The sequence below is a fragment of the Alcanivorax sp. IL2 genome (genome assembly GCF_047495475.1).
Classification (GTDB): Bacteria; Pseudomonadota; Gammaproteobacteria; order Pseudomonadales; family Alcanivoracaceae; genus Alcanivorax.
Genome location: NZ_CP179932.1, coordinates 3,026,401 through 3,139,561, shown reverse-complemented (window position 1 = coordinate 3,139,561; position 113,161 = coordinate 3,026,401). Strand labels below are relative to the sequence as shown.

Genomic DNA, 113,161 nt, shown 5'->3' with positions numbered 1-113,161 from the left:
TTCAGTCGGAGCTGGGCTACGCTTTCTCGACGGGTGATATCAGGCATGACTTGGTTGTGGGCGCCCGTTACCACGAAGATGAAGTGGATCGTTTCCAGCCGGTAGATGTTTATGACCAGATCAATGGAAGCCTGGTTTATCAAAGCACTACGGCCGCCACTGGAAGCAATAACCGGGTAGAAAATGCCGATGCTATTTCCGCCTGGATTGTGGATCACGCCTATATTGGCGATGTGATTGTTACTGGCTCCCTGCGCTACGAGAACGTGGAAACCGATGCCAAGCGCTGGCTTGATGCTGCTCGTAATAATGAAGATGTGAATTGGAGAAAAAGCAATCGTAACGAAGAGCTGATGGCGGGTCTGGGTGCTACCTGGTTGCTGGATGATAATTGGTCCTTGCTGGCCGGTGTTCATCAGGGCTTCGCGCCTGCCGGTGCTTCTGAGTCTCGTGGCACTGAAGCGGAGAAAAGCCTTAACTACGAGGCCGGCTTCCGCTATTGGCAGGAGAGCTTCAGTGCAGATGTGATTGCGTTCTACAGTGACTATGAAAACACCCTGCAGAATTGCTCCGTCGCCAATAGCTGCACACTGGCCGACAGCTCGATTAAAACCTCAGGCTCTGTGAGCCTGGGTGAGAGTGAAATTCAAGGTCTGGAAGTTGGTATCAACAGTGTTGTTTGGGAAGGCGATAGTGGTCTTCGTGCCCCGGTACGTCTTGCCTATACCTACACCGATGGTGAAATCACCAAAGCCTCCGAGGGTGCAGACAGCAGCGTAGAGCGTGGCGATGTACTGCCATATCTGCCCAAGCATCTGGCCAGCCTGACCTTCGGCCTGGAAAAGCCGGCGGCCTGGTCGGCGCTGATGTCCGTCAGCCACACCGAAGGTATGTGCATCGACAATAGCTGTGATCGCCCTGGTCAGGTAACTACGTTCAAGCGCACCAGCGATTATGTGATCGCGGATGTAGTGGCCACTTACCACGTGAACAGCGATATGGAAGTGTATGCCAAGGTGGATAACGTGTTTGACGATCAGGAAATCGTCTCCCGCGATCCCGCTGGCGCCCGTCCCAACAAGCCGCGTACCGGCTACCTGGGCATGAAAGTGCGCTTCTGAGGCATTAATCTGTCGCAGCAAGAGGAAAAGGGGGCTTCGGCCCCCTTTTCTGTTGTGGAATACCCTTGAAGCCGCATTGTTCCGGCCCCATCTGGGAGGGGCAGGGCCATCAGTGGTAGAATAGTGGCCAACCACAGCCAATACACCCCAAACCGCCAGGTAGTCAGTATGGATGTTATCCAGGTCATCAAAGACCAGATCGAAAAGAACCCGGTGATCCTCTACATGAAGGGCACCCCGCAGTTCCCCCAGTGCGGTTTCTCCGCTCAGGTGGTGGAAGCCATGACCGCTGTTGGCAAGCCGTTTGCCTATGTGAACATCCTGGAGGCGCCGGAAATCCGTCAGAGCCTGAAGGAATACGCCAACTGGCCGACCTATCCGCAGCTGTGGGTGGGCGGTGAGCTGGTCGGCGGCTGCGATATCATTATGGACATGTACCGTTCCGGTCAGCTCAAGGAGCTGGTTGAAGATGCCGCAGTGGATGCCGATGCGGGCGATAACGCCTGATAGCATCGTCCTCCCGCGTACAAAAGACCCGGCCTCGCGCCGGGTTTTTTTGTGTCCGCCGTTTGTGAGCTCTTGACGGTTTTGTTCAGCGGTCTGGTTGTCCTGGTGTTGGCACGGGTGTTGTGGCGCCTACAATCGAAGCGGATTGTTACCGCTTATTGAGGAAGCCCGGTGAAACAACGCAAACCCACAAGCCAGTGGCGTCGCTGGCATCGCTGGCTGGGCCTGCTGGTCGCCTTGCCGGTGCTGGTACTGTCGGTCACCGGGGTGCTGCTGAATCACATTGAGTTCCTGGACTGTGCCGATGACCCCTTGCCGCCCTGGTTGGCGCGTAGCTATGGCGTGTCGCCAACGGAACAGATTCACGGCAGTCAGGTTGACGGGCACTGGTATGCCCAGGCGGGTGAGCGTCTGTTTATGGATGGCAGTGCCGTGGCGTCTTGTTCGGCGCCGTTTCAGGGGGCGGTAGCGGCGCAAGGTCTGACCGTGGCGGGTTGTGGCGGCGATCTTCTGTTGTTGCAGGGCGACCAACAGGTGGAACGGCTGCGGCCGGGCCAGGGCGTCCCTGTATTTACTCGCCTTGGAGTGACCGGGGGAGCGTTGGTCCTGGAGACAGAAAGCCGGCTGCTACGGTTCGATCTGGAACATCTGAACCGCGTGGTGCTGGCAGTGCCTGACTGGCAGCCTGCTTTGATTGAGCCGTTGCCGGCGGTGCTGCAACCCGGTTTGCAGGCTGCCAGTGTGCCGGCGTCGCTGAACTGGCAACGGCTGTTGCAGGATCTCCATGCCGGCCGTGTATTCGGTTGGGCAGGGCAATGGGTGATGGATCTGGCAGCCTTGTTGCTGGTGGTACTGGCGCTGACCGGGGTGGTTATCTGGTCGCGCAGCCGGTGATTATTTGAGCAGGTATGGTCGATTCCGGCCTCAAAAGCCACCGGGCCATTGAAAGCATGGCCATAATCCCCATGATAGTGCCATGCAGCGCGGCGACAGCCGTTGTATTATCGCTGCTCAGATTCAATGTTGGTTCCGGCATTCTGAATTGCCGGATAGTCAATCAAGTCACAATGGAGAGAAACAATGGGCGTTCTGGTAGGTAAACCGGCACCTGATTTCACGGTTCCCGCAGTACTGGGCGATGGCAGCATCGTTGATGAATTCACCCTGTCCGAAGCCATCAAGGGCAAGTACGGTCTGGTGTTCTTCTACCCGCTGGACTTCACCTTTGTGTGCCCTTCCGAGCTGATCGCTCTGGATCACCGCATGGACGCGTTCAAAGAGCGCAACGTGGAAGTGATCGGTGTGTCCATCGACAGCCACTTCACCCACAACGCATGGCGTAACACCCCGGTCAACGACGGCGGTATCGGTCCGGTGAAATACACCCTGGCCGCCGACATGAACCACGGCATTGCCCAGTCCTACGACGTTGAGTCCGAAGGTGGCATGGCATTCCGCGGTGTGTTCCTGATCGACCAGAACGGCGTGGTGCGCAGCCAGATCGTTAACGATCTGCCCCTGGGCCGTAACATGGACGAGCTGATTCGTCTGGTCGACGCCCTGCAGTTCCACGAAGAGCACGGCGAAGTGTGCCCGGCGGGTTGGCAGAAAGGCGACTCCGGCATGAACGCCTCTCCGGATGGCGTGGCCGAGTACCTGTCTGGTAACGCCGACAAGCTGTAATAAAAAAGCAGCACAAAAAAAGGGCGGCCATTGGGTCGCCCTTTTTTTTGTGGTCGCAAACTTTTGCGGCTTTCTAAACGTGGGGTGCACTGAGCCTCGGGCGAACTGCACCGATCCGGCGTTTGATGGTGCAGTTCGCCCGAGGCTCAGTGCACCCTACGCAATCAAAGGTGGCGTTCCGGGATTCAGAGGTGAGGCCCAGTCTTTTCTCGGTGTCCTTAGTGCCCTCTGTGGTAAAGGCGCAGTTCAATCCAGCTGCTTTGCCAGCGTCGGTGGCATGTCCCGCGCCGGTGGTGGTGGCCAGCCGCCCAGGTCCTTGAAGCGGTTTACCATGGAGCAGAACAGCTCGGCGGTTCGGGTGGCATCGTAGAGCGCCGAATGTGCCTCGCGCTGGTTGAAGCGGATGCCGGCGGCTTCACAAGCCTTGGCCAGTACCGTCTGGCCATACACCAGCCCTGCCAGGGCGGCGGTGTCAAAGCTGGAGAACGGGTGGAAGGGGTTGCGCTTGATATCCGCGCGTTCCGATGCCGAATTCAAAAAGCCCTGATCAAAGAAGCTGTTATGGCCCACCAGTACGGCGCGGGTGCAGCCATGGTGTTTGATGGCCTTGCGGACCGGCTCAAACACGCCTTTCAGGGCGGTTTCCTCGGGCACGGCCCCGCGCAGGGGGTTGTCCGGGTCAATGCCGGTAAAATCCAGCGCAGCCTGCTCGATGTTGGCACCCGGGAAGGGGTCCACATGAAACTGGATGCGGGTGGACGGACGCAGGTAGCCCTGGGCATCCATATCAATCAGGACGGCGGCAATTTCCAGCAGCGCGTCGGTCTGGGCATTAAAGCCCCCGGTTTCCACATCTATCACTACTGGCAAAAAGCCCCGAAACCGCAGCGCCAGGCTGGGGTGCTGATCATTCATGATCACTCCATCAGACACACAAATCCCGTCTGACTGCGCTGGGCAGCCGCGAGAGGGGGCTATGCTACCGGAAAGCCCGCAGGGGCAACAGGCGCGAAAGCGGATCGGAGATGACGCCAGCCGGGCAGGGCGGGTACAATACGCGGCCTCGATTCACCGGGGGGCGCCTGATCCGGGGCCTCTCACATGCGGAGTCTTTCAATGTCCAAGATCAACAAGGTGGTACTGGCCTATTCCGGCGGCCTGGATACCTCGGTTATCGTCAAATGGCTGCAGGATACCTATGACTGTGAGGTGGTGACCTTTACCGCCGATATCGGTCAGGGCGAAGAAGTGGAGCCGGCCCGCGCCAAGGCAGAAGCCATGGGCGTGAAGGAAATCTACATTGAAGACCTGCGCGAAGAATTCGTGCGCGACTACGTATTTCCCATGTTCCGCGCCAATACCATCTATGAAGGTGAGTATCTGTTGGGCACCTCCATTGCCCGTCCGCTGATTGCCAAGCGCCTGGTGGAGATTGCCGAAGAAACCGGTGCTGATGCCATTTCTCACGGCGCCACCGGCAAGGGCAACGATCAGGTGCGTTTCGAGCTGGGTGCCTACGCCCTGGCCCCGGGCATTCAGGTGATTGCTCCCTGGCGGGAGTGGGATCTGAACTCCCGCGAGAAACTGATGGCGTACTGTGAAGAGCGCAATATCCCGGTAGATTTCTCCAGCAAGAAGAAAAAATCCCCGTACTCCATGGATGCCAACCTGCTGCATATCTCTTATGAAGGCGGCAACCTGGAAGATCCCTGGTGGGAAGCGGAAGAAGACATGTGGCGCTGGAGCGTCAGCCCGGAAGCGGCTCCAGACCAGCCCACCTATGTCACTCTGACCTATGAGAAGGGTGATATCGTGGCCATCGACGGCGAGAGCCTGAGCCCCGCCGACGTACTGGCCAAGCTTAACAAGCTGGGTGGCGACAACGGCATCGGCCGTCTCGACATCGTCGAGAACCGCTATGTGGGCATGAAGTCCCGTGGCTGTTACGAAACCCCGGGCGGCACCATCATGATGCCGGCCCACCGCGCCATCGAGTCCCTGACGCTGGATCGTGAGTCTGCCCACCTGAAAGACTCAGTGATGCCCAAGTACGCCGAGCTGCTCTATAACGGCTACTGGTGGAGCCCGGAGCGTCTGGCCCTGCAGAAGCTGATCGATGCGACCCAGGAGCACGTTAACGGCGAAGTGCGCATGAAATTGTACAAGGGCAACGCCATTGTGGTCGGTCGTCGCTCTGACAATGACAGCCTGTTCGACGCCTCTATCGCCACGTTTGAAGACGATGCTGGCGCTTACGATCAGAAGGACGCGGAAGGCTTTATCAAGCTGAACGCCCTGCGCCTGCGAATTGCTGCCAAGAATGGCCGCAAGCTGAGCTAAAGAAGAGACGCGGCACGCTTCACGCCGTATGCAACACGAAAAACCGCCGTAGCCGAGAGGCTGCGGCGGTTTTTTTGTGCTCGGTATTCGGTCTTTGCGGTTACATAACGACAAGGAAAATGCATTTAATTTGCACGGTAGTCTCAATTAGCCTGAGGGTAGCAACATACTCACAACAACAGGCTGATCGAGGACCTTGCCATGACTATCGGGCAAAACCGCTTTTCCATTGTTCACTTGGGGATACTGACTCTGCTGACCGCGTCGCTACTGGGTGGCTGTGGCGGCGGGGGCAGTGATTCCGCAACGCCTGCTGCTACCGATGTGGATGAGGCCCAGCGCGAGGCGCCACAACAGGAGGACACCCCGGATGAGGTGGCCGAGGAGGTGCCGGAAGAGACTGAAGATGGCCCCCGGCGGGTGATCTTTGTGGGCAACAACTGGGAAGGTGTCATCGATGTTATCGATGCTCAGAGCTATCAGCGCCTTGGCCGTATCAGCGGCATCCCGGATCAGGCGGCAAGAGAGAAGGAAATTGCCCTCAATCCACTGGATCTGTTGTTCTTTCAGGGCATTCGCGTACTGATCGGCGAAGGTAATCACCAGTATGTGGACGATATGTACAGCTCGCCGGACGGCCGTCTGCTGATCGTTTCCCGGCCCAGCTATGCGGATGTGGTGGCCATCGACGTGGTCAGCGGCGAGATAGCCTGGCAATTCCTGGTGGATGGCTACCGCTCGGACCATATGGCCCTGTCGCCGGATGGCACCCAGGTAGCGGTATCCGCTTCCACCGGCAATGTGGTGCACATTCTGGATGTGGAAACCGGCGAGGAGCTTGGCCGCTTCCCGTCCGGGGATTCTCCCCACGAGAATATCTATTCCGAGGACGGTGAGCGTATCTACCACGCCAGTATCGGCACCGTTTACACACCACTGGATAATCAACTGATCGGTGATCTGACTGACGGCCTGCTGGGGCAGAACCTGCTGGATGCCACCAAGGGCGAGCGGGTGTTCCAGGTGGTGGACGCCAACAGCCTGGAAATCATCAAGCAGCTGGATCTGGAAGCGGATCTGGCAGAGGCCGGTTACGACAACCTCAGTACGGCGGTGCGGCCCATGGCGCATACTGCCGACGAGCGTTATTTCTACTTCCAGCTGTCTTTCCTGCACGGGTTTATTGAGTACGACATGCAGGAAGAAAAAGTCCTGCGTCTGGCCGAGTTGCCGGATTTGACCAACGGACTGCCACGGGAGTTCTACGTCAATGATTCCGCCCATCACGGCATTGCCCTGAGTGCCGACGATTCCACTCTGTGTGTGGCCGGCACCATGAGCGACTACGTGGCGCTGGTGGATCGTGAAGATTTCTCCCACCAGCTGAAAACCGGAATCGGCGAGAAGCCCTACTGGGTGACCACCAGCGCCGACGGCAACCACTGCTATGTGTCCTGGAGCGGTACCGACCAGATGTCGGTGTTCAACTACCAGACCGGCCAGGAAGTGGCCCGTGTGGATGTGGGCGATCACCCCCAGCGTATCCGTGAGGGCAGTGTGCCGGAGGCGTGGGTAGAGGCGCAGGGCAGCCTGTTCTTGCCCTGAGCCACGATGCACAAGGCGCTGGCCGTAGGAGCGTCGCTGGCGGCGCGATCATGGCAATGCCCGCCCGTCTACAATGAAGCCGCTATAGGAGTTCCTCTTGAGGGGCGAATCTGCGCCGAATCGAATCCTGGATCGGCGCTTCGGGCTATTTCCACGCTGATGCGTGGATAGTCCCTCGAGAGGAACTCCTACAGCGGCTTTGTCGATATAACGGTTCGCGCTGCCAGCAACGCTCCTGCGGCGGGATGGCACCCAGAGTATCTGCTATGAGTGGCAGTTAGCTGAATGTTTTACAGTGCTCCCCTGCGCAAACCCCACTTTTTCATTGTCAATCCTGCTTTCTGCCACCACTATTCGCCCTGTAACGAGTCAGGGCTCCCGTGCCCGCTGAAATTGCTGCTATCAGGAGCGAATGACGCATGCGAATCCTGCATACCATGCTGCGCGTGGGTAATCTGGATCGATCCGTGGCCTTTTATACCGAAGTGCTCGGCATGAAGGAGCTGCGTCGTAAGGAGTATCCGGAAGGGCGCTTTACCAATGCCTTTGTCGGCTACCAGCCGGAATCGCAAGGAGCGGTGCTGGAGCTGACCTGGAACTGGGATCAGACCCGCTATGACCTGGGGGATGGCTACGGCCATGTGGCCCTGGCGGTGGACGACGTGTACGCTGCTTGTGAGCGTATTCGCGACCGGGGCGGGCGCATTAGCCGCGAACCCGGCCCCATGAAACACGGCAGTACCATCCTGGCGTTTGCAGAAGATCCGGATGGCTACAAGATCGAATTGCTGGAAAGGGACTGAGGGGTTCTCGATTGGTAAACAAGGTCACCGTCGGTTGGCGGGAATGGGTAGCGTTACCCGAACTGGACATTGAAGCGATCAAGGCCAAGGTGGATACCGGGGCCCGTACTTCTGCGTTGCATGCCTTCCAGGTAGAAAGTTTTCAGCGTGATGACCAGGAATGGGTCCGTTTTTCCATCCACCCGATCCAGGGGCAAGACCAGGTCAGCCATTGCGAGGCAGTGGTACTGGACCGCCGGGTCGTCACTGATTCTGGTGGCCACAAGGAAGAGCGCCCGGTGATCCTCACCAATATCGAGCTAGGGGGGCGCCGTTGGCCCATCGAAATTACCCTGACTGATCGCGAAAACATGAAATTCCGTATGCTGTTGGGACGAACCGCCATGGGCGAGATTGCTGTCGATCCCACGGCATCTTTTCTTCTAGGTGGAAATAAAGACCAACCATGAAAATTGCCATTCTTTCGAGAAACAAGCGACTGTACTCCACTCGCCGACTGGTGGAGGCGGGCGAGGCGGCCGGCCATGAAATGCATGTCATCGATACCCTGCGTTGCTATATGAGCATGGTGTCTCACAAGCCGGAAATTCACTTCAAGGGTGAAGTACTGGAAGGCTTTGATGCGGTGATTCCGCGTATTGGTGCCTCCATCACTCATTACGGCACGGCAGTCCTGCGCCAGTTCGAGATGATGGGTGTGTTTCCTGTCAATGAATCGGTCGCCATCTCCCGCTCGCGGGACAAGTTGCGTTCGTCGCAGCTGTTGTCGCGCAAAGGGGTTGGCCTGCCAATCACCGGGTTTGCCCACTCCCCGGATGATATTCCCGACCTGATCAACATGGTTCGCGGTGCCCCCCTGGTGATCAAGATGCTGGAAGGTACGCAGGGCATCGGCGTGGTGCTGGCGGAGACCCGCAAGGCGGCAGAATCGGTGATTGAGGCCTTTATGGGGCTGAACGTATCGGTGATGGTGCAGGAATACATCAAGGAAGCTGGCGGCGCCGATATTCGCTGCTTTGTGGTGGGTGGCAAGGTGATCGCCGCCATGAAGCGCCAGGCTCTGCCCGGCGAGTTCCGTTCCAATCTGCACCGCGGCGGCAGTGCCAGCCTGATCCGTATTACCCCGGAAGAGCGGGCCACCGCGGTGCGCGCCGCCCGAATCATGGGGCTGAATGTGGCGGGTGTAGACATCCTGCGTTCCAACCATGGTCCGCTAGTCATGGAAGTCAATTCCTCCCCAGGGCTGGAGGGTATCGAAACCTCCACTAACAAGGACGTGGCGAGCATGGTTATCAATTTCATCGAAAAGGATGCTCGCCCCTACCGGACCCAGACAAAAGGCTCGAAGGGGTAAGGCAGTTAATAGTTAACAGTGAATAGTTAATAGCGAAAACCGTCTGGCCTTGTTGGTTTCCCGGCCTGTTGTCGGGGGCCATCAAGGGCGGTGCGCCGGTGTTGGCTCGGGTGAAAAATGAAAAACACGAAAGAACCCAAAGTATTGCCGTTTGAACTGGATGGCGTCAGCGTCAAACCCGGTACCCGGGCCAAGGTGGAGCTGCCGTTGGCGCAGCTTTATACCCAGACGCCCCTGAATGTTCCCATCCATGTGATCCACGGGCGCAAGCCCGGACCGGTGCTGATGGTCAGCGCGGCCATTCATGGTGACGAGCTCAACGGGGTGGAAATCATCCGCCGCCTGTTGCGTCATTCCGCCCTGAAAAGCCTAAGCGGCACGCTGCTGGCGGTGCCAGTGGTCAACGTCTTCGGTTTCATTCACAAGACCCGCTATCTGCCGGACCGCCGTGACCTGAACCGTTGCTTCCCCGGCTCTGAAACCGGCAGCCTGGGCGCGCGCATGGCCTGGCAGTTCAAAAGCCAGGTGCTGGATCGGGCTACGCATGCCGTGGACCTGCATACCGGTGCCGTGCACCGGGCCAACCTGCCGCAGATCCGTGCCGACCTGTCCAACGAGGGCACCGCCGCCATGGCCAACGCCTTTGGCGTCCCGGTGGTGATCAACTCGGTACTGGGCGAGGGCACGCTGCGGGAAGTGGCTGAAGCCCAGGGCATCCCGGTGATTACCTATGAGGCGGGCGAGGCCCTGCGTTTTGACGAGTCCTGCATCCGCGCCGGGGTCAAAGGGGTGCTCAATATTCTCCAGCACCTGGGTATGACCGGCGCCCGCCGCGCCAAGCCACCCCGTGAGCCCTATATCGCCCGCTCTTCAAGCTGGGTGCGAGCCGAGCGCGATGGCGTTTTCCTGCCACTAGTGGCACTGGGTGCCTGGATCAAGAAAGACGATCTGATCGGCCGTATCTCCAGCCCTTTCGGTGGCGATGACGTCAACATCCACTCTCCGGCCGCCGGCATCCTGGTGGGGCGCAACAATATGCCACTGGTGAACGAAGGCGAAGCCCTCTACCACATTGCCCGCTTCGAGGAAGTCAGTGAAGTGGCGCAGTCCCTGGAAGTGTTTACCAACGATATCGAAGAGGGGCCGACCCTGTCCGGTGAGCCGCCGATTGTTTAACCCGGTATTGTTTGGCTGAATAATATGCCATTCTGCTCATACGCTCTTGGTTAGAAAAAATTGGCTAGACACAGAAATAATGAGGCCAGATTAGCCTTGAGTCCCTGGTGTCATTCGACAGTCTGAAAGCTTTTGCGTCAGCGGCAGGCAGCTGCTGGATTGCCGATCAAAGGCTGTTGGCCAGGAGTTTTGATTTGGCGGAAAGCGGGTAATACAAAAGGTTGAGTCGACAGAGGCTATGCTTGCTATGCCGATGCATGAGCGAAAAAGTGGGCCGCTGAATATCGCTAGTGTTGTTGTAACTATTTGATTTTATTTTATTTGTTTTTTTGTTTCCGCTTTTCCCGCTGTTGTCACTCTCTCCGGGCCGACCTGTTGCCGATCCTTTGCTATACTGCGCCGCGATATGGACACCCCGTTGATTGAGCATTTGGAGTAATTAGATGGTCGCTTTGGTCAAGCCGCATGGTGCGGACGCATTGAACCCCTTGTACGTCGCCGATGAAGCTGCGCGCGTTGCCTTGCAGCATGAAGCGGAATCACTGCCTTCAGTGGTGATCAGCTCGGCAGCTGCCGCCAATGCGGTGATGATGGGGGCCGGCTATTTCACCCCGTTGTCCGGCTACATGAACAAGGCTGACATGCTGTCAGTGGCGGAAAACCTGACCACCGCCAATGGCTTGTTCTGGCCCGTGCCGATCGTCAATATGCTGCAGGATGTCAGCGCCATCGCTGGTGCCAAGCGTATTGCCCTGCGTGACCCCAATGTGGACGGCCAGCCGGTGATTGCGGTGATGGATGTCGCCGCCATCGAAGAAGCGTCTGACGCCGAACTGGAAGCAGTGGCCGAGCAGGTTTTTGCCACCAACGACAAGCAGCACCCGGGCGTGGCCAATTTCCTGGCGGCAGGCAACTTTATCGTTTCCGGCGACATCCAGGTGTTGAACTACTCCTACTTTGCGGATGACTTCCCCGATACCTTCCGCACCGCAGTTTCCATTCGCAATGAGTTTGTTGAGCGTGGCTGGAATAATGTGGTCGCCTTCCAGACCCGTAACCCGATGCACCGCGCCCACGAAGAACTGTGCCGCATGGCCCAGGAAGCGCTGAACGCTGACGGCATCCTGATTCATATGCTGCTGGGTAAACTGAAAGCGGGTGACATTCCGGCCGACGTGCGTGATGCCTCCATTCGCAAAATGGTGGAAGTGTATTTCCCGCCCAACACCGTGATGATTACCGGTTACGGTTTTGACATGCTGTACGCCGGTCCGCGTGAAGCTGTCCTGCATGCGGTATTCCGCCAGAACTGCGGTTGCAGCCATTTGATTGTTGGCCGTGACCATGCCGGTGTCGGTGATTATTACGGCGCCTTCGACGCACAAACTATCTTCCAGGAAAAAGTGCCTGCTGACGCGCTGGAAATTAAAATCTTCGAGGCCGACCATACTGCCTATTCGAAGAAGCTCGGTCGCGTGGTGATGATGCGTGACGTGCCTGATCACACCAAGGACGACTTTGTTCTGCTGTCAGGTACCAAGGTGCGAGAGATGCTGGGTCAGGGTATTGCGCCCCCGCAGGAATTCTCCCGCCCGGAAGTGGCACAGATTCTGATGGATTATTACCAGACGCTGGACGCTGGCAAGTAATCTTTCCTGAGCGTTTGTGCGCTCAATGCGCATCGGGAAAAGCCTCTTTTTAGAGGCTTTTTTCGTTTCATGCCAGTGCCTTTCCTCGATGGCTCGACGTCCCTGTTAAAGGTGCGTCTGCAGGAGGGGTTGCCCCGGTTCGAGGAAGTGTTGCCTGATTCATCACTCCCTGACTCCCTCAAAACGGGCCAGAGGTGCCGAGCAGCGGCAGCAAATTACCGATGTGCCTCCGGTTTTACCGGCTGAATTGAGGTAAAATCACGCCCATTCATTTTCCGGGTGGCCCGTTTCGTGGGCAGTAAAACCCCGTTGGCAGAATAAAGGTACAGGTTATGGCCGTTATTGTGGTCTGTGTGCTGCTCTATGTGTGCTGCATTGTGTTTATCCGGGCGCGCAATCGCAAGCCGCTCGGGCTGAAGCGGCAGCTCTCGGATTTTTCCACTTTCATGGTGCCCTTCAATATCCCGGCCTACCTGCTGTCAAAGGTGCCTACTTCGCCGCGCATCGGCCTGGCCCATTTTCCCGAGCTGCAACTGATCGAGGACAACTGGGAAACCATTCGCGACGAGGCGTTGGCCCTCTACCACGGTGGCAATATCACCGCCAAAGATGATCTGCCGGCAAGCAGTTTCTACAAGGACAATCGCTGGACCAGCTTTTATCTGAAGGTGTACGACAACAAGTTGCCCTCTGCCTACGATCTGGCGCCGAAAACCATGGCTCTGCTGGATCAGCTGCCGTCCATGAACATTGCCCTTTTTGCGGTACTGATGCCGGGCAAGAAACTCAATCGTCACCATGATCCGTTCGCGTACACCCTGCGTTATTCCATGGGGCTGAGCACGCCCAATGATGAAGGCTGTGGCCTGACAGTGAATGAGGATGACTACATCTGGCGCGATGGCGACAGCATCATTTTCGATGAAACCTACATCCACTCTGCCTGGAACCGCACCGATACGCCGCGGATTATCCTGATGACCGACGTGGATCGACCCATGAAATGGAAGTGGGTGCAGAAGGTGTACTGGTACTTTGGCTGGTTCTTCAATCGCTTGTTTTTCATCGATAATCTGGACAGCAGCCATACCGGAGTGGGTAACAAGCTGGGCAAAGGGGTAATTGCCTACAAGGGCTTCCTGAAATCGGTAAAGCGGAAAAACAAGACCTTCTACGTTACAGCCAAGTGGGCTGTGGTGCTGGCGGTGCTGGGCAGTATCGGTTACCAGCTGGTGTAGACCGGCGAAAAGAAAAACTGCCGAGCGGTCGTGGTTTTGCGTCAGGCTGGCTTGGGGCGCACCGCTCCATCATGCCAACATGCCGGTGAACACATCGGTAGGGAATAACAACAATGATAAGGAACATCATTGCCGGGGCGGTTTTGGCCTGGGCGTGTGCCGGGGTGGCCAGCGCAGACGTGAAGGTAGCGCCGGCGGGGGCGTTTTCTGCCAGCGGCAAACTGGCCATGAAGAAAGGCGCTATCCCGGTCAGCTGCCATACCACCTTTAACGGCCAGGTCAGTGAGACGGGCGCCATCCGCGTTACCGAGGTCATCTTCGGAGGCATGAATCCGTTGTGCAAAAGCATCAAGGCGCTGGCGTTGCCCTGGCAAGGCCAGGTGGATCATCCGGACCGGCTTACGGTGGACGATATGCAGGTCAAGGTCAGGGTGCCGTTGCTGGGTGGTATCTGTGGTCCGGGGCCGGTAACGCTGGCCTGGGGCAACAAGGATGGATCGGCCACGTTTGATGCAGTGACCCTGGGCCCGGACTGTGCCATGGACGGTACCATGATCACCTCCCCCCAGGTGGATATCCGTCGTGCCGAACAACCCGCCGTCCCCTCAGAAACGGTCCGCCAACCCGGTGTTACTCAGCACACCAGTTGATCCCGCCTGCGTATAGGCTTTGTTATTCCGGCCCGATCGGCGTTTCCCCTCGGGCCAACGCCCAGCTATCATGAGTTTTTTCAGTGACAGCAACTGTTTGCAAGGCAAGGATATAACAATGCAGAACGTGGTGGCGATTCCCGCTAACCCGGCGCTGGTCAACAGCACCGAAGATTTCCTTCATGCCGTCGAGCACGATCGTAAAGACAGTGCCGAGAAGTTCATTCACATGGTGGATCATCTCACCGACCGGATTCTCAGCCTGTTCCTGGTGGAACCGGCCAACATGACCGAGCTTTCCGGTGGCCAGAAGAAGGTGATCGACTTTGCCGTGTCCACCGCCGGCAAGGCGTCCAGCATGCTCACGCGCCAGATTTTCAAAAAGGTGTCTAACGCGGAATTCGCCCCGGTGGTGAAGAATGTGAAGGACATGTACTGGCAGGCTGGCGACGACAACGACAATCACGCCAGCATTGCTTTCCCGGTGGAAGACAGCTTCGCCGCTGATTTCCGCAAGGCCACCGAACTGTGTGCGGCAGGCAAGGGCACCGAAGACGTTGCCTTGGTGACTCGGGTGATGAGCGCCATGTCGGACAAAATTATCGATGAAGTCTTTGTCGCCAACACCAAGGAAGTGAAAATCGGTTTTGTGACCCAGAAAGCCCTGAATGTGGGGATTGATGGTAGCCGCAAGGCTGTGCACGCGGTGAACAACAAGGTGCTCAAGGATCTGAGCAATGACGAGCTGAAAGGGTATATGGCCCACTATCAGGGCCTGCTGCGGCAGAGATAAACCAATCAGCGCGAGCTTCTCGCTACGAGCTGCAAGGAAAACCGATGCTGTCGGGATTGTGCTGCGTTTGCAGCGGCGCACCATTCTGCAAGCTAGAAGCTAAAGAAAAGGCGCCGATTGGCGCCTTTTTTCGTTCAGGACTGCTGGGCTTGCGGCCGGCGGTTGCCTGCCGGTCGACGTCGCCGTTGGCTATTGCCGCCAGGGCGGCTGTTGTTATTGGCCGGTCGAGCCTGACGGTTCTGGCCGTTGCCGCCGCCGCCATTGTCTGAGCGGGCATGGGCAGGTTTGGCTTTCTTGGGGCGTTTGCGCTTCGGTGGCTGTAGCGCCCCCCCTGCCGGTAGCGGCTCGCCGGGCTCGAAGCCAGCGACGATCTTGCGCTCCAGTTGTTGCTGGGTAAGCCGTTCAATATCTTTCAGCTGCTGGGCTTCATCGGCACTGACCAGGGAAATGGCCTGGCCGGTGGCGCCGGCACGGCCGGTGCGACCGATGCGGTGCACATAGTCTTCCGGCACATTGGGCAGGTCCACGTTTACCACCTGTGGCAACTGCTCGATATCCAGGCCCCGTGCGGCGATGTCGGTGGCAACCAGCGCACGTATCTTGCCGTTCTTGAAGTCTGCCAGGGCACGGGTACGGGCGTTCTGGCTCTTGTTGCCGTGGATAGCGGCGGCTTCGATGCCGTTGCTTTCCAGCTGCTTGGCCAGCTTGTTGGCGCCGTGCTTGGTGCGGCTGAAGACCAGCACCTGGAACCAGTTGTTGTCCTGGATCAGGTGGGTGAGCAGGGCCGCCTTGCGCTGTTTGTCCACCGGGGCGATCCACTGGGTGACCAGCTCGGTGGTGGTGTTGCGCGGGCTCACATCGATTTCCACCGGATCGTTCACCAGGCCCTTGGCCAGGGCGCGGATCTCCGGGGAGAAGGTGGCCGAAAACATCAGGTTCTGCCGTTTTGGTGGCAGCTTGGAGAGAATCTTGCGGATGTCATGGATAAAGCCCATGTCGAGCATGCGATCCGCTTCATCCAGCACCAGTATTTCCAGGTGATCGAATTTCACCGCATTCTGCTGATACAGATCCAGCAAGCGCCCGGGGGTGGCTACCAGGATATCGGCGCCGCCGCGCAGGCGCTGCATCTGAGGATTCACCTTCACACCGCCGAATACTACGGTGGAGGTGAGGGGCAGATGCTTGCCGTAGGTGGCCACACTTTCGGCGACCTGGGCGGCCAGCTCCCGGGTTGGGGTCAGTACCAGAGCGCGTACCTGGTTATTGCTGGCGGCCTTGCCGGCGCGCAGGCGCTCCAGCAGGGGGAGGGTAAACCCGGCAGTTTTGCCGGTGCCGGTCTGGGCAGCTGCCATCACATCACGGCCGCTGAGTACGGCGGGGATGGCCTGGGCCTGGATCGGTGACGGGGTGTGATAACCCTGATCGGCAACAGCGGCCAACAGGTCATCCCCCAGTCCAAGGGAAGTAAAAGGCATGAAATTGGGTCTAACTTAAGAAGGGGCGGCAAGCCTACCCCATCCGCGGCAGGAACACGAGCCCGGTGGTCTGGTTGCCGGTAGCGTTGATGAGCGGCGAAATAAAGGTGATCAGACGAGTGGCGGAGTGTTGCTGAGCACTTCATCAACCCCGGAGCGAAGCGCCTGGCGCTGCTGCTCCTGCCCCTCAGGCAGGAATGCCAGTACCCGACCGCCAAGGTGGTGGTAGGCATCCACCAGTGAGCGACGGAACAGGGGGAGGCCATGGAAGACCGGTGGCAGTGAGTAAGTGCGCCCGTTGCGGACGGCTGCCAGCGGCCTGAGGCCCATCAACAGGGACAGGCCGGCCCGCCGGCATTCGTTCTGGGGCGCCATGGTAATGGCGGCAGGGAACAGCTTGCGCAACAGTCGTGTGTGCTCCGGGTGCCAGAGTAGAAAGCGTGCCTGGCGGCATAGCCAATCGCCTTTTTGTTGTTGATCCGCCCAGTTGCGCAGGGCGACCAGAGTCCTTTCGGCACTCTCGGGTTTGATATCAAGTACCCAGCGTTGGTCGGTAAAGGTGCGGGCGAAGTCATCGAAGGTGAGCAGGGACTGGCCATCGTTGAGGCGGTGGCCCAGGCAGCGATCCGAATCCATTTCTTCGATGATGGCATCACTGCCGGCGGTGCGAATCAGAGCGGGGTCGTGATGCAGGACGATGAGTCCGTCACGGGTGGTGCGAAGGTCGGTTTCCAGAGTATGAAAGCCGGCTTCGGCGGCGGCCTCGAACGCGTGCAGGCTATTTTCCACATGGCGCTGGTGCAGGCCGCGATGGCTGATCCAGATTACATCCATGGGGACATTGTCTCCCGGAAACTGGCTTGGTTAAAGCACCATAAGTCGGGAGCGTGCTTGGCGGTGACGCTCAGGCGGCGTGGGCGCTGGCCATTTCCGCATCAAAGGATTCCCACTGGCCGGGATAATCCGCATGCGCATCTTCGAAAATACCGTCTACTGCCTCGGGTACCCATTCCAGATCCAGCTGCTCTTCGTATTCCATGAATTACCCCGTTGCTTGTTTTTTAAACAAGGTCAAGACTAGCGTGCCGGGCCTGAATGCTCTGTTGTTGCGCTGTAAGCTTTTGCTTACAGGGTGTGACAAAAACGATTGCAATAGTTGGCGTAGCCAGGGCCACAATGACAGCACTGACTGAGAGGGAGGAGGCTTGATGCAAGAGCTGGACTGGAATCAAGTCGTTATCCATCTGTACCAACTGGGTATTGCCTTTTTGTTGGCACTGCCGGTGGCCTGGAACCGGGAGCAGCGAGCCCGTGGCGCGGGGCTGCGCACCTTCCCGCTGGTCTCTGTGGCGGCCTGTGGTTATATGCTGGTGGGCATGCAGGTGTACACGGGCTCGGATGCGGAGGCCCGAGTCATGTACGGAATCATCACGGGAATGGGCTTTATCGGTGGTGGTGCGATTTTAAAGGATGGCGCCAATGTGAGCGGTACCGCCACGGCGGCCAGTTTGTGGAATACCGGCGCCATCGGCATCTCGGTGGCCTACAGCCGGTATGAAATCGCCCTGGTGCTATCGTTGATCAATTTCCTGATCCTGCAGTTTTCCCGTTCTTTAAAGCGGCTGCCGGTGGATGACTGATCCCCGGCTTATACCGTGGCGAGAATGGCCTGGCGTACACAATGCAGCACCCCGGTGGGCCAGTCGTCGGCCAGCAGATCTTTCAACTGCCGGTAGCTGAAGGTGTCTTCGGCCAGGTTGGGCTGGCTGAGCAGGGCATCCTGGATAATGCCGATCTCCATTTCGCTGATCCCCAGTGCCTGCTCCAGGCTGAGTTGGTTGGCGGTGACCAGTTGTGCCAGTTCCCGGTACACGGTTTGCTCGTTCAGGTTCTGCTGGCGGGCAATGGCTGACGGGCTCATGTTGGCCTGGGCCAGGGCAAGGATCTCGTTGCCATTCGGGCCGGCGGGCTCGGCGACACCGGCGGCATCATCACCGTTGAGAATGGCCAGAAACTCATCCCCGTAGCGTTCCAGCTTGCGGTCGCCGACACCGCTGACCGCGGCCATTTCCATACGATTGCGCGGGCGGATCGCGAGCATGTCCATCAAGGTGGCGTCGTGGAAGACAACGTAGGGTGGCACGCCTTCTTCGTCCGCCAGCCGTTTACGGCAGGCACGCAGGGTTTCCCACAGCTCACGGTCGGCATCGGCGATGCTGGAGTGGGTGCGCCGTGTGGTGGCTTTTTTGGCCTTGGCCAGTTCCTTGCGCAGGTGCAGGGGCTGCTCGCCGCGCAGGTAGGGGCGGCACAGGTCGGTGAGTTGCAGGGCGCCGAAGCCGTTCATGTCCACGGTGAGCAGGCCGCGGGCTACCAGTTGCCGGTAAATGCTTTTCCACTGGTTGGCGCTGAATTCATTGCCGATGTTCCAGGTGGACACATGGTCGTGGCCGGCACTGGCCACTTTGTCGGAACGGTTGCCGGTGAGCACATCGATCAGGTGATTGGCGCCGAAGCGCTGGCCGGTGCGGTAGACACAACTCAGGGCTTTCTGTGCGGCTTCGGTGGCATCGAAGGTCTGTGGCGGGTTCAGGCAGGTGTCGCAGTTGCCACAGGGCTTCTCCAGCGTTTCGGCGAAATAGTGCAACAGCGCCTGACGACGGCACTGAGTGATTTCGCAAAGCCCCAGCATGGATTCCAGTCGCTGGTTTTCGTTGCGCTTGTGCTGCTCGTTGCCGCTGCTCTGGGCCAGCATTTGCTTGAGTTTGATGGCGTCTTCCAGACCATAGGCCATCCAGGCAGTCGCAGGCTCGCCATCGCGCCCGGCGCGGCCGGTTTCCTGATAGTAGGACTCGATGCTTTTCGGCAAGTCCAGGTGAGCCACGAAGCGCACATCCGGTTTGTCGATGCCCATGCCGAAGGCAATGGTGGCCACCATCACCAGGCCATCTTCTCGCAGGAAACGCTGCTGATGGGTTTCCCGGGTTTGTGCGGGCAGGCCGGCATGGTACGGCAGGGCTTTCACGCCCTGCTGGCACAGCCATTCTGCCACCCGCTCCACCTTGTTGCGCGACAGGCAGTAAACGATACCGGCGTCGCCGTCGTGCTCGGCACGAATCAGGCGCAGTAGCTGGTTCCGGGCGCCGTCCTTGCGTTCGATACGGTACTGGATATTGGGCCGGTCGAAGCTGGAGACAAAATGGCGGGCCCGGGTCAGGTCCAGTCGCTCGGCGATTTCCGTACGGGTGCGTTGATCCGCCGTGGCGGTCAGGGCAATGCGCGGCACATTGGGAAATTCCCGGTGTAGCAGGGACAGTTGCAGGTAATCGTTGCGGAAGTCATGGCCCCATTGGGAGACGCAGTGAGCTTCGTCGATGGCAAACAGGGCAATCTGGGCCTGGTGAAGCAGCGACAGGGTGCGCGGCTGGATCAGTCGCTCCGGAGCGATGTAGAGCATGTCCAGCTCGCCCTTGAGCAGGGCGTCTTCCAGGGCCCGCTGCTGTTCCATGTTCAGCGTGGAATTGAGAAAACCGGCATTGACACCCAGTGCCTTGAGCGCATCTACCTGGTCCTGCATCAGTGCAATCAGCGGGCTGATCACCACCCCGGTGCCGGGGCGCACCAGGGCCGGAATCTGGTAGCACAGGGATTTGCCGCCGCCCGTGGGCATCAACACCAGAGCATCGTCGCCCTGAATCAGGTTGTCGATAATGGTCTGTTGTTCACCGCGGAACTGGTGATAGCCAAAGACGTGCTGGAGAACGGAGTGGGCATCGGATTGCATCGGGCGAGTATACCTGCCGCCGCCCGGCACTGACATCCGCCTGCCAGCAAACTGTGCTAGGTTCTGGTGAAATTTCAGTGGGAATGCTTGTACGTGATAACCGATATCTTTCGTCAGTTTCTGGTGCTGGGGCTGATCAGCTTTGGCGGCCCAGCGGCCCATGTGGGTTACTTCCATCGTCGCTTCGTGGAGGAATTGCAGTGGCTGGATGAGGCGGAGTTCGCTCGCCTGCTGGCATTGACCCAGTTTCTGCCCGGGCCGGCGTCCAGTCAGTTGGGCTTTGCCATCGGTCGGGTGCGTGGCGGTGTGCCCGGGGCTTTCGCGGCGTTTGTTGCCTTTACCCTGCCGTCTTTTTTCTTGATGGCCCTGCTGGGGATTTACGCCACGTCTCTGCCGGACTGGCTGCAGGGTGGGGCGATCATCGGGCTCAAGTGGCTGGCGGTGATCGTGGTGGCCGATGCGGTGTGGAATATGGGCCAGCGCTTTTGTGCCCGGGGGCTGACCCGCACGATCGCCGCGCTGGTGGCCATGCTGTTGGTGCTGTGGCCGGCGCTGGCGGGGCAGATGCTGGCCTTGCTGGTGGCCGCCGCCATTGGCTGGCAGCGGTTACGCCCGGAACAGGGGGTGCCAGCCAATGGCAAGCCGGTTTGGCGTCGCTGGCCGTTGGTGACGTTTGTGTTGCTCGCGTTCGTTGCCCTTTTTCCCGCGGCGCGGGGGCTGGGCCTGTGGAATGATTTCTTTGCCGCCGGCTCTCTGGTGTTCGGTGGTGGCCATGTGGTGCTGCCCCTGCTGCAGGAACTGGTTGGGCCACAGATGTCCCCGGATCAATTTCTCACTGGCTATGCCGCTGCCCAGGCAGTGCCCGGGCCCATGTTCTCGCTGGCGTCTTACCTGGGGGCGGTGTTGTTGCCTGCCAGCCCATGGTGGGGTGCCCTGATCGCCACCCTGGCCATTTTTCTGCCCGGTTTCCTGTTGGTGCTGGGGCTCATGGAGGGCTGGCAATGGCTCTCTTCCCGACCCGCTCTGGCAGGTGCGGTAGCGGGGATCAATGCGGCGGTGGTGGGGCTGCTGCTGGCGGCCCTGTACCAGCCGGTATTTATCTCTGCGGTGCATGATTTGTGGGATCTGTTGATCGTGGTGACGGGGTTTGTGGTGCTGCGCGGGAAGACGGTGCCGCTGTGGGGGATGGTGCTGGGCATGGCGGCGCTGGGGGTGATTACGGGGGTTCTGTAGGAGCGGCGCTTGAGCCGCGAACCGCGTCTAAGCGCGGGATCGTCCAAAGGGCGATCAGGTATCGCATTGCAACCGGCTTTACTTGTTACGTTCTGGTGAAAGCTGAGACGCCATTTCCTCGCCAAGGCTCGGATTCGCGGCTCAAGCGCCGCTCCTATAGCAGCTTCGTGGAAAAGGTGGGTAGCAATTCCTGCCGCACGCGCAAGACAGGCGGCGCTTGCCTGAAAGTCGGAATCATGATTCACTTCTTTTAAGAAATGAATACGGATTCCGATCATGGCTTACCGGGAAACCGCCAACGTAAAGGCACGCAAGGCGGCCCAGCGCGACCATCTGTTGCACAGTGCCGAGCAATTGGTGCGCGAGGGTGGCTTTGCCAATCTCACCATGCAGACCCTGGCGGTGGAAGCCGGGGTGGGGGTGGGCACCCTGTACCGTTATTTCGACAACAAGGCGGTGCTGGCGGCGGAAGTGTTTCGCGTGGCTACCGAGCGGGAAGTCGCAGCAGTGGCAACAGCGATGGAGCACCCCGGCAGCTTTACCGAACGGCTCAGCCATGTGCTGCAGATCTTTGTCCAGCGTGCCCAGGCCGCGCCCCGACTGGCCTGGTCGCTGATCGCCGAGCCGGTGGACCCGGCGGTGGACGCCGAGCGCCTTACTTATCGTCAGCGTTATGCAGAGCTTTACCGGCAGTTGCTCAGCGATGGGGTTAGCCAGGGGGCGCTGCCCATTCAGGATACGGCGATCAGTGCGGCGGCCCTGGTCGGTGCTATTGCCGAAGCCCTGGTAGGCCCGTTGTCCGATCCTTTGCCAAAAGCCAATCTGGCGGAATCCCTGACCCAATTTTGTCTGCGAGCCGTGGGGATATCCCCGGCGCAGGCCCAGCTTATTGAGCAGCAACAGACTGCATGATTTTTTCGGGAGAGCGCGAATGAATGCGAAGCACGAGACCCTGCACAGAGGGGCGCAACAGGGGAAAGCAGACCCGTTGGCCCAGACCCATGAGGTCTTCAATCAGGCCAGGGCGCTGGAGGATTACAACGCCTTCGACAATGACACCGCCCTGCGCGAGGCGGTACGCCGTCACGGGGCCGGCTGGGCGGAGGACAGGTTGTCCGCCCATGGTGCCAAAACCGGCAGTGCCGAGGTGATCGAGTGGGGCTTTCTGGCCAATGAACACAAGCCGCAGTTCTTCTCCCATGATCGCCAGGGCTATCGGGTGGACTTCGTAAAGTACCACGAGGCCTACCACCGCCTGATGACCCTGGGGTTGGAATCCGGCATTCACTCCGCTCCCTGGGCAGACCCGAAGCCGGGTGCCCATGTGGCCCGGGCGGCTCAGAGTTATCTGCAGGGCCAGGTGGAGGCCGGCCACGGCTGCCCGTTGACCATGACCTTTGCTTCGGTGCCCTCCATCAAGCTGACCCCGTCGCTGGCAAAGGAATGGTTGCCCAAGATTCTCAATAATGCCTACGACCCGCGTAATTTGCCGCATACGGAAAAACAGGCGCTGACCATCGGCATGGGCATGACCGAAAAGCAGGGCGGCTCCGATGTGCGCGCCAACAACACCCGGGCGTATCCGATCGGTGCCGAAGGCCCCGGTGACGCCTACGAACTGGTGGGCCACAAATGGTTCACCTCGGCCCCCATGTGTGATGGCTTCCTGGTGCTGGCCCAGACCGACAGCGGCTTGAGCTGTTTCCTGGTGCCGCGCTGGCGTCCGGACGGCAGCAAGAATCCGATCCAGGTACAGCGTCTGAAGAACAAGATGGGCAACGTCTCCAATGCCTCCTCCGAGATCGAATTGCGCGGCGCTCTTGGCTGGATGGTCGGCGAGGAGGGGCGCGGTGTACCGGCCATTATCGAGATGGTGGCCATGACCCGTTTCGACTGCATGGTGGGCTCCACCTCCGGCCAGCGCCAGGCGGTGGCGCAGGCGGTGAACCATGCCATGGGCCGTGCCGCTTTCGGCAAGACCCTGATCGATCAGCCGTTGATGCGTAACGTGCTGGCGGACCTGCAATTGGAGGTGGAGGGCTCCCTGGCCATTACCATGCGTATGGGCGAGGCGCTGGATAACACCACCCTGGACCCGAGCAACGAGCACGAGACACTGCTGCTGCGGCTGGGTCTGCCGGCGGGTAAGTACTGGATCTGCAAGCGCACTCCCTTCCATGCCTACGAGGCCATGGAGTGCCTTGGCGGCAACGGCGTCACAGAAGACTTCATCATGGCGCGCCTGTACCGCGAGGCCCCTATCAATGCCATCTGGGAAGGCTCCGGTAATGTGCAGGCCCTGGACATGCTGCGGGCCCTGGCCAAGACCCCGGCGGTGCTGGATGTGTGGTTCGCCGAGCTGGCGAAAACCACTGGCAGTGATCCCCGCCTGGACAAGGCGGTGACTTCGCTCAAGCAGGAATTCGTGGACATGGATGAAGCCGAATACCGGGCCCGGGTTATCGTCGATCGCCTGTCCCTGACCATGCAGGCCAGCCAGCTGGTAGCGTCGGGCAATAGCGCCGTGGCAGACGCCTTTATTGCCTCCCGCCTGGGAGAGCATGGTGATCGTAACTATGGGACCCTGCCGCGGGGGCTGGATCTGGGGGCGATTCTGCGGCGGGCAAACCCTTGGGAGAGCAGTTAGAAAACAGTTAACAGTTAATAGCGGCGCGAAGCGGCGTTATCTGTTCTGAAAGCAAAGAGGCCGCGCCCATCGTTTGGGCGCGGCCTCTTGCGTTTCCGTTGCGAGGGGCTGTAGCGCGTCGCTGTTAACTATTAACTGTTCACTGCCTCTACAGCTTCAGCTTTCCTGCGATCTCAAACCACATGGCCCGGAAGGCCTGGGCGGAGGGGGTGTAGGGGGCGAATTCACCGACCGGGGCGCGGTGGTCGCCCATCTGCTCCACATGGGTGGAGTAGGGGATCCAGGTTTTCAGGCCGCCTTTCATGCTCTTGGGACGCTTGACCAGCATTTCCACATGCAGGTCACGATGCCGATCCACCATGTTGAAAAAAGGCACCACAGTGAGGTTCTTGTAGTTCTTGTTCTCCAGCCAGTTCAGCACCTGTTCAAAGGCGCGTACCGACAGGTGGGTGGGGATCACCGGCACAAACAGGTAGTCCACCGCCGCAAAGATACTTTCCGCCACCGGGCTCAGGGTCGGCGGGCAATCCAGGATTACCAGTTCGTAGCTTTCCCCCAGCGGCGCAATCAACTGTTTCAGGCGGTTCTTGGCGCCGCCGTTTTCCAGCAGTTTGATATCGGCATTGCGCATGGAGATGTCGGCGGGGATGGCATCCAGATTGGCCCAGCGGGTTTCCCGCTTGAGTCGGCCGATGGGTTGTTTCCCCTTGATCAGATTGCCGGCCTTGTAGCCGTCACCGTCATCCACCCCCAGGTAAAAACTGGCGGCCCCCTGGGGGTCCAGGTCCCAGAGCAGGGTACGGTGCTTCCAGCGTGCGGCATGCCAGGCCACATTCACGGCCGAGGCGGTTTTGCCCACGCCACCTTTCAGGTTGTAAAAGGCTATGGTTTGCATGACGTCCCATTCCTGTAAGCTTGCAAAAAGCGCTACGATATTGGTTATTGGCACTGGCGCCGCCGGATAACCGGCACAAAGGCTGGGCTCAGGCTAGCATGAACCGGATGGATGTCCCACGACCAGACTGCCTACAGCGGTCCCCGGGTTGTGATAAGGGCCCACAGGCTGTTTAATAGCCAGCCAAAAACGTGCCCGAGAGGGCCATAACTCGACGCTACAGGTACCCAGGGTGACAGCGACGAAACGCTACCAGGTCTTTATCAGTGCCACCTTTCCCGATATGCAGGGGGCGCGCCAGGCATTGATGTTGCCGATGATTGAGCATGGCATGATACCCACCGGCCTGGACAGTTCTGCCGCAGATGGCAATACCCTGCTGCCGGTGATCCAGAAGCTGATCGAAACCAGCGATTATTTTGTCCTTATTGTGGGTGGGCGCTACGGCACCCTGTCTCCCATGGGGCTCAGCGAGCTGCATCGCGAATATATTTTTGCCGCCACCAAGCGCAAACCCATCGTTGCCTTTATCCATGATAATCCGGCCATGCTGCCTTCTGACCAGCAGGAGCCTACCCGTGATGGTCAGGTGCGCCGCGATGATTTTGTCCGCCTGCTGGAAGAAAAGGTAGCCTGTTTCCGTTGGACCACGGAAAACGGCCTGGCAGAACTGGCACACAAGGTGATTCCCAACCTGATGCGTGAGCATCGCACCGCGGGCTGGGTGCGTGCAGACCAGGCCGCCCTCGGTGGCAGCGGGGCAGAAGTCGAGGCGCTCAAAGCCCGAATCGAGATGCTGGAAAAAGAGCGCGAAGACAGCATGAGCCAGGCCCGGCCAGCACTGAAAACCCTGTCCCGGGGTGGCGATCTGGTGGCACTGGATTACTCCTGCAACGTTTACGAAGGCGGTGATTGCAAACTGGCCATGGTCACCACCCGGATCAGCTGGGATCAGGCGTTTTCCTGTGTGGCTCCGCTGATGCTCAATCCGGCATCCGAACCGGTGATGCAGAAGGCCCTGGAAGACTTCATTGGCCGCAAGGCTCTGGGAGATGTGCAGCAGGACTTCCCCCGTGCCCATGCGGTGCGCAACGTGGTGCTGGCTGCCCATGCGTTCAATCAGATCAAGATCCACTTGCGAGCGCTTGGGTTGATTACCAAATCGTCGGAGAAGGATAACCGCGGCCTGCCGTTGTGGCAGCTGACCGCCCATGGGGACAACACCATGAGCCAGGTGATGGCGGTGAAGCGGAGCGTTAAAATCTAGTTAATAGTGAGCAGTTAATAGTTAACAGCGGCGCGGAACAGCGTTGTCTGTTCTGAAAGCAAAGAGGCCGCGTCCAGGGTTTGGACGCGGCCTCTTGCGTTTCCAGTCACGAGGCGCTGGAGCGCGCCGCTGTTAACTGTTCACTATTAACTGTTAACTCAGCCCAGCTTCGCTTTCAGGAACGCCACAACCTCACCCATGGCCACCTCGGTTTTGTCTGCATCTCCGCGCCCTTTATATTCAAGCACCCCATTGTCCATGCCGCGTTCGGCGATGACGATGCGGTGGGGGATGCCGAGCAGTTCGCTGTCGGCCAGTTTTACGCCGAGGCGTTCCTTTTCGCGGTCGTCGAACAGTACTTCAATACCGGCGCCGGTCAGTTCGGCGTACAGCGTCTCGGCCAGCTCGCGTTCGCGGGGGCTTTTCTTGATGTTCACCGGTACCAGGGCCACCTGGAAGGGGGCGATGGCTTCTGGCCAGATAATGCCGCGGTCGTCATAGTTCTGTTCGATGGCGGCGGCCACCACTCGAGTGACGCCGATACCGTAGCAGCCCATGGGCATGACCACGGACTTGCCGTTCTCATCCAGTACCTTGGCTCCCAGGGCTTCAGAGTACTTGGTACCCAGCTGGAAGATGTGGCCCACTTCGATGCCGCGCTTGATGGTCAGGGTGCCCTTGCCGTCCGGGCTGGGGTCGCCTTCCACCACATTGCGCAGGTCCGCCACCTCTGGCAGCGCCACGTCGCGCTCCCAGTTGATGTTGAAGTGGTGCTTGCCGTCTTCATTGGCGCCGGCGCCGAAGTCACTCATCACTGCCACACTGCGGTCAATGACAACGGGAATCGGAAGGCCCACCGGGCCCAGGGAGCCCGGGCCTGCGCCGATGACCTGACGGATCTCCTCTTCGCTGGCGAATTCCATCGGCGTGGCCACTGATGCCAGTTTTTCCGCCTTGATATCGTTCAGCTCGTGATCGCCGCGTACCAGCAAGGCGACCAGCTGCCCCTCTTCTGCCCCTTTCACCACCAGGGTCTTGACCGTTTTCTCGACGGGCAGATCAAATTGCGCGACCAGTTCTTCGATGGTTTTGGCGTTAGGCGTATCCACCTTTTCCATGGCCGCACCCGGGGCGGGGCGCTCAATGGCAGGAGCCAGGGCTTCGGCCAGCTCCACGTTGGCGGCGTAATCGGAGCTGTCGGAGAAGGCGATGTCATCTTCACCGGAGTCGGCCAGCACATGGAATTCATGGCTGGCGGCGCCACCGATGGCGCCGGTATCCGCTTCCACCGGGCGGTAGTCCAGACCCAGGCGATCAAAGATGGCGCAGTAAGCCTGGTGCATGGTCTGGTAGGTGGCGGCCAGGGATTCCATGTCGGTGTGGAAGGAGTAGGCGTCCTTCATGATAAATTCCCGCGAGCGCATGATGCCGAAGCGCGGACGGATCTCATCGCGGAACTTGGTCTGGATCTGGTAGAAGTTGGCCGGCAGCTGTTTGTAGCTGTGCAGTTCATTACGAACCAGATCGGTAATCACTTCCTCATGGGTGGGGCCCAGGCAGAAAGCATTGTTATGGCGATCTGTGATACGCAGCAGCTCCGGACCGTAGGCCGGCGCCCGGCCGGACTCCTCCCACAGCTCCATGGGTTGGACCACCGGCATCAGCACTTCCTGGGCACCGGCCCGGTCCATCTCCTCGCGGACAATGTTCTCCACCTTGCGCAGCACGCGCAGGCCGGTGGGTAGCCAGTTATACAGGCCGGAGGCCAGCTTGCGGACCATGCCGGCCCTCAGCATGAGCTGATGGCTGATGACAACGGCATCGGCAGGGGTTTCTTTCACGGTGGCAAGCAGGTACTGGGAAGTGCGCATAAGGCTCAATTCGGGCTATTTCAACAGGGAACGGCTGATTCTAGGGATAAAGCGACGGCGACTCCAGCCTTGGCTTTTGTGGTGCAGGTTGTCTAGAATCTGTCTAGGAAAAAAATATCAGAGAAAGTCATATCGCTGGCAATGGGGGAAGCATGGATAGTCGGATCAAGTGGGCACTGGGATGTGCCCTTGGGTTGTGTATTAGTTCGGGGGCACAGGCGACTTTGCTGGATTCTGTCCGGGTGGCTGATGAAGCTTTCCTGCTCTCGGATAGCCATTTATATCGTTATCACTCCGTTTCCGGAAATGTGCAGCAGACAGATCTGAGCTCTCAGGGCTCACCTGTTGCCATGGCACTGGATGACGATGCGGTATTTATCGCGTACAGCAATGGTCGTCTTGAAAAGCGTGATTTGACCGGCGCTCTGGTTCCTGACTCGTCAGGCGGTGATGTGACGCGTAATTTTCAGGATATTACTGACATTGCCTTGCATGGTGAAAAGCTGTTCGTGGCTTTTACAGAGGGTAATGAGCTGCATGTACTGGAAACCTCTGACCTCAGTGCATCCAATGCTTCTTACAGTCTTTCTGAAACTATGCAGAAGCTTGTGCCATATGTATCAGGCAGCAGTGATCTGACTTTCTTTAGCCCTGACGGTGTAGATCTGAATCTCCTGAATTGGCCGCCAACATTGGTGGATGATGAGGTTGAGGTAGCACAGTTTGATATTGCTCAAGGGCATGGCAATTATCTGGAGACCCCCGACGATCTCTTTATCATCGATAACAACGATGGTGCCTTTGTCGTTATGGATAATGGCTCATATTGGAGTATTAACGGACCTTACCTCAGCTGGATTGCTGGTCAGGAGTTTCGTTTTCTGGATCAAGCTGAAGACGGTAAGTGGTCTGTGGTCCGTGGTCGCGTAGCTGCCTGCGAGAGTGGCGATGATCTGAACTGGACTACAGATCTGACGCATTACAGCACGGCTGTGTCCTTTGAAAGTCGCAGCAAACTCGGCTCAGAAGGAGTGATTTATGAAGTGGCCCACCTATGGGGTAGTGATCCGAAGACGCACCTATTCCGCGAAGCCGGATTGGGTAACCTGGTTGTAGATACCGTGATGCGTAGTGAGGGCTTGCCTTTTGATGACGGTAAGCAACCTTACAGTGTGGCAGCCAATGCCCCACTGAGTATTTACCAGCAGGTGCTGGGTGTCAGCAGTCAGCATGTGGCACTGGACGATGAAAGTAACAAGGCCTATGTCTTGCATCAGGGCAATAATCGTTGTGAGGCGGCGATTCGTGTCTTCGATCTGCAAACCAAGACCTGGGTTAGCACCATTCCGTTGCGTTGGCGGCCCCAGGCTATTGCCATGGTAGGCGGTGATAGCCCCGATGCCAGTGATGACAAATTGGCGGTGGTCTATGAACAGTCCTTCAATGCCTATGGACGTAGCCAGATGCTGGTCAGCTATATTGATGTGAATGCTTCCAGTCCACAGGAAGATCCGGCCAAGGATTTCGATGATTATGGTGTTTTCTTCTCCAACTTGAGCACAGTGCAGGCTAGTCGCCATGCCGTACTGTTTCAGATGGAATTCAGTAATGAGGGCAGCGTGATTACCGCCTGGGGGCCTAACGGAGAGCTTGATTTTTATCAGGATTGTGAAGGAAGCGGGACCTGTAGCGACCCCAGAGATATTGAGTTTTGGCAGTCTCGAGCCGCTCCTGGGGAGCAGACCGTTCTGGTACTGAAAGCCGGCGATGATGTTCGTTTGCTCCAGCTGGATGATTTTGCAGGTAATGTTACCTTTCTGGATCCCGGTGCCGGCTGGACGATGACGCTTGCGGATAATTTTACCGACGTCGAGGCTCCGTTGGTGTTTTCCCCCGGCAATAATGAATTTGTTGCCTTGAATCTGAATGATGGCGCAGCGGGCTTTCAGCGTGGAACCCCGAATTTCAATCAGGGTAAGCCTGAGGATTTCCTGCCAGTTTCGCTGCAGGTATCGACCTGGTCAGAGTCAACTCAGGGAGACGAAGATAATTACGTCCTTTACAACCTGAGCGGCGGTGATCCTGATACAGATGCTCCTGCTCTTATTCAACGCTGGTCAATGGTGCTCGGTTCGGATGGCCACTTCGAATTCGACAATGAGGATCAGGTTGAGGTAGCAGGTCGACCGATTATGGTTCGGGTGGTTGATCCGCAGGAGGATAACTTGCTGGTGGCTACTCTCCATCAAGAGCAGGTTCGCTTTACGCCTTTTGATCGGTCGCTGGGTGTCACTCCCGGTGACGATGGCGGAGGGGATTCTGGTGGTGATGGTGACACGGGTGGTGACACGGATGTGGACAATCCTGGCTCGGGTAATGGAAGCGGCGGAGGTTCAAATGGCTTCGGTTCCAGTGGCGGAGGTGCGACGATCTGGATTATTGCCTTGCTTGGCTTGCTGGTTTCCCGGCGCCGCAGTCCAGGAATGAATCATTGCTGATTCAATAAAATAGCGAAGTGGAACGGGCCCAAGGGGCCCGTTTTTGCAGGTGATAAAAATGTTGAATGCACAGGAAGTACAGGACGTGATCTATCAGGGGTTGCCGGCGGCGTCCGAGGAAGGATTGCGGGTTGAAGCAGTGGGTGAGCGGCGTGCACGGGTGCGTAGTCCATTCCGGCCGTCCACCATTCGTCCGGGCGGCACCCTGTCCGGGCCTACTATGATGGGGCTGGCGGATGCCGCCATGTATGCGGCGATTCTCGGCGAGCTGGGTCGAGTGGAAATGGCAGTGACGCAGAATCTCAATATCAATTTCCTGTCCCGTCCGGCCCAGAAGGATCTGATTGCCGACGCCGTGATTCTGCGCTTGGGACGGCGTTCTGCCGTGCTGGAAGTACAGTTGTTCAGTGAGGGTAGTGACGAGATGGTGGCCCATGTGACCGGGACGTACGCGCTGCCGCACTAGCTAGGCTCCGGTTGATGGGGAAAGGCTGGAAAATTTCTCAATCCCGGTGTTTTCTACGGAGCGACTGATAGGAACGGAGCGTAGCGGAGTAACGCACGTCGCTCCGTGCGGCCCGAAGGGTGACCAGGTATTTCAGGGTTCGGCGAGTTTCAGAAAAAAGAAAAGACCGATACGTTTGTTGCCTCGCTGCACTCGATTCGTCCCTCAAGAGGAACTCCTACAGACGGGGCTTTCGCCTGGCAGCCTTGGGTAATCGCGCCGCCCGCGCCGCTCCTACAATAGCTGGCTCATCATCACTGCAACTCTTTCTCCCAGATCAGATCCAGACTGTTCGCCTTGGTGCTGGAACGGGCTTCCAAGTGAAGCTGTCGGGTCAGCGTATAGCGCAGCATGACGGTGGAGACCGCATCGAACAGGCCTACCGCATAGGTCAGATACAGTCGGTCGGAAAGCTGTTTGCCCAGCATCAAGGCCGCGTCGTCGGTTTCCCAGTCGCTGCCCACGGTGATTTCATCCACACCCAGTTTGTCGCCGAGTTTTTCGGTGACGCCGCTGCCTTTCTCCAGTCCGTATAACGCCAGCGCCTGAGCGATGCGGTTGTTGTCGCCTTTCGATCCCCGCTCCAGTGGCCGGCCGGTGAGCAGGTAGGACATGGCCTGGCTTTGCTCCATGCTGGGTTCTGAGAACAGGGTGGCTTCCGGCTCCTGCAGGGTGCCGCTGAGCTGCACCCCGACCATAACGTTTTCACTGGGGATCTTGCGGATGGCACGGATATCCAGCCCGGGGTTGTCCGGCGGTCCCTGGAAAATCAGCTGGCCATCACTGATTGCCAGGTTCTGGCCGTAGGCCCGATAGCGGCCTTCACGGATGACCAGCTCGCCGTTGAGTTGCGGGGGGCGTTGCGGCTGTTGTTCTACCTTCAGGGTGCCGCCGAGCATGGCGTCCAGGCCAAAGCCCTGGAAGTGCACCTTGTCCCCCAGGCTGACTGTGACATCCATACCCAGTGGCAGACCACTGCGTTGTTCGCTTTGCTGGTGCACCAGCACCTGGTCTTGGCTAACAGTGACCGCGCCCTCGGGAAGCTGCGTTGGGCGGATTTCCGCTTCCGGGATGGACAATCGGCCGCCCAGTTGCAATTCACTCAGGTCTCCCTTGAGGCTAAGGGCGGGGTTAAGCAAAACGCGAGCATCGGGCCGGTCTGCCACCAGTAACCGTTCACCCTGCAAAGACAGATCTACCCTGGCTGGCCATTCCCTCGGGTCCAGGCTGCCGGTCAGGGTCATGGTGCCTTCGCCCAGGGTGGCCGATCCGTTGACATCCAGTTTCCCGCGGGGCGACCCCTTTACGTCCACCTGCAGATCGGTAACGGCCACCCCCAGAACGGGGACCAGGGCGCGGCCGTTATCCAGCCGGATGCTGCCTTTCATCAGTGGTTGGCGAAGGCTGCCGCCCAGCGCAACGTCGCCACGAATCTCGCCGCTGATCTCGCGAAGATCGGTGGTGAACAACGCCAGTGGAGCAAGACTGGATACCCGTAATGCCACCTCACCGGTCAGGGAAGCGTCGGCATCCAGGCCGTGTTCCAGGGTAGCGTCGACGGTGGCCAGGTCGGACATCAGTGTCAGCTCGCTGCTCAGACGACGGTTTTGTAGCGTGCCCTGTAAGGAGAGTTGCTCAATCACAAGCTCCTGGGGGGCATCCGGAGTGCGCACAGCAATTTGTGCCCCCCGGGTTTCCAGCCGGTATTGGCCACGGGGGTTGTCCAGTGAGCCTTGCACCGTAGCCTCGCCGTCCAGGCTGCCCTGCACGGCAAACTCTGGCCCTAGCAGGGCGCCTGCCAATGCCAGTGGCAAAGCCTTGAGGGAGGCGCTGGCGTCGATCTGATAGTTGCTGTTGCGGTTGCCTGTCAGACAAATCCGGCTCGGTGTCTGCTCAAGACAGAAAGGGCTGATGGACTGGGCCGTGGCAGAGAGCTGCACCGCCGTGTCCTCGGCCTGTTGCCAGCGGCCCAGTTGCTGATGAATCAGGCCGGTATCGGACAGGTTGCCCTGCCACTGGGGCGAGTGGTTGAGCCCTTTCAACGTGCCTTGCAGGTTTGTCTCCAGGCTGAGTTCGTCGCGCCGGAAGCTTGCCGTGGCCGTATGGCTGCTCAGGGTGCCCTTGGCGCTGATGCGGGCGGCGGCGAGCTGTTCGATGTTGCCCTGCTGTAGGGCCTCGCTGTTCAGCTCCAGCGACATGGTCTGGTCGCCCATACCGAGTGCCTGGAAGCGGGTTTGCAGGGAGGCCAGCGACCACTCCTGCCAGCCGAGCTGCTGCCCGTTCAGGCTGCCGCTCAGCGTGGGAGTGGCGAGGGCGCCGCGCACTTGCAGCTGGCCGCTGACCTGGCCCTGCAGATCCGGATAAAGCTGGGCCAGCTGTTTCAGATCCACGCGGGTGTCCAGGGACCAGTCGGGCAGGATGGCCCCGCGTGCGCTGAGCCGGTTGTCACCCCAGCGGATGTTGCTGTCGAGTCGCAGGCGTTGCTGGTGGCGCTCCAGGGTGGTGGTGGCGGTCAGGGGTTGTTGCCGAACCCGGCCTTCCAGCCGTACCTGGCTGGGGGACAGGGCCCATTGCTCATCCTTGTAGCTGCCGCGGCTGCTGCCCTGCACGCTGAGCAGGCCCGGGAATAACGGATGTAGCAGGCCGGTGTCCAGTTTGCCCGCCACGGTCAGATCCCAGGCCAGGGGGCTGAACAGCAGCTCACCCCGGCCCTCCAGCTGCTGCTCGCCATCATCAAGCTGCAACTGCTGCAGTGTCAGGCCGCCGTCGCTCAACTGGCTATCCAGGGTCAGGTTGACGGTTCTGTCGCCGCTGATCAGGCTGCTCTGCCCGGCTATTTTCAGGGCCGCCAATGGGCCCTGCGTGGTCAACTTGCCGTGGCCCAGAGATAGTGGCTGTGGCAACGACAGTGGTAGTGGCTGGGCCGGCCACAGATGTTCCAGGTCCAGTGGCCGCTCCGGGTCGCCCAGTCGCCATTGGCCCTGGCTGTGAATTTCCACGGGGCTTTGTAGTTGATGGCGCAGTTGCAGGGCTGCGAGAGAGCCGCTGATATCAAGCTGGCCTGCCAATCGGTCTGCGTTGACCGTATCGCTCTGCGGTAACGGCATGTGCCAGCGGGCCTGCCCCTGAATCTCCATGGGGGCTGCCAGGCTGCCCTGGGCGGTGGCGTCCACGCTGATATCGGCCACCGTGCGGGTGGTCAGGCTGGCCAGTTGGAAACGGCGCCAGGCTGCCAGTTGTCGGGCATCCAGTTCGCTGACCAGAAGGGTGTCGTTGAGATGTAGGGAGGCCAGGCTAAGAGTGTCGATGCGTACACCCAGGGGCAGTGCCAGGCTGTCCGGCAGATTGCCCGCAGGTGAATCGTCGGACGCCTGGCCGGGCGGCAGAGACAGTCTCAGGTTACCCAGAGACAGGGTGGTGAACTCCAGCCAGCCGCGGGCGAGGGAAGCGGGTACCAGCTCCACTTCCAGGCGATCCAGACTGACTGACAGATCGTCCAGCTGATAGCGCACCCCGGTGGCGCTAACCCGGTCCAGCAGACTTCCCTGCCAGTCATCCACCTGCAGTTCACCGGGCATCAGCCCGCTGACCTGACCAAGCAGCCAGCGGTTGCCGGTGGCGGTGCCCAGCAGCAGCCAGGAGGTGACAGCCACTATCAGTATTGCGCTGAACAACAAGCCGAGCAGGCCGATGCTGAAGCGCTTGAGGACTCGTTTGATCACAGGTCCGGCCCCATGCTCAGGTGCAAACGCCAGTCGCGGTGTTCATCCACGGCCCGGGCCAGATCGAGCCGGATCGGCCCCAGCGGGGAGCGCCAGCGGATGCCGAAACCGGCGCTGCGGCGAATTTCGAAATCATCAAAGTCATTGAACGCATTGCCGCCATCGGTGAACACCGCCAGGTGCCATTTCTCGGTGATCGGGTGGTCGTATTCCAGGCTGCCGGTGGCCAGGTGCCGGCCACCAATCACTTCCCCATTGGCTGCCCGTGGGCCCAGGGATTCATAGGCGAAACCGCGCACGCTGGAATCACCGCCAGCAAAGAAGCGGATAGAGGCGGGCAGTTCGCGCACATCGGTCACTTCCGTATAGCCCAGATCCCCGCGCATCAGTACTCGTCCGCCGAGTAACGGGAAAAGAATCTTGCCGTTGCCAGTGAGCTGCAAAAAGGAGGCCGTGGAAGACAGATTGCGGTTGGCGAAACGGATCTTGCTGCTCAAACGCCAGCCAAATGACGGGTAGATGGGGTCGTTAGCCTTGACGCGACTGAGCTGGAAACCGGGAATGATCAGCTCGGCCTGATCCACTTCTTCGGCGATTTCATAGGTTTCGCGCAAGTAGGTCAGCGAGGTAGTGGTGACCCAGCGATTCTGCAGCTCGACAATATAATCGGCACCGGTGGTCCAGCGTTCATTGTCCTTGCTGTCGGTGACCTCATTCACGTAACTGGTGTGAAAATCCAGTCGTTCGCGCTGAGGATCTTTCAGCGGGATCTGGTAGCTGGCGCCGGCGCCTTGCTGCACCTGGGATACCTCCGTTTCCGCCCGGAAGCGGTGGCCGGCCTGGTTAACCCGGCGATTTTCCACCCCCAGGCGAACCCGTGGCCCGGTATCGGTGCTGGCGCCGACACCGGCGAGCAGTGACCAGCGATTGTTGTCTGTGAGAGTGATGCTGACGGGAATGGTGCGGGTGCTGTCATCCGGGGTGCCTTTCTGCACCCGGACGGCGCTGAAATAGCCGGCACCGAGAAAGGCCTGCTGGGTTTCCAGCAGCTGTTTGCTGTTAAAGGGCTTGCCCTGATCAAAGCCGAGATAGGCATTGATCAGCTTGTCTCGCAATTCGCTGCCGCTAATGGTGACGGCGCCGAAGTCATAGCGGGTGCCGCTGTCCACATGCAGTGTCATGGTGGCCTGGCGTTTGCGGGTGTCCACGCTGAGCCGATGCCGGGTCAGTTTGCCTTGCACATAGCCGCGGCTGATTAAATTCTGCTGCAGCTTCTTTTTCAGGGCGGTGTATTGGTCGTGTTGCAGGCGCTGGCCAATGGCCAGTTGTGCATTGTCGACCAGCTGGTTGAAGACGGGGTCGTTGGCGGCATCGCCGCTGATGCGAATATCGGCCCGTTGCAGGATCACAGCATGCCCGCTATCCACATCCAGTGTAACTCGCACACACTCGTCTTCCCGGTCGGTACTCAGGGACAGGGTGCTTTCGTAGTAGCCCATGGCCTGCAACGCTTGCTGGCTGTTGGCGAGAATCTGTCGGCGGATCAGGCCATATTGGGCGGTGGGCGGCTCGCAGGGGTAACGGGACAGGTCTACCAGGGCGCGGATATTAGCGCTGACCGCATCGCTGGCATTGCCGGTGATGCGCAGTTGTGGGGTGTCACCAGCGAAAGCCGGCATGGCGAGCAGCATCAGCAGTAGGGTGGCTAACCAGGTTGTCTGCTGCGGTGCCCTCAAGTCCTGCATCCCTGTGCGCTGTTTCCCGGTAGCAGGCAATTCGTTGCTGCCCCTGGGGAAGGTAAGTTGTCACTTGTACAACAGTGTAAGGCAAGTTGCGACAGTCAGTCTTCGCGAAAGTGCTTGTCGCGCTGGTAGTCACTGGCAGTGGGTCGTTTTTTCAGTCGTCGTTGCAAGGTGCGGCGATGAATACCCAGCGCGTCGGCGGCACGGGAGATGTTGCCATCATGGGCATCCAGTGTGCGTTGGATATGCTCCCATTCCAGCCGTTGCAAGGATGGTGGCGTGGCGGGTAGAGGCAGGGTCGGATTGGTCGGATCCGCATCCAGCGCCAGCAAGATGTCAGCGGGGCTGGCGGGTTTGGTGAGATAATTACGGGCACCACGGTGGGTGGCGGCTACTGCCGCAGTAATACTGCCATAGCCGGTGAGCAGGATGACCCGGCAATCCGGAAAATGCGCAAGAACAGGTTCGATCAGGTCCAGGCCGTTGTCGTTGCCCAGGTTCTGGTCAAGGATGGCGCCATCAAGATGGTCCAGGCCGCTCAGCGCTGCCAACGCCTGTTCTGCATTATGGGCGACGGCAACCCGGTTGCCGCGCAGCTCCAGGGCGCGGGCGGTCTGTTTGGCCAGTGGCTCGTCGTCCTCCACCAGCAGCAGTTGGCGCTCGCTCATGTCATTGGTTCCGGTAGCTTTGGCCAGTCCATGCGGGCCTGGGTCCAGCGCGGCCCGAATTCCATCTCCAGATTGGCGCCCATTTGTTGCAGCGTGGTGCTGACCAGGGTCAGGCCGATCCCCATGCCTTCCCGTTCCGATGCGGCATGGCCGGGACCGTCGTCGCTGACCTGTAATCGGTAATGCTGTCCCTGATCCTGCAGGGTAATGGCCAGCCGGGTGGCGCCAGCGTCCATGGCGTTATAACCGAGATTACACAGCACCCGAAACCAGCCTTCCGTGTCGGCGACGCAGGGGTCGCTGTCCAGCTGTTTGCTGACCGAGAGGGTGGGCGCCAGATGACGAAGGTGCTGTTGTAGCTTTTCCAGCAATTCACTGATGGGCAGGTATTCCGGCAGCAGAGGTTCATTGCCCTGTTTCAGGCGCTGGGCCACGTTACGGGCCAGTTGCTCCATCTGGGAGACTTCATCGCGGAGGGCGCCTGGCAGTTGTGGCGCATGCAGCAGGTTGTCGGCCAGCATCACCAGGGTACCCAGTGGCGTATTCAGTTCATGGGCCTGATCGGCCAGGGTGGCGGCAATCTGGTACATATGCTCGCGGCGACCGGCCAGATCAATGGCCTGTTCCTGCTGGCGTTGCTGTTGGCGCATCAGGCGCTGAATCACCTGGCCCAGCAGGGTGAGCATGACCAGCAGGGCAATGAAAACAGCAGCCATGCCCATGCCATGCAGGCCGCTGAGCTGGTGGCTTAGCGCATGGAGGGGGCTATCCATGGCCGGCATCTGATACCAGCTCATGGAGACCATGTAACCGCCCAGCGCCAGTGCCGCCACCAGCATGCCGTTTTTCAGTGGCAGGGTCAGGGAAGCCAGCAAGGCAGGCACCAGCAAATAGAACGACAACGGGTTGCCGGCACCGCCGAAGCCCTGGATCAGGCCAGTGAACAGGATCGTGTCCAGGGCCAGTTCCAGCGTCAGTAGCGGTGTGTGGCGCTGATGGGTTACGCGGTGAGACAACAGCGTGATCAGGCTGGGCAATAAGAGCGCCGCCAGCCAGCCCAGTTCATTGAGACGATAGCCACTATGCCCCTGGCTTTGCAGCACCATCAGGGCAAGGGTAATGATCAGCACCAGCAGGCTGCGTAGCCAGATTAGCCGCAGGCGCCAGTTCAGTAAGGGGGGGCGGGTATCCATGGGGGGTATTGTAAAGGCAAAGTCGTGCGAGGGGGTGTGGCAGATTGTCCCGGTTAGGGAGCTACAAGCTTCAAGCTGCTAGCTACAACGCGAATCAGGGATGTGCTAGCCGAAGAGCGCCGACGCCGCGCCGGCCCGTATTTTTGTATATCTTGTTTTTGTCATGGGTTAAACGCTGAGACAGTGGCCTATCGGTTGGCTATAGACCAGTCCGTGTTGCAGCTTGCAGCTGCTCTTCAGGGACGCAGTAGTGCCCCATCAAGCAACTCCCCGGCAAAGGCGGGTAGTTTCGGGTGACGGCGGTGGCTGGCCTTGTGTAGGCGGAAGCCGGCTTCGCGGAAGATGCTGGCGGTGTCACGGGTGAGCTGGCAGCCGCAGGCCAGATGTTTCCAGGCCGGGTTCATGCCTTTTTGCAGCCGCTGTACCCAGCGACGGTCGCTTAGCACGTGCTCGAGCGCCAACAGGGTGCCGCCGGGCTTGAGTACCCGAAAGGCCTCCGCTGCGGCTTGTCGGGGATCTGGAATGGTGCAGAAAACCAGGCAGGCAACCACCGTATCAAAATGGTGGTCAGGGTAGGGGAGTTGCTGGGCATCACCGGTGCGCAGGATAAAACGGCCCGGGTGAGGGCACTGGTCGGCGGCTTCCCGGGCCATGTCCAGCATCGCCTCGACCGGTTCGATACCGTGGATTTCGGTGGCGGAATCACCATAAAAGGCAAAATTGCTGCCGGTACCCACGCCTAACTCCAGAACGCGTCCGTGCGCCTGGCCGACTATCCGGGCACGGTCCCGGTAAACCGGACGGGTTGCCCAATCCAGTAATACCGGGAACAGCCTGTCTTCATAGAGTGACATTAGCCACGCTCAGGGAGGACATATTTTTCCGGGTTATTCAGCATGTCCATGCTCAGCGGTTCGCTGATGATGCTGGTCAGGTTGCGGTCTGTTTGCTTGCTGAACTTGCGACGCAGCTTTTCAAACTTGCGGAAGCTGCGGAAGTTCAGGGCATAAAGCCGTACTTCCTGCAGGCGCTTGTAGGAATACATCACGTCCAGGGCGTCCATGGAGAACTCGGGACGGATCTTCATGGCCTTTTCCAGGTAGCTGATTGCCTCGTTGAGGTCGCGCTTGCGGTTCATGTAAATCAACGCATTGGCGTACTCATAGTTAACAATCGGAATGTCGCCGGCCATTTCCAGTGCTTCGGCGAAGGAATCTTCCACCGTGGTGGTGCGGGCACCGTAGGTCATGCGGCCGGTGAATTTGCCCACCCGACGCATGATGCCGGCATCGACGCCAGCGCGGAAAGCGTGCGCCAGAGGTTGTTCCGGCATCACTTCCACAACTTCTTCGGCGCTGTTCTTGATCTTGCCGATATAGCGGCGAGCCACCACGATGGGCACCGGGGATTCTTCGGCGATGCGGGCGATGGCGTAGGCGTAACCCAGTTTCACGGTGGCCACGATCGGGGCCACTTCCGGGTCATCCTCGGCCTCTTTCATGACTTCGAAGTATTCCTGGGCCTGGTTGGCCACGTCCTGCAGCATCATGTATTTGGTGCTTTGACGGTCCGCCAGGTAGATCGCATACATCAGCTGGGAGAACAGGGAAGGAATCTTGCCAATCGCGCCCAGTTTCAACCCTTCTTCCCGGGCTTGCTGGAAATCACCGGCAAAGAACATTCTCCACACCGCCAGATAACGGCGCTCCAGGCCATCATAGTCCTTGCCGTCCCAGTTCTGGATGTCTTCCGACATGAACGGATATTTCTTGAACTGGGTACGCATGTAGTCTGCGGAGGGGTAGGGCACCTTGAGTCCACGCATCAGGTAATCCCATTTCTCGCGGATCTGCGCGTCGGTGTAGGTGAAGTAGCTCTTCTTGTAGGGAACCTCGTTCCACTTTTCCTGGAAGATGCGTTCATCCACCGGAATCTCCTGCATTTGCAGTTCTTCCGCGGTCACTTCATCCATTTCATCGTCATAGTCATCATCGCGTGCCGCATGGAGTTGCAAGCTCAATGTGCAAAGCGCGACCAGACACAGGGAATGCCAGAATCGTTGAGGGTATGCTGTCATGATGGTTTACAGCTCTTGTTGTTGTTGTGTGTTTTATCAGGGTATGGAATACAACCTGTGATCGCCTTTGCTGCGTATGCCTGCTGGAGGCAGTTGCCACAAAAACGGACAGGAAAGCCGTTTCCGGCTCTCTCAATACCCTGTTATTAGAGGCGACATGGTCGCCGGGCCCCGATAGCCCTTGTAATGGCTTAACAATGCCATGGGCTTGGGCGGTGAACAAGTTCCTGAGGGTATGTATTTTTCTTGGGAAATGTATCTGGCTGGTTGCCGCCCGACAGAAGGTCAGGCGGCGGGGGAGAGGGTCTTAATCCTGGCGTGTGCCACCGGCATCACGCAGTAACTGAGCATAGTCACTGCACTTCGGGTGGCCGTCGATATGGGTCAGCAGCGTGCGGCCCTGGGGGTCGCGGGCATTGATATCCCGGCCCTGTGCCTGGAAGAACCCGATGAAACGACCGAAATCTTCGGACCGCAAGGCACGGTAGGCCTTCTCAAGGACGTGGAAGTCGGCGTCCACACCCTCCTCGCTGGAGAAATCCAGGAAAACCTTGATCTGTTCGTCGGTCATCGGCTCGCCGATTACCTTCTTCTTGTCTTTACGCTCTGCCATGGGCGCGCTCCTTGAATTCCGGTACAGAAGAACGGGGCTGATGCTGGCGCCTAGGATGGCTGCGGTTGGCCAGAGAACAACCAGGGTCAGTCAGCGATATGTCGATGGGCGCGGATTATAGAGGCTGGGGTGGCCAGGGGCCAGTGGAGGAGAGAGAAGGTCAACCGCCGGGCCGGAGCCCGGCGGTGGCAAGCGGCATCAGGATGCCATGTCCTTGAGCTTTTTCAGCGGACGCACTTTTACCATGGTGCGGGCCGGCTTGGCGGCGAAAGTGGTTTCTTCACCAGTGAACGGGTTGATGCCCTTGCGTGCCTTGGTGGCGGGTTTCTTCTGGGTCACGATTTTCATCAGGCCCGGCAGGGTGAACTGGCCAGCACCGCGTTTCTTCAGATGACCTTCCATGATATCTGCCAGCTCATCGAATACGGCGTTGACGTCTTTCTTGGTCAGGCCGGTGGTATCGCTGATCTGGTTGACGATCTGGGTTTTGTTCATCGGTTCGGTGATGGTTTTAACCTTGCGAGCCGCAGTAGCGCTGGTGGCTTTGGCAGCTGTCTTTTTCTTTGCAGCCATGGATTACTTACCCCTTTTTGGTGTCTTCCTGAGAATGTATGTCTCCGCCGAAAGGCGGGGAACCGGTCTTGCTTCCCTGTCAGGTACGCCCCTGGACTGCGCAAACTCAGAGGGCCACTGAATTGGTTCGCATCTGTTATATGCCATGAATTTTCACTGCACAAGCCGTCAAACCACTATTTTTTACGGACTTTCAACAAAAAAGAGGCGGATGTGGCCTGTTTGGCAGGGAATCGCCCCCCGGCATGGCTCGCAGGCGGTGGAATCGCTATACTGTGGCGCCTTTTTCAGCGACCCGGGGACTGGCACTGCCGACAGATGCGGTCGGCTCCGGGTGGCGCCCTCAGAAATACAAGCGGAAGTTAAGCATGCGAAGCCATTATTGCGGTGATTTGCGAGCCTCCCACGATGGAGAAACAGTTGAGCTTTGCGGTTGGGTCAGTCGCCGCCGTGACCACGGTGGGGTGATTTTCCTCGACCTGCGAGACCGTAATGGTCTGGTGCAGGTGGTGTTCGATCCGGACACCGTGGAAGCCTTTGCGCTGGCCGACAAGGTTCGCAGTGAGTACGTGGTCCGCCTGAGCGGCCGGGTGCGTATGCGTGACGAAGCGGTGCGTAACAGCAAGATGTCCACTGGCGATATCGAAGTGCTGGGCAAGGAACTGACCATTCTCAACGAGGCAGAAACGCCGCCGTTCGAGCTCGATGCCCATTCCGCCGCCGGTGAAGAGGTGCGCCTCAAGTACCGCTACATGGACCTGCGCCGGCCTGAAGTGCTGCGCAACTTCCAGTTCCGCTCGCGTCTTACCCATGTGGTCCGCGCCTTCCTGGAAGGCGAAGGCTTCATGGATGTGGAAACGCCGATCCTGACTCGTGCTACCCCCGAGGGCGCGCGCGACTACCTGGTGCCCAGCCGTACCCATCCCGGTAGCTTCTTCGCGTTGCCGCAGTCTCCACAGCTGTTCAAGCAGCTGCTGATGGTGGCCGGGTTCGACCGTTACTACCAGATCGCCAAGTGCTTCCGCGATGAGGACCTGCGCGCGGATCGTCAGCCGGAATTCACCCAGATCGATCTGGAAGCCTCCTTTGTGGAGGAAGAAGACATCATGGGCATCACCGAACGCATGGTCCGCTCGGTGTTCAAGGAGCTGCTTGATGTGGAGCTGCCGGACTTCCCGCGTATGCCGTTTTCCGAAGCCATGCAGCGCTTTGGTTCCGACAAGCCGGATCTGCGCATCCCGCTGGAACTGATCGACATCGCCGACCTGCTGGCCGGTGTGGACTTCAAGGTGTTCTCCGGCCCGGCCAACGATCCGAAAGGCCGGGTGGCGGCCATGAAAGTACCGGGTGGGTGCAGCCTGTCGCGCAAGGATATCGACGGCTATACCAAGTTCGTCAGCATCTACGGTGCCAAGGGTCTGGCCTATATCAAGGTCAACGACCTGGCTGCGGGTGCAGAAGGCCTGCAGTCGCCGATCCTCAAATTCCTCACCGAAGAGGCGATTCAGGGGATCCTTGAGCGCACCGGAGCCGAGACCGGCGACCTGATCTTCTTTGGTGCCGACAAGGCCAAGATTGTCAACGAAGCCCTGGGGGCGCTGCGCGTCAAGGTCGGCCACGACCTGAACCTGGTGCAGGGTGACTGGTCGCCGTTGTGGGTGGTGGATTTCCCCATGTTCGAAGAGGATGACGGCCAGTACTACGCGTTGCATCACCCCTTCACCATGCCCAGCTGCAGCCCGGAAGAACTGAAAAGCAACCCGGAAGGGGCGCTGTCTCGTGCCTATGACATGGTGCTCAACGGCACCGAGCTGGGTGGTGGTTCCATCCGTATCCACAACCCGGCGATGCAGCGCACAGTGTTTGAGGCGCTGGGTATTTCCGATGAAGAGGCTGATGAAAAATTCGGCTTCCTGCTCGACGGCCTGAAATACGGCGCGCCGCCACATGGTGGCCTGGCCTTCGGTCTGGATCGCATGGTCATGCTGATGACCGGCAGCGAGTCGATCCGTGATGTGATTGCCTTCCCGAAGACACAGACTGCAGCCTGCACCATGACCAACGCGCCTTCGCCGGTGGACAACAAGCAGCTGCGTGAAGTTGGTGTACAGGTTCGCAAGGACGATAACTGATTCGATAACAACCGGCGGCGCGACTTATCTCGCGCCGGTCTGTTCGTAGCAATTACGGGAGACACCATGGCAGGACACAGTAAATGGGCCAATATCAAACATCGCAAGGCGGCCCAGGATGCCAAGCGCGGTAAGATCTTTACCAAACTGATTCGCGAAATCACCGTGGCGGCCAGAATGGGCGGCGGCGAGCCGGCCGACAACCCGCGACTGCGGGCAGCGGTGGACAAGGCGCTGGGTCAGAACATGACCCGCGACACCATCGACCGGGCCATCAAGCGTGGTGCTGGCGGTGATGACGATGGCAACATGGAAGAGATCACCTACGAAGGCTACGGCAAGGGTGGCGTGGCGGTACTGGTGGAAACCATGACCGACAACGTGAACCGCACCGTGGCCGAGGTGCGTCATGCGTTCTCCAAGTTTGCCGGTAACCTGGGTACCAGTGGCTCCGTGGCCTTCCTGTTCACCAAGCGCGGCGAGATCTTCTTCGAGCCCGGTGGCGTGGACGAAGACAAGCTGATGGAAGTGGCCCTGGAAGCCGGTGCCGAGGACGTTGAAGAAAACGACGACGGCAGCTTCCTGGTGATCACCACCCCGGACAAGCAGTTCGGTGATGTGATCGATGCCCTGCGTGAAGCCGGTCTGGAGTTTGCTGATGCGGAAGTGACCATGCACCCTTCCACGGAAGCGGAGATGGATACGGATACCGCCGAAACCGTTCATAAGATGATCGACATGCTGGAAGATCTGGACGACGTGCAGAACGTCTATACCAACGCCAGCTGGCCGGCGGAAGAAGAGGGGTAGCTACGAGCTGCTAGCTACCAGAAAAACAAAAACCCCGCAGAGTCGGGGTTTTTTGTTATCTGGCTTGTGTATCTTTCGGTCCGGGCCACAATCCTGTTAGAAGCTAGAAGCTAGAAGCTAGAAGCTAGAAGCTGCTTCAACTGGACATATGGACAGCTGTCAGGTACAACTGGGCCAGCTTTTTATTTTCGGGTCAGCGGCTTATGGCATTACTACTGGGGATCGACCCCGGCTCCCGGCGTACCGGCTACGGGCTGGTGGAGCAGGTGGGGAACCGCAGTCGGGCGGTGGCCTTTGGCACCATTGCCACGACCCACAAGGAGATTCCCCCGCGCCTGGGCGAGATCTTTACCGGCATTCATCAGGTGGTGATGGAATACGGCCCGGCGGAAGTGAGTATTGAAAAGGTGTTCATGGCTCGCAATGCGGATTCTGCCCTGAAACTGGGGCAGGCCCGGGGGGCGGCCATTGCGGCGGTGATGCAGGCCTCGCTGCCGGTGTTTGAATATTCTGCCCGTCAGGTGAAGCAGGCAGTGGTAGGGCGCGGTGGCGCGGAAAAAGGGCAGGTGGCGGAAATGGTCAAATACCTGCTGGGTCTGGAAAAACGCCCTCAGGAAGATGCGGCTGACGCGTTGGCCATCGCCCTGTGTCATGCCCACATGCGCGTGTCGTTGGCGCGTATGGGCGGCGCCACCGCGGTAAGAAACGGACGAATACGGTGAAAAGTACGGTGATGACACAGCCATGATAGGACAATTGCGCGGAACCCTGCTCGAGAAACGCCCGCCAGTGCTGCTGCTGGATGTGAACGGGGTGGGCTACGAAGTGGAAGCCCCCATGACGGTCTTCTACGATCTGCCGGACACCGGTGAGTCTTTGACCCTGCATACCCATTTCGTGGTGCGCGAAGATGCCCAGTTACTGTATGGCTTTGCCGATCGCTATGAGCGGGAACTGTTTCGGGCGCTGATCAAGGTTAATGGCGTGGGGCCGAAAATGGCCCTGGCCATTCTCTCCGGCATCGAGGCAGACCGGCTGGCACAGTGCATTCATGATCAGGACACCACCTCACTGGTGAAGGTGCCGGGTATCGGCAAGAAAACCGCCGAACGACTGGTTATCGAAATGCGCGACCGCCTCGACAAGATTGATGGTGGTCCCACCTCCCTGCCGGGCCAGGTGTCGCTGGCTCAGCCCGACGATGCCCGCTCCGACGCCATTGCCGCCCTGGAAGCGCTGGGGTATCGCAACAAGGATGCCGCTGCTGCCGTTGGCAAGGTGGCGCAAGAAGGTGCCAGCAGTGAGCAACTGATCCGGCAGGCGCTGAAAAGCCTGGCGCGCTGATCGGGTGCTGTCCCGCCTTTCAGCTTTAACCTTTGAACTTTCAACTTTCAACTGTTCGCATCCACCGGGTGACTGCCGGGAACAATCCGTCTACGCTAGCTCAAAATCATTCTCATAACGCTGGGTTTCTCTACTGCAAGCATGGAAAACGACCGTCTGATTTCAGCTGCCGCTGTCGGCACCGGTGAAGAGCAGCAGGACCGGGCTATCCGCCCGGCCAGTCTGGCTGATTACAAAGGCCAGCCAAAAGTCCGCGAGCGCATGGAAATCTTCATTGATGCCGCCCGTGGCCGTCATGAAGCCCTGGACCATACCCTGATTTTTGGCCCCCCCGGTTTGGGCAAGACTACCCTGGCGCACATTATTGCCCGGGAAATGGGCTGCGAACTCAAGTCCACTTCCGGCCCCGTGCTGGAAAAGGCCGGGGATCTGGCCGCCATCCTGACCAACCTGGAAGAGGGTGATGTACTGTTCGTGGATGAAATCCACCGCCTGTCACCGGTGGTGGAGGAAATCCTCTACCCGGCCATGGAGGACTACCAGCTCGATATCATGATCGGCGAGGGGCCGGCGGCCCGCTCCATCAAGCTGGATTTGCCACCCTTCACCCTGGTGGGTGCTACCACTCGGGCGGGCCTGCTTACCGCGCCCTTGCGTGACCGCTTCGGCATTGTTCAGCGGCTGGAATTCTATTCGGTGGAGGATCTCTCCGGGATTGTGATTCGTGCCTGCGACATTCTCTCCATTCCCATTGATGATGCCGGCGCCCTGGAAGTGGCACGCCGCGCCCGCGGCACACCCCGTATCGCCAACCGGTTGTTGCGCCGGGTCCGTGATTACGCGGAAGTAAAAGGCGATGGGCGTATCACCGAAGCCATGGCCCAGCGGGCGCTGGACATGCTGGAGGTGGATAGTTGTGGCCTGGACGGCACCGACCGGCGTCTGCTCGACATGATCATGCACAAATTTGATGGTGGTCCGGTGGGCCTGGAGTCCCTGGCGGCTGCCCTCAATGAAGATGCCGGCACCCTGGAAGAGGTGGTGGAGCCCTATCTGATCCAGCAGGGCTTTATTCAACGTACCCCGAGGGGACGGGCCACCACCAACCATGCCTGGCGTCATTTCGGCTTGCAGCGCCCTCGAAAAGACGGTGATTTGTTTAATGATTGAAAAAAAGCCGAGAAATGGGGAATTTACCCTGCCGGTGCGCGTCTACATCGAAGACACTGATGCCGGTGGCATCGTCTATTACGTGAATTACCTGAAATTCATGGAAAGGGCGCGCACGGAGTTTTTGCGTACTCTGGGCTACCAGCACTATGTACTGGCCGATGAAAATTTTCAGTTCGTGGTCCATTCGGCCAATGTGCAATACCGTCAGCCGGCCCGCATCGACGATGCGCTGGCGGTGACCGCCCGGCTCAAGCAGCTGGGCAAGGCGACGTTGTTTTTCGACCAGCAGGTACGCCGGGGCGACACGCTGCTGTGTCAGGCGGAGATCAAGGTGGCCTGCGTCAGTGCTGATACTCTCAGGCCCACCGGGATACCGGTTGGCCTGTACAACAAATTCAAAGCCGCCAGCGAAGGAGAAGGGCTCAATGGTTGAGGCATCGAGTATGTCTGTCGTCAGTCTGATCAGTAACGCCACCATTGTGGTGCAGCTGGTCATGGTGCTGTTGATAGTGGCGTCGTTGACGTCCTGGTACATGATTGTCAGCCGTTTCCGGGTAATGGGGCGGGCTCACAAGGCGGGACGTACCTTCGAAGAGAAATTCTGGTCCAGCGACGATTTGGCCTCACTGTACAACCAGAGCCGTAAGGACCCGGACGTGGATGCGGGCCCGGAGTCTATCTTTCGCGCCGGCTTCCAGGAGTTTGTGCGGCTCTCCAAGAGCACCCGTGGCGCTGAAGCCGTCATGGATGGCAGCCAGCGGGCCATGCGCGTGGCTTTGCAGCGCGAGCAGACCCGGCTGACCAAGCACCTTCCCTTTCTGGCTACTGTCGGTTCTACCAGCCCGTATGTGGGTCTGTTCGGTACTGTCTGGGGCATCATGAATTCCTTTATGGCCCTGGCCAACGTCAAGCAGGCTACCCTTAGCGTAGTGGCGCCGGGTATTGCCGAGGCGTTGATTGCCACGGCCATCGGTCTGTTTGCGGCGATTCCGGCGGTGATGGCCTACAACCGCTTCTCCGCCCAGAGCGATGCGCTGCTAACCGAAAACGAAATGTTCGCCGAGGAGTTTTCCTCGGTGCTGCACCGTCAGGTTCACGGACGCGAGGGGTAAGCCATGAGCGGCGTGAAGATCAGGGTGCCGCGCAAGCTCGTTGCCGAGATGAACGTGGTGCCCTACATCGATGTGATGCTGGTGCTACTGGTGATTTTCATGGCTACGGCGCCGATGATGACCCAGGGCATCAATGTGGATCTACCCGACAGCAACAGCGAGCCCATTGATACCAACAAGGATGAGCCGGTGATCATTTCGGTGACCGCCGACGGCAGCTACTACATTGATGTGGGCAGCGACAGCCGTAAGTCTGCCAGTCTGGAAACGGTGCAGGGGCATGCGTTGCGTATTCACAAGCAGAAACCGTCCACCTTGTTTCTGGTGGAAGGGGACAGCCAGGTGGCCTACGCCAAGGTGGTCCAGTTGATGGGTGCCTTGCAGGCAGCCGGCATTACTCAGCTGGGTTTGGTGACTGAACCGCAGGGCAGCAATGAGTGATCGTGGCGCCGCGCTGCTTTTTACCGTCCTCATTCACCTGCTGGTGTTTGGGCTGCTGGTGTTCAGCTGGAGCACGGATCCGTCTCTGCACAAGGCGCCGGTGATTCCTCCCCATGTGAAAGCCACCATGGTGGAAACGTCGAAACAGAAGACGGCGCCGGTAAGCAAGCCGAAGCCGGAGCAAAAGCCCGCGCCGAAACCGAAACCGAAACCCAAGCCAAAGCCCAAACCGGAGCCCAAGCCAGAACCCAAAAAGCCTGAGCCCAAACCCAAGCCGAAACCGGAGCCGACCAAAAAGCCGACACCTAAGCCAGAACCGAAACCGGAACCCAAGCCCGATCCCAAACCGGCTATCCCCGATATTGAGGAGCCGAGTCTGGAGGAAATGCTGGCCGAGGAAGAGCTGGAGATGGCAACGCCGACGGAGCCATCACCCCAGGAGTCGCAGGAAGCAGCCAGCAACGCGGATCAGTCGGATGTGGAAGTGGCCAGTTTTACCGATGCCATTTCCGCTCAGGTGGGACAGCGCTGGCGTATTCCCGGGAATTACCGGAACCGGGATGACATCAAGACGCAGGTTCGTATACAGATGATTCCTGGCGGTGAAGTCATTAACGTGTCGGTGGTAAAAAGCAGCGGCTACCCGGATTTTGATGAATCGGTAATGAATGCGGTCAAGCTGGCAAGCCCCTTGCCGGTGCCTGATGGCCCCCTGTTTGATAAACAGTTTCGCTCACTGGTGATCGAATTTGATCCTGGAGTTGCACAATGAAGTTGGAATGTAGGGCACAGAAAATGTGGCGGATCGGTCTGGCGGCCATCCTGGTGTTTGGCGCTGCGATGGCCCGGGCAGAATTGTTGATACGGGTCACCGAAGGGCGTGTTGATGCGGTCCCCATCGCCGTCGTGCCCTTTGAGGGGGCACAGAATGCGCCCGAGGACGTGTCACAGATTGTGCAGGCAGATCTGCATCGCAGTGGCCAGTTCAAGCCGCTACCGGCGGAAGATATGCTCAGCAGGCCGCGTAATGAAAGCGAAGTCATCTACCGGGATTTCCGGGTGCTGGGGGTGGAGTACATCATCACCGGTAGCATGAAAGCCCAGGAAACCGGTGGTTACGAGGTCAGCTATGCCCTGTTCGACGTAAACCGCCAGGTGAAGCTGATGTCGGAAACCTATCGGCCCCCCGTGTCCCAGCTGCGCGATGTGGCCCATGCCATCAGTGACCGGATCTATGAACAGCTCACCGGTATCCCCGGCGCGTTTTCCACCAAGATTCTCTATGTCACGCATAATCGTAATGACAAAAACCCTTATCAGTTGCAATATGCGGACGCTGACGGGCACCGTGTAACGACTATCCTGCGCAGTAAAGAGCCCATCATGAGCCCGACCTGGTCGCCGGATGGCAGGAAAGTTGCTTATGTCTCTTTCGAGGATGATGGCATGCCGGGGGTCTATACCCATGACCTGGCGACCACCAACCGGGAAAAGGTGTCCAGTTTCAGAGGTATCAATGGGGCTCCTGACTGGTCACCGGACGGCCAAAAGCTGGCCCTGACCTTGTCGCGGGACGGAAACCCGGAAATCTACATGCTGGATATCGCCACCAAAAAGTTAACACGGCTGACCCAGCATTATGGTATCGATACGGAGCCGCGCTGGCTGCCGGATGGGGAGCACCTGGTGTTCACCTCCAGCCGTTCCGGCGGGCCACAGATCTACAAACTGAACATAAATGATAAGTCGGTCCGGCGAGTGTCGTTCCAGGGTGCGTATAATGCGCGCCCGGATGTCACACCCGACGGCCGTTATCTTGTTTATGTACACCGACGAAACGGAAATTTTAACGTCGGGGTGCAGGACCTCCAGCGGGGCACATTCAATATTGTGACCCGTACAGACATGGATGAATCGCCCAGTGTTGCGCCCAATGGAAGTATGGTAATTTACGGGACGCAAGATCGGGGGACGGGGGTTCTGGAAGCCGTATCCATCGATGGCAGAGTCAAAGTGAAGCTGCCGTCGAAGGAAGGGGAAGTCAGAGAACCGGCCTGGTCGCCGTTCCTCTGAGTCATTCTCGGAGTCCAATACTAGGAAATTATAGGAGCTTTACGCATGCGTTCATTTCTTAACCCGCTGTTTGCCCTGATGTTGGCAGCTGCCCTGGCAGCCTGTTCCAGCACCCCGACTGAAGACGACAGCTCTGCCACCGACGATATGTCCCAGCAGACTGATACCTCTCCGGTAACTCCGGTTGAGCCGTCTACTCCGTCCAAGCCGGACACCAGCAGCATCCCGCTGACAGCTGACAACTTCTACAACCATCCGTCCAACTACGATGGCACCACCGACAGCCGGGTGATCTACTTCGCATTCGACAGCAACACCGTTCCGGCGGCGGCTTTCGAAACTCTGCGTGCCCACGCTACCTACCTGAAGAACAACTCCAACGCCAAACTGCGTCTGGAAGGTCACGCTGACGAGCGCGGTACCCGTGAGTACAACGTGGCTCTGTCCGAGCGTCGTTCCAAGGCGGTAGAGAAGTTCCTGCGAGTTCAGGGCGTGTCTTCTTCCCAGCTGGAAATCGTTTCCTACGGTGAAGAGAAGCCTGCAGCCTTTGGTCACAGCGAAATGGACTGGGCCAAGAACCGTCGCGTAGAAATCAACTACACTGCCGGCCGTCCGTAAGGCATGAAAGCAGTGAAGCGAACGCGCCTGCTTGCAGGCGTAGTGCTCGGCTCCCTGGTGTTCTGTGCGCAAGCACAGAACACCGGGCCGCTGGCCGTTGAAGAGAGAAGTCTTGCTCAGGCCCGCTCCGGTGGCAGCAGTGCTGGTGCAGCGGCAAGTCAGGATGGGTTGTTGCTACTGATGCAGCAGCAACAACAGTTTGAAGAGCAGATCCAGGATTTACAGGGGCAGCTTGAAGAGTTGCGCCATGAACTACAGGTCATGAAGGACGCCGAGCGTGAGCGTTATCTGGACCTGGATACCCGAATCAATACGCTGGCTGAACAGGGCAAGACCGAGCAGCCAGATGATAGCGCCGATAGTGCGGCGCCCAATGACCCCGAAGCAGACCGTGACGCCTACAGTGCCGCCAAGGACAAGCTGATCAAGCGAGACTTTGATGCGGCGGCAGAAGCCTTCGAGGGTTACCTGAACGATTTCCCCAACGGGCAGTTTCGTGCCCACGCCCACTTCTGGCTTGGCAAGGTTTACAGCAACCTGAAAACCCCGAAGCCGGACAAGGCCCAGGCCCAGTTCCAGTCGGTAGTGGATGACTATCCGGATCACAGCAAGGCGCCCACCAGCCTCTATACCCTGGCGGTGATGCAGGCCCGTGACGAGCAGGTGTCCCAGGCCAAGGTCAATCTGCACAAGCTGATAAAACAGTATCCGGATAGCTCTGAAGCCAGCCAGGCGAAGACGCTGCTGGAACAGCTGAATAAGTAATACCCCTCTATCCGTCTTTTGCCGGCGGCACAGACGCCGGCAAAAGTGATAGAATCCGCCGCATTTCTCCCTCCCGGGTACTCAGGAGATGTTGTGGACCTCCGTCTGACCGAAATTTTTTATTCCCTTCAAGGCGAAGCTCGAACTGTGGGTCGGCCCACGGTATTCGTTCGCCTGACCGGCTGCCCGCAGCGTTGCGTGTGGTGCGATACCGAGTACGCCTTTTCCGGTGGGGAAAAATGGTCGCTAGAGGCGATAGTGGAGCAGGTAGCCAGCTACCAGGCTCATTACGTGACGGTTACGGGTGGCGAACCTCTGGCTCAGCCCAATTGCTTGCCGCTGCTGACTGCCCTGTGTGACCGGGGCCTTGATGTGAGCCTGGAAACCGGTGGCGCCATGGATATAGCGGACGTGGACCCGCGGGTGTCCGTGGTCATGGACCTGAAAGCCCCGGGCTCCGGCGAGCAACACAACAACCGGCTGGAGAATATTCCGCTGCTTCAGCCCCATCATCAGGTCAAATTTGTACTGGCCGACCGCAAGGATTACGACTGGGCCCGCTTCATGCTGGACCAGCACCAGCTGCACCAGCGTGTCAGCGACGTGTTGTTTTCCCCGGTACAGGGGCAGCTGCCACCAGGTGAACTGGCTGACTGGATCGTGGCAGACCGCCTGCCGGTTCGCTTCCAGCTACAACTGCACAAACTACTCTGGAATGACGCCCGCGGGCGCTAGTTAGGGGTTGAAGGAGAGCCATCAATGAAAAAAGCCGTGGTATTGCTGTCTGGTGGCCTGGACTCGGCTACCTGCCTGGCCATCGCCCGGGATCAGGGTTATGAGTGCCATACCATCGCCTTTGACTACGGCCAGCGGACCCGGTCCGAGCTGGATGCGGCGGAGCGGGTCTCCGCTGCCCTGGGAGCGCTCAGCCATCGGGTGATTGAGCTGGGCATGGGTAATATCGGTGGCTCAGCGCTCACAGATCACTCCATTGACGTGCCGGAAGAGGGCGGTGACGGGATTCCGGTGACGTACGTGCCGGCCCGTAACACCGTTTTTCTTTCCCTGGCCCTGGGGTTGGCGGAAGTGGTGGAGGCCGAAGCGATCTACATCGGTGTCAATGCGGTGGACTATTCCGGATATCCGGACTGTCGCCCCGCCTTTATTGAAGCCTTCCAGGCCATGGCCAATCTGGCCACCAAGGCTGGTGTGGAGGGATCCCCGATCAGCGTGGAGACGCCACTGATGCACTTGAGCAAGGCGCAGATAATCCAGCAGGGCACCGCCCTGGAGCTGGATTATGGACTCACGGTGTCTTGCTACCAGGCTGACGAGAATGGCAATGCCTGTGGCAAATGCGACAGTTGCCGCCTTCGCAAGCAAGGCTTTGATGAGGCATTGGTCAAAGATCCAACAAACTATCAGTAAAGGGGAAAAAAAATCGGTTTTCCCCTTGTCTCCCGGAAATAAATCCGTATTATTTGCGCCTCCTTCGGGAGCGGGTCGTTAGCTCAGTTGGTAGAGCAGTTGGCTTTTAACCAATTGGTCGCTGGTTCGAATCCAGCACGACCCACCAAATTTAAAAGGGCTCGCCTACGGCGGGCCCTTTTTCGTTCTGCTGATGCTCTTCCCGCTCTTATTGCCCCCTGATCCCGGCAGGTTTGATCCATAGCCTGGCGAAGCCTGATTTCACCACTGCGCTCACCGAGCACACAGAGAGTGTGTTCTTCCTCCGTGAGCACTATGTCCCCTGGGGTGAAGCCGCTTTCCTCTCCGGCTGTTGCCAACCCCGTGATCCTCAGCGTGCCATCAGCCCCTGCGCTGAGGGAATGCCATCCTCGCCGTCCAGTGCCGGCTGCCAGACTGGCAAGCCGGCGTCTTCAGCCAGTTGAATCATATTGGCGGTGCCCCGCCCGCCAGGAAAGGCCACCACCGCCTGGGGGCGGCCGTGATGGAGCATGCGCCGATTTCGCATGGGGCCGGCGGCGCGACCATGGGCTACCCAGTTGGCCGGGTAGCTGACCTGATCCACACCGCTGTCATGGGCCCACTGGCTGGCCAGTCGATCCGCGCCACTGGCATTGCCGTGGATCAGCAGGCTGAAGGTGTTGTCACGCAGTAGCCGGGCCAGACTGCGGGCCAGTAATGGCTGATCGGCAAAATCGCGCCCGCCACACACAAGAATACGCATTGCACTGTCCATATGATCAGTTTGTTTGGCAGTATAAGCATAGCTGCCCGAGATTGCATCTTCACTGGCCGATGCAGGAAAGTGGCTCGAACGGGAGCTTCACGGCGTGTTGACTGTACATTGGCCTAAACTTGTACAAACATCATTTCTTGTACAGGTATGGGGTGACACATGAACAGCTCCGCAAAAATCCCGGTCGGTATCAGCGCCTGTTTGCTGGGCTTGGAAGTGCGTCACGACAAGGGACACAAGCATTCCCGCTATTGCACTGGCGTTTTGTCCCGCTATTTCGAGTTTCGTTCCCTGTGCCCGGAAATGGGGGCGGGCCTCAGTGCGCCGCGCAAGGCCATGCACCTTGCCGAGCAAGGTGGAGAGCTGCGGCTGATCACCACCGATGGGCGTCGCGACCATACCGACCTGATGGAGGATTTCATCACCCGCACCATGCCTTCTCTGGCGCCGTTGCGCGGTTATATCCTGATGGCCAAATCCCCCAGTTGCGGCATGGAGCGCATCCGCGTCTACAACGATGACGGCAATGTGCAGCACCGTGATGCCAGTGGCCTGTTTGCCGCAGCGCTGCAAACTCATTACCCGCTCATGCCCCTGGAAGAAGAGGGAAGGCTTAACGACGATACCCTGCGGGAAAACTTTATCGAGCGGGTGTTCCTTTACGATGACTGGTGTCAGCTCCGTGAGCAGGGGCTCACCGCCCAGCGGTTGATCGACTTCCACAGCCGACACAAATTCCAGCTACTTGCCCACTGCCAGAAAACCTATCGTCAGTTGGGGCCCCTGCTCAGCGACCTGAAAAGCCGCCCGCTGGAGGAGATCGCCGAGGAATATATCCACGCCTTGATGATCGCCATGAAGAAGCGGGTATCGCGAGGTGCACACGTGAATACCCTGCAACACCTGGCGGGTTTTTTGCGTGAGGGCCTCAGCGATACCGACAGGGCGTTGATCAACGAACAGATTGAGGCTTACCTGCGCGAGGAAGTGCCGCTGGTTGTGCCCATGACCCTGCTGCGTGGCGGCATGCGCAAGGTGCCGCAGCCCTATCTGGAAAAGCAGGGCTACCTGTCGCCGTATCCGGATGATCTGGGGCTGAGAAATCGGGTATGAGCGACGTGCTCACCATCCAGCAGGCCAGTGAGCAGTGTGGCGTCAACCCGGTCACCCTGCGTGCCTGGGAGCGTCGCTACGGCTTGCTGAAGCCGGAGCGCACTGCCAAGGGGCATCGCCGTTACCGATCCGCTGAAGTGGACCAGATACGGCGCATTGTTCATTGGGTGGAAAAGGGCGTGCCCATCAGCCAGGTGGCGTCCTTGCTGTCAGGGGAGCAGGAGCCGCTGCTGTCAGCCGATAACGGTGTGCCCTGGGCCCAGGCACGCCAGGATGCGTTACAGGCGCTGGAGACCATGAATGGACGGCGCCTGGAGCAACTGCTCAACCGGCTGCTGGCCGACTACAGCCATGCGCAGGTGATCCGCGAACTCAGCGATCCCCTGCGTGAGCAGCTTGCCGGTAGTCCGTCCCTGTCTGCCCATCTGGCCTTGCTGGAAGCCGTTCTGACCCAGAAGTGGGCCGCTCGTGCCTTGTCCCTGTCACCCAAGCGGCGGGAGTTTGGCTGGCTACTGGTGCCGGTGGGGGACGTGTTGCCGGCTCTGGAGCTGGCCATGGTGCTGCAGCGACCTCTGTGGTGTTTGCAGCGGGACGTGGACGTGGATGCCTTGAGTGCGCTTGTGGCCGATCGTCAGCCCTGCGGGGTGCTCTGGGTGATTGATCGCTGGCCTACCGCCGGCCAGCGCCAGCGCCTCTGGCCGCAACAGAACCAGCCATGGCCCGTGGCCTGCTGGGGCCGGCTGGCGGAAGCGCCGCCTGCCTGTGTGACCAGGCTCACCGGGGACCGTCAGGCGGTGGCGGAACAATTGTTGACCCTGGAAGGGCATAGAGGCGTTTTATGAATTTGCTCTGGTATCGCAACGACCTACGTATCCACTCGCACCGTGCCCTGCAGCAGGCGCTGGAACGGGATGAACCGGTTATCGCGGTCTATTTTCTCTGTGATCAGCAGTGGGACAGCCACGATGTGGCGCCGCTACGCCGCTGGTATGTGCTGCAAAGCCTGCTTGAATTGGGCGAGGCCCTGGCAGAGCGGGGTGTGGATCTGCATGTGCTGGACGCCGGCGACTTTGCAGCCGTGCCTGCGCTGATGGCTGACTTTGTGCGGGAGCACGGCATTGAACGCCTGTTCTGTAGCCGCGAGTACCCACTTAACGAACTGAACCGTGACCGGGCGGTGGCCCAGGCCATGGAGCCGCTGGGGGTGCAGATAACCGGCTTTGATGACAGCGTGCTGGTGCCTCCGCGCACCCTGAACACCGGCAAGGGAACGCCTTACACGGTCTTCAGCGCCTTCAAAAAACGCTGGGATGTATGGCTCGACAGCCACTTCGAGCCGGTGGCCACATTGCCTGCAGCTCGCGCCGGTAACGGCTGCTTTGTCGGCAAGGGCGTGGTGGAACGTGCCCTCAAAAAGCTGACAGTGCCTGATTCTCTGACCCGTCACTGGCAACCGGGCGAGGCGGCGGCACTGAAACAACTGGATGATTTTATCGAGCATCATCTGGCCGGTTATCGCAAGCATCGGGATTTTCCGTCGCAACCGGCCACCAGTGCCCTGTCCGCCGCTCTTTCTGCGGGCACTCTGTCGCCGGCCAGTTGCTACCGGGCGGCGACTCTGGCCATGGCCGATGCGGGCGCCCGGGACGGGGCTGCCTGCTGGATTGGTGAGCTGGCCTGGCGAGACTTCTATCGCCAGATCATGGCCCGTTTCCCCCGGGTCAGTCGCGGTGGCGCGTTTCGGCCGGAAACCGAGTTGCTGCAGTGGTCCCGAGACCCTGACTTGTTCCAGGCCTGGTGCGAGGGTCGCACCGGCTACCCGCTGGTGGACGCGGCCATGCGGCAATTGGTGGCCACTGGCTGGATGCATAATCGCCTGCGCATGGTCACGGCCATGTTCCTCAGCAAGCATCTGTGGCTGGACTGGCGGATGGGGGAGCGTTTTTTCATGCAACACCTGATCGACGGAGATTTTGCCGCCAACAATGGCGGCTGGCAGTGGAGTGCGTCCTCCGGTACCGACGCGGTGCCGTATTTCCGCGTCTTCAACCCTGTCCGCCAGAGCCAGCGTTTCGATGCGCAGGGCGAGTTTGTCGCCCGCTGGGTGCCGGAATTACGCGAGCTGGATAACAAGACCGTCCACGAGCCCTGGAAACAGCCTTTACTGGCGCCTGACTATCCGCCGCCGGTGGTGCCCCATGCCGGTGTGCGCGAGCGGGTTACCGAGGCTTTCAAGGCCGCCAAGGCCCAGTACGACGACAGTAATCACAGTCCCACTAGCAGAAAGGAACAGGCATGAGTCAGCGTATTGCCATCGTCGGTGCCGGTATCAGCGGCCTCACCGCCGCCTGGTATCTGTCCAGAGATCATCAGGTGGACGTCTTCGAGGCCAACGACTACCTCGGTGGCCACACCTGTACCGTGCCGGTGAGCCGGGAGCACGGTGACTACGCCATTGATGTGGGCTTCATTGTGTTCAATGACCGCACCTACCCCAACTATCTGCGCCTGCTGGATGAGCTGGGTTTGCAGGGCCAGCCCACGGCGATGGGGTTTGCCGTCAGTGATAAGCGCAACGGACTGGAATATTCCGGCGATGGCCTCGGCGGGATTTTTGCCCAGAAGCGCAATCTGCTGAGCCCATCCCACTGGCGCTTTATCGGCGACATCCTGCGTTTTAATCGCAATGCGCCCGGGTTGCTGGACACTGAGGCGGGGGAAATGCCGCTGGGTGAATACCTGCGCCGGCATGGTTACGGGGAGCGTTTCTGTCGGGATTATATTCTCGCCATGGGTGGTGCCATCTGGTCCTGCTCCCTGGAACAGATGGAAGTGTTCCCGGCAAAGTTCTTTATCCGCTTTTTCCAGAATCACGGCCTGCTTTCGCTCACCAACCGGCCCCAGTGGTATGTGGTGCCGGGGGGCTCCAATCAGTATGTGAAACCCTTGGTGGAGCAATGTTCAGCCCGTTTTCACACCCGTTCAGCGGTTAGTGCGGTACGCCGCCATGAGCAGGGTGTCACTCTCACGGTGAATGGTGAACAGCGAGAGTTTGATCAGCTGATTCTTGCCTGCCACAGCGATCAGGCCATGGCGCTGCTCGACGACCCGGATAGCCGCGAGACAGAGTGCTTGTCACGGCTCGGTTATCAGGATAATGAGGTGGTGTTGCACACGGATATTCGCTTGCTGCCACGGCGTCAGCGGGTCTGGTCAAGCTGGAATGCCCTGCTTTTCGATGACGATCAAGAGCGTGTACAGGTCACCTATGACATGAATATTCTGCAGGGCATCCAGGCACCGGAAACTTTCTGCGTGACGCTGAATGCGACGGACAAAATTGATCCGGAAAAAATCATTGCCCGCTATCATTTTGCCCATCCACTGTTTACACCGGATACAGTGGCAGCCTGTGAAACGCTACTGGCGGGCAATGGCGAAAGGCGCACCTGGTATGCCGGAGCCTGGTGCCGTAATGGTTTCCATGAAGACGGCGTGGTGTCGGCCTTGAACGTGGTGCGGGCATTGTCCCCGGAGTCTGCCCCGTGATTACCCAGGCGATAGCAAGGGGCAAGGTATGGCACCAGCGCCTGGTGCCGTTCCGTCATGGGTTTCATTACCCCCTGTGGATGGTCTGGTGTGATCTGGCGGAAGTAGACGCCATGCTGGCCCGGCATCCGGCCTGGGGCCGGCGCTGGCGGCCGGTGGTGTTTCGCGATAGCGACTTTGTGGATGCGCGCCCGGATAGCCTGAATGACAAGGTGCGTGAAAAAGCCGTGGAGCTGGGCCTGGATTGGCAGGCGGGCAGGGTAGTGATGCTGGGCCAGTGGCGCACCCTGGGCACGCTGTTCAATCCTCTGGTGCTTTACCTGCATTTCTCCGGGGACAGCGAACAGCCGGACAGTATGCTGGCGGAAGTGCAGAACACCCCCTGGCGGGAGCGGCATTTCTATCCGCTGAACCTGCAAAAAAACGAACAGGGTGGTTGGGTGGTGAGCCACCCCAAGGCCTTTCATGTGTCGCCCTTTCTGCCTATGGCACTGGATTACCACTGGGATCTTCACGTGGCCTTACCCGGTTTGCGCCTAATGTTGGAAGACAGAAAGGAAGATCAGGTCGTGTTTGTGGCTGGGCTGCAGCTGGACCTTAAGAACCCTGGTAAAGGCAACATGGGGTCGGTGATCTTCCGCTTCGGTGCCCAGGGCGTGGCGACAATGCGTGCCATTTACTGGCAGGCATTCCGGCTCTGGCGCAAGGGGGCGAGATTTCATTCTCACCCCGGCAATAACAGTAACAATCGGTACGGAGATTGACCGCATGCTGTCTGGCGAAAAAGCCACAACAAACTCATTACAACACAGTGTGACAATCAGCTGGGCACAGTCCGTGGCTCGCAAATTGGTGCTGGCTCGGCTCAACGCTCTGCCGCATGGCGCTCTTCGTATTCACGAACCCGATGGCAATCAGGTCATGCTCGGCAGACATTCCCACGGCGAAGCGGCCATTATCCGCCTGCGTGATTGGCGCACCTATACCATGATGATGAGTGGCGGTGCCCTGGGCGCGGCAGAAGCTTACATGGAAAAAGGCTGGGATAGCCCGGACCTGGTGGCAGTCATTCGTTACTTTGCTGCCAACGTAGATGCCATGAAAGCCCTGGAAGGTGGCATGGCATTGTTGTCCAGGCCGGCCCTGAAAATGCTGCACCGCTATAACCGTAATTCCTTGCAGGGCTCACGCCGCAATATCTCTGCGCACTATGACTTGGGCAACGATTTCTTCAGCCTGTTTCTCGATCGCAGCATGATGTACTCCAGCGCGGTGTTTCCCCGTCCGGATGCCCCGCTGGAAGAAGCTTCCGACTACAAGCTGGAAAAAATCTGCCAGTACCTGTCACTGGCTCCAGGTATGACCTTGCTGGAAATCGGCACTGGCTGGGGCGGTCTCGCCATTCATGCGGCCAAGCATCATGGTGTTCAGGTCACCACCACCACCATCTCCCGGGAGCAGGCTCGCCATGCCCGTGAAAGGGTTCAGGCTGAGGGGCTTGAGGGCAGAGTGACGGTGCTGGAAGAGGATTATCGGGAGCTCACCGGTCAGTATGATCGGGTGGTCTCCGTGGAAATGATCGAAGCGGTGGGGGCGGAGTTTCTGCCGAGCTATTTTCAGGTGCTCGGAGAAAGGCTAAAACCGGATGGCAAACTGGTATTGCAGGCCATCACGGTGCCGGATCAGCGCTACGAGCATGCCCTCAATCAGGTCGATTTCATCAAACGCTATATCTTCCCGGGCGGTTTCCTGCCCAGCGTGTCGGTGATGTGCCAGCATCTGACTAAGCATACCCGCATGGTCGCCACGGAGCTTCATGACATCGGCCATGACTACGCCCTGACCCTGAATCACTGGCGTCAGCGTTTTCTGGCGAACTTGCCGACAGTCCGTGAGTTGGGTTTTGACGAGCGCTTTATCCGTATGTGGGATTACTACCTGTGTTACTGCGAGGGCGCGTTCCTGGAGCGAGCCATCAGTACTGTGCATCTGGTGGCTGCCGGCCCGGACTATCGTCCGGCATCTTGAAAAGCCGCCCGTCCGGGCGCATTTTAACGCTTAAGGGTATCTACGTGGCGCCGCCCCGGCGCCACGTTGTGGTATTATGCCCGCCCTGATTTTCTGGTTATTACCTAAGTTATTGATATCAGGGGGAAACCCCAGGCGGTGAAGCCAATGACTGCAGAGGCACAAGCACTGGTACAGGCCCATCTGGCCAAGGTGGTACACGAAGACTCGCTCAGCGAGGAACAGCGTGCATCCTACCGTCAGCGCATTAAGGAATTGTTACGCCAGCGCGACGCGGTACTGGTGGCCCACTACTATACCGATCCTGAAATTCAGTCCCTGGCGGAAGAAACCGGTGGCTGCGTGTCCGATTCCCTGGAAATGGCCCGCTTCGGCAAGGAGCACCCGGCTTCCACTCTGATCGTGGCCGGGGTCAAGTTCATGGGCGAGACCGCCAAGATTCTCAGCCCGGAAAAACGCGTTTTCATGCCTACCCTGGAAGCGACCTGTTCACTGGATATCGGCTGTCCTGAGGACGAATTTGCCGATTTCTGTGATCAGCATCCGGATCGCACCGTGGTGGTGTATGCCAATACCTCGGCGGCGGTGAAAGCCCGCGCCGATTGGGTGGTCACCTCCTCTATTGCGGTGGAGCTGATTGAGCATCTGGACCGCAACGGTGAAAAAATCCTCTGGGCCCCGGACAAGCACCTGGGCAGCTATGTGCGCGACAAGTCCGGTGCCGATGTACTGTGCTGGGATGGCGCCTGTATCGTGCACGAGGAATTCAAGGCCAAGGGCCTGCAGGATCTGAAAGCGGCCTACCCGGACGCTGCCATTCTGGTACACCCGGAGTCACCGGCGCCGGTGGTGGAAATGGCGGATGTGGTGGGCTCCACCTCGCAGCTGATCAAGGCTGCCTGCGAGATGGATAACGACACCTTCATCGTCGCTACCGACAAGGGCATCTTCTACAAGATGCAGCAACTGGCTCCCGGTAAAACCTTCCTGGAAGCCCCCACTGCCGGCTCCGGCGCCACCTGCCGCAGCTGTGCCCATTGCCCGTGGATGGCCATGAATGGCCTGCAGAACATGCTGGCGGTGCTGGAAGACGACAATGGCATGGGGCAGGAGATCTTCGTGGATTCGGATCTGGCAGATAAAGCCATGGTGCCGCTCAATCGCATGCTGGATTTCGGCAAGTCGCTAAACAAATAGTGCGTGGAAGACGCACGCTACACGCAAGAGCGTCAGGTTTGTGCGTGTGGCGTGCTGCGTGACAGCGTGCAGTATTCTAGAACCTCTCTTCCGATAACCTCTTCATGGTTTGCAGCCGGCCATTGAGCTTGCTGTACAGCGCAAAATCATTTTCCGCATCCCGCAAGGCATATTCCATCTGTTGCATCGCCTGCTGGTCCCTGCCACGCAGGAACTGGCTTTCTGCCCGCGCGTGCAGGGCACGAACCTTGTCGCCGCTGTTGCCGTAGGCATCGGCGGCCAAATCCCAGATATACGGGTTGTTGGGGCGGTCTCCCAGTAACGGTTTGAGTAGCGGCAAGGCCCTGGCCGGTTGCTCACTGCGCAGCAGTGCCTTGCTCAGCAAAATGGACGCCGGGTAATTGTTCGGTGACAGATCCAGCACCCGCTCCGCCTGGCTAATGGCCACGTCGTAGTCGCCCTCGTCCATGGCCACTTCCACCAGACCCAGCCGGAACCACAGCTGGTCCGGGTGCTCCTCGGCGAGTGCCTGCATGATTTTCCTGGCCTGGTCATAGTGGTCAGCACGTAGATAACTCAGCGCCAGTCCATAGCGGGCGGCCTGCAGGCCCAGGGCATTGCGTTCGTTGCTGTATTGACGGAAATGGTCGATAGCATGATCGTCGCCCTGAATGAAGGCCGCCTGCAGTCGTGCCTGTACCAGCAGGAAATGGACAGACGGGGCGAGCCTCGGGGTTGGCAGGGAGCGCGCCCGGGATCGGCTGTCGGAAATACGGCTTTCGGTGACCGGGTGGGTGAGCAGGAACTCGGGCGGATCACCGGAAAAACGCTGGCTGTTGTGCATACGTTCGAAGAAACGAGGCATGGCATCCGGGTCCATACCGGCAGCGACCAGGGTCTGCATGCCCACCCGGTCCGCTTCCCGTTCGTTCTGGCGGGAGTAGGCCAGCTGCGCCTGGATGGCACCGGCCTGGGTGGCGGCGATACCGGCCATGCCGGCTTCACCATCACCGGCAATGGCGACAGCCAGGCTGGCCAGCATGGCGGCCAGCACGGCGGTGTTCATCTTTTTCGAGTCCAGATAACGGCGGGCAAAATGCCGCTGGCTGACGTGGGCAATTTCGTGGGCCACCACGCCGCCCACTTCGTCTTCGTCGCGGGCATTGAGGAACAGCCCGGCGTTAAGCCCGATCACGCCGCCGGGTACCGCAAAGGCGTTAATCTGACGGCTGTTGATGACCACGATGTCCAGATTGGGTTCTTTCAGGTCACTGTAGGAGGCGAGCCGGTAGACCAGGCTTTCCACATATTCCTGCACCAGCGGGTCGGACATGATCGAGGTCTGCCCGCGCAGGCCGCGCAGCCAGCCGCGACCCAGCCGGTACTCCTGGTCGGCGGACATCAGTGCGGCGGTGGGATCACCCAGAACCGGCAAGTCGTCATTGGCGCTGGTGGCTGCCAGCGTGCAGCAACTCAACAACAAGACGGTGCGTAACAAAAACTTCAAGTAAGATGCTCCCGTAAGTATTCGTGCAAGTCGGCACAACCCACCCTTATTCCGTTGTCGGGTTGTGACTATAATGCAGCTAGAGCCGCAACGAATGAAGCCGCCTGTATGAGCGACCAGCCTATCGACCTGCAGATTGATGCCTCCAGCCTGCAATGTCCCATGCCGTTGTTGAAGACCCGGCAGGCGCTGAGACATCTCAAACCGGGGCAGCTGCTGGAGGTGATCGCCACCGATGCTGCTTCCGCCGATGACATTCCTGCCTATTTGAGACAATCCTGCCACGAGCTGGTTCGCATGGGCGAAAATAAGGGCCACTATGCCTTTGTGATTCGCCGTGGCGAACAGGAGAGCTGATGTTACGTATTCTCAAAAACTGGTCCGAACGGTACTTTTCCGATGAGGAGGCAGTATATCTTCTTGTGGTATTGCTGACCGCCGGACTGGTCATTCTGTTTTTCGGTGGCATGTTGGCGCCGGTGTTTGCATCAATCGTGATTGCCTACCTGATGCAAGGGCTGGTTTCCGGGCTGGAGCGTCATGGCATGCGCCGTCTACTGGCGGTGAACCTGGTTTTTACTCTCTTCCTTGGCCTGCTGATCGCGACTCTGGTGGTGCTGTTGCCCATGGTCTGGCGACAGACTCTGCTGCTGGTGCAGGACCAGTTGCCGCATCTTCTCAAGAATGGAGAAACCTGGCTCAGACAGTTGCCGGAACATTATCCGGAAGTGATCTCCATGGAGCAGGTGAACTCCATTGTGTCGGTGATTCAGCGCCAGGTGGCGGAAGCAGGGCAGGGGGTGCTGACCCTGTCGCTGGCGTCTATTCCCAACCTGGTGGAGGTGATGGTCTTCCTGGTGTTGCTGCCATTGCTGGTGTTCTTTTTCCTCAAGGATCGGGAAACCATCATCAACTGGCTGATGCGTTTCCTGCCCCGTCGGCGCCGGATTCTGGATCACGTCTGGCATGAGATGGATGATCAGATTGCCAACTATGTGCGCGGCAAGGCCATCGAGATCCTGCTGGTAGGCAGTGCCACCTTTATTGCTTTCCTGCTGCTGGGAATGCACTACACCGTGTTGTTGGCGGTGCTGGTAGGGTTGTCCGTGGTGGTGCCCTATATCGGCGCGACAGTGGTAACACTCCCGGTGGCGGCTGCGGCCTATGTGCAGTTTGGCTGGAGCGGGGATTTTGCCCTGGTGATGGTGATTTACGGCGTCATCCAGTTTATCGATGGCAATATTCTGGTGCCGCTGCTGTTCTCGGAGGCGGTGAACCTTCACCCCGTAGCAATCATTACCGCGATCTTGCTGTTCGGAGGGTTGTGGGGATTGTGGGGTGTGTTCTTTGCCATCCCGTTGGCGACCTTGATCAAGGCGGTGATCAATGCCTGGCCCAGTCAGTCGGATTACCCTGACCCTGAGCAGAAGGTGCAGGAGGATTCATAGCAGCCAGTTAAGGGGCGCGGTGGCGCCCCTTGCCATGCAGAGTTTCCCTAGATTCCCAGCTCGTCCAGCTCAGCCAGCAGATCCTCGTGATGGCTCTTGGTTTTGAACTTGTCCATTACCTTCACCAGTTTGCCGTCCTTGCCGACGATAAAGGTGGTGCGGATGAGCCCCATGAATTCCTTGCCCATGAACTTCTTCATTCCCCAGCAACCGTATTTTTCCGCGATGGCGTGGTCCTCATCGGACAACAGGGTGAAGTTCAGGTCATGCTTGTCGATAAATTTGGGCAAGCGGGCAACCGGGTCCGGGCTGATGCCGAATACCACTACGCCGCGTTTTTCCAGCTCAGCCCTGGTATCGCGAATGCCGCAGGCCTGGGTGGTACAACCCGGGGTCAGTGCTTTGGGGTAGAAGAAAATCACCACCGGGTTCTTGCCCTTGAAGGATTTCAGTTCAACCGTATTGCCGTCCTGATCAGGCAGCTTGAAGTTGGGTGCCAGATTACCAATCTTGGGATGTGCCATATGGGGTCCGCTTCTCTTTCATGCTGTTGATGGTTTTGCCATGTTGTGTGCTGCGGTGCTTAGCGCTTCGGTGTCATGGTGGCGTCCAGATTGCGCTCCTCACAGAAGTCCAGGAAAGCCTCGCGTAATTCGGCCACTGATTGTTCCGCGTTCATGCTCAGTACCAGGTGAAGGCTGAACATGCTGGTGCCGGTGTGGGGAGCGGCATAGGTGCCGGTATGCAGATCATCGATGTTGATGCTGCGCCGGGAAAAGAAGTTGGCAATTTCGTGGACGATGCCCGGGTTGTCCATGGCCACCACTTCCACCTCGTAGGGTAGGGCGCGGGCCTGCAGATCACGTGGGCGGGTACGTTTCAGGGTTATCAGCAGGTCCAGTTCACCCGCCAGCTTGTCCCGGTCCGTTTCCAGCTGGTCCAGGGTGGCATCGCTGCCGGACACCAGCATCAGCACGGCAAACTCACCGCCCAACACGGTCATGCGAGAGTCGAGGATATTGCCGTTGTGTTCCAGTACTGCCCGGGAAAGGGACTCCACGATGCCCGGGCGGTCTGATCCCAGGGCCGAGATAACGATGAGTTGTTCCATGATGCGCTCCGCAGGCATTGTCTTGTTTGTATTTTGAGAGTTGTGTGATGAGAGTTTAGAGGTTTTCTGCAGAGAGTGCAGAGACCAGAAGACTCATCCTGGGCTGTGGAAATCCTGAAGAAAAACCATGGTAAGGGGTAAGTTACGAGGAGCGAAACGCTGCCGGCGTTGTCTCTAGCCCCGTGACTCGCCTCGCCCTGGTGGTGGGGGAGAGGCTGCCTGGTCCCGCCGGCTCCCTTCCCACAAAGGGAATTGCCGAGTGTCAGGCATCTGGCGTCCAGCGTTTTCGAGGTTTACCATAGCGCCCTCAACAGGCTGCTGAACAACCCGTTGCATGCTCTGCGAGGCCTGAAGGGTGCAGCTGTTGTGTTTTGTCGCAACGGACAGGGTGGTTCCCTTTCCTAGCGACAAAGCGCAGCAGATGGGCCCTTCAGTCCTCGCCCTTCGGGGCTTCCAGGCTAGCCCGCACTCGTTGTTGCCATTTCTCGATGGATGGACATACACCATTCAAAATGGCGCCTAGATTGCGAGTCAGCCTGAAAGCCAGAGCGCGCAACGGGTTGTTCAGCAGCCTGTGTACCCGACGACAGGGTCCGGTGCACCGGAATAATCGCGATTGCGCCGATTGGCGTAAAACAGGAGACAGGCATGATCCGTGGCAGCATTGTAGCGCTGGTAACCCCCATGCGCGCAGACGGAGCAGTGGACTGGGAGCGTTTACGCGCCCTGGTGGACTGGCATGTGGAGCAGGGCACCCACGCCATCGTGGCGGTGGGCACCACGGGCGAATCCGCCACCCTGGGTTTTGAAGAGCACGACAGCGTGATCCGTGAGGTGGTGGCCGCGGCCAAGGGCCGCATCCCGGTGATCGCCGGTACCGGGGCCAACAACACCGAAGAAGCCATCCGCCTGACCCGTGACGCCAAACGTGACGGCGCTGATGCCTGCCTGTTGGTAACGCCTTACTACAACAAGCCGCCCCAGGAAGGCCTCTACCAACATTACCTGGCGGTGGCCCGGGCGGTGGATATTCCGCAGATCCTCTACAACGTGCCCGGCCGTACTGCCTGTGATCTGTTGCCGGAAACCGTGGAGCGGCTGAGCAAGGTGCCCAACATCATTGGCATCAAGGAAGCTACCGGTAACCTGGAACGGGCCCGTGAAATCCGCGAGCGTTGCGGGGATGACTTCATGCTCTACTCCGGTGACGACGCCACGGCCATGGATTTCATCCTGGCGGGCGGCCATGGCGATATCTCGGTGACCGCAAATGTGGCCCCGGCCAAGATGGCGGCCATGTGTGAAGCGGCCCTGGCGGGTGACGCGGACCAGGCCCGTGTATTAAATGCGGAACTTGAGCCCCTGCATCGTGATCTGTTTATTGAAGCCAGTCCGATCCCGGTGAAATGGGCACTGTATGAAATGGGCCTGATTGATCTTGGTATCCGCCTGCCGTTGGTGTCGCTGTCAGAAGCGGCCCAGCCGCGGTTGCGTGAGACCATGCGTCAATGTGGCCTGCTGGAGGTTAAATGAAGAAAGCGGCGTTAACGCTCGCACTGGTGGTATCCGCAGCATCCGGCTGTAGCTGGTTGCCGGACAGCAGCCTGAATTATCGCAATGCGCAAATGCTGGAGCCTATTCAGGTTCCTGAAGACGGCGTATTCATCGGCGAGCAGCCGCTTTATGCAGTCCCGCGTCAGGAAGAACGCCTGGTGGGCCGTGGTGAAGACGAGAAGCGCTTTGAGGTGCCTAAACCGCCCCAGCTGGTGGTTTTGGGTGGCTCTGACGAGGAAGAGTCACAGCAGCCGGCCCCCAAGGATGCGTCCTCGAAGGCGATTCTGGCCCGTGATGGTAACGGCTATCCGATTATCATGATGTCCACCCGCTTTGCCTGGGCCTGGGAGTATGTGGGCGATGCCCTGGGTAACACCGATCTGAAGATCAGCGACCGGGACCGTGAAGTGGGTATTTATTACCTGAAGGTGCCTGAGCGCTACACCCTGGGTGCCAAGACCGCGCAATTGAAGCTGAGCCATACCACCAATGGTATTCAGGTGGCGGTATTGAATGAAGAAGGCTCTGCGCTGGTGGAAAAGACCCCGGGCCAGGCCATCCTTGAACGCATTTTTGAAGAACTGAATTAAGTATTATGAAGCTGGCATCCCTGGGCAGTGGCAGTAAGGGCAACGCCACCCTGGTGGAAGCGGACGACACCCTGGTGTTGATCGACTGCGGGTTTACCGTCAAGGAAACCGAGCAGCGGTTGGCACGACTGGGGCTGGCAGCGGATCAGCTCAGTGCCATTCTGGTAACTCATGAGCACGGCGACCATATCCGTAGTGCCGGAGCGCTGGGCCGCAAGACCGGTTGCCCGGTCTACAGCTCTTTTGGCACCGCCAGCGCGGTGCAGGGCAAACGCACCAGTCTCAGCGGTGCAAACTGGCAGGAAGTGCGGCCGGGGCGTGCCTTTACCGTAGGGGCGTTGCAGATTCTGCCGGTCCTGGTGCCTCATGATGCCCGCGAGCCTTGCCAGTACCGCTTTACCTGGCAGGGCCGCACCCTGGGCGTGCTCACCGACCTGGGGGCCATTACTCCCCATGTGGTAGAGGCTTATCAGGATTGCGATGCACTGGTGCTGGAATGCAATCATGATGCGCAGATGCTGGTTCACGGTCCCTACCCACCGTCGTTGAAACGTCGTGTGGGTGGTATGTTGGGGCATCTGAGCAATGACCAGGCTGCAGCGCTGCTGCGCCAGGCCAATGTGGACCGCCTGCAGCATCTGGTACTGTCGCACCTGAGTGAGCAAAACAACACGTCCCGGCATGCACTGGATGCCATTGAGCGGGTGGTGACCCGCGGGCGTGAACGAATTGGCGTTGCCAGCCAGACGGAAGGGTTTGGCTGGCTGCAAGTACATTAATACTGACCCGAGTAAAGGCCTTTCCATGGAAAAACGCGACGAGTTGTATGCCGGCAAAGCCAAGTCTGTGTACACCACCGATGACGCGGACAAACTGATCATGCTGTTCCGCGACGACACCTCGGCCTTTGACGGCAAGAAGAAAGAGGCGCTGGCGCGTAAGGGAGCGGTGAACAACCAGTTCAATGCCGCCATCATGGAAAAGCTCAAGGCGGCGGGTATTCCCTGTCACTTCGAGCAGATGCTGTCGCCGGTGGAATCGCTGGTGAAAAAGCTGGAAATGATTCCGGTGGAGTGCGTGGTGCGCAATATTGCCGCTGGCTCCATCTGCCGTCGCCTGGGTGTGGAAGAAGGTCTGGAACTGAATCCGCCCACTTTCGAATTCTTTCTCAAGAATGATGATCTGGGTGACCCCATGGTCAACGACTTCCATATCCGCAGTTTCGGCTGGGCCACCGACGAGCAGGTGGCGCAAATGAAAACCCTGACGTTCCAGGTTAACGAGGTGCTCAAGCAGCTGTTTCTGGACGGGGGCATGTTGCTGGTGGATTACAAACTGGAATTCGGCGTGTTTAATGGTGAAGTGCTGCTGGGCGATGAATTCAGCCCGGACGGCTGCCGGCTGTGGGACAAGGACACCCGCGAAAAGCTGGACAAGGATCGTTTCCGCCAGGGCCTGGGTGGCGTGGTGGAAGCCTATGAGGAAGTGGGGCGTCGATTGGGGATGCAGTTTCAATACTGATTCACGGCGTTTCGGTACACGTGCGAACAACACTATGAAGAATAATAAGGAGCAACTATGAAATCGGTAATGCGTCTGGCAGTGGTAGGCCTGCTGGCAGCCACTCTGAGCGGCTGTTTCCTCACCAAACTGGCGACAACGCCCATGCGACTGGTCGGCGCCGCCGGCTCCGTAGTGGGCGCGGTGCTGTCGATTATTCCGGTAGCCGGTAACGCCGCGGATGAAGCGCTGGAGAAAGTGGATGGCGCCATCGACACCACCGCCGACAGCATCGACAAGATCCCGCTGTAATGCTGGCTCCTGGCCCCGCTGACGTCGGGGCCGGGGTTTCCATGCTTGTAATCCGCGAGGGGGTTGTGAAAAATACAGGCTCCCTGGCGCGCTTGCGGCCTGACCAGGCGCAAACAGCCCTGGCTGAATAACAACAATAACCGGAGTTTGCCATGCACCGCTGGCTACTATCCTTCCTTATGCTCATGCCTGTGCCGGCTGTGGCAGATGATCTGCTTATCGGCCTGGGCTACCTCAATGGTCTCGCCGGGTTGAATCTGGAGTGGGCCACCGAGCACAACAGCTTCTACGCCATGCCGGCCCTGTACCTGGATTCCGGTGGCCTCGACACAGATGAACCTCGCTGGGTGGCGGGCTGGCGCCATAAGATGGAGCGTGGCCTGATGTCCGAGAACGGCTTCTACACCGGCCTGATGGCGGGAGATCTGGGCGGTGAGCGCCACTATGAGCGCCTGGGTGTCGGGGTGGAGCTGGGCCACCAGTGGGTGAAACCCTATTCCCGCTGGACCGTTAGTGCGGCGGTAGGAGCCATCGAAGCCCTGGATTGTGACGAGTACAAAGCAGCGTTTCGTTGCGACACCGAAGAAGAGCGCGACAATAACGACCTGGATGTGGAGCCGGTCGTCGTGCTGGGCATCAGCTTCAGCCTGCGGCGCTGATCCCCGAACCTTCCTGCGTTTTCCTTTACAAGTGACTGTGGCGGCTTAATAAAGCCGCACGGGCGCTTGCATTTTTCTGTTTGCTCCGATTCAGGGCAAGAGTTTTGCACAGCGTTTAACCGTTTTTCAGGCCTTGTGTGAATGTTCTTGTCTAACTTGTTGATTTGCGGTAAATGATTGATAAGTTATTGTTTTAAAAGAATTTAATAAAACGGCCATTTTTTCATCATTCTGGGGGAAGGGTAGGAAACATCGGTGCTGGCGGCAGTTCCTGACAGTCTATGCACAAAGTTATCCACAGATGCTGTGAGTAACTTTTTGTGGTCAATATAGTGGCAGCAAACGGGTTTGCCGTGGCATTTGTCGCGTATTCACATTACAGCGTATAGGGCAAACAAGAACCGGGGCTCAGCGTTTCAGCATGGGCAGTGGTCGCCAGGGTTGGCTGAGCAATTGCTGGCCGCTGAGTTTGAGCAGCAGGCGATGAAAGCCCGCGTTGGGGAAGGCCCGTTTGATCAGTCGAACCCGGGCCATGGGGACGCCGAAGCGCATCAGGCCCAGGCTAACATCCATCCAGTCTGCGCGTCGAAACACTTCAGCCAGGTTTGTCGGGTCGTCGTGATAGCGACTGATCTTGTGGTGATTCAGGATCATGGCGCGCACCATGGTGCGATGGTGGCCGAGTTTCTGCTCTTCCAGATAATGTTCCGCCAAGCGGGCAGAGGGCTGGAGATAATCGAACGTGCCGGCCAGCCAGATGCCGGCGTCGTGGAAGAAGGCGGCAATCTCCAGGGCTTCCTGCTCCTGGTCGTCCAGTGTCTTCTGAGCGGCCACCAGATTGATAAGACGGTAGACATGGTTGCGGTAAGGAGTCTGTTGCTTGCCAAAGCGTTCCGTGTACTGATCAAAGAGTGAATCCACACGGGGTAATTGCGTAATCAGGTTTTGGGACATCCTGTGTACCTGGTGATTCTTTATTGTTGTGCCCGCAGGCAGCCTTTCTCTTTCATACTGGCCAGTAATACCACTGAAATCCAGAGGACCGGGGGAAAATTGCGAGCGTGGACACATCTTGTTGCCGGTCATTGTAGGCAATTAGTGTCCAGCTATTGGAGCCCCGTCACCCTTGTTCTATAGTCGGACAAGAATTTTGGGATTGTTCAACAAGCAATGGCGCTGTACCTGTGCCGGCAAGTGCGGTGAGGAAGCAGAGCGTGCTGTTGAACGCTGATAGAGATCCCTCTAAGGAGTACCCGTGAGCTTCAAAGCCAAAGAAAGCCTTTCCGAGCAGATTGCCCAGCACCTGGCCAAGCAGATTATCCATGGTGACATGCTGGCCGGTGATCGTATCCAGGAGTTGCGTGTGGCCGGCGAGCTGGATGTGAGCCGCGGCTCCGTCCGCGAGGCACTGCTGATCCTGCAGCGGCGCCAGCTGATCGATATCCTGCCGCGCCGCGGGGCAGTAGTGAAAGAAATGTCCGAAGCCCATGTGCGCAGCCTCTATGAGGTGATGCAGGTATTGCTGGGGCTGGTGATCCGCAAGGCCATCAAGGTGGTGCGAGAAGAGGATCTGGACGCCTTTATCGAGCTGGTTCATGGTCTGCAGGTGGCAGCGGAAGAGCGGGATCTGGATGCGTTCTTTGTGCTCAGTTTCCAGTTCCTCGAGCATGCTTATCCGTTTGCCCGCAATGTGTTTGTGGAAGATATCCTTATCAACATGCAGCCGGCCATGCAGCGGGCCTATTTTATGGCCCTGCACCTGGAGGCCGACGAAGTGAAGGAATGCCTGTCGTTCTTCAAGGCCCTGGTGGAGACCATCTTCCGCCGGGATGTGCGCTCGGCGCTGGAAATCATCCGTGAGTTCGCCGAGCACCAGTCAGAGCTGGTGGAAGAATCCATCACCCGCGCCCGCCAGATCGAAACCGCCTGGGGATCTCGCCGGCGCAAATAAATTGACCCTTGCCCTGCGCGGCCAAGCTGCATAGAATTGCCACCCTCTTCAGGCACATGGCACCAGCGCGTTGCCCTGAAGGTTGCCATAGAACCGTAGCTCAGTTGGTTAGAGCGCCGCCTTGACATGGCGGAGGTCGGCGGTTCGAATCCGCCCGGTTCTACCAATATTCAGGAAAAAGGGTTTGTCGCAGTGATGCGGCAAACCCTTTTTTCGTTTAGCCCCTTTTCCACGCTGCGCTGTAGAATGCTGACACCCTGGAGCCGACGAGAATGTTGGGATGCCTGACGCCGACTATCTTGGGGCTGCCCGCCCGTCATTAATTCTGTATCTGCCTCACCGGCCGAACGGCCTTGAACGTTTACAGCAATATCCTGACGCTGCCGAATTGATAGCCGCGAACTCCAATCACTGGCGCAAGATCGTCAATTTACTTGCCAAGGTGGCCTGCCCGATGACGCAGGAGTGGCGGCATTACCGGGATACGTCCCTGTTCCAGGAAAACGCTCTCAGCTTTGCGCCGGCGCTGGCGAACGGTGAATGCTGGCACTGGATCGGCGGCAAGGACAATCTGCTGCGGTTTACCGGGTTGCAGCACAGGGCCCGCCTACTGGATCGTGCTCCTGAAGTCTCTGTTGACGCAGAACGGCGCTTGTTGCTGACCCCGTACCCGGATTACCGCCAGCTCAGTAATGCGGTGGTGGCGCAGTTGCGATTGTCCCTTGAGGGGCAGGGTTTCTATGGCAGGGCTCGCTCATGAGGCAGCCATATTTTCTGGGGTGCCCGCAGTGGCAGCACCCGGCCTGGAATGGGCTTCTGCCTGCTGAGCCAACCCCTCTGGCCCGTTATAGCCGTGTGTTTAATAGTGTCGAGGGCAATACCTCCTTCTATGCCATGCCGTCATACAGGCAATGTGAACAATGGCGGGGCCAGGTGTCGGAGGATTTCCGTTTCCTGTTCAAGTTTCCCCGACAGATTACTCACGATTGCCTGTTGAGGGGTGTGGGTGAGCAGGCGAGAGGCTTTCTGGAGGTGCTGGCACCGTTGGCAGATGTGCTAGGCCCCATGTTGCTGCAGCTTCCTGCTGCCTTCGGGCCGGAACGGCTGGGGGACTTGTGGCGCTTTGTGGAGATGCTGCCGGCACCGTTTGGCTGCACGGTAGAAGTGCGTCACCCGGATTTCTTCGCCAAGGGGGAGGCTGAAAAGGCGCTTAACCGCGGCCTGCGTGAGCGCCAAATAGCGCGGGTCTGCTTTGACAGCCGGGCCTTGTTTGCCGCCAGCGCGGAGGATGCGGCCACACGAGAGGCTCAGCGCAAGAAGCCCCGGCTGCCAGTGCATGTGCTGCCCGGTGACGCGTCGCCAGTGATTCGTTACGTGGGGCATCCTGAGCTGCGGGCCAATCGATCGTTTCTGGCGCCCTGGGTGGACCGGGTGGCTGGCTGGATAGCGGCGGGAGAGCGTCCTTACGTGTTTATTCACATGCCGGACAATGGCGATGCCTTGTCATTGGCATTGCTGTGGCATGAATTATTGCAGGGTCGAGTGGAGGGCCTGCCGGATCTGTCCATTGATCCGATGCAGGCCCAGCCGGGTTTGTTCTAATCGCTATCTGTAGTGCGCTGTTGGAAATCCGGTGATTGACTCCGGAGGGTGGGGAGGCTGTCTGCAGCAGAATCGTTCGAGTGCAAGCTACGCTCCTACAGTTTCAACGAAGCACCTGTAGGAGCGCCGCTTGAGGCGCGAACGATGACGGGCGGAAAGGGCTTAATTCAGCGCGATCAGGGTGTCGTCACGACGACGGCTGTTTTCCGCCCACACCAGCAGGTCGTAGTAGCGGCGGATGTGGCGCACGTAGATCACGGCCTGGCCACCGCGGGCATTGCCGTAGCGCAGCTGGCCGGCGTAGGCCGGGTTGGCCAGCATGGGCAGGCGCTGTTTCACATCCTGCCAGTTGTCCGGGTTGCCACCCTGGCTTTGGGTGAGCACGCGAGCGTCTTCCAGGTGACCGAAGCCCACGTTGTAGGCGGCCAGGGCCATCCAGGTGCGGCTCGGCTCGGGAATCCGCGCCGGGATACGATCGTGGGTGTGGCGCAGATAGTCGGCGCCAGCCAGGATGCTCTGGGCCGGGTCGGTGCGATCACTGATGCCCATCTGGCGTGCGGTGTCGTTGGTGAGCATCATCAGGCCCTTTACCCCGGTGGGGGATATGGCGCCCGGATCCCACAGGGATTCCTGGTAAGCCAGGGCGGCCAGCAGGCGCCAGTCGAAACCGCTGTTGCCTTCCGCCTTGCGGAACAGTTCCTCATAGCGGGGCAGGCGATCTTCCAGGTGACGCATGAAGCTGCGTGCCGCATACAGATTGAACTGTTCCACATGGCCGTAGAAACGATCTTCCAGTTTGGCAGTGGTGCCGTTGGCCTTGGCCTGAGTCAGGTAGCGCTGGGCAGCCAGGTACAGGCTCTGGTCATCCTTGGGGTTGAACGCCCAGGCCAGCGGCATGTCGGTGGCGGCGGTGTAATCGGCAATCAGCTCGGGCCACAGGGCGCGCTGCAGAGAATAGTTGTTGGAATGGATCAGGGTGTAATCCACCTGGCCGTCTTCCACCAGAGCCAGCAGCTGTTCCGGGCTGGCGTCTTCCACTTCCTGGAATTCCAGGCCCGGATTCTCCAGTTGCGCCTTTACCAGCAGTTCCGCGTGGCTGGAGCCGGCGGCCACAGCTACTTGCTTGCCAGTCAGGTCTTCCATACCACGGATGCGCGGGGTGTCCAGGCGGCGCACCACCAGGGAGTCCACTTTCTGATAGTCGGTGGTGAAGTGCAGGCTCTCGCTGCGTTCTGCGGTGGCCACCAGGCCGGCTGCTGCCATATCGGCAGTGCCTTTACGAATGGCATAACGGATATAGGAGGGATCGTCGGATTCCAGCATGCGCAGCTCTACGCCCAGGCTGTCGGCAAAGCCCTTGGCCAGCTCGTATTCCATGCCGGTGTAACCGTGCTGGTCCTGATAGTAGGTGGTATTGGATGGACGGGTCATCACCACTAGCTCGCCGCGGGTCATTACCCGTTCCATGGCGGTGGGAGTGGGGCGCATTGCCAGCATCATGCCTAGTACGCTGAACAGGGCCAGCGAGGCCAGTAGATGCTTACTGTGTCGAAAGAAAACCGTCATCCTTGGTGTACCTCTGTCAGGTTGTCCAGACAGGTCGATACTGCTACCGCCGACCGGTTAGGGATTGTTTCATCCCCTGCCTGTGATCTATATCACGTAAAAGTGGCGCAACTCTATCAGTGGCAAATGGCTGTTATGTAAAGCTTTGTCGAACAATTGAGCGTTTTATGCACAAATGCGACAAGTCCGGAAGAGAGCATTAAATTGCTTATAAGACAGGTGGCGTAGGCGATTGCCCCATGGCGTAGGACAGGGCTGACAAGGGTGAAATTGGCTGTTTCCGGAGGCTGCGAGCGGCGGGCAAATCCCGTATCATTGCGACCCTTACTCTCCACCCCCACTGGTAATCATATAAGGCGCACTATGCTGATCCTCTCCGGAAGCCCGGCCCTGTCCGCATTTCGTAAGGAAAAACTGCTGGAGTCCCTGACGGGCATTTCTGCGATCTCTGCCCGCTACGTGCATTTTGTGGCGCTCAAGGCGCCCCTCAGCAATGAACAGCAACAGGTGCTGGAAGGGCTGTTGCAGTACGGTCCCAGCCTGGAAGAGGACGACGTGGACGGGCAGCGCTTTGTGGTAGTGCCGCGTCCGGGCACCATTTCGCCCTGGTCGTCCAAGGCTACGGATATCTGTCACAACGCCGGCCTGACCCAGGTGGAACGCGTGGAACGTGGCATCGAGTACCGGCTCGCCGGTGCAGGGGAGCGATCCGCCCTGGCGTCAGCCCTGCACGATCGCATGGTGGAAGTGGTGCTGGCAGAGCTGGAAGACGCCGAGGCCCTGTTCTCTCATCACGCCCCCCGCGAGCTAACCACGGTGGATGTGATTGGTGGTGGCCGTGAGGCCCTGGCAACGGCCAACAGCGAGCTGGGCCTGGCTCTGGCCGATGACGAAATCGATTACCTGGTGGAGCGTTTCACGGCCCTGGGCCGTAACCCCTCCGATGCGGAACTGATGATGTTTGCCCAGGCGAACTCAGAGCATTGCCGCCACAAGATTTTCAACGCGGACTGGACCATCGACGGTGAAGACCAGGATCTGAGCCTGTTCGGCATGATCCGCAACACCTACAACAATGCCCCCGAGGGCGTATTGAGTGCCTACAAGGACAACTCCTCGGTGGTAGCCGGACCAGTGGCTGACCGGTTCTTCCCGGTAGCCGGCAGTGAAGAGTACCAGTTCGTCAATGAACCGGTGCATCTGCTGATGAAGGTGGAAACCCACAACCATCCCACCGCGATTGCTCCCCATCCGGGCGCGGCTACCGGTTCCGGCGGCGAGATCCGTGATGAGGGCGCCACCGGCCGTGGCTCCAAGCCCAAGGCCGGCCTGAACGGTTTCTCCGTGTCCAACCTGAATATCCCCGGCTTCGAACAGCCCTGGGAAAAGCCCTACGGCAAGCCCGGTCGCATTGCCTCGGCACTGGATATCATGATCGAAGGCCCCATTGGTGCCGCGGCTTTTAATAACGAATTTGGTCGTCCCAACCTGTGTGGTTACTTCCGCACCCTGGAAATCCAGGCACCGGGTGTGAATGGCGATGAACTGCGTGGTTATCACAAGCCGATCATGATTGCTGGTGGCCTGGGCAATATCCGTGAAGGCCATGTGGAAAAGAACCCGATCCCTGCCGGTGCCAAGATCATCGTGCTGGGCGGTCCGGCGATGCTGATCGGCCTGGGCGGCGGTGCAGCAAGCTCCATGGCTTCCGGCGAGTCCGACGAGACCCTGGATTTTGCCTCCGTGCAACGGGACAACCCGGAAATCGAGCGCCGGGTGCAGGAGGTCATCGACCGCTGTTGGGCCCAGGGCGACAACAACCCCATTGTTTCCATCCACGATGTGGGCGCGGGGGGCTTGTCCAATGCCTTGCCGGAACTGGTCCACGATCACGACATGGGTGCCAAGCTGGAACTGCGTGAGATCCCCAGCTCCGAGCCCGGCATGAGCCCGGTGGAGATCTGGTGCAACGAAGCTCAGGAGCGCTATGTGCTGGCGGTGATGCCGGAAGACGTGGATCGTTTCGATGCCATTTGCCAGCGCGAGCGCACTCCCTATGCGGTGCTGGGTGAAGCGACCAGTGAAGAACATCTGACGGTCAGTGACGAGCACTTCGGCAAGGCGCCGGTGGATCTGCCCATGGACCTGTTGTTCGGCAAGCCGCCGAAAATGCAACGCAGCTTCGATCGGGAAGATTTCCTGCGCCAGACCTTCACCACCGACGGCATCGACCTGAAAGAAGCCGGCGAGCGTGTATTGCGTCTGCCCACAGTGGCGTCGAAAAGTTTCCTGATCACCATCGGCGATCGCTCCATCACCGGTCTGGTCCATCGTGACCAGATGGTTGGCCCCTGGCAGATACCGGTGGCTGACTGTGCGGTGACCGCCACCGGTTTCAATCAGAAGACGGGTGAAGCCATGGCCATGGGCGAGCGCACCCCGGTGGCCCTGGTGGACGCAGCGGCCTCCGGTCGCATGGCGGTGGCGGAATCTATCACCAATATTGCCAGCGCCCATATCGGTGATCTGGGCCAGATTCGTCTGTCCGCCAACTGGATGGCCGCCGCCGGCCACCCGGGCGAGGACCAGGCCCTGTTCGATACCGTCAAAACCGTGGGCATGGAATTGTGCCCGCAGTTAGGTATCGCCATTCCGGTGGGCAAGGATTCCCTGTCCATGCGCACGGTGTGGAATGAGAAGGGTATCGACAAGAGCGTCACCGCCCCCTTGTCTCTGGTGATCTCGGCATTTTCCACGGTCACCGACATCGACCTGACCGTCACCCCGGAACTGAAAACCGGCGTGGACAGCGAACTTCTGCTGGTGGACCTGGGCCGTGGTCGCAATCGCCTGGCGGGCTCCGCCCTGGCTCAGGTATTCGGCAAGGTTGGCGATGTGCCGCCGGACCTGGATGATGCCAAGGACCTGATCGCCTTCTTCGAGGTGACCCAGCAGCTGCTGGCCGAGCGTAAGCTGCTGGCCTACCACGATCGCTCCGACGGCGGTCTGTTTACTACCCTGGTGGAAATGGCTTTTGCCGGTCGCACCGGCCTGGACATCAGCCTGGATCATATCGCCGGCGACAACCCGGAAGCGGTGGCGGCATTGTTTGCCGAAGAACTGGGTGCGGTATTGCAGATCAGCCCGGCCCATCGGCAGGAGATCCTGGCCCGTTATGCGGAAGCCGGTCTCAGCCAGTGCGTTCACCACCTGGGTCAGCCGGACGGCGACGATGTGATTCGCCTGCGTCTGGGCGGCGGCATCCTGCTGGAAACCCCGCGCCGGGAGCTGCAGCGCATCTGGGCGGAAACCAGCTACCAGATCCAGTCCCTGCGCGATAATCCGGATTGTGCCCGTCAGGAATTCGAGGCCATCCCGGACAATAATAATCCGGGCCTGAATGTGCGCCTGACCTTCGACATGACCGAGAACCCGGCGGCGCCTTACATCAACACTGGCGCCAAGCCGAAGATGGCGATCCTGCGCGAGCAGGGGGTCAACGGTCAGACCGAAATGGCGGCGGCGTTCGACCGTGTTGGCTTCTCTGCCATCGACGTTCACATGAGCGACCTGCTGGCAGGGCGAGTGCAACTGGATGACTTCAAGGGTCTGGTGGCCTGTGGCGGTTTCTCCTACGGGGATGTGCTGGGTGCTGGCGGTGGCTGGGCCAAGACGGTGCTCTACAACCCGGAGCTGCGCGAAGCCTTCAATCGCTTCTTCTTCCGCGAAGACACCTTTGCCCTTGGCGTGTGTAATGGCTGTCAGATGCTGTCCCACCTGAAGGACCTGATCCCCGGTGCCGAGCACTGGCCGCGCTTTGTGCGCAACCTGTCCGAGCAGTTCGAGGCGCGCACCTCCCTGGTGGAAATCCAGGACTCTCCCTCCATTCTGCTCAAGGACATGGCCGGTACCCGCATTCCCATCGCAGTGGCCCACGGCGAAGGCCGGGTGGAACTCGGCGATGAAGCCCTGAATCGCAACATCGAACAGCGTCTGGTGGCCCTGCGCTACGTCAATGGTCAGGGCAACCCGGCGGAACAGTACCCGGCGAACCCTAACGGCTCACCTCAAGGCGTCACCGGCTTCACCACCAACGACGGGCGCGTCACCATCATGATGCCGCACCCGGAGCGGGTGTTCCGCGTACTGCAGAACAGCTGGATCCCGGACGACTGGCGCGGCCACGAAAACGGCCCCTGGCTGCGGATGTTCGCCAATGCACGCAAGTGGGTCGGTTAAAGGCAGTTAACAGTTAATAGTGAACAGTTAACAGCTGGGATCGAAAACTGAAGAGAAAGGCGGAAATAGCTTGGCTATTTCCGCCTTTTTTATGTCCTTTTATGAGCTTGAGCTGAAGAGCGGCTCCCCTCAGAATCAAACGCTTGTTTAGATTTCGCTAATAACTGTTCACTGTTAACTATTCACTACCTACTGGTGTTCCTGTGTCAGAAAAAACCTTCGGCCCTTTCGAGTTGCAAAAGGCCTACAACAACGAGCCTGTGCCTGCGGATTTTGTGCAGCGTCGGCGTATCAGTACGGCCATGCAGACCCTGGCGGAGCGGTTGATTCGGGCCGAGGGCGATATCGACACGCTCAGCGGCTGGGCGGACCAGCTGGAGGCGCTGGTGGCAACGGTGGGGGAGCCGGAGCGGCGTGATACCCGCGCGGCTAATCGCAAGCTGTTCACCGGCTCGGCCACTGCCGAGGATATCTTCCACATGATGGACTACGACCCGGTGGGTGGGCCTTCCAACCCCATTGCCCCCCAGGTGGAGTGGCTTCAGGAAGATCAGAATGGCATTGAAGGTGCCCTGCGCCTGGGCTTGCAATATCAGGGCCCGCCGGGACGGGTGCACGGCGGCGTGATTGCCTGGCTGCTGGATGCGGCCCTGTCCCGGGCCTTGCATGCGGCCTTCCGGTTGGGCGTCACCGGCACCCTGAATATCCGTTATCTGGCAGCCACTCCCATCGAAGACACCATCCACTGCCGGGCGCGTATTACCGGCCAGGAAGGGCGCAAGATCTTTGTGGAGGGCGGCATCTGGCACGGCGAGACCCAGACGGTCAGTGCGGAAGGCATCTGGCTGACTCCGAAGAGTCTGGGGTAACGATGAGTGAGCAACGCTATCACTTCCGCGACATTCTCGTGGCGGAAACGCCGGAACCTTCGCCCCGGGCGCTACTGCACCGGGAACTGGGCCAGGAACTGGTCGGGCTGACCGAGCAGGTCTTACGCCTGGATGCCCCGGACGACAAGCTCCGCGAGTACATTGCACATATCCGCCAGCTGCGTGCCGACCTGGCCCAGTATGGCCAACGGGACTATAACGGCATTCTTCAGCGGCTGCTGGCAGGAGAAGGCTCCGCGGATGATGTGACCGATCTGGTGGATTTCGAGATTCTTACCGGCAAGGCCTCCGCCATGTCACCACCGCTGGAATTGTGGCTGGACGGGGACCGGGTGCGTGGCCGCGCCACCTTCGGCCTGGCCTTTCAGGGGCCACCCGGGCGGGTACACGGTGGTGTCCTGTCCCTGGCGCTGGACATGCTGATGGCGAAAACCCAGGATTTCGTGCGCCAGATCGGCATGACCGGTACCCTCAATATTCGCTATTTAGCCGGTACCCCCATCAATACACCGGTGGAATTCGAGGCACGGCTGGTCAGCCTGGAGCGGCGTAAGCTGCGTTGCGAAGGCAGTGTCTGGGTCAATGGCCAACAGACCGTCGCCGCCGAAGGTATCTGGATTTCTGCCCACGGCGATTACGCTCTGAAGCCGGAATTTGCCGCGTTGGCTGATAATCTGTAAACCACTAAGTCTCACCACAGAGGGCGCAGAGTTCACAGAGAAAAACGGTTCTTTCTTTTCTGGCGGCGCCAGTAAGCGCTCCCTACCTTGCAGTATAGGCGTGTTTTTACTCAGTGAACTCTGTGCCCTCTGTGGTAAAAATCCGGCTTACTGAACCGCGAGCGACCCTCACAAGGAGGCAGCAATGGACGAGCTGTATTACAAACTGTGTTTCTACGTGCCCACCAGCCATGTGGAGCAGGTAAAAAACGCCATCTTCGAAGCCGGGGCCGGGGATATCGGCGATTATGATTGCTGTTGTTTCCAGACTCTGGGGCAAGGACAGTTCCGTCCCCTGGAGGGCAGTAACCCTTATATCGGCCAGACTGGCGGCGACGTGGAAGTGGTGGAAGAGTATCGGGTGGAGACAATCTGCCCGGCATCGCGGGTGCAGACCGTGATCAGCTCTTTGCGGCTGGCGCATCCCTACGAAGAGCCCGCCATTGACCTGTGGCGGCTGGAGCCGTTGCCGGGCTGACCTGGCGAGGGAGCCTCGAAGGCACCCGTAGGAGCTATGCTTGCATGGCGAACCGAGCGTAGCGAGGAAACCGCCCGGCGGGATCAGGAATGTTCGGACGCTATAGCCTCTGCAGTGCGGACAGCGGCAAGCTGTATCGCCTTCCTCCTCGCTGAGGCTCGCGGTTCGCCATGCGAGTACCCGCAGGGCATCTTCGACATGCTTCTACAGAAGCATTATGCGTCCTTGGTCAGGTGCTTCTTCCCTATCGGCGGCACTTCCTGAATGCGTACCGGGTACTCGTCACGCTTGAGATCATCGATATAGAACTTGAGGGTGCGACCCACCACCGGGAAGGCCAGTTCATCCCAGGGGATTTCATCCAGGCCGAACAGGTCCGCATCGCTGCTTTCCTCGCCCACGTCGTATTTGCCGTCTTCCAGCTTGCCAAGAAAGAACACATAGACCTGGTTGATATGGGGCAGATTGAACACGGTATAGAGGTCACCAATGGCCACGGTGGCACAGGCTTCTTCCCAGGTTTCCCGGGCGGCACCTTCCTGCAGGGTTTCCCCGTTTTCCATATAGCCGGCGGGCAGGGTCCAGTAGCCCTTGCGCGGTTCGATGGAGCGTTTGCACAGCAGTACCTTGCCTTCCCACAGGGGCACGGCGCCGACCACGATCTTGGGGTTCTGGTAGTGGATAGTCTGGCAATCGGGGCACCAGTAGCGGGGCCGGTTGTCCCCTTCCGGAATGCTGAAACCGATCTGGTCGCTACCGCAGTGACTGCAGAATTTCATGAAACCTCTCGCTCCGGACGCGGCAAAAACCTGATGATACAGGAGAATCCTCGGCGGCCCCATCTGCCCGGCGATGATGTTACTGTCATCACAGGCTTGCCGCCGACGGCCCGGCTGTTCAAACTACCGTTTGAATTGAATGCACTGTTGAATGTACTACAGGAGAAGGCTGTGCTCGATCAGCTCAGGCAGCGACTGCCGGACTACAAACGCACGGAGCTGCCGCTGGCACTGCCGGAGGCGGCGGTGCTGATGCCGCTGATTGATGATCCCGAGCCGCGCCTGATTCTGACCGTGCGCTCCAGCACCATGCCTACCCATGCCGGTGAGGTGGCGTTTCCCGGGGGCAAGCGGGACCCGGGGGACAAGAGCCTGTTGATGACGGCCCTGCGGGAAAGCCAGGAAGAGGTTGGCCTGGACCCCGCCTACGTGGACGTACTCGGCCAGCTGTCGCCGTTGGCATCGCGCTATGGTATGAAGGTGACGCCCTTTGTGGGGATTGTCCGCCCCGAAGCGCCGCTGGTGGCAGAACCGGGTGAAATCGAGACGATTTTCCAGGTGCCGCTGCAATTTTTTCTGGATGAAGTCCCGGAATTATCCAGCCCCATCGATTTTTTTGGCCGGCGTTTCCGCATTCCCAGTTATTACTACGAAGACAAGCGCATCTGGGGGCTGACGGCCTTCATGATTCTGGATCTGATCAACCACGTTTATGATGCGAACATCGAGTTTGAAGTGACGGACTGACAACGAAGGAAAGCACTGATGATTTATAAAATTGGCAGTCGGCAGCTGGAACAACGCGGCGCCGGCCACTGGATCGCTGACAACGCCACCGTGATCGGCTCGGTGATCATGGAAGCCAACACCAGTATCTGGTTCAACGCGGTACTGCGTGCCGACAATGATGTGATCGAGATTGGCGAGAACACCAATATTCAGGACGGCTCCGTGTTGCATGTGGACCCGGGCGTGCCCATGAAAATCGGCCGTGATGTGACCGTGGGCCACAAGGTCATGCTGCACGGTTGCACTATTGGCGATAACAGCTTGATCGGTATTAACGCGGTGGTTCTGAACAAGGCCGTGGTGGGCAAGAATTGCATCATTGGTGCCAACTCCCTGGTGCCGGAAGGGATGAAGATTCCCGACAATTCCCTGGTGATGGGCTCCCCGGCCAAGGTGGTCAAGGAAATCACCGATGGCCACAAGGCCATGCTGACCATGAGCAGCATGCACTATGTGGCCCACGCCAAGGAATTCGATGAGCATCTGGAAGTGGACGAACGGTTTCCGTCATGAGCCAGTTGATATCCCCCTGCGTTTCCATCTGTGCCCTGGATGAAAATGATATCTGTGTGGGGTGTTTCCGCAGTGGCGGAGAGATTTCCATCTGGGGACTGCTTTCCGATGAGGAAAAGCGGGAAGTGTTTCGTCGTATTGAACAACGCATGAAGGGTGAACCAGCGCCCTGTGTGGTCCGCAAGGAGAGAAATCCATCATGACCGATATCGGTGATCAGGTCCCTCACAAACCCGTTGTCGGTTTGGCTCTGGGCAGTGGCTCTGCTCGCGGCTGGGCACACATTGGCGTCATTCAGGGGTTGGAAGAAATCGGTGTGCGGCCCCAGGTAGTAGCGGGTACCTCCATCGGTGCCCTGGTGGGCGGGGCCTATGTGACAGACACCCTCAACGAGTTTGCCGACTGGGTGCAGTCACTGACGGTCAAGGATGTATTCGGGTTGCTGGATATCAGCCTCTCCGGGGGTATGGTGAAGGGGGAGAAACTGTTCAATTTCTTCCGTGAGCACCATGACAACCCGGATATTGAAACCCTGGAAAAGAAACTGGTTACCGTAGCCACGGACATGAAAAGTGGCCGAGAAATCTGGATTACCAAAGGCACCATGCTGGATGCCGCTCGCGCCTCCTGTGCACTGCCGGGTCTGTTTTCGCCGGTGAAAATGCAGGGCCGCTGGATGCTGGACGGGGGGCTGGTCAACCCGGTGCCGGTGTCTGCCGCTCGTGCCATGGGGGCGGATGTGGTCATCGCCGTTAACCTCAACGCCCAACTGGTCGGCGCCCACCTGTCCCGGGATACGCGCAGTCAGGCTGAGGGTGAAGACGGCAGTGACGAAGAGCGCAGCATCTGGCACAAGATGATGGGCTACTTCATTTCCGAAGATGGCGATGACCCGGGCTTTTTTGATGTGGTGGCCTCCAGTATCAACATCATGCAGGACCGCATCACCCGCTCACGCATGGCAGGCGACCCGCCGGAGGTGACGCTGGTGCCCATGCTGGAAGATTTCGCCCTGATGGATTTTCACCGCGCCAAAGAGGCCATCGAAGAAGGGCGCTCACTGGTTAAACGCTATGAATCCGATATCCTCGCCTGGGTGGGATCACCGGTGGCGGATAGGGTTTGAAAGGCAGTTAACAGTGAACAGTGAATAGTTAACAGTGGCGCGGTTGAGGCGTTATTATTCTAAAACGTAAGAGGCCGCGCCCATGCTCTGGACGCGGCCTCTTGCGTTCGAAAACCGAAAGCGTTACACGCGAACTGTTAACTATTCACTGTTAACTGTTCACTGCTCTCCTGGCCTTCACCGCCTTCACCATATTGTCCTTCACCTGCAGAATCTCGATCTGGTATTGATCGATCTTGATCGAGATATTGGCGTCGGGGATGTCTTGCAGGTATTCCAGGATCAGGCCGTTGAGGGTTTTGGGGCCGTCGGTGGGCAGTTCCCAGTCCAGGCTGCGGTTGATTTCGCGCAGGGTGGCAGAACCGTCGATCACGTAGCTGTCGTCATCCTGGGGATGAATGTCCTGACTGCTGGCGGCCAGGTCGGTGGTGAATTCGCCGACGATCTCTTCGAGAATATCTTCCAGGGTAACCAGTCCCAGCACATCGCCGTATTCGTCCACCACGATACCGATACGGCGCTTGGCGTTCTGGAAGTTGATCAGCTGCTGGTGCAGGGAGGTGCCTTCCGGGACAAAGTAGGGCTCCACCGTGTGCTGCATTAGTTCCGCCTTGTTGATGTCTTCCTTGAGCAGCAAACGGCTGAGCTTGCGCAGGTGCAGCAGGCCGATCATGTTGTTCGGGTCGCCGTTGAATACCGGCAGGCGAGTGTGCTGGCTGGAACGCAGGGTGGTGAGGATTTCATGCATGTCATCCTCGAGATCAATGCCCACCATTTCGTTACGAGGCACCATGATGTCTTCCACGGTCACCGTTTCCAGGTCGAGGATGTTGAGCAGCATCTTCTGGTGGTTTTCCGGGATCAGACCGCCGGCCTCATTCACGACTGTGCGCAGTTCTTCCGGACTCAGGTGATCGTCGTCCTGATCATTGGGACGGATGCCGCCCAGTCGCAACAACATCATGCTGACGCCGTTGACCATCCACACCAGCGGTGCAAGCAGCACCTGCAAGGGTTTCAGCAACACACTGGCCGGGAAGGCGACCCGTTCCGGTTTCATGGCCGCATAGGTCTTCGGGGTGATTTCGGCAAACACCAGCATGATGATGGTGATTACCACCGGTGCGACGGCGGCGCCGCTGTCGCCGAGCCAGCGGATCGCCAGAATGGCGGCCACGGTGGCGGCGAAGTTGTTAACGAAATTGTTGCCGATCAGGATGACGGATAGCAGCCGGTCGGTACGCTTGAGCAGACCCTCCACCCGGGAGGCGGCCTTGTGGCCCTGACGGGCCAGATGACGCAGACGATAGCGGTTGATCGCCACCATGCCGGTTTCACTGCTGGAGAAGAAGGCAGAGCCAAGAATCAGGGCAATCAGGGCGCCTATCAGCCACCCGTCAGAATAGGTATCCAAAGGAAAAGTCGTTTATCCGCCAGTCGGCCCGCTATTGTTCGGGCTGGGGGTTGGGGGTGTCAAGCAACGAGCTGCGCTTGTTGGGGCAGGAAAGAGTGGAGAATATCACCAACCTCGCCCGCCATTTCTACGAAGCCGCTGTAGGAGTACCTCTTGAGGTGCGAACCGCGCTTGCGCGGAAATCGCCCGCAGGGCGATCAGGAATATCAGAGCTCGACAGGTTTCCCTGCAATGCGTTGCCACAATAAACGACCGAATCGCGCCGCGAGCGACGCTCCTACGGGCCTTTGCTGGTTCGCCTGCAAGCAGCCTCCTACAAAAAACGCGGACGGAGCGCTATTCGATTCGCGCCGCCCAGCCCGCGTTGCAGCTTGTTACTGCCTCACCGCTTGAGAATAAATTCCAGCACCAACTGACTGCCGAAGAAGGCCACCAGCAACACAGCAAAACCACTGAGAGTAAAGCGAATGGCGGTGCGCCCGCGCCAGCCGCGCAGATAGCGGCCGGTGAGCAGGATCGCGAAGACCACCCAGGAGACCAGCGTCAGGATGCTTTTATGGGCCAGGTTCTGCGCAAACAGGTTGTCCACGTAAAGAAAGCCGCTGAAGATCGCCACGGTGAGCAGTATCTGGCCCAGCCAGATCGCCTCGAACAGCATGGATTCCATCACCTGAATGGGTGGGAAAACCCGCATCACGCCACGAATATGGCCACTTTTCAGCTGGCGGTCCTGTACCCACAGCAACACTGCCTGGCAGGCGGCGATGGCCAGCACCGCGTAGGCAAGAATGGAAAACAGCACATGCACACCCAAGCCATGGGCCAGGGGATGAGCAATATAGCCGGTGTTGATCCAGAGCATGGCGGGGATGGTCAGTGCTGCAAACGGATAGACCAGCGCAGAAATCCACTCGAAGGGACGGTAGAGGCTGGAGAGCAGCACCACGATCGCGCCTGCAAACGCCACTGTTGACGCCACCGGGAACACGCCCAGCTGCAGCCCCTGAGGGGTCAGGATGATTTGCCAAAGGCAGAGGCCATGGGCCAGTACGGCCAGGCCGCCAGGTGCCAGTACGGATGCCCGGGAAGGCCGCTGTTGTCCGCGGTACTGTCGGTAAAGGATCAGGCAGGCAACCCCGTACAGGATAAAGGCGGCAAAGCCACTGATCACGGAAAGGTTCATAGGTCGTTGTTATCCGTCGTCATTACCCGAATAAAGTGGCGGGCTGCTGAAGTCTGGCATAGGCATATCTTCACTATCAACAATCATTCTCATTTTCTGGTTCCGGGGGTGGCGCGAGACGTTAGTGTCAGGCGTCAGGCGTTTCAAACCTGCCCCATGACGTTGGCCGCCAAGGAAGGCTATAATCGCGCCCCTGTCCCTGCGGTGGCTGAAGCTGGCCGCAGACACGGTGTATTTGGAGGTAACCCCATGTTCGAGAATCTCACCGACCGGTTGGGATCGTCGCTTAAAAGCCTGGCAGGTCAGGGTGCCCTGACCGAAGACAATATCCGCGACACCCTGCGCGAAGTGCGCAAGGCACTGCTGGAGGCCGATGTGGCCCTGCCGGTAGTGAAAGAGTTTGTCGAACAGGTGAAGGAAAAGGCCCTGGGCCAGGAAGTCCTGAAGAGCCTGAACCCCGGCCAGGCGTTCGTGAAGATCGTCAACGACGAGCTTGTCCATACCATGGGCGACGCCAACGACGGCCTGAATCTGGCTACCAAGCCCCCGGCCATCATTCTGATGGCGGGTTTGCAGGGTGCCGGTAAGACCACCTCCGTGGCCAAGCTCGCCCGTTTCCTGCAGGAGCGGGAAAAGAAGAAGGTCATGGTGGTCTCCGCCGACGTGTATCGCCCGGCGGCGATTGAGCAGCTGAAAACCCTGGCCGGTGAGGTGGAGACCAACTTCTTCCCCTCCACTGGCGACCAGGACCCGGTGGATATCGCCAACGGTGCCCTGGAAGAAGCGCGCCGCCGCTACATGGATGTGCTGATCGTCGATACCGCCGGTCGTCTGCACATTGATGAAGACATGATGGGCGAGATCAAGCGCCTGCACGGGGCGATCAACCCGGTGGAAACCCTGTTCGTGGTTGACGCCATGACCGGTCAGGATGCTGCCAATACCGCCAAGGCTTTTAATGAAGCGCTGCCGCTGACTGGTGTGATCCTCACAAAGGCAGACGGTGATTCCCGTGGTGGTGCCGCCCTGTCGGTTCGCCACCTCACCGGCAAGCCGATCAAGTTCATCGGCATGGGCGAGAAGACCGATGCCCTGGAGCCCTTCCACCCGGATCGTATCGCCAGCCGCATTTTGGGCATGGGCGACGTGCTCTCCCTGGTGGAAGAGGCCGAGCGCAAGCTGGACAAGACCAAAGCCGAGAAAATTGCCAAGAAGTTCAAGAAAGGCAAGGCGATGGACTTCGAGGATCTTAAGGACCAGTTCCAGCAGATGCGCAATATGGGCGGCATGGCCGGCCTGCTCGACAAGTTGCCCGGCATGGGCGGCATGATGCAGGCCGCTCAGGACCCGGCGTCCATGAAGCAGATGAAGCACATGGAGGCGCTGATTGACTCCATGACCCCGAAAGAGCGGCGTAACCCGGATCTCATCAAGGGCTCGCGCAAGAAACGCATCGCCGCGGGTGCCGGCCTGGATATCCCGGCCCTGAATCGTCTGATGAAGCAGCAGAAGATGATGGCCAAGATGATGAAGAAGATGCGCACCAAGGGTGGCATGAAGAACATGATGCGTGGCATGGAAGGGATGATGGGCGGCAATGGTGGCCCCGGTGGCCCTGGCGGCATGGGGGGTATGGGCGGCCCGGGCGGTATGCCGCCTATGTAAAAAGCGGCAAGCTTCAAGCCGCAAGCTGCAACGCGGGCAGAGTGGGTGGTTAAGCCGCCTCTCTGCCCGCGCTTCGTTTGGGGCAGAGGTTGTTGTAGGAGCGGCGCTTGAGCCGCGAATGCGAGCCTGGGTGAGCCTGTCAGCCCGGCAAGCCCAGATTGCCTCCGTATCGAGTCCTGGCAGGCTCTGCGGGCAATTTCCTCGCTGCGCTCGCATTCGCGGCTCAAGCGCCGCTCCTACAGGTGCTTCGCAGGAAATATGGCGGTTGAGGAGGCTTGTTGCCCGCCGCTTCTCTCTGTATAATTCGCGCCCTTCGCGGCCTTCCCTGTGTCAGGGCTGGCTTTCAAGCGGATACGATGGCTTATCAAGAGATAGGCCGGGAAACCGGATTGATAAAAGGTAAATGAACCATGGTAATTATTCGTCTTGCCCGTGGCGGTTCCAAGAAGCGCCCGTTCTACAGCATTGTTGTTGCCGATAGCCGTAACGCACGTGACGGCCGTTTCATCGAGCAGCTGGGTTTCTACAACCCCATCGCCCGCGGCGGTGAAATCCCTCTCAAGCTGAACCTGGAAAGCCTGGACGCCTGGGTTGCCAAGGGCGCTCAGCTGTCTGACCGTGTCAAAACCCTGGCTAAGCAGGCCCGTAAGGAAGCCTGATGGCAAGGGGAGGGCAGGTGTCCTCTGAACTGGAGGTAGTCGGTCGCATCCTCGGGGTGCACGGCGTCCAGGGATGGGTAAAGGTGTATTCCTATACTGACCCCATGGACAACCTCCAGCACTACCAGCCCTGGCACCTGAAACAGGGTGGCCACTGGAAGCCGGTGAAATTGACCGGCTTTCGCCCCCAGGGCAAGGGGCTTATCGCACAGATCGACGGCATTACCGATCGAGATGGGGCGGCAAGCCTGGTGGGGCAGGAAATCGGGATTCCCGGTGATCTGCTGCCCACGTCCGGGGCGGGCGAGTACTACTGGCGCGATCTGGTCGGCCTGCGCGTTCACCACGTGGACGGCATGGATTTGGGCAAGGTGGTGCGAATGCTGGAAACCGGTGCCAACGATGTGTTGGCGGTACGCGGCGACAGCAACAGCCTGGATCGGCGCGAGCGCCTGATTCCCTGGCTGCCGGACGATGTCATCACCGAGGTGAATCTGGCCGAAGGGCGGATGACAGTGGACTGGGATCCGGAGTTTTAGATGCCTTTTTCGGTAACGCTGGTAACTCTGTTCCCGGAAATGGCAAAAGCGATTACTGACTTCGGTGTGACCCGGCGTGCGGTGGAAAACGGCCAACTGCAGTTGGAAACCGTGAATCCCCGGGATTTCACCGAAGATCGTCACCGCACCGTGGATGATCGCCCCTTTGGTGGTGGCCCCGGGATGGTGATGAAGGTGGAGCCGCTGGCGAAAGCCCTGCAGGCTGCCCGCGATGCCAATCCGGCAGCCACGGTAATCTACCTGTCCCCTCAGGGGCAGCCGCTGACTCAAGCGAAAGCCGTGGAGCTGGCGGAAAAGCCCGGCCTGATATTACTGGCGGGGCGCTATGAAGGCGTGGACGAGCGGTTGCTCGAAGCCGAAGTGGATGAGCAGATCTCCATCGGCGACTACGTGATCAGCGGCGGTGAACTGCCGGCGCTGGTGCTGACCGATGCGGTCAGCCGACTATTACCCGGAGTGCTGGGACACCAGGATTCCGCCGAGCAGGATTCGTTTTCTGGTGAATTCGAACACTTGCTCGATTGCCCCCACTACACCCGCCCGGAGGTGTACAACGGGCAGGCAGTACCGACGGTACTGCTGAGCGGCAATCACGCGCTGATTCGCCGCTGGCGCCTGAAACAGGCGCTGGGACGGACCTGGCAACAGCGTCCTGACCTGCTGGAAGCCCGCCGGGCGCGGGGTTTGAGCAACGAAGAGCAGCAACTGCTGGATGAGTACATCGCCGAGCAGTCGCCGCATACAGCAAAAACGAGAGACTAGGAGCACTGCCATGAGTGGCAAGAACCTGATTATCCAGGGCATTGAAAACGCCCAGCTGAAAACCGACCTTCCGGAATTCGGCGCCGGTGACACCGTTACCGTGCAAGTGAAAGTAAAGGAAGGCACCCGTGAGCGTCTGCAGGCGTTCCAGGGCGTTGTGATTGCACGTCGCAACCGTGGCCTGAACTCTGCCTTCACCGTTCGTAAAATCTCCCACGGTGTGGGCGTTGAGCGTGTATTTCAGCTGCACAGCCCGCTGATCGATTCCATCGAAGTGAATCGTCGTGGTGACGTGAGCCGCGCAAAGCTGTACTACCTGCGCGACCGCTCTGGCAAGTCTGCCCGGATCAAAGAAAAAATCCGGTAAGACGCCACGCTTATCTTCTGTCGCGAGCGAATGTCGGTTTAGCCTTTGCTGTAGGGCATGCGAAATCGACCTCTGGCCAGACAGAATGCTCCATACAGAAAAGCCGCTCCCGAAAGGGGGCGGCTTTTTTGTGTCAGCAAGCACGGTGTTTATCGCGCAAGTTCACTGCGGCCGTGAATAGACCACCACCCGATCTCGCCCCTGATGTTTGGCGGTATACATGGCACGGTCAGCCTCTTCTATCAGGGTATGCGCGTCCATGGCGGACTGTGCAGATGCGCTGCTGACGCCAAAGCTGGCGGTGAGCTTTATTGCCGGCGAACCGGGGATCGCCATTGCGTTGTGCCGAAGTGCTTCCGCACAGCGCTCTGCGACATTGTGTGCCTGTGACAGCGTGGCCCCGGGGAGCAGCATCAGGAACTCCTCGCCACCATATCGGCCAAGCAAATCATTATCCCGCAAATTATCCTGCAGTGTTTCGGCGACATGAATCAGTGCCTGGTCGCCAGTGGCATGGCCGTATCGGTCATTGATCTGTTTGAAAAAGTCCACATCCATCAGTACCACCGCCAGGCCCTTGCGGGCACGTGTTGGTATGGCCAACTGATGAGTCAGGGTTTGCAGCAGATGTCCGCGATTGGCTACACCGGTTAGCGGGTCGCGAATGGAGCGGTCAAAGGTGGAGGCCTCGCGATGTCGCCAGGTAGACGTCAGGGCGGCGACGGTAAAAGCGTCTTTGATGATGATCAGGCCGGCAGCTATGATCGTCATCAGGTCATACCACACCTGCGCCGGTTGGTAGTCCACAGGTGACAGCAAAGGCCGATACAGGGTGCTATCCAGGCTGATCGCTATGGCATAGGCCAGTATGGCGCCCATTGAGAGGGCGAACACCAGAGTGATCTGGGGTGCCGGGAATAATAGCAGGCCGATCAGTACACAGCCTGTAAGCACAATGCCAGTGACCAGATTAAAAGGCCCTACCAGTAACAGCGAGACGATGCCGCTCAACCCGAAAAACAGGATGGTAAAACTGGCAAAACGGTTTTCCTGGGCGTCTGACATTTGCCGCCGGCTGGCAAACAGGGCGATAGCAAACCATACCAGGCTGGCAATGAGTCCCCAGGCCAGTCCTGCCCATAGCAGCGGATTGTAGACCCCCTCAATGAAGCGGGAAATGACCAGGCCTGAGGCGCATCCCAGGATGATAACCCAGTAAATTGGTTGCCCGATCCAGCATATGAAGATGCCTTTTTCTCGGGGAGTTCCATTAATTTGCCGACCGATGAGCCTGTAGAGTTCTTCTAATTTTTTTATCATGGCTGTCGCGGTTGAGGTGCGGCTCCGCCGGTAGCGAAACCGCACGAAATGTTTATGCCTTTCTGAGCATTCGGTAGAGCGCCAGCAGGATCAGCGCGCCGACGATGGCGGTGACGAAGCTGCCCAGGCTGAAGCTGCCCATGGAGCCGCCAATTCCGGTGATGGAGCCGAGCCAGCCGCCGACAAAGGCACCGGCGATGCCGATCAGGATGGTGACGATAAAGCCGCCGGGATCCTTGCCCGGCATGATCCATTTAGCAATGATGCCGGCGATCAGGCCGAATACAATCCACGATAGAATGCCCATATTTCCTCTCCTTGGTAGTCATTTTGAATTTGCATGGCGCCACCATTGTTGCCGCAAAATACGGCCTCTGTCGTTAACCTGACCCGCTTTCAGACGTAATTTTTGGTAAAAGGCGAACGGGGTTTCGTCTTTGATTTTCGTTTAACTCATTGTTTTTTATTGCTGTTTAGGGCCTTATTCAGAAATGAACGAGTTAAACGATGACCATGGGCGCCTGATTGACAGCTGGCTGGATCAGCAGTGGCTGGAAAAGGGGCTCAGTGAACACAGCCTGGAGAGCTATCGGCGCGATATCCGCCAGTTGGCGGTGTGGCTGCAGGGGCAGCAAGGCTCCTTGCTGCAATGTGAGCGTTACCAGCTGCTGGAATTCCTGGCAGACCGCCATCAGCAGGGGGTGGGGGCTCGCTCGGTGGCCCGGCAATTGTCAGCGGTAAAGAGTTTCTTTCGCTGGTTGAAGCGGGAAGGGCGAATCGAAGAAGATCCGGCACTGCTGATCGAGCGCCCCAAAACCGGCCGGCCGCTGCCGAAAACCCTCACCGAAGCGGACGTGGAGGCGCTGTTGGCGGCGCCGGATGTTTCCACTCCTCTGGGGCTGCGTGACAGGGCCATGCTGGAGCTGATCTATGCCACCGGGTTACGGGTTACCGAGCTGGTCACCCTGACTCAGAGCCAGATCAACCCCCGCCAGGGGCTGGTGCGGGTGATCGGCAAGGGAGACAAGGAGCGACTGGTGCCTCTGGGTGAAGAGTCGCTCCACTGGCTGGCGCGCTATCTTCGTGAGGCACGTCCGCTGCTGTTGGGTAACAATCAGGAGCTGCTGTTTCCCAGCCGACGCGGCACCTGCATGACACGGCAGACCTTCTGGCATCGTATCAAGCAGATGGCCATGGTCGCCGGGGTGGAAAAAAAACTCTCACCCCATACACTGCGTCATGCGTTTGCCACCCACTTGCTGAATCACGGGGCAGACCTGAGGGTGGTGCAGCTGTTGCTTGGGCACAGTGACCTGTCCACTACCCAGATTTATACCCATGTGGCCCAGCAGCGGTTACAGGATCTGTACCAGAAACATCACCCCCGTTCGGGAACCTGAGGCAGGCAATCCGGTTCCAAGAGGGTAAATGAGGAGTAACGACAGAATGAATAAATGGGTTTTGGTGGTACTGACGGGGCTGATGTCCGCTTGCGGGGCGGATTCGAATTCCGAATCAAAGAGCAATCAGGCGGTTAACGGCGACAAGGCCAAGGCGGCTTTCGAGGAAGCGTTTGATGGCATGGAAGTGACCGAGGTAAGTGCTGCGCCGATGCCGGGAATGGTCGAACTGAATGTTAACGGCCGCGAAAGTGTCTACATGACCGAGGATGGCCGCCACATCCTGATCGGCAAGCTGCTGGAGATCAAAGACGGCGAAGTCGTGAATCCGGCGGAGCAGCGCTTTGAGAAAGTCCGCAAAGAGGGCATCAAGACACTGGATCCGGCGGATATGATCACCTACGCGGCGGAAGACGAAAAAGCTGAAGTGTATGTGTTCACTGACATTAGCTGTGGTTTCTGCCGCAAGCTGCATCGCCACATTGATGAGTACAACGCTGAGGGTGTCACCGTCCACTATCTGGCTTTTCCTCGTGGCGGCCCGACCACCGAGGCGGCGGCGGCAATGCGTCACATCTGGTGTGCGGAAGATCGTGCCCAGGCGCTCACCGATGCCAAATTGAAGGACGAGGTAACCCAGGCAGAGCTGACCGAGTGCGCCAAACCGGTGGATGAACAGTACCAGCTGGGCAATACCTTCGGCGTACGCGGCACCCCGGCCATTTATTCCACCGAAGGCGAGCAACTGGGGGGCTATGTGACTCCGGCGCAGCTGCTCGAGCGGCTGGAGTGACAGGCTGAACCCCGCGTAATCCGGCGCTTTGGGGCCGGGAATACAGCGTGAATACATTGACGGCGCAGAGATGCGCCGTTAATGTGTCCGCCTTCATTTTTCCCTCACCCAAGGTGCTGTCGTGGAAACAGATTTCCAGCGCATTCGTCGTCTGCCGCCCTATGTCTTCAATATCGTTGGCGATTTGAAGAAGGCTGCGCGGGCGCGGGGTGAGGACATCATCGATTTCGGCATGGGCAATCCGGATCAGCCCACCCCGAAGCACATTATCGACAAGCTCACTGAGACCGTGCAGCGGGGGGACACCCACCGTTATTCCCAGTCCCGAGGCATTCCGCGCCTGCGCAAGGCGATTGCCGACTGGTACCAGCGCCGCTATGACGTAGATCTGGACCCGGAATCCGAAGCCATTGTCACCATCGGCTCCAAGGAAGGCCTGGCACACCTGGCGCTGGCCACCATGGGCCCCGGGGATACGGTACTGGTGCCCAACCCCAGTTACCCGATCCACCCCTACGGTTTTGTGATCTCCAATGCGGACATCCGCCACGTGCCCATGGTGAAAGGGGTGGATTTTTTCGTGGAGCTGGAGCGGGCCATCAAGGAATCCTGGCCCAAGCCGAAAATGCTGGTGCTTAATTTCCCGGGTAATCCCACTGGCCAGTGCGTCGACCTGGAGTTCTTCGAGAAGGTGGTGGCCATTGCCCGTGAACACCAGATCTGGGTGGTTCACGATCTTGCCTATGCGGATATCGTCTTTGATGGTTACAAAGCGCCTTCCATCCTGGAGGTGGAGGGGGCAAAAGAGGTGGCGGTAGAGTTCTTCTCCCTGTCCAAGAGCTATAACATGCCCGGCTGGCGGGTGGGCTTCTGCTGTGGCAACAAGGACTTGATTCATGCCCTGGCACGTATCAAGTCCTATATGGATTACGGTACCTTTACCCCGATTCAGGTGGCCGCCATCGCTGCCCTGGAAGGGGATCAGACCTGCGTGGCCGACATCTGCGAGATGTACCGAAAACGAAGGGATGTGCTGGTGGACGGCCTGGCGGAGATCGGTTGGCAGGTGGAAAGACCCCGTGCCACCATGTTCGTCTGGGCGGAAATTCCCGAGCCATACCGGGAGATGGGGTCGCTGGAGTTTTCCAAAAAACTGCTCACCGATGCCGGTGTAGCGGTGTCTCCGGGCATCGGCTTTGGTGATTACGGTGACGACCACGTGCGGTTCGGGTTGATCGAAAACGAACAACGGACCCGGCAGGCCATCCGCGGCATCAAGAAGATGTTCCGCCAGGACGGCCTGCTGGGCTGACTTTTGCCTTTGCGGCAGGTCGCAAGGGTAGCGTGAAAAGTTGCGACAGGGCTTTTCAACACACTGATAAATGAAACGAGGATAGGCTGTGGATTCGGTGAAGGTGGGTATTGCTGGTCTGGGCACTGTGGGCTCAGGCACCGTCAACGTTCTCAAGCGCAATGCGCGGGATATTGCCCGCCGCGTGGGACGTCCGATTGAAATTACCCACATTGGTGCGCGCCGGGACAACCCCGCCTGCGATACCCAGGGTATTCGCCTGTCCCGGGATATTTTCGCCGTGGCCACGGACCCGGATATCGATATCCTGGTGGAGCTGATCGGTGGCATTGATACCGCCCGCGAGCTGGTGCTTACCGCCATCAAGAACGGCAAACATATTGTCACCGCCAACAAGGCGCTGATCGCCGAGCACGGCAACGAGATCTTCCAGGCGGCCCAGGACAACGGCGTGGATGTGGCCTTTGAAGCCTCCGTAGCCGGCGGGATTCCCATCCTCAAGTCCCTGGGCGAGGGGCTGGCGGCCAACCACATCAACTGGCTGGCGGGCATCATCAATGGTACCGGCAACTTTATCCTCACCGAGATGGAAGAGGGCGGCCGTGCTTTCGAGGATGTGCTGGACGAAGCCCAGCAGCTGGGTTACGCGGAAGCGGACCCCACCTTCGATGTGGAAGGCATCGATGCGGCCCACAAACTGACCATTCTGGCGTCCATCGCCTTCGGTATTCCGCTGCAGTTCTCCCAGGTCTACACCGAGGGGATCAGCCGCATCACCACTGAAGACGTGGCCAGCGCCGCTCACTTCGGTTACCGCATCAAGCATCTTGGTATCGCCAAGGACACCGGCAAGGGCATCGAACTGCGTGTGCATCCGACCCTGGTGCCCAAGGAAACCATGTTGTCGGCGGTCAACGGGGTGATGAATGCGGTGATGATCCACGGTGATGCCGTGGGCCCGACCATGTTCTACGGCGCCGGTGCCGGCGCCGAGCCCACCGCGTCAGCGGTGGTGGCCGATATCATCGAGCTGGGCCGCGCCCTCACCGTGGACCACGACGAGCGGGTGCCATACCTGGGCTTCCACACTGACCACATGTCCGATGAGCCGATCCTGACCATCGACGATGTGTCCTGCTGTTTCTACCTGCGCCTGCATGTGCAGGACAAGAAAGGCGTGCTGGCAGACGTGACCCGCATCCTCAGTGACAACAATGTCAGCATTGATGCCATGATACAGCGGGAAGTGGATCAGGGGCTGGTGCCCATCGTGATGATGACCCACGAAGTCCGCGAGGGTGACATGAACCTGGCGTTGGCCAAGATCGGTGCCCTTGATACCGTGGATAGCGATATAATGCGCATCCGGGTGGAAACGCTGGACGCTTGATGCCACGCGGCCGGACGCCAGGTTTTCAGCGTCCGGCGACAAGCATCTGGCGTCTGATGCGCCGACTAAAGCGACCAAATTCAAGAACAGCAGAGCCTGCCTCAATGGCTTTGCACTAGCAGCAGAGACCAACACCATGCCTTTTCGTGACCGTTACACCGGCTTGATCAACCGTTACCGCGACCACCTGCCGGTGAATGATGACACGCCCATCATCAGCCTGGGTGAAGGGAATACGCCCCTGATTCGCCTGAAGAACATCCCCAAAATGCTGGGCAAGGACGTGGATATCTACGTCAAATACGAAGGCCTGAACCCCACCGGCTCCTTCAAGGACCGGGGCATGACCATGGCGGTGACCAAGGCGGTGGAAGAGGGTAGCAATGCCATCATCTGCGCCTCCACCGGTAATACCTCTGCGGCTGCCGCGGCCTACGCGGCCCGTGCTGGCATCACCGCTTTTGTGCTGATCCCGGAAGGCAAAATTGCCATGGGCAAGCTGGCCCAGGCGATGATGTATGGTGCGGTGATCATGCAGATCCGTGGCAACTTCGATCAGGGCATGGAGCTGGTCAAGCAGGTGGCGGAAAAGGCGCCGGTGACCATCGTGAACTCTGTGAACCCCTATCGTCTGCAGGGCCAGAAGTCTGCTGCATTTGAAATTGTCGAAGAGCTGGGCCGTGCCCCGGACTTCCACTGCTTGCCAGTGGGGAATGCGGGCAATATCTCTGCTCACTGGATGGGCTACAGCGAATACAAGAAGGCCGGTGTGGTAAACAGTGCACCGAAGATGGTGGGTTATCAGGCAGAAGGGGCTGCCCCCTTCATGCGTGGCGGACCGGTGAAAGACCCGGAAACCGTGGCCACGGCGATCCGTATCGGTAACCCGCAATCCTGGGACAAGGCCTGGGCTCTGCAGGAAGAGTCCGGCGGCTGGTTCGACGAACTGACCGACCAGGAGATTCTGGCTGCCCAGAAGTTGCTGGCCGAGAAGGAAGGTATCTTCTGTGAACCAGCCTCTGCGGCTTCCCTGGGTGGCGCCATGCGCGACATCAAGGCCGGCAAGATTCCGGAAGGTTCTACCATCGTCTGCACCCTCACCGGTAACGGTCTGAAAGACCCGGACACCGCTATCGCCCAGTGCCAAGATAGCCGCATGGTCACCATCGATGCGGACCTGGATGCGGTGAAAGGCGCCATCCTGTCCAATATGTCCTGATCTGTTATACCGGTCGACAAAAAACGGAGCGCATAGCGCTCCGTTTTTTTATCTGCCTGCTGCGCTGTGGGCGCTGCGATCGCAAGGTGAATCCCATCCGCCTCTTTTTATTTATTCGCTTAGTGAATAAAACGTCAACAAAGGAATTGGCCTGAAATTTTTCATTTGTTTTGGTGGCAGGAAAAAATCCCTGGCCAGAATATGTTAGGGTACTTTTTCTTTTTGGGAAGAAAGGGAACCGCGACTCCGTGTCGAGATTACTGAAACCGCCTACCTTTATCGTGTCTTTTCCGGGCTGATTACTCGCCCATCTCCTGGCCCTGTGCGGCCACTCCTCTCCATGTATTGTCATTACAACATCCGCAAATACCTTTGTTTCAACACAACAGGTGTCACGCTGTGATTTGACTTTACTTGGTCAATATTTAGTCTGTAAAGAAAATCAGAGAAGGGAGCGTTAGATGAATAAGCGTGCTTTTGCAAAGCGCACTGGCTATCTGAGTTGTTTGCTTGCTGCGTCCATTCCCCTAAACGCCCACGCCGGTGCCGAACTGAGTGCCGGTGTCTGGTGGGTCTATCAATATGTCACTGATTCCGATTTTACCGGTGCATCGTCCGCCTTTGATGAGGATCTGGACAACACCACTGGTGGTAACTTTGCCGACCCGGCATTGATCCTCTACGCCGATGATGATGGCTCCCATGGTCCCTGGCGTTTCAGTGCAGAGGGGCGTCTCGGTACTGGCGGGTTCACCGATACCTCGAACAACAATTCCGGCGATACCTTCACCATGCACAAGGCATGGATCGGTTACGAATTTGATGACGACACCCTGCTGACCGTGGGTAAAAGCCAGGTGCCATTTGGCTGGAAAACCGTCAATTTCTGGCCCGGTGAAGGGGTGTTGGGTGGTTATGGCGATCAGATGGATGTGGGCTTCAAGCTTAGCTCTTCCTTGAATGCCTTCGACTATGACGTGGCCTATTATCACCAGGATGACTGGGGTGAAACCAGCACCGACACCGTAGATGACAATGGTCACTGGGGCAGCGCAACGACTTACCGGAAGATCAAGACCGGTGTCGTCAATGGCGATTGGAATTTTATGGAAGGCCATACTGTAGGGGCCTCTTATCAGAAGGGGCGTCTACAGGACCTGACGGCTGCCGTTGCCAAGGCACGGGATGATGAGGGTGATCATCAATCGGTAAATTTGCATTACACCTTCAACATGAATGACTTCACTGCCCGCTATCAGTTCATTGATGCAGAGCGGGACTTTGGCGGTATGGATGCGTTTTTGCTCGGTGGCACGGCACCCGCCGATGAAGAGGTGAAAACCCAGGTGCACATGGCTCAGCTGATCTATAACCAGAATCGCTGGAGCTATTATCTGGATGCGGGTGTGGCGAGCACTGATACCCGCGGTAACGACGCCGATGATGTGGAATTCTATGCGCCCGGCGTCAGCTACAAGTACGGACCAGGCTGGCTGTACCTGGAGTACCTGTGGTCTGATGGTGACGTGGATCGTAACGGTGATATTTACGAAGCAGACTTCCGTGCAGTCTACGCGTCGTTTGATTTTTATTTCTGATTGCCGGTAGCGGCCCTGCGGGGCCGCCTACTCGGGTTCAGATGATGAAGTGCGTTTTGAGGAGTGCATGTTTCGGGGAAGCGATCCCGACATCGTCCGAACCGACTGGCTGTAAGTTGCGGCATCCACTGCGCACCCTAAAGCAAGACGGATAACGGAGCTAAGATGAGTATTGATTACGAGACCGACTATGATGTCGGCCAGGATAATGTGCAGGTCATGGGGATGGACCTGCACAATCCGGTTTTCTTTATCAGTGCCTTACTGATTATTACTTTTGTGGTTGGCACTCTGGCATTCCCGGAAGCGGCCAACAGTATGCTCAATGGCGCCAAAGCGTGGGCTATCGAGCATTTCGACTGGTTGTTCATGGTCAGCGGCAATATTTTTGTATTGTTCTGCATCGCTCTGGCCGTGATGCCCACCGGTAAAATTCGGTTGGGCGGGCAGAAAGCCAAGCCGGAATTTTCCACTCTTTCCTGGTTCGCGATGCTGTTTGCCGCGGGCATGGGTATTGGCTTGATGTTCTGGAGTGTGGCGGAGCCGGTGGCCTACTACACCGATTGGTATGGCACGCCGCTGAGCGTGGCGCCCAATACTGAAGAAGCCAAGCATCTCGCTATGGGCGCAACCATGTACCACTGGGGGCTTCACCCATGGTCCATTTATGCGGTGGTAGCGCTTTCATTGGCCTTTTTTGCCTATAACAAGGGTATGCCGCTGACGATCCGCTCCGCCTTTTATCCTATTCTGGGTGAGCGTTGCTGGGGCTGGCCAGGTCATATCATTGATACGCTTGCCGTCGTTGCCACCATTTTTGGTCTGGCAACGTCTCTTGGCTTGGGTGCCCAACAGGCTTCCGGTGGCTTGCACTTCCTGTTCGATACGCCAAACGCAATCAATATGCAGCTTGCGGTTATCTTCGGTGTCACCTCCATTGCGGTGATCTCCGTGATGCGAGGGCTTGACGGCGGCGTCAAACTTCTCAGTAACATCAATATGACGTTGGCGCTGTTCCTGTTGTTCTTTGTGATTGTTGCTGGCCCAACCATGCTGATCATTACCGGGTTTGGTACAACAGCAATTGATTACGTGTCCAATATCATTCCGCTGAGTAACTGGATTGGCCGTGAGGATGACACCTGGTTCCACGGTTGGACGGTGTTTTACTGGGCGTGGTGGATTTCCTGGTCTCCGTTTGTCGGCATGTTCATTGCGCGTATTTCCAAAGGCCGCACTGTACGGGAGTTCATTACCGCTGTTCTGCTCGTCCCAACCGTTATCACCATTATCTGGATGTCGACCTTTGGTGGCACCGGTCTGGATCAAGCGGTGAATGGCGTGGGCGAATTGTCCAATGGCATTGGTGATGTGTCCCTGGCATTTTTCCAGATGCTGGAGAACCTGCCGTGGTCCGGCATCATTTCCTTCTTGGCGATCACGTTGGTGCTGGTCTTCTTTGTGACCTCTTCGGATTCCGGGTCATTGGTGATTGACTCCATTACCGCTGGCGGCAAGCTGGATGCACCTGTACCCCAGCGTGTATTTTGGGCCGTGATGGAAGGTGTTATTGCCGGTGCTCTGCTTTACGGCGGGGGTAAGGAAGCGCTGAAAGCCTTGCAGTCTGGCTCTGTGGCGACAGGGTTGCCCTTTACGTTTGTGCTATTGCTGATGTGCGTCAGCCTCTACATGGGGCTCTCCGCAGAGAGTAAGCGGCTCAAGTCTCTAAAGGCCACTTGATTGTCACAGTCAGGAAAGAAAAAATGCCCGCTGATGCGGGCATTTTTTTGGGTGATATCATGACCTGGCAGGCCACGGTTACCGGTTTTACGCAGGATGAGCACCTGGATTGGGTGATGCTGCTGTCATGCGGTCATCGCCAGCATGTTCGCCATCAGCCTCCGTTCATGAACCGTCCCTGGGTTACCAGTGAGGCCGGACGGGCACGGCATCTGGGGATGGTAGTTACCTGTACCCAGTGCCAGCGGGGCATGCCGATCCCTTCAGGCAGTGATTGGTGAGGTCCCCTCGCGTAAACGTGTGTGGCGGTTAATCGTATGCTGAAGCCCGAACAATGCGGGCAGATGGGGACCAATCAAGCCCTTGCCGGTGGTCAGCAGAGCGCCACTCAGTGCCCGTTGCGGGTCCGCCCAGCAGTAGATGCTTATGAAGCCCAAGTGCCCATAAGCCTGAGGTGCCCCCGGTCCATATAGACTCATCCCCCTATTGCCGAGCATAAAGCCGTTAGAAAAATTCAGTGGAAGAACCAGCGTGCGGTCGATACGAGGCCGATGGTAAGCAGGTTGAAGAGCACCGGCCACTGTTTCCGGCTTGAAGATTTGCTGGCCGTTGTAGTGGCCACCGTTGAGCAGCATCTGGAAGAAACGGCTGGCTTCCTCGGCGGTGGCGTAGAGATTGCCCGCCGGCACGATGATGTCCTGAAAGCGGTCATCATTGGTCACTTCCACCACCTCATCGATGCTGCCGCCCACCGCGTAGGTCAGGAACAGGTCGACCAGTTTCATGGGAACGCCGGTAGAGACATCCCGGGCGCGCTCAGCGCCGGTCTGTCCAAAGGTGAAGTATTTCATGCCCATGGGCTGGCGGATCACCCGGTCCAGGGTGGCATTGAGATCTTCGCCGGTAACCGCTTCGACAATGGCGCCGAGGATAAAGCCGGCGGTGATGGCGTGGTAGGCCTGGGTGTTGAGGCCACTGGGTTTCGCCTCGCAAAGTAGATTAATGATCTCCTGGGGGCGGTACAGGATGTCCGGCTCCACCTGAGCGGGCGGGCGGGGAATGCCGGCCTGATGGGTCAGCAGGTGGCGAATGGTGGTGCGTCCCTTGCCGTTCTGGCCGTACTTGGGCAGGTAGCGAGTAACCGGGTCGTCCAGGTCCAATTCGCCGGTTTCCACCAGATGATGGACTAGCATGGCGGATACCGCCTTGGAGGCGGAAAACAGGCAGACCGGGGTGTCCGGCGTCATGATTCGCTGATGCTCCGGGTCCGCATAGCCGATGCTGCGATCCAGCATAATTTCGCCGTGGCGACGCAGGCACAGACTGATGGCCGGGCTCATGCCGCTCCGGTAGAGCTTGCGGGTGGCCCGCCAGATGGCGTCCACCTGTTCAGAGCCCATACCGGTTTTTTCCGGCGGCGCTTCCTGCCCCTGACGGACCAGGCCGTCCAGGCTGCGGGGTATGGGAGTGCCATGTTTGCTGAGCAGGCGGTTGATGCGAGGACGTAAGGCCATAAAAGTCTCTGGTAACAAGTCGTGCCGGACCCGAAATGACGGGATAAGTATCAATATAGTGTTTATTGTGAATGGACGACATTGTCCACGCAGAAGGCTCCCCTGCAATGGTCGCCCGTGCCATCATGATGGCGCCAAATCACAATATTTTGGCCGGACCGGCCGGTGGGGCTGCGTTACACTGTCAGCTAACCGCGTATGACAGCCGCAGGTTACAAGACTTTGTGTCCCGCGCCTTGAATGATCAAGGTGCCCCTACATTCATAATAACAGCGGCATTTTTCAGGAGGTTACGTGAATACCATCAAGCAGTCCGATTTTCAGAGTTTCGCCGAATTCTATCCGTATTACCTGCAGGAGCACGGTAACCCCACCTGCCGCCGCCTGCATGTGGTCGGGACCACGCTACTACTGCTCTTGCTGGCAACCATCATTGCCGGGGTGTTGAGTGCCTGGTGGCTGTTTGCGTTGCCGGTGGTGGGGTATGGTTTTGCCTGGGTAGGCCACTACTTTTTCGAAAAGAACCGTCCCGCCACCTTCCAGCATCCCTGGTACAGCCTGATGGGTGACTTTGTCATGTACAAAGACATCCTCACTCGTCGTATTGATTGGTGAATAACCGCACCACGCAACAGGCTTCACGCTTACCGAGCGTGAAGCCTGTTGCCTGCCAGCACGAAGCGAAGTAATGACCGCAGTTCAGTATTTTCAGCCTGGAAATCACAGACAGGATGAGAGCGAGCTTCCCGATCTGGATTGCCGGGAAAATATTGATGCCATGGTGCATGGCTTTTATCGCCGGTTACTGGATGACCCGGTAATGGCGCCGCTGTTTCTGGACGTGGCCGCTATCGATCTGGAAAAGCACCTGCCAACAATCTGTCAGTACTGGTACAAAATGCTGTTGGGTGAGACTGACTACCGGCGCCACATGATGGCAAAGCATCGCGCACTGGATGACAAGCAGTCCCTGACCGGCGAGCACCATGAGCGCTGGCTGCAGCATTTCATGAACAATCTCGACGGCCGTTTTGCCGGGCCCTATACGGACCGGGCGCGGCATATTGCCTTTCGGGTGATGGATAATCTGTATGCGCAGCTGAGCAAAAGGCGAGGGGAATAGAGTCTGTGCCATGCTCTCATAGCGAACACTCTACGGAGCCGCTGTAGGAACGGAGCGTAGCGGAGTAACGCACGTAGTTCCGTGCGGCCCGAAAGGTGAGCGCAGCGAATAACTATGCTTGCATGGCGAACCGAGCTCCAGCGAGGACAACGGCGATGCCGTTTACTACCGTTCTCTCTGAAGAGACCTGTCGCCGGGATATGCCTGATCTCCATCTGACGACACTTGTAGCAGGCAATATGGCAATTTCCGCGTTACGCGGTTCGCCATGCAAGCATAGCTCCTACAAAACCTCTCCTACCCGATCACTCCTTCCGCCTTTAACGCCGCAAACTCCTCGTCACTGAGCCCCAGCTCTTCACGCAATACCACGTCGTTATGGCTGCCCACCTCGCCACCCGGCCAGCGGGTTTCGCCAGGGGTGTCGGCGAGTCGAGGAGTGATGGCGGGCACCTTGAGGGGCTTGCCGTTGATTTCCACCTGTTGGAACAGGCCGCGGGCCTGGAAGTGGGGATCGTTGAACATGTCGGCCACGGAGTAGATGGGGCCCGACGGGACCCGGGCCTTTTCCAGCAGAGTCAGTACTTCCTCGCTGGGCAGACTACGACACCAGCTGTCCAGGGCGGTGTCGATCTCTGCCTCGTGTTCCACCCGCCCGGCGTTACTGGCCATGGCCGGGTTGTCTGCCATATCCGGGCGACCGGCGGTGGTCATCAGGCGTTTGAAGATGGAATCGCCATTGCCGCCGATCACCACGAACTTGCCGTCGGCACAGCGGTAGGTATTGGTGGGGACGATGCCGGTGACAGTGGAGCCCGCCGGTTCACGGATCACTCCGGCACCATCGAATTCCGGGATCACGCCCTCCAGCAGGTTGAAGACAGATTCATACAGGGCCACGTCCACCACCTGGCCCTTGTTGCTCTTTTGCCGCTCAAACAGGGCCAGCAGAATCCCCAGGGCCGCGTGCAGGCCGGCAATGGTGTCGCCCAGGGACAGGTTGGGGCGAACCGGGCGCTCGCCGGGGAACCCGTTCACATAACGCAGCCCGCCAATGCCCTCACAGACCGACGCATAGCCGGGCTTGCTGGCATAGGGGCCGGTCTGGCCATAACCGGAGATGCGAGTGTAGATCAGCCCCGGGTTGTCCTCAGCGAAGCTGTCCGGGCCCAGGCCCCAGTTTTCCATGGTGCCGGGGCGGAAGTTCTCGATCACCACGTCGGCGTTGCCCATCAGCTTGCGGACCAACGCCTTGCCCTGATCGGATTTCAGATCCAGGGTCACCGACTTCTTGTTGCGCCCCAGGCTACGCCACCAGTAGGAGGTGCCATCTTCATCCAGTTTGCGCCAACCGCGTATGGGGTCGCCGCCGGGAGGTTCCACCTTCACCACATCGGCACCGAAATAGGCCAGCAGGGTGCCGGTAAAGGGGCCAGCCAGCAGCTGGCCCAGCTCGATAACACGGACACCGTCCAGGGGAAGGCGGCGGGATGAGGTCTCGGGCATGGGGTCTCCGTAGGTTGCGGTTAGCTGGGCCACAAGCCTAGCGGATTGGGTTGCGCAGTGGCAGTGCCTGAAATGCTCGAAACCGATTGTCTGGGGTCAGTTTCCCCGGGGGTAGGGAAAGATCAGAGCGAGCAACGAGGTACGAGTTTCGAATTGCAAAACCCGGTGGCCTTTCGCAACTCGTACCTCGCTTCTTGTGAGTGGATATTCGCGGTTGAACGACCGCTCCCACCGGGCGGTTGTCCGACCGGAGATTTTGCCTGTCTGCCCGCAGGCTATACAATCCGCAGCCTATTATAAGGAAAGCCCATGACCCCGGAACGCTATCGTCGCATCTGCGACACCCTGGACCGCCGCCAGCCTGATCTCACCGTGATCATGGATGGCGTCCACAAGCCCCACAATATCGCCGCCATTGTGCGCACCTGCGACGCGGTGGGCATTCTCGATGTGCATGCCATCTTGCCCAATAACCGGGCGCGGATGGCCGCCGGCACTGCCATGGGCTCCCAGCGCTGGGTGCAGGTGCACAAGCGTGACGAGAGCAGCAGTGTGATTCGTGAATTGCAGGGGCAGGGCGTGCAGGTGTTGGCGGCGCATTTGTCCGATACCGCAGTGCCCTATCGGGAAGTGGATTACACCCGGCCCACGGCTTTGCTGCTAGGCACTGAAAAATTTGGCGTCAGCGATGAAGCCGCGGCGGCGGTGGACCAGCATGTGGTCATCCCAATGATGGGGATGGTGGAGTCGTTCAATGTGAGCGTCGCGGCGGCCATCATTCTGGCGGAAGCCTGTGAGCAGCGCCGCGCCAAAGGCTACTATGACCAGCCGCGTATTGATCCGGCCCGTTACCAGGAGTTGCTGTTCCGCTGGGGCCACCAGAAAATTGCCCGCCTGTGTGATGCGGAGGGGGTTCCCTACCCCGCGCTGGACGACGAGGGGCAGGTGAAAGACAGTGCCGCGCTTACGGCACTGTTGCGACGGAGGCACTCACCGGACCCAGAGGTTTAGCACTGGGTGCATGGCTGACCTGCCAGTGGAAATCGGCGGCACCGCCTTCGCCCACCCAGGCCGGGAACCACAGGGTATTGTCCATGGTGGCGTAGCGTAGTCGGGCAATATCGATGTCCCGTTCCTCGGCCAGTGCCACCATGCGCTGCAGCACTTTGCCGTGGTGGACCTGATCCACCTGCTTGGTGGTGTCCAGTATGGCCTGGCGCATCAGGCTATTGAAATCATCGCGAGCGATACCGGAAAAATTCATCCGGTTAAGGTCGGCCAGAAAGGCATCGGCGAGAGCGGCTATCGTGGGAAAACGGCCTTCCTTTTTCAGTTCCCTCAATCGCTGGTTGACCACCTCGTCGTACTTGTCAAAGGCACCGTCTTCCTCCGCATCCGCCAATGCCAGAATGGCTTCGCCAAGGCTGTCCATGTCCAGATAATCCAGTTTGGGAATGGCGCCAAGCAGATCAATGACCGTGCGCGGCATGCCCTCACTCTCAAAACCCAGCCGCGGGGTGGCACCCGGGTGGCGCTCGTACTTGGTGGTACTTGCCTTGTCGTCCTCGTAGAACATGTTCATGGACATGCCATTGAGAAAGGCATCGAACAGACCATCAGGCACCACCGGCATATGGTTGCTGAAAAACATTTCCCAGCCCTGGTTGGAATCCATATGCAGCCAGTCGCCGGGTAAGCGAGTCGCCCCGAGAGTATGCTCGAAGTCGTTCATCTCACCATCGACGATGCCGTATTGGCCCTTGCCATAGACGGCATCATAGGTGATACGAGCTCCATCCAGATTGTGAAAATCGATGGCAAAGTGGATGCGGGGTTCGCGCAGGAACATCATGAAAAATTTCAGTACCTTGACGCTGCCAATGGCAAAGCGGGAAGGAATGGTGACCGACTGTTCGTAGAAATCCACCTGGAATTTCTGGCTGAAAAACGTCGGCAGATAGGCGTACCAGATACGCGCCTTGACCAGAATTGATGCTCGTACTGCGCCGTCCTTGACGGCAATTGGAGAGGCCTTGATATTTTTGCGGGTATCCAGGTCCACGCGCAGATTCTGGTTGAAAATACCTGTGCTGATGTTGACGTAAATGTTGTCGATGACATTCTCGTCCTTGTGTGGACCCAGCCGGGGAGACATGCCCTTGATCTGGGTGAAATCCTTGGGCTCGTAGTCCATCTGCATCAGAGTGGTTTCGATGCGCCCTTTCTCCAGATCCACCTGCACATAGTCGGCCCGCGATCGCTGGCTGTTATTGCGCACCAGATAAATATAGCGGGGTTGGTTGCGGGGGGAATCCAGGCGGATTTCCTCCAGCATCTTGCCTTCCTTCAGTGCATGCTGCTGCGGATCGAAACGGTCCCAGCCGCCGTCACGGAACATGAAGGCCAGCTCGTCGAAATCATCAAAAATACCGGGCTCACCTTCCGGCTTGTGATCATTGTGACCCTCAATCCAGATCAGGCCGGTCTTGTCGAACTCGTCAATCTGGAAGGGAATCGGGATCAGCTTGCCCGCGCGCACGGCCATCAGTGACAGCTCTTCGGTGGGGATGCCGTTATGTTCCGCCAGCTCGAAGCCCTTCATCTCCATGGGGTAGAGGTAAGTGAACTGGGTGGTGTCCAGGGCCTTGAGGGTGCGATCCAGCTGGTCGGTGGAAATATTGCGCAGACCTGAGGCCCAGCGGCCCATGGCGCTGGGGTCCGCCTTGTAGAAATCCAGGAAATGCTCAAAGTAGGGATCGGGGACGCCCTCGGTCCAGATTTCCCGTGCCTGTGATGGGCTCACCAGGGTGAGAAGTAGGGCGGTGAGACCGATCCATGCCTGTCTGCCGGTCATTTTGTTATTCTCTTGGACGATTTGGATTGGCGAAACAAGGCCCTAGGGTATGACAAGCAATCAGGAAAGAGTAGGCCTTGACGCCTTACATGAACGGCTCCAACGCGTATTACCGGCGGTATCCCTAGTCTGCCAGGCACTGCCGAAGACACCACAGATCCGCTTATGGCTGCTGGATGAACTGTTCCCCGAACAGGCCCTGGACCCGCACATCGTCAATGCGATCATGGAAGAGCCGCCGTACTGGTCTTTTTGCTGGGCCTCCGGGCAGGTGTTGGCCGAATACCTGCTCAGCCACCCCGAGTGGGTGAGGGGCCGTTGTGTGGTGGATGTGGGGCCGGGCTCCGGGGTGGTTGCCATTGCCGCCGCCCTGGCAGGGGCGTCACGGGTGATCGCCTGTGATCTGGACCAGGATGCGCTGACCGCCACCGCGCTCAACGCGGCAGAAAACCAGGTTGATATCGAACTGAGCCAGGATCTGGACAGTGCCTTGGCCGCGGCGGATCTGGTAACGGCGGCGGATATCCTCTACGACCGGGAAAACCTGCCGTTGCTGGCTCGCTTCCAGCAGGTCAATCGGGTGCTGCTGGCCGATTCCCGGGTGCCTGACCTGGACCCGCCCGGCTACCAGTTGCTGGGGCAGTGGCAGTCCTGCACCTGGCCGGATCTGGGGGAATCCAGCGAGTACAACGGGGTGAGAGTGTTTGCCTCGGAACCGTCGCCCTGAAGGAATGTCAGAAAAGCAGTACGGCGTTGCTATCCGCCCTGGGTGACCGATGCATCTGCCGTAGGGAGGAGGGAAGGCCTCCACCGATATAACCCGCTTATTGCTTGTTTTCTCAGTACAGGAGGAACGACGTTGTTGAATTCCAAGAATCCGCTGCAACCTGTTGTCTGGATGCTGGCACTGTGTGTCATCGCTTTTTCCCCGGCTCAGGCGGCGTTGCCATCTGTGACGGGCGACGGCCAGGCGCTGCCATCGCTGGCGCCGATGCTGGAAAAAACCTCCCCGGCGGTGGTCAATATCGCCATCGAAACGCGGATCCGTACCGCCCGTAATCCCTTGATGGAAGATCCCTTCTTCCGCCGTTTTTTCAATATCCCCGAGCATCAGCAACGTGAGCGCCGTGCCGCCAGTGCCGGTTCCGGCGTGATTGTGGATGCCAAGGAAGGCTATGTGCTGACCAATGCCCACGTGGTGAAGAACGCGGACTCCATTGAGGTTACCCTCACCGATGGTCGGGAGTTGTCTGCCGAGCTGGTGGGTACCGACGAGGAAGTGGATCTGGCGGTACTCAAGCTGGAATCCGCTGAGGATCTCACCCAGATTGCCATTGCCGATTCCACCGGCTTGCGGGTGGGGGATTTTGTAGTGGCCATTGGTAACCCGTTCGGACTGGGGCAGACCGTGACCAGTGGCATTGTCTCAGCGTTGGGTCGAACCGGCCTGGGCATTGAAGGCTATGAAAGCTTTATCCAGACCGATGCGTCCATCAATCCGGGCAACTCCGGTGGCGCCCTAGTAAACCTGCGCGGCGAACTGGTGGGCATCAACACTGCCATCATCGCTCCCGCCGGCGGCAATGTGGGTATCGGCTTCGCCATCCCCACAGAAATGGCCGAGAACGTGATGCACCAGCTGATCGAGCATGGTGAAGTTCGCCGCGGCGTGCTGGGTGTCACCATTCAGGATCTTACCGCCGAGCTGGCGGAGGCCTTCGGTGTAGAGCGCAAGAACGGGGTAGTGATTACCCAGGTCATGGAGGAAAGCGCGGCGGAAAAAGCCGGCATTAAAAGTGGTGACGTAGTGATTGCCGTGGACGGCCGCCCGGTGAAGCGGGCTGCGGATCTGCGTAACAAGGTTGGCATGGCGCCGGTGGGCGAGAAGGTGACGTTGACGGTCCTGCGCGATGGCAAAAAGCGCGAGATGACAGCGGTCATCAGTGAGTCGACCCAGCAGGCATCCAGCGGCGAGTCGGTTTCCAAGTATCTGCAAGGCGCCAACCTGCGCGACCTGCGCAAAGGTGAGCTGCAGCATGCAGACAGTGGCGTACTGGTGGACGATGTGAAGCAGGGCTCTCCCGCCTGGCGGGCCGGGTTGCGTCGTGGCGATGTGATCATCAACGCCAATCGGCAGGATGTGGTGAACACGGCGGAACTGCGCAATGCCATCGGTGACAAGGATGGCACCCTGTTGTTGCGGGTCAATCGTAATGGCGGTGTGTTCTTTGTGGTGATTCGCTGATTCAGTTGCGTTGAAAGTGGATAAGCGCGGGCGGGCCTGTTGGATCAAACTGTCAGGCGGTGCCCGCGTTTCATTTCTACAGAAGCGCTGATGGCACTGTAGGAGCTATGCTTGCATGGCGAACCTTGGCCCGAGAAACCGGATTGGCTGCTAATATTTCACTGCCGAGATGGTCATTCCACAAAACTCACTCTTCAAATGTCCCATGCCGGCCGGCGCCTTGCCGGAAACGTTCGGCGCCACCGATGGCTTCTTCGAACACCACCGGATAGCCGCCGGCGCCTTCCCGGCGCAGGGCTTCATCCAGGGGCAGATCCCATTGTTGATAGGCAGACAGCCGGTCGGCCTGCAGGCATTGCTGGGGGAAGGCGGCGATTTGCCGGGCCAGGGCAATGGCTTCATCCAGTGCCGTACCGTCGGCAACCACCCGGTTGGCCAGGCCGATCTGCAGGGCTTCATCGGCCGCCACCGGCCTGCCAGTCAGAATCATATCCATGGCGCGGCTGTGGCCGATCAGTCGAGGCAGACGCACGGTGCCGCCATCGATCAGGGGCACGCCCCAGCGCCGGCAGAACACGCCGAACGTGGCGGACGTTTCCGCCACTCGCAAGTCGCACAACAGCGCCAGCTCCAGGCCGCCGGCCACGGCAAAGCCGCTCACGGCGGCAATCACCGGTTTGCCTAGCAGCATGCGAGTGGGGCCCATGGGCCCGGGGCCGCTGCCGGCTTCGTCGATTTCATTGCGTCGTTGCGGATCGGACAGGGCGGACAGATCGGCACCGGCACAGAAGTTGCCGCCGGCGCCGGTGAGAATGGCTACCTTGAGATCGGCGTTCTGCTCAAAGGTCTCGAAAGCGGTACGTAACGCATCCGCCGTGGGGCGATCCACCGCGTTACGCTTTTCGGGGCGGTTGAGGGTGATGATGAAAAGGTCGTCGCGGGTCTCGGTGATTACCGGTTGTTC

General features: G+C 58.8%; 109 protein-coding genes and 2 tRNA genes (2 of these 111 running past the window's edge). 81 read left to right on the top strand and 30 right to left on the bottom strand.

From position 1 onward, the window contains the following. The 4 genes from ACMG4N_RS14505 to ACMG4N_RS14490 form a co-directional block, all read left to right on the top strand. Positions 1–1,121: the 3' portion of a TonB-dependent receptor family protein gene (locus tag ACMG4N_RS14505; RefSeq protein WP_414432166.1), read on the top strand. It extends 1,096 nt beyond the left edge of the window; the window shows 1,121 of its 2,217 coding nt (coding positions 1,097–2,217); the start codon falls outside the window, past its left edge; its stop codon occupies positions 1,119–1,121. Positions 1,122–1,289: 168 nt separating this feature from the next. Beyond that, complete coding sequence (gene grxD, locus ACMG4N_RS14500) at positions 1,290–1,628, top strand: Grx4 family monothiol glutaredoxin (protein ID WP_035248920.1); 339 nt, start codon at positions 1,290–1,292, stop codon at positions 1,626–1,628. A gap of 171 nt (positions 1,629–1,799) precedes the next feature. Continuing rightward, positions 1,800–2,522 (top strand): PepSY-associated TM helix domain-containing protein, encoded by a 723-nt coding sequence (locus ACMG4N_RS14495; protein ID WP_414432164.1) that lies wholly within the window; start codon positions 1,800–1,802, stop codon positions 2,520–2,522. Positions 2,523–2,708: 186 nt separating this feature from the next. After that, positions 2,709–3,311 carry a peroxiredoxin gene (locus ACMG4N_RS14490; RefSeq protein ID WP_297768304.1) on the top strand — a complete coding sequence of 201 codons (603 nt, stop codon included), beginning with the start codon at positions 2,709–2,711 and terminating at the stop codon, positions 3,309–3,311. Between the two features lie 246 nt (positions 3,312–3,557). Here the strand turns inward: ACMG4N_RS14490 and rnt are convergent, their stop codons facing one another. Beyond that, complete coding sequence (gene rnt, locus ACMG4N_RS14485) at positions 3,558–4,226, bottom strand: ribonuclease T (protein WP_297768307.1); 669 nt, start codon at positions 4,224–4,226, stop codon at positions 3,558–3,560. Positions 4,227–4,427: 201 nt separating this feature from the next. Here rnt and ACMG4N_RS14480 point away from each other — a divergent pair, with 201 nt between their 5' ends. From ACMG4N_RS14480 to ACMG4N_RS14435, 10 genes are all read left to right on the top strand, one after another. Beyond that, positions 4,428–5,651, top strand: a complete 1,224-nt coding sequence (locus ACMG4N_RS14480) for an argininosuccinate synthase (protein WP_414432162.1) — start codon at positions 4,428–4,430, stop codon at positions 5,649–5,651. 201 nt (positions 5,652–5,852) lie between these two features. Continuing rightward, positions 5,853–7,256 (top strand): YncE family protein, encoded by a 1,404-nt coding sequence (locus tag ACMG4N_RS14475; protein WP_414432161.1) that lies wholly within the window; start codon positions 5,853–5,855, stop codon positions 7,254–7,256. Positions 7,257–7,675: 419 nt separating this feature from the next. Then, a complete protein-coding gene (gloA, locus tag ACMG4N_RS14470; protein WP_272974763.1) occupies positions 7,676–8,059 on the top strand; it encodes a lactoylglutathione lyase in 384 nt (127 codons plus the stop codon). An 11-nt stretch (positions 8,060–8,070) separates the two neighbouring features. Beyond that, entirely contained in the window at positions 8,071–8,508 is a 438-nt protein-coding gene (locus ACMG4N_RS14465) for an ATP-dependent zinc protease (protein ID WP_272974764.1), read from the top strand. Further along, positions 8,505–9,413 carry a 30S ribosomal protein S6--L-glutamate ligase gene (rimK, locus tag ACMG4N_RS14460; protein WP_035248902.1) on the top strand — a complete coding sequence of 303 codons (909 nt, stop codon included), beginning with the start codon at positions 8,505–8,507 and terminating at the stop codon, positions 9,411–9,413. Before ACMG4N_RS14465 ends, rimK begins: the two co-directional genes overlap by 4 nt. 117 nt (positions 9,414–9,530) lie before the next feature. Beyond that, the gene (locus ACMG4N_RS14455) at positions 9,531–10,589 is read left to right on the top strand and encodes a succinylglutamate desuccinylase/aspartoacylase family protein (RefSeq protein WP_272974765.1); all 1,059 of its coding nucleotides are present in this window, start codon (positions 9,531–9,533) and stop codon (positions 10,587–10,589) included. Positions 10,590–11,032: 443 nt separating this feature from the next. Beyond that, the gene (gene sat, locus ACMG4N_RS14450) at positions 11,033–12,238 is read left to right on the top strand and encodes a sulfate adenylyltransferase (RefSeq protein WP_297768323.1); all 1,206 of its coding nucleotides are present in this window, start codon (positions 11,033–11,035) and stop codon (positions 12,236–12,238) included. A gap of 332 nt (positions 12,239–12,570) precedes the next feature. Then, the gene (locus ACMG4N_RS14445; protein ID WP_414432158.1) at positions 12,571–13,476 is read left to right on the top strand and encodes an aspartyl/asparaginyl beta-hydroxylase domain-containing protein; all 906 of its coding nucleotides are present in this window, start codon (positions 12,571–12,573) and stop codon (positions 13,474–13,476) included. Positions 13,477–13,589: 113 nt separating this feature from the next. After that, positions 13,590–14,126, top strand: coding sequence for an activator protein (locus ACMG4N_RS14440; RefSeq protein ID WP_297768329.1), 537 nt, complete (start codon positions 13,590–13,592; stop codon positions 14,124–14,126). Between the two features lie 118 nt (positions 14,127–14,244). After that, complete coding sequence (locus ACMG4N_RS14435) at positions 14,245–14,919, top strand: hypothetical protein (RefSeq protein ID WP_297768332.1); 675 nt, start codon at positions 14,245–14,247, stop codon at positions 14,917–14,919. A 134-nt stretch (positions 14,920–15,053) separates the two neighbouring features. Here the strand turns inward: ACMG4N_RS14435 and ACMG4N_RS14430 are convergent, their stop codons facing one another. The 3 genes from ACMG4N_RS14430 to ACMG4N_RS14420 all read right to left on the bottom strand — a co-directional run bounded on the left by ACMG4N_RS14430 (position 15,054) and on the right by ACMG4N_RS14420 (position 17,436). After that, positions 15,054–16,397, bottom strand: a complete 1,344-nt coding sequence (locus ACMG4N_RS14430; protein ID WP_414432156.1) for a DEAD/DEAH box helicase — start codon at positions 16,395–16,397, stop codon at positions 15,054–15,056. A 111-nt stretch (positions 16,398–16,508) separates the two neighbouring features. Next, on the bottom strand, positions 16,509–17,231 hold the full coding sequence (locus ACMG4N_RS14425; RefSeq protein WP_297768337.1) for a glycerophosphodiester phosphodiesterase: 723 nt from the start codon (positions 17,229–17,231) through the stop codon (positions 16,509–16,511). 70 nt (positions 17,232–17,301) lie between these two features. Then, positions 17,302–17,436, bottom strand: a complete 135-nt coding sequence (locus ACMG4N_RS14420; RefSeq protein WP_297768340.1) for a hypothetical protein — start codon at positions 17,434–17,436, stop codon at positions 17,302–17,304. Positions 17,437–17,605: 169 nt separating this feature from the next. Between ACMG4N_RS14420 and ACMG4N_RS14415 the strand changes: the two genes are divergently transcribed. Beyond that, a complete protein-coding gene (locus tag ACMG4N_RS14415; RefSeq protein ID WP_414432154.1) occupies positions 17,606–18,037 on the top strand; it encodes an MgtC/SapB family protein in 432 nt (143 codons plus the stop codon). An 8-nt stretch (positions 18,038–18,045) separates the two neighbouring features. Here the strand turns inward: ACMG4N_RS14415 and recQ are convergent, their stop codons facing one another. Then, a complete protein-coding gene (recQ, locus tag ACMG4N_RS14410) occupies positions 18,046–20,178 on the bottom strand; it encodes a DNA helicase RecQ (protein WP_297768344.1) in 2,133 nt (710 codons plus the stop codon). 96 nt (positions 20,179–20,274) lie between these two features. Between recQ and chrA the strand changes: the two genes are divergently transcribed. From chrA to ACMG4N_RS14395, 3 genes are all read left to right on the top strand, one after another. Then, positions 20,275–21,411, top strand: coding sequence for a chromate efflux transporter (gene chrA / locus ACMG4N_RS14405; protein WP_414433316.1), 1,137 nt, complete (start codon positions 20,275–20,277; stop codon positions 21,409–21,411). 276 nt (positions 21,412–21,687) lie between these two features. Beyond that, positions 21,688–22,323 carry a TetR/AcrR family transcriptional regulator gene (locus ACMG4N_RS14400; protein WP_414432152.1) on the top strand — a complete coding sequence of 212 codons (636 nt, stop codon included), beginning with the start codon at positions 21,688–21,690 and terminating at the stop codon, positions 22,321–22,323. Between the two features lie 19 nt (positions 22,324–22,342). Next, positions 22,343–24,058, top strand: a complete 1,716-nt coding sequence (locus ACMG4N_RS14395) for an acyl-CoA dehydrogenase family protein (protein WP_414432151.1) — start codon at positions 22,343–22,345, stop codon at positions 24,056–24,058. 148 nt (positions 24,059–24,206) lie between these two features. Here ACMG4N_RS14395 and ACMG4N_RS14390 read toward each other — a convergent pair whose 3' ends face one another. Beyond that, positions 24,207–24,953 carry a ParA family protein gene (locus ACMG4N_RS14390; RefSeq protein ID WP_414432149.1) on the bottom strand — a complete coding sequence of 249 codons (747 nt, stop codon included), beginning with the start codon at positions 24,951–24,953 and terminating at the stop codon, positions 24,207–24,209. 232 nt (positions 24,954–25,185) lie between these two features. Between ACMG4N_RS14390 and ACMG4N_RS14385 the strand changes: the two genes are divergently transcribed. Beyond that, on the top strand, positions 25,186–26,220 hold the full coding sequence (locus ACMG4N_RS14385) for a DUF4062 domain-containing protein (protein WP_297768354.1): 1,035 nt from the start codon (positions 25,186–25,188) through the stop codon (positions 26,218–26,220). A gap of 158 nt (positions 26,221–26,378) precedes the next feature. On the opposite strand, the gene ACMG4N_RS14380 is transcribed toward ACMG4N_RS14385, so the two are convergent. Further along, positions 26,379–28,091 carry a proline--tRNA ligase gene (locus ACMG4N_RS14380; RefSeq protein ID WP_297768358.1) on the bottom strand — a complete coding sequence of 571 codons (1,713 nt, stop codon included), beginning with the start codon at positions 28,089–28,091 and terminating at the stop codon, positions 26,379–26,381. Between the two features lie 152 nt (positions 28,092–28,243). Between ACMG4N_RS14380 and ACMG4N_RS14375 the strand changes: the two genes are divergently transcribed. Together ACMG4N_RS14375 and ACMG4N_RS14370 are read left to right on the top strand one after the other, a co-directional pair. Next, positions 28,244–30,589 carry a YncE family protein gene (locus tag ACMG4N_RS14375; RefSeq protein WP_414432147.1) on the top strand — a complete coding sequence of 782 codons (2,346 nt, stop codon included), beginning with the start codon at positions 28,244–28,246 and terminating at the stop codon, positions 30,587–30,589. A gap of 58 nt (positions 30,590–30,647) precedes the next feature. Next, a complete protein-coding gene (locus tag ACMG4N_RS14370; RefSeq protein WP_414432145.1) occupies positions 30,648–31,055 on the top strand; it encodes a PaaI family thioesterase in 408 nt (135 codons plus the stop codon). A 293-nt stretch (positions 31,056–31,348) separates the two neighbouring features. Here the strand turns inward: ACMG4N_RS14370 and ACMG4N_RS14365 are convergent, their stop codons facing one another. From ACMG4N_RS14365 to ACMG4N_RS14330, 8 genes are all read right to left on the bottom strand, one after another. After that, positions 31,349–34,816, bottom strand: coding sequence for a translocation/assembly module TamB domain-containing protein (locus ACMG4N_RS14365; RefSeq protein ID WP_414432143.1), 3,468 nt, complete (start codon positions 34,814–34,816; stop codon positions 31,349–31,351). Then, positions 34,813–36,561, bottom strand: a complete 1,749-nt coding sequence (locus ACMG4N_RS14360) for an autotransporter assembly complex protein TamA (protein ID WP_414432141.1) — start codon at positions 36,559–36,561, stop codon at positions 34,813–34,815. Before ACMG4N_RS14360 ends, ACMG4N_RS14365 begins: the two co-directional genes overlap by 4 nt. 95 nt (positions 36,562–36,656) lie before the next feature. Then, a complete protein-coding gene (locus ACMG4N_RS14355; protein ID WP_297768373.1) occupies positions 36,657–37,226 on the bottom strand; it encodes a response regulator transcription factor in 570 nt (189 codons plus the stop codon). Beyond that, positions 37,223–38,419 carry a sensor histidine kinase gene (locus tag ACMG4N_RS14350; RefSeq protein WP_414432139.1) on the bottom strand — a complete coding sequence of 399 codons (1,197 nt, stop codon included), beginning with the start codon at positions 38,417–38,419 and terminating at the stop codon, positions 37,223–37,225. Before ACMG4N_RS14350 ends, ACMG4N_RS14355 begins: the two co-directional genes overlap by 4 nt. Positions 38,420–38,655: 236 nt before the next feature. Then, positions 38,656–39,273, bottom strand: a complete 618-nt coding sequence (locus tag ACMG4N_RS14345; RefSeq protein ID WP_297768379.1) for a class I SAM-dependent methyltransferase — start codon at positions 39,271–39,273, stop codon at positions 38,656–38,658. Beyond that, on the bottom strand, positions 39,273–40,496 hold the full coding sequence (locus ACMG4N_RS14340) for a hypothetical protein (protein WP_297768382.1): 1,224 nt from the start codon (positions 40,494–40,496) through the stop codon (positions 39,273–39,275). The genes ACMG4N_RS14345 and ACMG4N_RS14340 overlap by 1 nt, the downstream gene beginning before the upstream one ends. Before the next feature lie 307 nt (positions 40,497–40,803). Continuing rightward, positions 40,804–41,109 (bottom strand): PA4642 family protein, encoded by a 306-nt coding sequence (locus tag ACMG4N_RS14335; RefSeq protein ID WP_297768385.1) that lies wholly within the window; start codon positions 41,107–41,109, stop codon positions 40,804–40,806. Positions 41,110–41,307: 198 nt separating this feature from the next. After that, entirely contained in the window at positions 41,308–41,682 is a 375-nt protein-coding gene (locus ACMG4N_RS14330; RefSeq protein ID WP_035248851.1) for an HU family DNA-binding protein, read from the bottom strand. A 368-nt stretch (positions 41,683–42,050) separates the two neighbouring features. On the opposite strand from ACMG4N_RS14330, the gene aspS reads away from it, so the two are divergent. From aspS to ACMG4N_RS14255, 15 genes are all read left to right on the top strand, one after another. Next, the gene (gene aspS / locus ACMG4N_RS14325; protein ID WP_297768391.1) at positions 42,051–43,814 is read left to right on the top strand and encodes an aspartate--tRNA ligase; all 1,764 of its coding nucleotides are present in this window, start codon (positions 42,051–42,053) and stop codon (positions 43,812–43,814) included. 66 nt (positions 43,815–43,880) lie between these two features. Further along, positions 43,881–44,624, top strand: coding sequence for a YebC/PmpR family DNA-binding transcriptional regulator (locus ACMG4N_RS14320; protein ID WP_297768396.1), 744 nt, complete (start codon positions 43,881–43,883; stop codon positions 44,622–44,624). Positions 44,625–44,827: 203 nt separating this feature from the next. After that, positions 44,828–45,346 (top strand): crossover junction endodeoxyribonuclease RuvC, encoded by a 519-nt coding sequence (gene ruvC, locus ACMG4N_RS14315; protein WP_035249006.1) that lies wholly within the window; start codon positions 44,828–44,830, stop codon positions 45,344–45,346. Positions 45,347–45,368: 22 nt separating this feature from the next. Next, on the top strand, positions 45,369–45,968 hold the full coding sequence (gene ruvA / locus ACMG4N_RS14310; protein WP_297768399.1) for a Holliday junction branch migration protein RuvA: 600 nt from the start codon (positions 45,369–45,371) through the stop codon (positions 45,966–45,968). Between the two features lie 141 nt (positions 45,969–46,109). Beyond that, positions 46,110–47,138 carry a Holliday junction branch migration DNA helicase RuvB gene (ruvB, locus tag ACMG4N_RS14305; RefSeq protein ID WP_297768402.1) on the top strand — a complete coding sequence of 343 codons (1,029 nt, stop codon included), beginning with the start codon at positions 46,110–46,112 and terminating at the stop codon, positions 47,136–47,138. Further along, complete coding sequence (ybgC, locus tag ACMG4N_RS14300; RefSeq protein WP_297768405.1) at positions 47,131–47,574, top strand: tol-pal system-associated acyl-CoA thioesterase; 444 nt, start codon at positions 47,131–47,133, stop codon at positions 47,572–47,574. The genes ruvB and ybgC overlap by 8 nt, the downstream gene beginning before the upstream one ends. Beyond that, positions 47,567–48,253 (top strand): protein TolQ, encoded by a 687-nt coding sequence (tolQ, locus tag ACMG4N_RS14295; protein WP_297768409.1) that lies wholly within the window; start codon positions 47,567–47,569, stop codon positions 48,251–48,253. The genes ybgC and tolQ overlap by 8 nt, the downstream gene beginning before the upstream one ends. Positions 48,254–48,256: 3 nt before the next feature. Then, on the top strand, positions 48,257–48,694 hold the full coding sequence (tolR, locus tag ACMG4N_RS14290; RefSeq protein WP_290509022.1) for a protein TolR: 438 nt from the start codon (positions 48,257–48,259) through the stop codon (positions 48,692–48,694). Then, positions 48,687–49,466: a cell envelope integrity protein TolA gene (locus ACMG4N_RS14285; RefSeq protein WP_297768415.1), complete on the top strand. Its 780-nt coding sequence runs from the start codon at positions 48,687–48,689 to the stop codon at positions 49,464–49,466. Before tolR ends, ACMG4N_RS14285 begins: the two co-directional genes overlap by 8 nt. Before the next feature lie 23 nt (positions 49,467–49,489). After that, positions 49,490–50,767 (top strand): Tol-Pal system beta propeller repeat protein TolB, encoded by a 1,278-nt coding sequence (gene tolB, locus ACMG4N_RS14280; protein WP_414433315.1) that lies wholly within the window; start codon positions 49,490–49,492, stop codon positions 50,765–50,767. Between the two features lie 45 nt (positions 50,768–50,812). Beyond that, positions 50,813–51,385, top strand: a complete 573-nt coding sequence (gene pal, locus ACMG4N_RS14275; RefSeq protein ID WP_035248831.1) for a peptidoglycan-associated lipoprotein Pal — start codon at positions 50,813–50,815, stop codon at positions 51,383–51,385. 3 nt (positions 51,386–51,388) lie between these two features. Continuing rightward, positions 51,389–52,150: a tol-pal system protein YbgF gene (ybgF, locus tag ACMG4N_RS14270; protein ID WP_297768421.1), complete on the top strand. Its 762-nt coding sequence runs from the start codon at positions 51,389–51,391 to the stop codon at positions 52,148–52,150. 93 nt (positions 52,151–52,243) lie between these two features. Beyond that, complete coding sequence (gene queE, locus ACMG4N_RS14265; protein ID WP_297768425.1) at positions 52,244–52,885, top strand: 7-carboxy-7-deazaguanine synthase QueE; 642 nt, start codon at positions 52,244–52,246, stop codon at positions 52,883–52,885. 24 nt (positions 52,886–52,909) lie between these two features. Beyond that, positions 52,910–53,578 carry a 7-cyano-7-deazaguanine synthase QueC gene (gene queC, locus ACMG4N_RS14260; protein WP_297768428.1) on the top strand — a complete coding sequence of 223 codons (669 nt, stop codon included), beginning with the start codon at positions 52,910–52,912 and terminating at the stop codon, positions 53,576–53,578. A gap of 72 nt (positions 53,579–53,650) precedes the next feature. Then, positions 53,651–53,726: transfer RNA gene (locus ACMG4N_RS14255), tRNA-Lys, on the top strand. Positions 53,727–53,948: 222 nt separating this feature from the next. Here ACMG4N_RS14255 and ACMG4N_RS14250 read toward each other — a convergent pair. Then, positions 53,949–54,341 carry a DUF2493 domain-containing protein gene (locus ACMG4N_RS14250; RefSeq protein WP_297768432.1) on the bottom strand — a complete coding sequence of 131 codons (393 nt, stop codon included), beginning with the start codon at positions 54,339–54,341 and terminating at the stop codon, positions 53,949–53,951. Between the two features lie 171 nt (positions 54,342–54,512). Here ACMG4N_RS14250 and ACMG4N_RS14245 point away from each other — a divergent pair, with 171 nt between their 5' ends. From ACMG4N_RS14245 to nadA, 7 genes are all read left to right on the top strand, one after another. Beyond that, complete coding sequence (locus ACMG4N_RS14245) at positions 54,513–55,466, top strand: YbgA family protein (RefSeq protein ID WP_297768435.1); 954 nt, start codon at positions 54,513–54,515, stop codon at positions 55,464–55,466. Continuing rightward, positions 55,463–56,308, top strand: coding sequence for a MerR family transcriptional regulator (locus ACMG4N_RS14240; RefSeq protein ID WP_297768437.1), 846 nt, complete (start codon positions 55,463–55,465; stop codon positions 56,306–56,308). The genes ACMG4N_RS14245 and ACMG4N_RS14240 overlap by 4 nt, the downstream gene beginning before the upstream one ends. Continuing rightward, a complete protein-coding gene (locus tag ACMG4N_RS14235; protein WP_414432133.1) occupies positions 56,305–57,765 on the top strand; it encodes a cryptochrome/photolyase family protein in 1,461 nt (486 codons plus the stop codon). The genes ACMG4N_RS14240 and ACMG4N_RS14235 overlap by 4 nt, the downstream gene beginning before the upstream one ends. Further along, entirely contained in the window at positions 57,762–59,015 is a 1,254-nt protein-coding gene (locus ACMG4N_RS14230) for an NAD(P)/FAD-dependent oxidoreductase (protein WP_414432132.1), read from the top strand. Before ACMG4N_RS14235 ends, ACMG4N_RS14230 begins: the two co-directional genes overlap by 4 nt. After that, positions 59,012–59,779: a DUF1365 domain-containing protein gene (locus tag ACMG4N_RS14225; RefSeq protein ID WP_297768447.1), complete on the top strand. Its 768-nt coding sequence runs from the start codon at positions 59,012–59,014 to the stop codon at positions 59,777–59,779. The genes ACMG4N_RS14230 and ACMG4N_RS14225 overlap by 4 nt, the downstream gene beginning before the upstream one ends. A gap of 4 nt (positions 59,780–59,783) precedes the next feature. Continuing rightward, complete coding sequence (locus ACMG4N_RS14220) at positions 59,784–61,043, top strand: class I SAM-dependent methyltransferase (RefSeq protein WP_414432131.1); 1,260 nt, start codon at positions 59,784–59,786, stop codon at positions 61,041–61,043. Between the two features lie 147 nt (positions 61,044–61,190). Then, positions 61,191–62,240: a quinolinate synthase NadA gene (nadA, locus tag ACMG4N_RS14215; RefSeq protein ID WP_414432130.1), complete on the top strand. Its 1,050-nt coding sequence runs from the start codon at positions 61,191–61,193 to the stop codon at positions 62,238–62,240. Between the two features lie 76 nt (positions 62,241–62,316). Here the strand turns inward: nadA and ACMG4N_RS14210 are convergent, their stop codons facing one another. Then, a complete protein-coding gene (locus tag ACMG4N_RS14210) occupies positions 62,317–63,747 on the bottom strand; it encodes a M48 family metalloprotease (protein ID WP_297768457.1) in 1,431 nt (476 codons plus the stop codon). Between the two features lie 108 nt (positions 63,748–63,855). On the opposite strand from ACMG4N_RS14210, the gene ACMG4N_RS14205 reads away from it, so the two are divergent. Then, positions 63,856–64,104 (top strand): sulfurtransferase TusA family protein, encoded by a 249-nt coding sequence (locus ACMG4N_RS14205; protein WP_035248807.1) that lies wholly within the window; start codon positions 63,856–63,858, stop codon positions 64,102–64,104. Then, on the top strand, positions 64,104–65,195 hold the full coding sequence (locus ACMG4N_RS14200; protein ID WP_297768460.1) for an AI-2E family transporter: 1,092 nt from the start codon (positions 64,104–64,106) through the stop codon (positions 65,193–65,195). Before ACMG4N_RS14205 ends, ACMG4N_RS14200 begins: the two co-directional genes overlap by 1 nt. 47 nt (positions 65,196–65,242) lie before the next feature. Here ACMG4N_RS14200 and bcp read toward each other — a convergent pair whose 3' ends face one another. Then, complete coding sequence (gene bcp, locus ACMG4N_RS14195; RefSeq protein ID WP_297768463.1) at positions 65,243–65,719, bottom strand: thioredoxin-dependent thiol peroxidase; 477 nt, start codon at positions 65,717–65,719, stop codon at positions 65,243–65,245. Positions 65,720–65,778: 59 nt separating this feature from the next. Next, on the bottom strand, positions 65,779–66,306 hold the full coding sequence (locus tag ACMG4N_RS14190) for a glycine cleavage system protein R (protein ID WP_297768467.1): 528 nt from the start codon (positions 66,304–66,306) through the stop codon (positions 65,779–65,781). 648 nt (positions 66,307–66,954) lie between these two features. Here ACMG4N_RS14190 and dapA point away from each other — a divergent pair. From dapA to ACMG4N_RS14160, 6 genes are all read left to right on the top strand, one after another. After that, the gene (gene dapA / locus ACMG4N_RS14185; RefSeq protein WP_297768469.1) at positions 66,955–67,839 is read left to right on the top strand and encodes a 4-hydroxy-tetrahydrodipicolinate synthase; all 885 of its coding nucleotides are present in this window, start codon (positions 66,955–66,957) and stop codon (positions 67,837–67,839) included. Further along, on the top strand, positions 67,836–68,450 hold the full coding sequence (gene bamC, locus ACMG4N_RS14180; RefSeq protein ID WP_297768472.1) for an outer membrane protein assembly factor BamC: 615 nt from the start codon (positions 67,836–67,838) through the stop codon (positions 68,448–68,450). The genes dapA and bamC overlap by 4 nt, the downstream gene beginning before the upstream one ends. Before the next feature lie 5 nt (positions 68,451–68,455). Then, positions 68,456–69,229 carry an MBL fold metallo-hydrolase gene (locus ACMG4N_RS14175; RefSeq protein ID WP_035247881.1) on the top strand — a complete coding sequence of 258 codons (774 nt, stop codon included), beginning with the start codon at positions 68,456–68,458 and terminating at the stop codon, positions 69,227–69,229. A 25-nt stretch (positions 69,230–69,254) separates the two neighbouring features. After that, the gene (purC, locus tag ACMG4N_RS14170) at positions 69,255–69,971 is read left to right on the top strand and encodes a phosphoribosylaminoimidazolesuccinocarboxamide synthase (RefSeq protein WP_297768477.1); all 717 of its coding nucleotides are present in this window, start codon (positions 69,255–69,257) and stop codon (positions 69,969–69,971) included. 57 nt (positions 69,972–70,028) lie between these two features. Next, complete coding sequence (locus ACMG4N_RS14165; protein ID WP_290508839.1) at positions 70,029–70,262, top strand: DUF6726 family protein; 234 nt, start codon at positions 70,029–70,031, stop codon at positions 70,260–70,262. A 152-nt stretch (positions 70,263–70,414) separates the two neighbouring features. After that, positions 70,415–70,921, top strand: coding sequence for a hypothetical protein (locus ACMG4N_RS14160; protein WP_297768481.1), 507 nt, complete (start codon positions 70,415–70,417; stop codon positions 70,919–70,921). Positions 70,922–71,329: 408 nt separating this feature from the next. On the opposite strand, the gene ACMG4N_RS14155 is transcribed toward ACMG4N_RS14160, so the two are convergent. Next, positions 71,330–71,875, bottom strand: coding sequence for an HD domain-containing protein (locus ACMG4N_RS14155; RefSeq protein WP_297768485.1), 546 nt, complete (start codon positions 71,873–71,875; stop codon positions 71,330–71,332). Positions 71,876–72,176: 301 nt separating this feature from the next. On the opposite strand from ACMG4N_RS14155, the gene ACMG4N_RS14150 reads away from it, so the two are divergent. The 4 genes from ACMG4N_RS14150 to ACMG4N_RS14135 all read left to right on the top strand — a co-directional run bounded on the left by ACMG4N_RS14150 (position 72,177) and on the right by ACMG4N_RS14135 (position 74,474). Further along, on the top strand, positions 72,177–72,872 hold the full coding sequence (locus ACMG4N_RS14150) for a GntR family transcriptional regulator (protein ID WP_035247869.1): 696 nt from the start codon (positions 72,177–72,179) through the stop codon (positions 72,870–72,872). An 89-nt stretch (positions 72,873–72,961) separates the two neighbouring features. Then, positions 72,962–73,038: transfer RNA gene (locus tag ACMG4N_RS14145), tRNA-Val, on the top strand. 114 nt (positions 73,039–73,152) lie between these two features. Further along, positions 73,153–73,632: a DUF6942 family protein gene (locus tag ACMG4N_RS14140; protein ID WP_297768488.1), complete on the top strand. Its 480-nt coding sequence runs from the start codon at positions 73,153–73,155 to the stop codon at positions 73,630–73,632. Further along, positions 73,629–74,474 (top strand): DUF72 domain-containing protein, encoded by an 846-nt coding sequence (locus tag ACMG4N_RS14135; protein WP_297768491.1) that lies wholly within the window; start codon positions 73,629–73,631, stop codon positions 74,472–74,474. The genes ACMG4N_RS14140 and ACMG4N_RS14135 overlap by 4 nt, the downstream gene beginning before the upstream one ends. A gap of 162 nt (positions 74,475–74,636) precedes the next feature. Here ACMG4N_RS14135 and mltF read toward each other — a convergent pair whose 3' ends face one another. Beyond that, complete coding sequence (mltF, locus tag ACMG4N_RS14130) at positions 74,637–76,040, bottom strand: membrane-bound lytic murein transglycosylase MltF (RefSeq protein WP_297768493.1); 1,404 nt, start codon at positions 76,038–76,040, stop codon at positions 74,637–74,639. Between the two features lie 363 nt (positions 76,041–76,403). Here mltF and purL point away from each other — a divergent pair, with 363 nt between their 5' ends. From purL to ACMG4N_RS14110, 4 genes are all read left to right on the top strand, one after another. Beyond that, positions 76,404–80,279, top strand: a complete 3,876-nt coding sequence (gene purL / locus ACMG4N_RS14125; protein WP_414432126.1) for a phosphoribosylformylglycinamidine synthase — start codon at positions 76,404–76,406, stop codon at positions 80,277–80,279. Positions 80,280–80,482: 203 nt separating this feature from the next. Then, complete coding sequence (locus ACMG4N_RS14120; protein ID WP_297768498.1) at positions 80,483–81,148, top strand: PaaI family thioesterase; 666 nt, start codon at positions 80,483–80,485, stop codon at positions 81,146–81,148. A gap of 2 nt (positions 81,149–81,150) precedes the next feature. After that, positions 81,151–81,849: a PaaI family thioesterase gene (locus ACMG4N_RS14115; RefSeq protein ID WP_414432125.1), complete on the top strand. Its 699-nt coding sequence runs from the start codon at positions 81,151–81,153 to the stop codon at positions 81,847–81,849. Between the two features lie 184 nt (positions 81,850–82,033). Beyond that, entirely contained in the window at positions 82,034–82,366 is a 333-nt protein-coding gene (locus tag ACMG4N_RS14110) for an NGG1p interacting factor NIF3 (protein ID WP_414432123.1), read from the top strand. Positions 82,367–82,581: 215 nt separating this feature from the next. On the opposite strand, the gene ACMG4N_RS14105 is transcribed toward ACMG4N_RS14110, so the two are convergent. Beyond that, complete coding sequence (locus ACMG4N_RS14105; protein WP_414432121.1) at positions 82,582–83,145, bottom strand: NUDIX hydrolase; 564 nt, start codon at positions 83,143–83,145, stop codon at positions 82,582–82,584. A gap of 171 nt (positions 83,146–83,316) precedes the next feature. Here ACMG4N_RS14105 and ACMG4N_RS14100 point away from each other — a divergent pair, with 171 nt between their 5' ends. The 4 genes from ACMG4N_RS14100 to rssA are packed head-to-tail and all read left to right on the top strand — an operon-like array spanning position 83,317 to position 85,573. Further along, positions 83,317–83,892: a CoA pyrophosphatase gene (locus ACMG4N_RS14100; protein ID WP_297768510.1), complete on the top strand. Its 576-nt coding sequence runs from the start codon at positions 83,317–83,319 to the stop codon at positions 83,890–83,892. Between the two features lie 18 nt (positions 83,893–83,910). Then, a complete protein-coding gene (locus ACMG4N_RS14095; RefSeq protein ID WP_414432119.1) occupies positions 83,911–84,447 on the top strand; it encodes a gamma carbonic anhydrase family protein in 537 nt (178 codons plus the stop codon). Then, positions 84,444–84,650, top strand: coding sequence for a DUF1289 domain-containing protein (locus ACMG4N_RS14090; RefSeq protein ID WP_297768516.1), 207 nt, complete (start codon positions 84,444–84,446; stop codon positions 84,648–84,650). The genes ACMG4N_RS14095 and ACMG4N_RS14090 overlap by 4 nt, the downstream gene beginning before the upstream one ends. Continuing rightward, positions 84,647–85,573 (top strand): patatin-like phospholipase RssA, encoded by a 927-nt coding sequence (gene rssA / locus ACMG4N_RS14085; RefSeq protein ID WP_414432118.1) that lies wholly within the window; start codon positions 84,647–84,649, stop codon positions 85,571–85,573. Before ACMG4N_RS14090 ends, rssA begins: the two co-directional genes overlap by 4 nt. A gap of 151 nt (positions 85,574–85,724) precedes the next feature. Here rssA and ACMG4N_RS14080 read toward each other — a convergent pair whose 3' ends face one another. Together ACMG4N_RS14080 and ACMG4N_RS14075 are read right to left on the bottom strand one after the other, a co-directional pair. Beyond that, positions 85,725–86,987: an HlyC/CorC family transporter gene (locus tag ACMG4N_RS14080; protein WP_414432117.1), complete on the bottom strand. Its 1,263-nt coding sequence runs from the start codon at positions 86,985–86,987 to the stop codon at positions 85,725–85,727. A 382-nt stretch (positions 86,988–87,369) separates the two neighbouring features. Beyond that, positions 87,370–88,170 (bottom strand): inner membrane protein YpjD, encoded by an 801-nt coding sequence (locus tag ACMG4N_RS14075; RefSeq protein WP_297768522.1) that lies wholly within the window; start codon positions 88,168–88,170, stop codon positions 87,370–87,372. A gap of 249 nt (positions 88,171–88,419) precedes the next feature. On the opposite strand from ACMG4N_RS14075, the gene ffh reads away from it, so the two are divergent. The 5 genes from ffh (at position 88,420) to rplS (ending at position 92,183) form a co-directional block, all read left to right on the top strand. Next, positions 88,420–89,835, top strand: coding sequence for a signal recognition particle protein (gene ffh, locus ACMG4N_RS14070; RefSeq protein ID WP_297768524.1), 1,416 nt, complete (start codon positions 88,420–88,422; stop codon positions 89,833–89,835). A gap of 410 nt (positions 89,836–90,245) precedes the next feature. Further along, the gene (gene rpsP, locus ACMG4N_RS14065; protein ID WP_035247836.1) at positions 90,246–90,494 is read left to right on the top strand and encodes a 30S ribosomal protein S16; all 249 of its coding nucleotides are present in this window, start codon (positions 90,246–90,248) and stop codon (positions 90,492–90,494) included. Positions 90,495–90,511: 17 nt separating this feature from the next. After that, positions 90,512–91,033: a ribosome maturation factor RimM gene (gene rimM / locus ACMG4N_RS14060; protein WP_232222070.1), complete on the top strand. Its 522-nt coding sequence runs from the start codon at positions 90,512–90,514 to the stop codon at positions 91,031–91,033. Continuing rightward, on the top strand, positions 91,034–91,816 hold the full coding sequence (gene trmD / locus ACMG4N_RS14055) for a tRNA (guanosine(37)-N1)-methyltransferase TrmD (RefSeq protein ID WP_414432115.1): 783 nt from the start codon (positions 91,034–91,036) through the stop codon (positions 91,814–91,816). 10 nt (positions 91,817–91,826) lie between these two features. Then, positions 91,827–92,183 carry a 50S ribosomal protein L19 gene (gene rplS / locus ACMG4N_RS14050; RefSeq protein WP_414432114.1) on the top strand — a complete coding sequence of 119 codons (357 nt, stop codon included), beginning with the start codon at positions 91,827–91,829 and terminating at the stop codon, positions 92,181–92,183. A gap of 162 nt (positions 92,184–92,345) precedes the next feature. On the opposite strand, the gene ACMG4N_RS14045 is transcribed toward rplS, so the two are convergent. Together ACMG4N_RS14045 and ACMG4N_RS14040 are read right to left on the bottom strand one after the other, a co-directional pair. After that, positions 92,346–93,503: a diguanylate cyclase gene (locus tag ACMG4N_RS14045; RefSeq protein WP_414432112.1), complete on the bottom strand. Its 1,158-nt coding sequence runs from the start codon at positions 93,501–93,503 to the stop codon at positions 92,346–92,348. 52 nt (positions 93,504–93,555) lie between these two features. After that, positions 93,556–93,810: a GlsB/YeaQ/YmgE family stress response membrane protein gene (locus ACMG4N_RS14040; RefSeq protein WP_297768535.1), complete on the bottom strand. Its 255-nt coding sequence runs from the start codon at positions 93,808–93,810 to the stop codon at positions 93,556–93,558. Between the two features lie 184 nt (positions 93,811–93,994). On the opposite strand from ACMG4N_RS14040, the gene xerD reads away from it, so the two are divergent. The 8 genes from xerD to ACMG4N_RS14000 all read left to right on the top strand — a co-directional run bounded on the left by xerD (position 93,995) and on the right by ACMG4N_RS14000 (position 103,236). Continuing rightward, entirely contained in the window at positions 93,995–94,903 is a 909-nt protein-coding gene (gene xerD, locus ACMG4N_RS14035) for a site-specific tyrosine recombinase XerD (RefSeq protein ID WP_297768538.1), read from the top strand. 46 nt (positions 94,904–94,949) lie between these two features. After that, positions 94,950–95,696, top strand: coding sequence for a DsbC family protein (locus ACMG4N_RS14030; protein WP_414432110.1), 747 nt, complete (start codon positions 94,950–94,952; stop codon positions 95,694–95,696). Between the two features lie 121 nt (positions 95,697–95,817). Next, positions 95,818–97,008, top strand: a complete 1,191-nt coding sequence (alaC, locus tag ACMG4N_RS14025; RefSeq protein WP_297768543.1) for an alanine transaminase — start codon at positions 95,818–95,820, stop codon at positions 97,006–97,008. 88 nt (positions 97,009–97,096) lie between these two features. After that, complete coding sequence (locus ACMG4N_RS14020) at positions 97,097–98,398, top strand: homoserine dehydrogenase (RefSeq protein ID WP_297768545.1); 1,302 nt, start codon at positions 97,097–97,099, stop codon at positions 98,396–98,398. A 136-nt stretch (positions 98,399–98,534) separates the two neighbouring features. Continuing rightward, a complete protein-coding gene (gene thrC, locus ACMG4N_RS14015; protein WP_297768547.1) occupies positions 98,535–99,617 on the top strand; it encodes a threonine synthase in 1,083 nt (360 codons plus the stop codon). A gap of 461 nt (positions 99,618–100,078) precedes the next feature. Further along, complete coding sequence (locus tag ACMG4N_RS14010) at positions 100,079–101,215, top strand: hypothetical protein (protein WP_297768550.1); 1,137 nt, start codon at positions 100,079–100,081, stop codon at positions 101,213–101,215. A gap of 165 nt (positions 101,216–101,380) precedes the next feature. Continuing rightward, positions 101,381–102,955 (top strand): BCCT family transporter, encoded by a 1,575-nt coding sequence (locus tag ACMG4N_RS14005; protein ID WP_297768553.1) that lies wholly within the window; start codon positions 101,381–101,383, stop codon positions 102,953–102,955. A gap of 23 nt (positions 102,956–102,978) precedes the next feature. Beyond that, a complete protein-coding gene (locus tag ACMG4N_RS14000; RefSeq protein WP_414432108.1) occupies positions 102,979–103,236 on the top strand; it encodes a DUF3565 domain-containing protein in 258 nt (85 codons plus the stop codon). Here the strand turns inward: ACMG4N_RS14000 and ACMG4N_RS13995 are convergent. Further along, positions 103,219–104,469, bottom strand: coding sequence for a serine hydrolase domain-containing protein (locus ACMG4N_RS13995; RefSeq protein WP_414432106.1), 1,251 nt, complete (start codon positions 104,467–104,469; stop codon positions 103,219–103,221). The two genes, ACMG4N_RS14000 and ACMG4N_RS13995, sit on opposite strands and share 18 nt — an antisense overlap. Positions 104,470–104,763: 294 nt before the next feature. Here ACMG4N_RS13995 and ACMG4N_RS13990 point away from each other — a divergent pair, with 294 nt between their 5' ends. Together ACMG4N_RS13990 and ACMG4N_RS13985 are read left to right on the top strand one after the other, a co-directional pair. Next, complete coding sequence (locus ACMG4N_RS13990) at positions 104,764–105,084, top strand: DUF962 domain-containing protein (RefSeq protein WP_297768557.1); 321 nt, start codon at positions 104,764–104,766, stop codon at positions 105,082–105,084. A 73-nt stretch (positions 105,085–105,157) separates the two neighbouring features. Further along, positions 105,158–105,592, top strand: a complete 435-nt coding sequence (locus ACMG4N_RS13985; RefSeq protein ID WP_414432104.1) for a group III truncated hemoglobin — start codon at positions 105,158–105,160, stop codon at positions 105,590–105,592. Between the two features lie 297 nt (positions 105,593–105,889). On the opposite strand, the gene ACMG4N_RS13980 is transcribed toward ACMG4N_RS13985, so the two are convergent. Further along, on the bottom strand, positions 105,890–107,098 hold the full coding sequence (locus tag ACMG4N_RS13980; protein WP_297768563.1) for a CaiB/BaiF CoA transferase family protein: 1,209 nt from the start codon (positions 107,096–107,098) through the stop codon (positions 105,890–105,892). A 309-nt stretch (positions 107,099–107,407) separates the two neighbouring features. Here ACMG4N_RS13980 and trmH point away from each other — a divergent pair, with 309 nt between their 5' ends. Further along, positions 107,408–108,109 (top strand): tRNA (guanosine(18)-2'-O)-methyltransferase TrmH, encoded by a 702-nt coding sequence (gene trmH / locus ACMG4N_RS13975; RefSeq protein ID WP_414432102.1) that lies wholly within the window; start codon positions 107,408–107,410, stop codon positions 108,107–108,109. Here trmH and ACMG4N_RS13970 read toward each other — a convergent pair. Further along, positions 108,063–109,952 (bottom strand): hypothetical protein, encoded by a 1,890-nt coding sequence (locus tag ACMG4N_RS13970; protein ID WP_414432101.1) that lies wholly within the window; start codon positions 109,950–109,952, stop codon positions 108,063–108,065. The genes trmH and ACMG4N_RS13970 overlap by 47 nt on opposite strands. A gap of 49 nt (positions 109,953–110,001) precedes the next feature. Here ACMG4N_RS13970 and ACMG4N_RS13965 point away from each other — a divergent pair, with 49 nt between their 5' ends. After that, positions 110,002–110,679 (top strand): 50S ribosomal protein L11 methyltransferase, encoded by a 678-nt coding sequence (locus ACMG4N_RS13965; RefSeq protein WP_297768573.1) that lies wholly within the window; start codon positions 110,002–110,004, stop codon positions 110,677–110,679. Positions 110,680–110,850: 171 nt separating this feature from the next. Continuing rightward, positions 110,851–112,197 (top strand): DegQ family serine endoprotease, encoded by a 1,347-nt coding sequence (locus ACMG4N_RS13960; protein WP_297769426.1) that lies wholly within the window; start codon positions 110,851–110,853, stop codon positions 112,195–112,197. Between the two features lie 187 nt (positions 112,198–112,384). On the opposite strand, the gene ACMG4N_RS13955 is transcribed toward ACMG4N_RS13960, so the two are convergent. Continuing rightward, positions 112,385–113,161, bottom strand: partial view of a crotonase/enoyl-CoA hydratase family protein gene (locus tag ACMG4N_RS13955; RefSeq protein WP_297768576.1) — the 3' portion only. It continues 6 nt past the right edge of the window; only the last 777 of its 783 coding nucleotides appear in the window; its start codon lies beyond the right edge, outside the window; the stop codon is at positions 112,385–112,387.

What these genes read in the sequence shown, in the direction of transcription:
- ruvB (WP_297768402.1), top strand. Translation starts at nt 46,110, where the DNA reads ATGGAAAACGACCGTCTGATTTCAGCTGCCGCTGTCGGCACCGGTGAA.
- ACMG4N_RS14480 (WP_414432162.1), top strand. Translation starts at nt 4,428, where the DNA reads ATGTCCAAGATCAACAAGGTGGTACTGGCCTATTCCGGCGGCCTGGAT.
- ACMG4N_RS14175 (WP_035247881.1), top strand. Translation starts at nt 68,456, where the DNA reads ATGAAGCTGGCATCCCTGGGCAGTGGCAGTAAGGGCAACGCCACCCTG.
- ACMG4N_RS14165 (WP_290508839.1), top strand. Translation starts at nt 70,029, where the DNA reads ATGAAATCGGTAATGCGTCTGGCAGTGGTAGGCCTGCTGGCAGCCACT.
- ACMG4N_RS14475 (WP_414432161.1), top strand. Translation starts at nt 5,853, where the DNA reads ATGACTATCGGGCAAAACCGCTTTTCCATTGTTCACTTGGGGATACTG.
- bcp (WP_297768463.1), bottom strand. Translation starts at nt 65,719, where the DNA reads ATGGCACATCCCAAGATTGGTAATCTGGCACCCAACTTCAAGCTGCCT.
- ACMG4N_RS14190 (WP_297768467.1), bottom strand. Translation starts at nt 66,306, where the DNA reads ATGGAACAACTCATCGTTATCTCGGCCCTGGGATCAGACCGCCCGGGC.
- ACMG4N_RS14090 (WP_297768516.1), top strand. Translation starts at nt 84,444, where the DNA reads ATGAGCCAGTTGATATCCCCCTGCGTTTCCATCTGTGCCCTGGATGAA.
- ACMG4N_RS14340 (WP_297768382.1), bottom strand. Translation starts at nt 40,496, where the DNA reads ATGACAGCATACCCTCAACGATTCTGGCATTCCCTGTGTCTGGTCGCG.
- ACMG4N_RS14380 (WP_297768358.1), bottom strand. Translation starts at nt 28,091, where the DNA reads ATGCGCACTTCCCAGTACCTGCTTGCCACCGTGAAAGAAACCCCTGCC.
- ACMG4N_RS14435 (WP_297768332.1), top strand. Translation starts at nt 14,245, where the DNA reads ATGCAGAACGTGGTGGCGATTCCCGCTAACCCGGCGCTGGTCAACAGC.
- gloA (WP_272974763.1), top strand. Translation starts at nt 7,676, where the DNA reads ATGCGAATCCTGCATACCATGCTGCGCGTGGGTAATCTGGATCGATCC.
- sat (WP_297768323.1), top strand. Translation starts at nt 11,033, where the DNA reads ATGGTCGCTTTGGTCAAGCCGCATGGTGCGGACGCATTGAACCCCTTG.
- ACMG4N_RS13970 (WP_414432101.1), bottom strand. Translation starts at nt 109,952, where the DNA reads ATGACCGGCAGACAGGCATGGATCGGTCTCACCGCCCTACTTCTCACC.
- ACMG4N_RS14110 (WP_414432123.1), top strand. Translation starts at nt 82,034, where the DNA reads ATGGACGAGCTGTATTACAAACTGTGTTTCTACGTGCCCACCAGCCAT.
- ACMG4N_RS14245 (WP_297768435.1), top strand. Translation starts at nt 54,513, where the DNA reads ATGAACAGCTCCGCAAAAATCCCGGTCGGTATCAGCGCCTGTTTGCTG.
- tolQ (WP_297768409.1), top strand. Translation starts at nt 47,567, where the DNA reads ATGGTTGAGGCATCGAGTATGTCTGTCGTCAGTCTGATCAGTAACGCC.
- ACMG4N_RS14330 (WP_035248851.1), bottom strand. Translation starts at nt 41,682, where the DNA reads ATGGCTGCAAAGAAAAAGACAGCTGCCAAAGCCACCAGCGCTACTGCG.
- ybgC (WP_297768405.1), top strand. Translation starts at nt 47,131, where the DNA reads ATGATTGAAAAAAAGCCGAGAAATGGGGAATTTACCCTGCCGGTGCGC.
- trmH (WP_414432102.1), top strand. Translation starts at nt 107,408, where the DNA reads ATGACCCCGGAACGCTATCGTCGCATCTGCGACACCCTGGACCGCCGC.
- ACMG4N_RS14375 (WP_414432147.1), top strand. Translation starts at nt 28,244, where the DNA reads ATGGATAGTCGGATCAAGTGGGCACTGGGATGTGCCCTTGGGTTGTGT.
- ACMG4N_RS14420 (WP_297768340.1), bottom strand. Translation starts at nt 17,436, where the DNA reads ATGGAATACGAAGAGCAGCTGGATCTGGAATGGGTACCCGAGGCAGTA.
- ACMG4N_RS14285 (WP_297768415.1), top strand. Translation starts at nt 48,687, where the DNA reads ATGAGTGATCGTGGCGCCGCGCTGCTTTTTACCGTCCTCATTCACCTG.
- ACMG4N_RS14200 (WP_297768460.1), top strand. Translation starts at nt 64,104, where the DNA reads ATGTTACGTATTCTCAAAAACTGGTCCGAACGGTACTTTTCCGATGAG.
- aspS (WP_297768391.1), top strand. Translation starts at nt 42,051, where the DNA reads ATGCGAAGCCATTATTGCGGTGATTTGCGAGCCTCCCACGATGGAGAA.
- rnt (WP_297768307.1), bottom strand. Translation starts at nt 4,226, where the DNA reads ATGAATGATCAGCACCCCAGCCTGGCGCTGCGGTTTCGGGGCTTTTTG.
- ffh (WP_297768524.1), top strand. Translation starts at nt 88,420, where the DNA reads ATGTTCGAGAATCTCACCGACCGGTTGGGATCGTCGCTTAAAAGCCTG.
- ACMG4N_RS13980 (WP_297768563.1), bottom strand. Translation starts at nt 107,098, where the DNA reads ATGCCCGAGACCTCATCCCGCCGCCTTCCCCTGGACGGTGTCCGTGTT.
- ACMG4N_RS14425 (WP_297768337.1), bottom strand. Translation starts at nt 17,231, where the DNA reads ATGGATGTAATCTGGATCAGCCATCGCGGCCTGCACCAGCGCCATGTG.
- ACMG4N_RS14205 (WP_035248807.1), top strand. Translation starts at nt 63,856, where the DNA reads ATGAGCGACCAGCCTATCGACCTGCAGATTGATGCCTCCAGCCTGCAA.
- xerD (WP_297768538.1), top strand. Translation starts at nt 93,995, where the DNA reads ATGAACGAGTTAAACGATGACCATGGGCGCCTGATTGACAGCTGGCTG.
- bamC (WP_297768472.1), top strand. Translation starts at nt 67,836, where the DNA reads ATGAAGAAAGCGGCGTTAACGCTCGCACTGGTGGTATCCGCAGCATCC.
- ACMG4N_RS14040 (WP_297768535.1), bottom strand. Translation starts at nt 93,810, where the DNA reads ATGGGCATTCTATCGTGGATTGTATTCGGCCTGATCGCCGGCATCATT.
- ACMG4N_RS14000 (WP_414432108.1), top strand. Translation starts at nt 102,979, where the DNA reads ATGCCCGCTGATGCGGGCATTTTTTTGGGTGATATCATGACCTGGCAG.
- ACMG4N_RS14095 (WP_414432119.1), top strand. Translation starts at nt 83,911, where the DNA reads ATGATTTATAAAATTGGCAGTCGGCAGCTGGAACAACGCGGCGCCGGC.
- ruvC (WP_035249006.1), top strand. Translation starts at nt 44,828, where the DNA reads ATGGCATTACTACTGGGGATCGACCCCGGCTCCCGGCGTACCGGCTAC.
- ACMG4N_RS14105 (WP_414432121.1), bottom strand. Translation starts at nt 83,145, where the DNA reads ATGAAATTCTGCAGTCACTGCGGTAGCGACCAGATCGGTTTCAGCATT.
- ACMG4N_RS14240 (WP_297768437.1), top strand. Translation starts at nt 55,463, where the DNA reads ATGAGCGACGTGCTCACCATCCAGCAGGCCAGTGAGCAGTGTGGCGTC.
- grxD (WP_035248920.1), top strand. Translation starts at nt 1,290, where the DNA reads ATGGATGTTATCCAGGTCATCAAAGACCAGATCGAAAAGAACCCGGTG.
- ACMG4N_RS14370 (WP_414432145.1), top strand. Translation starts at nt 30,648, where the DNA reads ATGTTGAATGCACAGGAAGTACAGGACGTGATCTATCAGGGGTTGCCG.
- pal (WP_035248831.1), top strand. Translation starts at nt 50,813, where the DNA reads ATGCGTTCATTTCTTAACCCGCTGTTTGCCCTGATGTTGGCAGCTGCC.
- ACMG4N_RS14010 (WP_297768550.1), top strand. Translation starts at nt 100,079, where the DNA reads ATGAATAAGCGTGCTTTTGCAAAGCGCACTGGCTATCTGAGTTGTTTG.
- ACMG4N_RS14235 (WP_414432133.1), top strand. Translation starts at nt 56,305, where the DNA reads ATGAATTTGCTCTGGTATCGCAACGACCTACGTATCCACTCGCACCGT.
- rimK (WP_035248902.1), top strand. Translation starts at nt 8,505, where the DNA reads ATGAAAATTGCCATTCTTTCGAGAAACAAGCGACTGTACTCCACTCGC.
- rplS (WP_414432114.1), top strand. Translation starts at nt 91,827, where the DNA reads ATGAGTGGCAAGAACCTGATTATCCAGGGCATTGAAAACGCCCAGCTG.
- ACMG4N_RS14335 (WP_297768385.1), bottom strand. Translation starts at nt 41,109, where the DNA reads ATGGCAGAGCGTAAAGACAAGAAGAAGGTAATCGGCGAGCCGATGACC.
- ACMG4N_RS14005 (WP_297768553.1), top strand. Translation starts at nt 101,381, where the DNA reads ATGAGTATTGATTACGAGACCGACTATGATGTCGGCCAGGATAATGTG.
- ACMG4N_RS14075 (WP_297768522.1), bottom strand. Translation starts at nt 88,170, where the DNA reads ATGAACCTTTCCGTGATCAGTGGCTTTGCCGCCTTTATCCTGTACGGG.
- queC (WP_297768428.1), top strand. Translation starts at nt 52,910, where the DNA reads ATGAAAAAAGCCGTGGTATTGCTGTCTGGTGGCCTGGACTCGGCTACC.
- ybgF (WP_297768421.1), top strand. Translation starts at nt 51,389, where the DNA reads ATGAAAGCAGTGAAGCGAACGCGCCTGCTTGCAGGCGTAGTGCTCGGC.
- ACMG4N_RS14445 (WP_414432158.1), top strand. Translation starts at nt 12,571, where the DNA reads ATGGCCGTTATTGTGGTCTGTGTGCTGCTCTATGTGTGCTGCATTGTG.
- rpsP (WP_035247836.1), top strand. Translation starts at nt 90,246, where the DNA reads ATGGTAATTATTCGTCTTGCCCGTGGCGGTTCCAAGAAGCGCCCGTTC.
- ACMG4N_RS14155 (WP_297768485.1), bottom strand. Translation starts at nt 71,875, where the DNA reads ATGTCCCAAAACCTGATTACGCAATTACCCCGTGTGGATTCACTCTTT.
- ACMG4N_RS13995 (WP_414432106.1), bottom strand. Translation starts at nt 104,469, where the DNA reads ATGGCCTTACGTCCTCGCATCAACCGCCTGCTCAGCAAACATGGCACT.
- mltF (WP_297768493.1), bottom strand. Translation starts at nt 76,040, where the DNA reads ATGACGGTTTTCTTTCGACACAGTAAGCATCTACTGGCCTCGCTGGCC.
- ACMG4N_RS14415 (WP_414432154.1), top strand. Translation starts at nt 17,606, where the DNA reads ATGCAAGAGCTGGACTGGAATCAAGTCGTTATCCATCTGTACCAACTG.
- ACMG4N_RS14345 (WP_297768379.1), bottom strand. Translation starts at nt 39,273, where the DNA reads ATGTCACTCTATGAAGACAGGCTGTTCCCGGTATTACTGGATTGGGCA.
- ACMG4N_RS14440 (WP_297768329.1), top strand. Translation starts at nt 13,590, where the DNA reads ATGATAAGGAACATCATTGCCGGGGCGGTTTTGGCCTGGGCGTGTGCC.
- ACMG4N_RS14360 (WP_414432141.1), bottom strand. Translation starts at nt 36,561, where the DNA reads ATGCAGGACTTGAGGGCACCGCAGCAGACAACCTGGTTAGCCACCCTA.
- tolR (WP_290509022.1), top strand. Translation starts at nt 48,257, where the DNA reads ATGAGCGGCGTGAAGATCAGGGTGCCGCGCAAGCTCGTTGCCGAGATG.
- ruvA (WP_297768399.1), top strand. Translation starts at nt 45,369, where the DNA reads ATGATAGGACAATTGCGCGGAACCCTGCTCGAGAAACGCCCGCCAGTG.
- ACMG4N_RS13965 (WP_297768573.1), top strand. Translation starts at nt 110,002, where the DNA reads ATGACAAGCAATCAGGAAAGAGTAGGCCTTGACGCCTTACATGAACGG.
- tolB (WP_414433315.1), top strand. Translation starts at nt 49,490, where the DNA reads ATGTGGCGGATCGGTCTGGCGGCCATCCTGGTGTTTGGCGCTGCGATG.
- ACMG4N_RS14115 (WP_414432125.1), top strand. Translation starts at nt 81,151, where the DNA reads ATGAGTGAGCAACGCTATCACTTCCGCGACATTCTCGTGGCGGAAACG.
- ACMG4N_RS14400 (WP_414432152.1), top strand. Translation starts at nt 21,688, where the DNA reads ATGGCTTACCGGGAAACCGCCAACGTAAAGGCACGCAAGGCGGCCCAG.
- ACMG4N_RS14135 (WP_297768491.1), top strand. Translation starts at nt 73,629, where the DNA reads ATGAGGCAGCCATATTTTCTGGGGTGCCCGCAGTGGCAGCACCCGGCC.
- ACMG4N_RS14045 (WP_414432112.1), bottom strand. Translation starts at nt 93,503, where the DNA reads ATGATAAAAAAATTAGAAGAACTCTACAGGCTCATCGGTCGGCAAATT.
- ACMG4N_RS14395 (WP_414432151.1), top strand. Translation starts at nt 22,343, where the DNA reads ATGAATGCGAAGCACGAGACCCTGCACAGAGGGGCGCAACAGGGGAAA.
- ACMG4N_RS13985 (WP_414432104.1), top strand. Translation starts at nt 105,158, where the DNA reads ATGACCGCAGTTCAGTATTTTCAGCCTGGAAATCACAGACAGGATGAG.
- ACMG4N_RS14220 (WP_414432131.1), top strand. Translation starts at nt 59,784, where the DNA reads ATGCTGTCTGGCGAAAAAGCCACAACAAACTCATTACAACACAGTGTG.
- ACMG4N_RS14350 (WP_414432139.1), bottom strand. Translation starts at nt 38,419, where the DNA reads ATGGATACCCGCCCCCCCTTACTGAACTGGCGCCTGCGGCTAATCTGG.
- ACMG4N_RS14490 (WP_297768304.1), top strand. Translation starts at nt 2,709, where the DNA reads ATGGGCGTTCTGGTAGGTAAACCGGCACCTGATTTCACGGTTCCCGCA.
- dapA (WP_297768469.1), top strand. Translation starts at nt 66,955, where the DNA reads ATGATCCGTGGCAGCATTGTAGCGCTGGTAACCCCCATGCGCGCAGAC.
- ACMG4N_RS14160 (WP_297768481.1), top strand. Translation starts at nt 70,415, where the DNA reads ATGCACCGCTGGCTACTATCCTTCCTTATGCTCATGCCTGTGCCGGCT.
- ACMG4N_RS14390 (WP_414432149.1), bottom strand. Translation starts at nt 24,953, where the DNA reads ATGCAAACCATAGCCTTTTACAACCTGAAAGGTGGCGTGGGCAAAACC.
- thrC (WP_297768547.1), top strand. Translation starts at nt 98,535, where the DNA reads ATGCCTTTTCGTGACCGTTACACCGGCTTGATCAACCGTTACCGCGAC.
- ACMG4N_RS14355 (WP_297768373.1), bottom strand. Translation starts at nt 37,226, where the DNA reads ATGAGCGAGCGCCAACTGCTGCTGGTGGAGGACGACGAGCCACTGGCC.
- ACMG4N_RS13960 (WP_297769426.1), top strand. Translation starts at nt 110,851, where the DNA reads ATGCTGGCACTGTGTGTCATCGCTTTTTCCCCGGCTCAGGCGGCGTTG.
- nadA (WP_414432130.1), top strand. Translation starts at nt 61,191, where the DNA reads ATGACTGCAGAGGCACAAGCACTGGTACAGGCCCATCTGGCCAAGGTG.
- ACMG4N_RS14030 (WP_414432110.1), top strand. Translation starts at nt 94,950, where the DNA reads ATGAATAAATGGGTTTTGGTGGTACTGACGGGGCTGATGTCCGCTTGC.
- trmD (WP_414432115.1), top strand. Translation starts at nt 91,034, where the DNA reads ATGCCTTTTTCGGTAACGCTGGTAACTCTGTTCCCGGAAATGGCAAAA.
- purL (WP_414432126.1), top strand. Translation starts at nt 76,404, where the DNA reads ATGCTGATCCTCTCCGGAAGCCCGGCCCTGTCCGCATTTCGTAAGGAA.
- ACMG4N_RS14230 (WP_414432132.1), top strand. Translation starts at nt 57,762, where the DNA reads ATGAGTCAGCGTATTGCCATCGTCGGTGCCGGTATCAGCGGCCTCACC.
- ACMG4N_RS14455 (WP_272974765.1), top strand. Translation starts at nt 9,531, where the DNA reads ATGAAAAACACGAAAGAACCCAAAGTATTGCCGTTTGAACTGGATGGC.
- ACMG4N_RS14320 (WP_297768396.1), top strand. Translation starts at nt 43,881, where the DNA reads ATGGCAGGACACAGTAAATGGGCCAATATCAAACATCGCAAGGCGGCC.
- ACMG4N_RS14140 (WP_297768488.1), top strand. Translation starts at nt 73,153, where the DNA reads ATGCCTGACGCCGACTATCTTGGGGCTGCCCGCCCGTCATTAATTCTG.
- ACMG4N_RS14430 (WP_414432156.1), bottom strand. Translation starts at nt 16,397, where the DNA reads ATGCCTTTTACTTCCCTTGGACTGGGGGATGACCTGTTGGCCGCTGTT.
- purC (WP_297768477.1), top strand. Translation starts at nt 69,255, where the DNA reads ATGGAAAAACGCGACGAGTTGTATGCCGGCAAAGCCAAGTCTGTGTAC.
- ACMG4N_RS14250 (WP_297768432.1), bottom strand. Translation starts at nt 54,341, where the DNA reads ATGCGTATTCTTGTGTGTGGCGGGCGCGATTTTGCCGATCAGCCATTA.
- recQ (WP_297768344.1), bottom strand. Translation starts at nt 20,178, where the DNA reads ATGCAATCCGATGCCCACTCCGTTCTCCAGCACGTCTTTGGCTATCAC.
- rssA (WP_414432118.1), top strand. Translation starts at nt 84,647, where the DNA reads ATGACCGATATCGGTGATCAGGTCCCTCACAAACCCGTTGTCGGTTTG.